At 55.7% G+C, this 115,343-nt stretch carries 102 protein-coding genes and 3 tRNA genes (2 of these 105 cut by a window edge); 57 read left to right on the forward strand and 48 right to left on the reverse strand.

Going from position 1 to position 115,343, the window contains the following annotated elements; genetic code table 11:
- On the forward strand, nt 1-605 hold the 3' portion of the coding sequence (locus HEQ18_RS05755; protein WP_432815862.1) for a TraB/GumN family protein. The gene continues 346 nt to the left of window position 1, outside the view; the window shows 605 of its 951 coding nt (coding positions 347-951); its start codon lies beyond the left edge, outside the window; the stop codon is at nt 603-605.
- Between the two features lie 90 nt (nt 606-695).
- Nucleotides 696-1,418, forward strand: a complete 723-nt coding sequence (locus HEQ18_RS05760; protein WP_432815863.1) for a lysostaphin resistance A-like protein — start codon at nt 696-698, stop codon at nt 1,416-1,418.
- A gap of 9 nt (nt 1,419-1,427) precedes the next feature.
- Here HEQ18_RS05760 and HEQ18_RS05765 read toward each other — a convergent pair whose 3' ends face one another.
- Together HEQ18_RS05765 and HEQ18_RS05770 are read right to left on the reverse strand one after the other, a co-directional pair.
- On the reverse strand, nt 1,428-2,480 hold the full coding sequence (locus HEQ18_RS05765; RefSeq protein WP_432815864.1) for a S66 peptidase family protein: 1,053 nt from the start codon (nt 2,478-2,480) through the stop codon (nt 1,428-1,430).
- 18 nt (nt 2,481-2,498) lie between these two features.
- Nucleotides 2,499-5,555, reverse strand: a complete 3,057-nt coding sequence (locus tag HEQ18_RS05770) for a TonB-dependent receptor domain-containing protein (RefSeq protein ID WP_432815865.1) — start codon at nt 5,553-5,555, stop codon at nt 2,499-2,501.
- Between the two features lie 187 nt (nt 5,556-5,742).
- Here HEQ18_RS05770 and HEQ18_RS05775 point away from each other — a divergent pair, with 187 nt between their 5' ends.
- The 6 genes from HEQ18_RS05775 (at nt 5,743) to HEQ18_RS05800 (ending at nt 11,119) form a co-directional block, all read left to right on the forward strand.
- The gene (locus tag HEQ18_RS05775; RefSeq protein WP_432815866.1) at nt 5,743-6,180 is read left to right on the forward strand and encodes an RrF2 family transcriptional regulator; all 438 of its coding nucleotides are present in this window, start codon (nt 5,743-5,745) and stop codon (nt 6,178-6,180) included.
- Between the two features lie 136 nt (nt 6,181-6,316).
- Nucleotides 6,317-7,093 (forward strand): sulfite exporter TauE/SafE family protein, encoded by a 777-nt coding sequence (locus HEQ18_RS05780; RefSeq protein ID WP_432815867.1) that lies wholly within the window; start codon nt 6,317-6,319, stop codon nt 7,091-7,093.
- Between the two features lie 109 nt (nt 7,094-7,202).
- Nucleotides 7,203-7,814, forward strand: a complete 612-nt coding sequence (locus HEQ18_RS05785) for a 50S ribosomal protein L25/general stress protein Ctc (protein WP_432815868.1) — start codon at nt 7,203-7,205, stop codon at nt 7,812-7,814.
- A gap of 111 nt (nt 7,815-7,925) precedes the next feature.
- Nucleotides 7,926-8,498 (forward strand): aminoacyl-tRNA hydrolase, encoded by a 573-nt coding sequence (gene pth / locus HEQ18_RS05790; protein WP_295492613.1) that lies wholly within the window; start codon nt 7,926-7,928, stop codon nt 8,496-8,498.
- A gap of 92 nt (nt 8,499-8,590) precedes the next feature.
- Nucleotides 8,591-9,691 (forward strand): redox-regulated ATPase YchF, encoded by a 1,101-nt coding sequence (ychF, locus tag HEQ18_RS05795; protein ID WP_432815869.1) that lies wholly within the window; start codon nt 8,591-8,593, stop codon nt 9,689-9,691.
- Nucleotides 9,692-9,841: 150 nt separating this feature from the next.
- Nucleotides 9,842-11,119 carry a hypothetical protein gene (locus tag HEQ18_RS05800; RefSeq protein WP_432815870.1) on the forward strand — a complete coding sequence of 426 codons (1,278 nt, stop codon included), beginning with the start codon at nt 9,842-9,844 and terminating at the stop codon, nt 11,117-11,119.
- Nucleotides 11,120-11,259: 140 nt separating this feature from the next.
- Here the strand turns inward: HEQ18_RS05800 and mutL are convergent, their stop codons facing one another.
- Nucleotides 11,260-13,092, reverse strand: coding sequence for a DNA mismatch repair endonuclease MutL (mutL, locus tag HEQ18_RS05805; protein WP_432815871.1), 1,833 nt, complete (start codon nt 13,090-13,092; stop codon nt 11,260-11,262).
- Nucleotides 13,093-13,252: 160 nt separating this feature from the next.
- On the opposite strand from mutL, the gene HEQ18_RS05810 reads away from it, so the two are divergent.
- The 6 genes from HEQ18_RS05810 (at nt 13,253) to HEQ18_RS05835 (ending at nt 18,936) form a co-directional block, all read left to right on the forward strand.
- Nucleotides 13,253-14,293: a rod shape-determining protein gene (locus tag HEQ18_RS05810; RefSeq protein WP_432815872.1), complete on the forward strand. Its 1,041-nt coding sequence runs from the start codon at nt 13,253-13,255 to the stop codon at nt 14,291-14,293.
- 12 nt (nt 14,294-14,305) lie between these two features.
- Nucleotides 14,306-15,208 (forward strand): rod shape-determining protein MreC, encoded by a 903-nt coding sequence (mreC, locus tag HEQ18_RS05815; protein WP_432815873.1) that lies wholly within the window; start codon nt 14,306-14,308, stop codon nt 15,206-15,208.
- Nucleotides 15,205-15,759 carry a rod shape-determining protein MreD gene (gene mreD / locus HEQ18_RS05820; RefSeq protein ID WP_432815874.1) on the forward strand — a complete coding sequence of 185 codons (555 nt, stop codon included), beginning with the start codon at nt 15,205-15,207 and terminating at the stop codon, nt 15,757-15,759. Before mreC ends, mreD begins: the two co-directional genes overlap by 4 nt.
- Nucleotides 15,756-17,663 (forward strand): penicillin-binding protein 2, encoded by a 1,908-nt coding sequence (gene mrdA / locus HEQ18_RS05825; protein WP_432815875.1) that lies wholly within the window; start codon nt 15,756-15,758, stop codon nt 17,661-17,663. Before mreD ends, mrdA begins: the two co-directional genes overlap by 4 nt.
- Nucleotides 17,660-18,772: a rod shape-determining protein RodA gene (gene rodA, locus HEQ18_RS05830; RefSeq protein ID WP_432815876.1), complete on the forward strand. Its 1,113-nt coding sequence runs from the start codon at nt 17,660-17,662 to the stop codon at nt 18,770-18,772. Before mrdA ends, rodA begins: the two co-directional genes overlap by 4 nt.
- Before the next feature lie 88 nt (nt 18,773-18,860).
- Nucleotides 18,861-18,936 (forward strand) — tRNA-Lys (locus tag HEQ18_RS05835).
- Between the two features lie 121 nt (nt 18,937-19,057).
- Here the strand turns inward: HEQ18_RS05835 and HEQ18_RS05840 are convergent.
- The 5 genes from HEQ18_RS05840 to HEQ18_RS05860 form a co-directional block, all read right to left on the reverse strand.
- Nucleotides 19,058-19,744: an imm11 family protein gene (locus HEQ18_RS05840; RefSeq protein ID WP_432815877.1), complete on the reverse strand. Its 687-nt coding sequence runs from the start codon at nt 19,742-19,744 to the stop codon at nt 19,058-19,060.
- Between the two features lie 509 nt (nt 19,745-20,253).
- Nucleotides 20,254-21,366, reverse strand: coding sequence for a WD40/YVTN/BNR-like repeat-containing protein (locus HEQ18_RS05845; RefSeq protein ID WP_432815878.1), 1,113 nt, complete (start codon nt 21,364-21,366; stop codon nt 20,254-20,256).
- Nucleotides 21,367-21,649: 283 nt separating this feature from the next.
- The gene (locus HEQ18_RS05850; protein WP_432815879.1) at nt 21,650-22,126 is read right to left on the reverse strand and encodes a nuclear transport factor 2 family protein; all 477 of its coding nucleotides are present in this window, start codon (nt 22,124-22,126) and stop codon (nt 21,650-21,652) included.
- Nucleotides 22,123-22,722 carry a hypothetical protein gene (locus HEQ18_RS05855; RefSeq protein WP_432815880.1) on the reverse strand — a complete coding sequence of 200 codons (600 nt, stop codon included), beginning with the start codon at nt 22,720-22,722 and terminating at the stop codon, nt 22,123-22,125. Before HEQ18_RS05855 ends, HEQ18_RS05850 begins: the two co-directional genes overlap by 4 nt.
- Nucleotides 22,723-22,758: 36 nt before the next feature.
- Nucleotides 22,759-23,463, reverse strand: coding sequence for a transglutaminase-like cysteine peptidase (locus tag HEQ18_RS05860; RefSeq protein ID WP_432815881.1), 705 nt, complete (start codon nt 23,461-23,463; stop codon nt 22,759-22,761).
- Nucleotides 23,464-23,755: 292 nt separating this feature from the next.
- Between HEQ18_RS05860 and HEQ18_RS05865 the strand changes: the two genes are divergently transcribed.
- The gene (locus HEQ18_RS05865) at nt 23,756-26,020 is read left to right on the forward strand and encodes a glycosyltransferase family 4 protein (protein ID WP_432815882.1); all 2,265 of its coding nucleotides are present in this window, start codon (nt 23,756-23,758) and stop codon (nt 26,018-26,020) included.
- Between the two features lie 9 nt (nt 26,021-26,029).
- Nucleotides 26,030-27,310 carry a glycoside hydrolase family 130 protein gene (locus HEQ18_RS05870; RefSeq protein WP_432815883.1) on the forward strand — a complete coding sequence of 427 codons (1,281 nt, stop codon included), beginning with the start codon at nt 26,030-26,032 and terminating at the stop codon, nt 27,308-27,310.
- 80 nt (nt 27,311-27,390) lie between these two features.
- On the opposite strand, the gene HEQ18_RS05875 is transcribed toward HEQ18_RS05870, so the two are convergent.
- From HEQ18_RS05875 to HEQ18_RS05900, 6 genes are all read right to left on the reverse strand, one after another.
- Entirely contained in the window at nt 27,391-27,942 is a 552-nt protein-coding gene (locus tag HEQ18_RS05875) for a VOC family protein (RefSeq protein WP_432815884.1), read from the reverse strand.
- Complete coding sequence (gene hppD, locus HEQ18_RS05880) at nt 27,939-29,024, reverse strand: 4-hydroxyphenylpyruvate dioxygenase (RefSeq protein WP_397605153.1); 1,086 nt, start codon at nt 29,022-29,024, stop codon at nt 27,939-27,941. The genes HEQ18_RS05875 and hppD overlap by 4 nt, the downstream gene beginning before the upstream one ends.
- A 79-nt stretch (nt 29,025-29,103) precedes the next feature.
- A complete protein-coding gene (locus tag HEQ18_RS05885) occupies nt 29,104-30,339 on the reverse strand; it encodes an alpha/beta fold hydrolase (protein ID WP_397605152.1) in 1,236 nt (411 codons plus the stop codon).
- Nucleotides 30,340-30,417: 78 nt separating this feature from the next.
- Nucleotides 30,418-30,852: a hotdog fold thioesterase gene (locus HEQ18_RS05890; protein WP_432815885.1), complete on the reverse strand. Its 435-nt coding sequence runs from the start codon at nt 30,850-30,852 to the stop codon at nt 30,418-30,420.
- 193 nt (nt 30,853-31,045) lie between these two features.
- A complete protein-coding gene (locus tag HEQ18_RS05895; RefSeq protein WP_432815886.1) occupies nt 31,046-32,077 on the reverse strand; it encodes a phytase in 1,032 nt (343 codons plus the stop codon).
- Nucleotides 32,077-34,893 (reverse strand): TonB-dependent receptor, encoded by a 2,817-nt coding sequence (locus HEQ18_RS05900; protein WP_432815887.1) that lies wholly within the window; start codon nt 34,891-34,893, stop codon nt 32,077-32,079. Before HEQ18_RS05900 ends, HEQ18_RS05895 begins: the two co-directional genes overlap by 1 nt.
- A gap of 207 nt (nt 34,894-35,100) precedes the next feature.
- Between HEQ18_RS05900 and HEQ18_RS05905 the strand changes: the two genes are divergently transcribed.
- Entirely contained in the window at nt 35,101-37,224 is a 2,124-nt protein-coding gene (locus tag HEQ18_RS05905; protein WP_432815888.1) for an RNA degradosome polyphosphate kinase, read from the forward strand.
- A 5-nt stretch (nt 37,225-37,229) separates the two neighbouring features.
- Nucleotides 37,230-38,684 carry a Ppx/GppA family phosphatase gene (locus HEQ18_RS05910; protein WP_432815889.1) on the forward strand — a complete coding sequence of 485 codons (1,455 nt, stop codon included), beginning with the start codon at nt 37,230-37,232 and terminating at the stop codon, nt 38,682-38,684.
- A gap of 465 nt (nt 38,685-39,149) precedes the next feature.
- Here HEQ18_RS05910 and ubiA read toward each other — a convergent pair whose 3' ends face one another.
- On the reverse strand, nt 39,150-40,061 hold the full coding sequence (gene ubiA, locus HEQ18_RS05915; protein ID WP_432815890.1) for a 4-hydroxybenzoate octaprenyltransferase: 912 nt from the start codon (nt 40,059-40,061) through the stop codon (nt 39,150-39,152).
- A 102-nt stretch (nt 40,062-40,163) separates the two neighbouring features.
- Between ubiA and HEQ18_RS05920 the strand changes: the two genes are divergently transcribed.
- The 4 genes from HEQ18_RS05920 to HEQ18_RS05935 all read left to right on the forward strand — a co-directional run bounded on the left by HEQ18_RS05920 (nt 40,164) and on the right by HEQ18_RS05935 (nt 45,848).
- A complete protein-coding gene (locus tag HEQ18_RS05920; RefSeq protein WP_432815891.1) occupies nt 40,164-40,907 on the forward strand; it encodes a 16S rRNA (uracil(1498)-N(3))-methyltransferase in 744 nt (247 codons plus the stop codon).
- A 78-nt stretch (nt 40,908-40,985) separates the two neighbouring features.
- On the forward strand, nt 40,986-42,359 hold the full coding sequence (locus tag HEQ18_RS05925; protein ID WP_432815892.1) for a glutamate--cysteine ligase: 1,374 nt from the start codon (nt 40,986-40,988) through the stop codon (nt 42,357-42,359).
- A gap of 849 nt (nt 42,360-43,208) precedes the next feature.
- Nucleotides 43,209-45,551 carry a TonB-dependent receptor gene (locus tag HEQ18_RS05930; protein ID WP_432815893.1) on the forward strand — a complete coding sequence of 781 codons (2,343 nt, stop codon included), beginning with the start codon at nt 43,209-43,211 and terminating at the stop codon, nt 45,549-45,551.
- Nucleotides 45,552-45,772: 221 nt separating this feature from the next.
- A tRNA-Trp gene (locus HEQ18_RS05935) sits at nt 45,773-45,848 on the forward strand.
- Between the two features lie 129 nt (nt 45,849-45,977).
- Here the strand turns inward: HEQ18_RS05935 and HEQ18_RS05940 are convergent.
- The 4 genes from HEQ18_RS05940 to HEQ18_RS05955 all read right to left on the reverse strand — a co-directional run bounded on the left by HEQ18_RS05940 (nt 45,978) and on the right by HEQ18_RS05955 (nt 49,437).
- Entirely contained in the window at nt 45,978-46,625 is a 648-nt protein-coding gene (locus tag HEQ18_RS05940; RefSeq protein ID WP_432815894.1) for an RloB family protein, read from the reverse strand.
- Nucleotides 46,626-46,628: 3 nt separating this feature from the next.
- Nucleotides 46,629-47,945, reverse strand: coding sequence for an AAA family ATPase (locus tag HEQ18_RS05945; protein WP_432815895.1), 1,317 nt, complete (start codon nt 47,943-47,945; stop codon nt 46,629-46,631).
- Between the two features lie 328 nt (nt 47,946-48,273).
- Nucleotides 48,274-49,179, reverse strand: coding sequence for a DUF808 domain-containing protein (locus HEQ18_RS05950; RefSeq protein ID WP_432815896.1), 906 nt, complete (start codon nt 49,177-49,179; stop codon nt 48,274-48,276).
- 57 nt (nt 49,180-49,236) lie between these two features.
- On the reverse strand, nt 49,237-49,437 hold the full coding sequence (locus HEQ18_RS05955; RefSeq protein ID WP_432815897.1) for a hypothetical protein: 201 nt from the start codon (nt 49,435-49,437) through the stop codon (nt 49,237-49,239).
- On the opposite strand from HEQ18_RS05955, the gene secE reads away from it, so the two are divergent.
- The 7 genes from secE to HEQ18_RS05990 all read left to right on the forward strand — a co-directional run bounded on the left by secE (nt 49,431) and on the right by HEQ18_RS05990 (nt 55,491).
- A complete protein-coding gene (secE, locus tag HEQ18_RS05960) occupies nt 49,431-49,631 on the forward strand; it encodes a preprotein translocase subunit SecE (protein WP_296199998.1) in 201 nt (66 codons plus the stop codon). The two genes, HEQ18_RS05955 and secE, sit on opposite strands and share 7 nt — an antisense overlap.
- Before the next feature lie 56 nt (nt 49,632-49,687).
- Entirely contained in the window at nt 49,688-50,224 is a 537-nt protein-coding gene (nusG, locus tag HEQ18_RS05965) for a transcription termination/antitermination protein NusG (protein WP_432815898.1), read from the forward strand.
- A 372-nt stretch (nt 50,225-50,596) separates the two neighbouring features.
- A complete protein-coding gene (gene rplK / locus HEQ18_RS05970) occupies nt 50,597-51,028 on the forward strand; it encodes a 50S ribosomal protein L11 (protein ID WP_296199996.1) in 432 nt (143 codons plus the stop codon).
- Nucleotides 51,029-51,032: 4 nt separating this feature from the next.
- The gene (rplA, locus tag HEQ18_RS05975; protein WP_397605131.1) at nt 51,033-51,728 is read left to right on the forward strand and encodes a 50S ribosomal protein L1; all 696 of its coding nucleotides are present in this window, start codon (nt 51,033-51,035) and stop codon (nt 51,726-51,728) included.
- Between the two features lie 502 nt (nt 51,729-52,230).
- The gene (locus HEQ18_RS05980; RefSeq protein ID WP_432815899.1) at nt 52,231-53,442 is read left to right on the forward strand and encodes a DNA cytosine methyltransferase; all 1,212 of its coding nucleotides are present in this window, start codon (nt 52,231-52,233) and stop codon (nt 53,440-53,442) included.
- On the forward strand, nt 53,429-54,352 hold the full coding sequence (locus HEQ18_RS05985) for a XamI family restriction endonuclease (RefSeq protein WP_432815900.1): 924 nt from the start codon (nt 53,429-53,431) through the stop codon (nt 54,350-54,352). Before HEQ18_RS05980 ends, HEQ18_RS05985 begins: the two co-directional genes overlap by 14 nt.
- A 218-nt stretch (nt 54,353-54,570) precedes the next feature.
- On the forward strand, nt 54,571-55,491 hold the full coding sequence (locus HEQ18_RS05990) for a hypothetical protein (protein WP_432815901.1): 921 nt from the start codon (nt 54,571-54,573) through the stop codon (nt 55,489-55,491).
- Nucleotides 55,492-55,619: 128 nt separating this feature from the next.
- Here HEQ18_RS05990 and HEQ18_RS05995 read toward each other — a convergent pair whose 3' ends face one another.
- A complete protein-coding gene (locus tag HEQ18_RS05995; protein ID WP_432815902.1) occupies nt 55,620-56,843 on the reverse strand; it encodes an IS256 family transposase in 1,224 nt (407 codons plus the stop codon).
- A gap of 449 nt (nt 56,844-57,292) precedes the next feature.
- Here HEQ18_RS05995 and rplJ point away from each other — a divergent pair, with 449 nt between their 5' ends.
- From rplJ to HEQ18_RS06010, 3 genes are all read left to right on the forward strand, one after another.
- Complete coding sequence (gene rplJ / locus HEQ18_RS06000) at nt 57,293-57,808, forward strand: 50S ribosomal protein L10 (protein WP_432815903.1); 516 nt, start codon at nt 57,293-57,295, stop codon at nt 57,806-57,808.
- A gap of 74 nt (nt 57,809-57,882) precedes the next feature.
- Nucleotides 57,883-58,254: a 50S ribosomal protein L7/L12 gene (gene rplL, locus HEQ18_RS06005; protein WP_125229774.1), complete on the forward strand. Its 372-nt coding sequence runs from the start codon at nt 57,883-57,885 to the stop codon at nt 58,252-58,254.
- Nucleotides 58,255-58,409: 155 nt separating this feature from the next.
- A complete protein-coding gene (locus HEQ18_RS06010; protein ID WP_397605126.1) occupies nt 58,410-58,946 on the forward strand; it encodes an adenine phosphoribosyltransferase in 537 nt (178 codons plus the stop codon).
- Between the two features lie 9 nt (nt 58,947-58,955).
- Here the strand turns inward: HEQ18_RS06010 and HEQ18_RS06015 are convergent, their stop codons facing one another.
- From HEQ18_RS06015 to HEQ18_RS06030, 4 genes are all read right to left on the reverse strand, one after another.
- Nucleotides 58,956-59,657, reverse strand: coding sequence for a class I SAM-dependent methyltransferase (locus HEQ18_RS06015; RefSeq protein WP_432815904.1), 702 nt, complete (start codon nt 59,655-59,657; stop codon nt 58,956-58,958).
- A gap of 51 nt (nt 59,658-59,708) precedes the next feature.
- Nucleotides 59,709-60,173 carry an acyl-CoA thioesterase gene (locus tag HEQ18_RS06020; protein WP_397605124.1) on the reverse strand — a complete coding sequence of 155 codons (465 nt, stop codon included), beginning with the start codon at nt 60,171-60,173 and terminating at the stop codon, nt 59,709-59,711.
- A 1-nt stretch (nt 60,174) separates the two neighbouring features.
- Nucleotides 60,175-61,386 carry an LL-diaminopimelate aminotransferase gene (locus HEQ18_RS06025; RefSeq protein ID WP_432815905.1) on the reverse strand — a complete coding sequence of 404 codons (1,212 nt, stop codon included), beginning with the start codon at nt 61,384-61,386 and terminating at the stop codon, nt 60,175-60,177.
- A gap of 88 nt (nt 61,387-61,474) precedes the next feature.
- Nucleotides 61,475-63,301 (reverse strand): DEAD/DEAH box helicase, encoded by a 1,827-nt coding sequence (locus HEQ18_RS06030; RefSeq protein ID WP_432815906.1) that lies wholly within the window; start codon nt 63,299-63,301, stop codon nt 61,475-61,477.
- Between the two features lie 99 nt (nt 63,302-63,400).
- On the opposite strand from HEQ18_RS06030, the gene HEQ18_RS06035 reads away from it, so the two are divergent.
- The 8 genes from HEQ18_RS06035 to HEQ18_RS06070 all read left to right on the forward strand — a co-directional run bounded on the left by HEQ18_RS06035 (nt 63,401) and on the right by HEQ18_RS06070 (nt 71,094).
- Nucleotides 63,401-65,041, forward strand: a complete 1,641-nt coding sequence (locus HEQ18_RS06035; RefSeq protein WP_432815907.1) for a PHA/PHB synthase family protein — start codon at nt 63,401-63,403, stop codon at nt 65,039-65,041.
- Nucleotides 65,042-65,103: 62 nt separating this feature from the next.
- Nucleotides 65,104-66,297, forward strand: a complete 1,194-nt coding sequence (locus HEQ18_RS06040) for an acyl-CoA dehydrogenase family protein (RefSeq protein WP_397605121.1) — start codon at nt 65,104-65,106, stop codon at nt 66,295-66,297.
- Nucleotides 66,298-66,431: 134 nt separating this feature from the next.
- On the forward strand, nt 66,432-67,571 hold the full coding sequence (locus tag HEQ18_RS06045) for an acyl-CoA dehydrogenase family protein (protein ID WP_432815908.1): 1,140 nt from the start codon (nt 66,432-66,434) through the stop codon (nt 67,569-67,571).
- Nucleotides 67,572-67,671: 100 nt separating this feature from the next.
- Nucleotides 67,672-68,304: a phasin family protein gene (locus tag HEQ18_RS06050; RefSeq protein ID WP_432815909.1), complete on the forward strand. Its 633-nt coding sequence runs from the start codon at nt 67,672-67,674 to the stop codon at nt 68,302-68,304.
- Between the two features lie 217 nt (nt 68,305-68,521).
- A complete protein-coding gene (gene clpS, locus HEQ18_RS06055) occupies nt 68,522-68,851 on the forward strand; it encodes an ATP-dependent Clp protease adapter ClpS (protein WP_432815910.1) in 330 nt (109 codons plus the stop codon).
- Nucleotides 68,848-69,066 (forward strand): DsbA family protein, encoded by a 219-nt coding sequence (locus HEQ18_RS06060; RefSeq protein WP_432815911.1) that lies wholly within the window; start codon nt 68,848-68,850, stop codon nt 69,064-69,066. The genes clpS and HEQ18_RS06060 overlap by 4 nt, the downstream gene beginning before the upstream one ends.
- Nucleotides 69,067-69,102: 36 nt before the next feature.
- Complete coding sequence (murA, locus tag HEQ18_RS06065; protein ID WP_432815912.1) at nt 69,103-70,383, forward strand: UDP-N-acetylglucosamine 1-carboxyvinyltransferase; 1,281 nt, start codon at nt 69,103-69,105, stop codon at nt 70,381-70,383.
- 78 nt (nt 70,384-70,461) lie between these two features.
- A complete protein-coding gene (locus tag HEQ18_RS06070; RefSeq protein ID WP_432815913.1) occupies nt 70,462-71,094 on the forward strand; it encodes a LuxR C-terminal-related transcriptional regulator in 633 nt (210 codons plus the stop codon).
- Between the two features lie 102 nt (nt 71,095-71,196).
- Here HEQ18_RS06070 and HEQ18_RS06075 read toward each other — a convergent pair whose 3' ends face one another.
- The 5 genes from HEQ18_RS06075 to HEQ18_RS06095 all read right to left on the reverse strand — a co-directional run bounded on the left by HEQ18_RS06075 (nt 71,197) and on the right by HEQ18_RS06095 (nt 76,531).
- Nucleotides 71,197-71,460 (reverse strand): ribbon-helix-helix domain-containing protein, encoded by a 264-nt coding sequence (locus HEQ18_RS06075; RefSeq protein WP_432815914.1) that lies wholly within the window; start codon nt 71,458-71,460, stop codon nt 71,197-71,199.
- Nucleotides 71,438-72,160 (reverse strand): acetoacetyl-CoA reductase, encoded by a 723-nt coding sequence (gene phbB, locus HEQ18_RS06080; protein ID WP_397605114.1) that lies wholly within the window; start codon nt 72,158-72,160, stop codon nt 71,438-71,440. The genes HEQ18_RS06075 and phbB overlap by 23 nt, the downstream gene beginning before the upstream one ends.
- A gap of 125 nt (nt 72,161-72,285) precedes the next feature.
- On the reverse strand, nt 72,286-73,284 hold the full coding sequence (hemH, locus tag HEQ18_RS06085; RefSeq protein WP_432815964.1) for a ferrochelatase: 999 nt from the start codon (nt 73,282-73,284) through the stop codon (nt 72,286-72,288).
- Nucleotides 73,284-75,560: a molybdopterin cofactor-binding domain-containing protein gene (locus HEQ18_RS06090; RefSeq protein ID WP_432815915.1), complete on the reverse strand. Its 2,277-nt coding sequence runs from the start codon at nt 75,558-75,560 to the stop codon at nt 73,284-73,286. The genes hemH and HEQ18_RS06090 overlap by 1 nt, the downstream gene beginning before the upstream one ends.
- Nucleotides 75,557-76,531, reverse strand: a complete 975-nt coding sequence (locus HEQ18_RS06095; protein ID WP_432815916.1) for an Mrp/NBP35 family ATP-binding protein — start codon at nt 76,529-76,531, stop codon at nt 75,557-75,559. Before HEQ18_RS06095 ends, HEQ18_RS06090 begins: the two co-directional genes overlap by 4 nt.
- A gap of 71 nt (nt 76,532-76,602) precedes the next feature.
- Between HEQ18_RS06095 and hflK the strand changes: the two genes are divergently transcribed.
- From hflK to HEQ18_RS06115, 4 genes are all read left to right on the forward strand, one after another.
- Complete coding sequence (hflK, locus tag HEQ18_RS06100) at nt 76,603-77,721, forward strand: protease modulator HflK (RefSeq protein ID WP_397605111.1); 1,119 nt, start codon at nt 76,603-76,605, stop codon at nt 77,719-77,721.
- A complete protein-coding gene (gene hflC / locus HEQ18_RS06105; protein WP_397579609.1) occupies nt 77,718-78,563 on the forward strand; it encodes a protease modulator HflC in 846 nt (281 codons plus the stop codon). The genes hflK and hflC overlap by 4 nt, the downstream gene beginning before the upstream one ends.
- Before the next feature lie 117 nt (nt 78,564-78,680).
- Nucleotides 78,681-80,177, forward strand: coding sequence for a trypsin-like peptidase domain-containing protein (locus HEQ18_RS06110; RefSeq protein WP_432815917.1), 1,497 nt, complete (start codon nt 78,681-78,683; stop codon nt 80,175-80,177).
- Between the two features lie 40 nt (nt 80,178-80,217).
- Entirely contained in the window at nt 80,218-81,423 is a 1,206-nt protein-coding gene (locus HEQ18_RS06115; protein ID WP_432815918.1) for a M20 metallopeptidase family protein, read from the forward strand.
- A gap of 266 nt (nt 81,424-81,689) precedes the next feature.
- On the opposite strand, the gene HEQ18_RS06120 is transcribed toward HEQ18_RS06115, so the two are convergent.
- From HEQ18_RS06120 to HEQ18_RS06130, 3 genes are all read right to left on the reverse strand, one after another.
- Nucleotides 81,690-82,931 carry a dipeptidase gene (locus HEQ18_RS06120; protein ID WP_432815919.1) on the reverse strand — a complete coding sequence of 414 codons (1,242 nt, stop codon included), beginning with the start codon at nt 82,929-82,931 and terminating at the stop codon, nt 81,690-81,692.
- Nucleotides 82,932-82,997: 66 nt separating this feature from the next.
- Nucleotides 82,998-84,572 (reverse strand): L-aspartate oxidase, encoded by a 1,575-nt coding sequence (nadB, locus tag HEQ18_RS06125; RefSeq protein ID WP_432815920.1) that lies wholly within the window; start codon nt 84,570-84,572, stop codon nt 82,998-83,000.
- On the reverse strand, nt 84,572-85,489 hold the full coding sequence (locus HEQ18_RS06130) for an ABC transporter ATP-binding protein (RefSeq protein ID WP_397605106.1): 918 nt from the start codon (nt 85,487-85,489) through the stop codon (nt 84,572-84,574). The genes nadB and HEQ18_RS06130 overlap by 1 nt, the downstream gene beginning before the upstream one ends.
- A 138-nt stretch (nt 85,490-85,627) precedes the next feature.
- On the opposite strand from HEQ18_RS06130, the gene HEQ18_RS06135 reads away from it, so the two are divergent.
- Complete coding sequence (locus tag HEQ18_RS06135) at nt 85,628-85,822, forward strand: zinc-finger domain-containing protein (protein ID WP_397605105.1); 195 nt, start codon at nt 85,628-85,630, stop codon at nt 85,820-85,822.
- A gap of 30 nt (nt 85,823-85,852) precedes the next feature.
- Here HEQ18_RS06135 and HEQ18_RS06140 read toward each other — a convergent pair whose 3' ends face one another.
- The 6 genes from HEQ18_RS06140 to rpsF form a co-directional block, all read right to left on the reverse strand.
- Nucleotides 85,853-86,554, reverse strand: coding sequence for a Crp/Fnr family transcriptional regulator (locus HEQ18_RS06140; protein ID WP_432815921.1), 702 nt, complete (start codon nt 86,552-86,554; stop codon nt 85,853-85,855).
- 126 nt (nt 86,555-86,680) lie between these two features.
- Nucleotides 86,681-86,757 (reverse strand) — tRNA-Met (locus HEQ18_RS06145).
- A gap of 76 nt (nt 86,758-86,833) precedes the next feature.
- Nucleotides 86,834-87,340, reverse strand: coding sequence for a 2'-5' RNA ligase family protein (locus tag HEQ18_RS06150; RefSeq protein WP_432815922.1), 507 nt, complete (start codon nt 87,338-87,340; stop codon nt 86,834-86,836).
- Nucleotides 87,341-87,629: 289 nt separating this feature from the next.
- On the reverse strand, nt 87,630-88,307 hold the full coding sequence (rplI, locus tag HEQ18_RS06155) for a 50S ribosomal protein L9 (RefSeq protein ID WP_432815923.1): 678 nt from the start codon (nt 88,305-88,307) through the stop codon (nt 87,630-87,632).
- A gap of 11 nt (nt 88,308-88,318) precedes the next feature.
- Nucleotides 88,319-88,543 carry a 30S ribosomal protein S18 gene (gene rpsR, locus HEQ18_RS06160; RefSeq protein WP_125229746.1) on the reverse strand — a complete coding sequence of 75 codons (225 nt, stop codon included), beginning with the start codon at nt 88,541-88,543 and terminating at the stop codon, nt 88,319-88,321.
- A 3-nt stretch (nt 88,544-88,546) separates the two neighbouring features.
- The gene (rpsF, locus tag HEQ18_RS06165; RefSeq protein ID WP_296199960.1) at nt 88,547-88,996 is read right to left on the reverse strand and encodes a 30S ribosomal protein S6; all 450 of its coding nucleotides are present in this window, start codon (nt 88,994-88,996) and stop codon (nt 88,547-88,549) included.
- Between the two features lie 319 nt (nt 88,997-89,315).
- On the opposite strand from rpsF, the gene HEQ18_RS06170 reads away from it, so the two are divergent.
- Complete coding sequence (locus HEQ18_RS06170; RefSeq protein ID WP_432815924.1) at nt 89,316-90,428, forward strand: hypothetical protein; 1,113 nt, start codon at nt 89,316-89,318, stop codon at nt 90,426-90,428.
- A 174-nt stretch (nt 90,429-90,602) separates the two neighbouring features.
- On the opposite strand, the gene HEQ18_RS06175 is transcribed toward HEQ18_RS06170, so the two are convergent.
- Nucleotides 90,603-91,994 carry a UDP-N-acetylmuramate--L-alanine ligase gene (locus HEQ18_RS06175; protein ID WP_432815925.1) on the reverse strand — a complete coding sequence of 464 codons (1,392 nt, stop codon included), beginning with the start codon at nt 91,992-91,994 and terminating at the stop codon, nt 90,603-90,605.
- 168 nt (nt 91,995-92,162) lie between these two features.
- On the opposite strand from HEQ18_RS06175, the gene HEQ18_RS06180 reads away from it, so the two are divergent.
- From HEQ18_RS06180 to mltG, 7 genes are all read left to right on the forward strand, one after another.
- Nucleotides 92,163-92,999 carry an LD-carboxypeptidase gene (locus tag HEQ18_RS06180; RefSeq protein WP_432815926.1) on the forward strand — a complete coding sequence of 279 codons (837 nt, stop codon included), beginning with the start codon at nt 92,163-92,165 and terminating at the stop codon, nt 92,997-92,999.
- A gap of 35 nt (nt 93,000-93,034) precedes the next feature.
- Nucleotides 93,035-93,973: an ACP S-malonyltransferase gene (fabD, locus tag HEQ18_RS06185; RefSeq protein WP_432815927.1), complete on the forward strand. Its 939-nt coding sequence runs from the start codon at nt 93,035-93,037 to the stop codon at nt 93,971-93,973.
- A complete protein-coding gene (locus tag HEQ18_RS06190; protein WP_432815928.1) occupies nt 93,973-94,776 on the forward strand; it encodes a crotonase/enoyl-CoA hydratase family protein in 804 nt (267 codons plus the stop codon). Before fabD ends, HEQ18_RS06190 begins: the two co-directional genes overlap by 1 nt.
- 1 nt (nt 94,777) lies before the next feature.
- Nucleotides 94,778-95,515, forward strand: a complete 738-nt coding sequence (gene fabG / locus HEQ18_RS06195; RefSeq protein ID WP_397606486.1) for a 3-oxoacyl-[acyl-carrier-protein] reductase — start codon at nt 94,778-94,780, stop codon at nt 95,513-95,515.
- 93 nt (nt 95,516-95,608) lie between these two features.
- Entirely contained in the window at nt 95,609-95,842 is a 234-nt protein-coding gene (locus HEQ18_RS06200) for an acyl carrier protein (RefSeq protein ID WP_125229739.1), read from the forward strand.
- 146 nt (nt 95,843-95,988) lie between these two features.
- Nucleotides 95,989-97,248 (forward strand): beta-ketoacyl-ACP synthase II, encoded by a 1,260-nt coding sequence (fabF, locus tag HEQ18_RS06205; protein ID WP_432815929.1) that lies wholly within the window; start codon nt 95,989-95,991, stop codon nt 97,246-97,248.
- An 83-nt stretch (nt 97,249-97,331) separates the two neighbouring features.
- Nucleotides 97,332-98,333: an endolytic transglycosylase MltG gene (gene mltG, locus HEQ18_RS06210; protein WP_432815965.1), complete on the forward strand. Its 1,002-nt coding sequence runs from the start codon at nt 97,332-97,334 to the stop codon at nt 98,331-98,333.
- Nucleotides 98,334-98,575: 242 nt separating this feature from the next.
- Here mltG and HEQ18_RS06215 read toward each other — a convergent pair whose 3' ends face one another.
- A complete protein-coding gene (locus tag HEQ18_RS06215; protein ID WP_432815930.1) occupies nt 98,576-100,522 on the reverse strand; it encodes an alkyl/aryl-sulfatase in 1,947 nt (648 codons plus the stop codon).
- Nucleotides 100,523-100,600: 78 nt separating this feature from the next.
- Complete coding sequence (locus HEQ18_RS06220; protein ID WP_432815966.1) at nt 100,601-102,778, reverse strand: primosomal protein N'; 2,178 nt, start codon at nt 102,776-102,778, stop codon at nt 100,601-100,603.
- A gap of 147 nt (nt 102,779-102,925) precedes the next feature.
- On the opposite strand from HEQ18_RS06220, the gene fsa reads away from it, so the two are divergent.
- The 4 genes from fsa (at nt 102,926) to HEQ18_RS06240 (ending at nt 106,035) form a co-directional block, all read left to right on the forward strand.
- Nucleotides 102,926-103,579 (forward strand): fructose-6-phosphate aldolase, encoded by a 654-nt coding sequence (fsa, locus tag HEQ18_RS06225; protein ID WP_397605565.1) that lies wholly within the window; start codon nt 102,926-102,928, stop codon nt 103,577-103,579.
- Between the two features lie 183 nt (nt 103,580-103,762).
- The gene (gene folE / locus HEQ18_RS06230) at nt 103,763-104,371 is read left to right on the forward strand and encodes a GTP cyclohydrolase I FolE (RefSeq protein WP_397603028.1); all 609 of its coding nucleotides are present in this window, start codon (nt 103,763-103,765) and stop codon (nt 104,369-104,371) included.
- Between the two features lie 97 nt (nt 104,372-104,468).
- Nucleotides 104,469-105,317: a carboxylating nicotinate-nucleotide diphosphorylase gene (gene nadC / locus HEQ18_RS06235; RefSeq protein ID WP_432815931.1), complete on the forward strand. Its 849-nt coding sequence runs from the start codon at nt 104,469-104,471 to the stop codon at nt 105,315-105,317.
- Nucleotides 105,318-105,468: 151 nt separating this feature from the next.
- Complete coding sequence (locus HEQ18_RS06240) at nt 105,469-106,035, forward strand: ribonuclease T2 family protein (RefSeq protein WP_432815932.1); 567 nt, start codon at nt 105,469-105,471, stop codon at nt 106,033-106,035.
- A 2-nt stretch (nt 106,036-106,037) separates the two neighbouring features.
- On the opposite strand, the gene HEQ18_RS06245 is transcribed toward HEQ18_RS06240, so the two are convergent.
- From HEQ18_RS06245 to HEQ18_RS06275, 7 genes are all read right to left on the reverse strand, one after another.
- Nucleotides 106,038-106,460 (reverse strand): DUF4112 domain-containing protein, encoded by a 423-nt coding sequence (locus tag HEQ18_RS06245; protein WP_432815933.1) that lies wholly within the window; start codon nt 106,458-106,460, stop codon nt 106,038-106,040.
- A 19-nt stretch (nt 106,461-106,479) separates the two neighbouring features.
- Nucleotides 106,480-107,934, reverse strand: coding sequence for an ABC transporter substrate-binding protein (locus tag HEQ18_RS06250; protein ID WP_397605569.1), 1,455 nt, complete (start codon nt 107,932-107,934; stop codon nt 106,480-106,482).
- A 42-nt stretch (nt 107,935-107,976) separates the two neighbouring features.
- Nucleotides 107,977-109,542 carry a S1C family serine protease gene (locus tag HEQ18_RS06255; protein ID WP_432815934.1) on the reverse strand — a complete coding sequence of 522 codons (1,566 nt, stop codon included), beginning with the start codon at nt 109,540-109,542 and terminating at the stop codon, nt 107,977-107,979.
- Nucleotides 109,542-111,458, reverse strand: a complete 1,917-nt coding sequence (locus HEQ18_RS06260) for a transglycosylase domain-containing protein (RefSeq protein WP_432815935.1) — start codon at nt 111,456-111,458, stop codon at nt 109,542-109,544. Before HEQ18_RS06260 ends, HEQ18_RS06255 begins: the two co-directional genes overlap by 1 nt.
- Nucleotides 111,459-111,717: 259 nt before the next feature.
- On the reverse strand, nt 111,718-112,710 hold the full coding sequence (gene nadA, locus HEQ18_RS06265) for a quinolinate synthase NadA (protein ID WP_397605572.1): 993 nt from the start codon (nt 112,708-112,710) through the stop codon (nt 111,718-111,720).
- Between the two features lie 152 nt (nt 112,711-112,862).
- Nucleotides 112,863-113,777: an MBL fold metallo-hydrolase gene (locus HEQ18_RS06270; protein ID WP_432815936.1), complete on the reverse strand. Its 915-nt coding sequence runs from the start codon at nt 113,775-113,777 to the stop codon at nt 112,863-112,865.
- A gap of 105 nt (nt 113,778-113,882) precedes the next feature.
- Nucleotides 113,883-115,343, reverse strand: partial view of a M56 family metallopeptidase gene (locus tag HEQ18_RS06275; protein WP_432815937.1) — the 3' portion only. Its footprint extends 168 nt past the window's final position; the window shows 1,461 of its 1,629 coding nt (coding positions 169-1,629); its start codon lies off the right edge, out of view — the gene reads right to left on this strand; its stop codon occupies nt 113,883-113,885.

The raw sequence follows: 115,343 nt of genomic DNA on the forward strand, positions 1-115,343 counted from the left end.
TGGATCAGCAGGGCAAGACCCTGCGTTCCAAAATGAATGATGCGGACCGTGCAGTTTACGATGCGGCGATGGGCAAGCTTGGCCTTCCTGCACCCGCTTTCGACCCGTTTGAGCCATGGGCGGCGGGAATGACCTTGTCCTTGATGGCCATCCAGAAAGCCGGCTTTGACCCCAATAGCGGTGTTGAAAAACAACTGACGGCGGCGGCGAAGGTCAGTAACAAGCCCATCGCTGGACTTGAAACTGCGGAGTTTCAGCTTGGTATTTTTGATACCCTGCCAGAGGCCGATCAAATCGCCTTCTTGGTCGAAACGGCAAAAACGATTGATGATACCAACAGCATGATGGATAAAATGGTCAACATGTGGGGATCGGCGGATACCGAAAGCCTTGCCCAACTTTTGAACGAAGGGATGACCAGCCGGACGTTATACGACGCATTGCTGACCAAGCGGAATGCCAATTGGGCGAAATGGATTTCCGCGCAAATGAAAAAGCCGGGCGTGACGTTCATGGCGGTTGGCGCAGGGCATCTGGCCGGCTCGACAAGCGTTCAGGCTTTGCTTCCGGCCTATGGCCTGACCGCAACACGGGTGGCCTATTAAGCTAGGGTCAGGACTTATAATGTGTAAACAGGGGAAGGTCGGGCCAAGAACGCCCGGCCTTCACTTATACGCGGGATAGATCGGGACGAAATGCAACTTGGCGAACCTGCCCCTACAATAATATCCGCGCGATCCTTTTATCCCGGCCTGCTACCCACCATTGGTTTCATCATATCGTATTTCGCCCTGCAAGGGGTGTGCACAGCCATCATCATCGCCGCAACGCAAGGCGACGTCACCACGCCAGCGCCAATGTCTATCATCTCTGGATTAGTGGCATCCGCCATCGTCCAACTGATGTTGATGTGGCTGTATCTGCGCAAAGACGGACGGGCGGAGGCATTGGGCCTTTATGATTTCGGCAGGATCCCGCTGCCCAAGGCAACAGGGCTTGCCATATTATTGGTCATCGCCGCCATGGCGTTCAATTTTGTTTACGCAACCTACGTTATTCCAGGCGTCGGCATGCAAGACGAAGTGGCGAAAATGCTGGCTAGCATCGCGCGGACGCCGCTGAACATGGCGGTCATGTTCTTTGCCATAATGATTGCCGCGCCCGTCGTGGAGGAACTTCTGTTTCGCGGGTTGTTACAAAATGCGCTGGCGAAATATATGCCCGTTTGGGGCGCGATTCTTTTGTCGTCATTCCTGTTCGCATTGGTGCATTTGCAACTATATGCAATCCCCGCCCTCATGTCGCTCAGCATTGCCTTTGGCTATCTGTATCACCGCACCGGGTCACTGCGCACCAACATCATCCTGCACATCGCCAATAATGTCTTTGCATTGGTGATGACGCAGTTCGTGAATTAAGTTCGCGACCTAAACGACAACAGGCTCCAACAAGCGGAGCGTTCCGGCGTCGGCATCGATTTCCGCCATGCCGCCCACAGGCAACGTAAACTGGTCGGTGATATGCCCGAAAAAGGCACCTTGATAGGCAGGGATGCCCAAGCCGCCCAGATGCTGCGTCAGCACGTCGTTCAGTGTAAATGCGCCATAGCTGCTCCCCTTGTTCACGCAGTCTGTGCACTGCCCAAACACGACGCCTTTCAGGTTCTTCAATACGCCCGCCTGCCCCAATTGCGTGAGCATGCGGTCAATGCGATACTCCGCCTCATCCACATCTTCGAGGAACAGGATCGCGCCGTCGAAACTGGGTAGATAAGGCGTGCCGACAAGCGCGGTCAGTACCGTCAGGTTCCCGCCGAGCAACTTGCCTTGCGCCTTCCCCTTGCCCGTGCCCAACACCCGCGTGCGCCATCGGCGTTGCGCCATCCGGTCTTCGACGCCAACAGGGTTCGTGAACAAGGGCGTCCCTGCGTCAAAAGCGATATCGCGATATATGTCCCAAGACGCCTTGCCCCATGCGCTGCCCGCGTTCGGGCCATGCAAGGTCACAAATCCGCCCTTTGCCGCAATCGCCATATGCAAGGCCGTGATGTCGCTGAAACCCGTCAATAATTTGGGATTGGCGCGAATGATGTTCCAGTCGAGATACGGCAAAAGCCGCGCGCTGCCCCACCCGCCCCGCACGGCAAAAATGGCCTTCACATCTGTGTCCGCGAACATTGCGTTGATGTCCGATGCACGGTCCTTATCTTGGCCAGCCAGATAGCCGTAGCGGTCCAGCAAATGGGCGGCACGTTTGGGCTTTAGGCCCATGGCGACAATCGCTTCTTCGACCAACTGAATCTGAAATGGTTCATCGCTGGCGGATGCTGGCTCAATCAGGCCAACGGTATCGCCGATACGCAACCGCGATGGCTTCCGCGCGGCGTTGGCCGCAGGCACGCTTGCGGCCAAAATCGGCGGGGCTGACAGCATAACCGCCAGCCCCGCCATAATCTGACGCCGAGTTGCATTGATATCCATACCCGGCGATCCCTTAGCTTAGAACTTCGCTTCCACCGACAGCGTGAACGACCGCCCACGTGGGTCAGCCACGCGAGGTTCCCAGCTTGAACCCGCACCAGTGTTGCTGTCATAAGTGATCGCAAAGGGTGGATCCTTGTCGAACAGGTTACGCACGCCTGCGGTCAAGCGGAATTGATCCAACACATCCACACTCACCGATGTGTTATAGATCATATACGCCTTCACCTTCGGGTTGAAATCCGGACGGACAACCGATCCATTGGCGATGCCAGGCAGCGCTTGGTTCGTATAGCCGTCCCGATAGATTTGCGAGAAGTTGAACGTGAAATCATCATTGGTAAAGCTTACAAATGCGCTGTGCTTCCACTTCAGACCCAAATCACCCGCAAAGGTGAAGCGGCCCCGATCGTTCAGATAAGGCGCAAGCGGCAGCACTTTAGATTTCTTCTTTAGTAAATAGGTACCATCGAGTCCGGCTGTCACGACGCCGCCCAGAGCATCAAAACCGCCACGCAGCGCAACTTCAAGGCCTTCTGTACGGCGCGATCCCAAATTCGCGGTGCGTAAATCCAAAGCAGTTAGCTGGCCCGCGCTATTGCGAGCAAACCGTTCAGGAAAAAATGCAGCATTACGCAACAAATCGTTGACAATCAGCGACCCGATAACGTCATCTACAGCGATCGACCAGTAGTCTACCGACGCGCTGAATTGTGACGAAGGTTGCAGGACAATGCCCACACTATACTGTTCCGACGTTTCAGGGCCAAGATTTCGGTTACCACCGTTGATTGTATCCGGCGTAATAGACGCGCAACCAGGCACCGATGGGCTGGCAGGGCCGGCACAGGTGGATGGGTCGTAAATGCTTGTTCCCGATGTCTGAGATTGCGTTACCCCGTTAAAGATTTGGTTGAACGTAGGTACTCGGAATCCGGTATTGTACGATCCGCGGAACATTACCCAATCCAAAGGTTGAAATTTTGCGCTAATCTTCGGATTTACTGTTGATCCGAAGCCTTCATATTCGTCAATCCGCGCAGCGGCTGTCACTTCGAGTGAGTCAAATAGCGGGATCAGGATTTCGCCATAAGCGGCTTTAACATCACGGCTGACGCCCGCCAGTGCATTGATATTGTCGAAAGCGACATTGAAAATGTCGGGAGTTCCCGAAATCGCAGCGGGAGAGCCATTAAATGTATAACTTTCCTTTCGGTAATCGACGCCGAATGCGATTTTTACAGCACCGCCAGGCAAATCGAAAAGCGACCCGGCAATTGAGGCATCGAACTGGCGCACTTCATACAACCCGCCGTAAAGTGTAACCCCGCGTGCCGAGATCGCATCCAGCCCAGCTAGAGCGGCAGGAGACTGACTGACTGAAAAGGGATTAAGAATACCGCTGTTTAAAAGGCCGACTATACCAGGACGAGTTGCGCCCGGAGCAGTTGGCGCACGCGGATCGATTCCACCAGCGACCGCCCCTGCCACACCTGATGCTGTTGCCGATGCCCCGTTTACGAAAACGCCACGGTAATGATAGCCTTCACCCAGTACGCTATTCGACTCACTTCGAGCATAGGAAGCGCCTGCGCGGTAGTCAAAGCTACCAAACAGCGGCCCTTCTGCGCCAATGGCACCACGAAGCGTATTAGTATTGGTTCGATATTCGCGCTGACCACCGGCAATGTTGCGCCAGCGATACGCGATAGGCAGTCCGTAACGGCCAACTCCTACAGTACGGGTTCCAGGTGCTCCGATTGCAGGAAATATTCCAGCAATGCGATCGTATACATCATTATAGGTCGCTGCTGTGATTGCATTTAACGGGTAATACAATGGTAGGCTGGTAACATTAATTGAGTATTGATTGTTCGAGAAACGCTTAACGGAATCGGCGTCTGAGCCAGTAATTTCAGCAAATACTCGATGATCTCCAAGTGCAAGAGTCCCGCGTCCATAATAAGTCAACGTGTTAAGCGGCTGTTGGAGCACCGCTGCACGACCTGTGTCCCACGCACAGGCGAATCGCGCTGACGCCGTGTTCCATAACTGCTCGTCGTAAGCTAAGCCTCCTTCAACAGTATCGCACCCTGCGCCGCCTGGTAAGTCGAGAATATTGATCCCGCCATCGGCAGGTTGGGTCGAACCAGGCAGAAAGAACCCTGTTCCATTACCCAGATATCTGGCATTTCTAACACAATTGTTATTGGCTATAGAACCGCTAGAACAAACATTAGTGTCGCCAAGTAACGATCCGCTTGGAGCAAACGTTGTGTTGGCGTTAGCGGGAAATGCGGTCGCGATTGGCGTTCCGCGTGTATCCACCGACAATCCACGATTGGGCTGATTGCCGTTGACGAAGCTGCGCTCCGAACCGTTCAGCGACTGGCTGATGCTGCGACTGACCGCACCCATGATGTTGAAGCCATCTTCGTCCAAGTCGCCATAGCCACCAGTCGCCGACAAACGGTAAATATTGCCACCGCCCGCTTCGGTTACATCGGTGAAGGCGTTGAGAGCAAGGCCCTGAAAATTGGTTTTGGTGATGAAGTTGATAACCCCACCGATTGCATCGGTGCCGTAAATGGCCGATGCGCCATCCTTCAGGATTTCGACCCGCTCAAGTGCGGCAATAGGAATTTGGTTCACATCGACGGCAGAACCGGTCAGGCCGTGCGCCGCGACACGGCGTCCGTTGAGCAGCACCAATGTCGAGGCAGCACCCTGTCCGCGCAAATTGGCCGCCGACAAACCATTGGTGCCGCGCTGCGCGCCGGAAGTCACGTCGGCATTCGACGCCAAATTATCGGCACCATTGCCGTTGGTGGACAGGAACGAGATAAGCTGTTCAGGGCTGTTAATCCCTTCACGCGTGAGGTCATCCGTTGTGATGACCTGCAACGGCAAGGCGCTCTTCGTCGGATCCTGCTTAATCCGCGATCCGGTCACGATGATCGCGGCACCTTCATCCTCGGCCGTTTCGGCAGCAGCGGGCAAGGATGAATCCTGCGCAAATGCTGGCGCGGTCAAGCAACTGGCCAATAACAATATCGCTGTTTTTGAAGTTTTCATACACTTTCCCCTCGTAATTTCGGCTCGCCCCTGAACCTGTTTATGATTGCAAGTTATTCCGGCCCATCGGGCAATGCAACTGCATTTAAGCCTAAAGGACAAAGAAACCTGATGAGATTGCGCCTTGTTCAGCACTTTGTCTACTTGGCGGGTTGAAAATTGGTCCTATGAGGCGCAAAGGAAACCTATGCTGTCTCAAAAAACCCGCTACGCCATTCGCGCCATGCAGCATCTTGCCGACCATTATGGCAAAGGCCCGGTTCAGCTCGCCGATATCGCCCAGTCGCAGAAAATTCCGCCGAAATTTCTGACCGTCATATTGTCCGAACTGTCGCGTTCCGGCTTGGTGGCGTCGCAACGCGGCAAAGACGGCGGTTACTGGTTGGGCGTTTCACCCATTGACATCAGTTATGGCGACCTCATCCGCATTATGCGGGGTTCATTGGCCTTAGTTCCTTGTGCCAGCCGCTATGCCCACGAAACGTGCAAAAATTGCGTGGAGGAAGAAAATTGCCGCACACGTGCGCTCATGCTTCAGGTGCGCGACAAGACGGCCAATCTGCTCGACGGCATCAATCTGACGGATGTCGTGGACGCCGACACTTACCTTCAGGTGGCGGAATAACACGCCCATAATCCGGCTGGCGCGCAAACAGCTTCTTTGGGACTGCCAATAAAATACCAATGTGCATGGCTATGGCTAATCGCGTAAGTTCGCATTATGCCTTATGTGTCATGGCCCCCGTCAGTGCGAGATTTGGATGATTGAATATATTGCCAATATCGATTGGGCGGCGGTTGCGCCTTACATCGCCGTTGGCTTTGCAGCACAATTGGTCGATGGCGCGCTTGGCATGGCCTTTGGCGTGATTTGCAGCACGTTGCTCGTCAGCGTGATGGGCGTCGCCCCTGCCCGCGCATCGGCGGGTGTCCATTTCGTTGAGATGTTTACGACCGGCGCATCCGGCATCAGCCATGTCCTGCACAAGAATGTGGACTGGAAACTGTTTGCCCGCATTGCGATTCCCGGCGTCATCGGCGGCTGCACCGGCGCGTATGTGCTCGCCAGCATTCACACCGAAGCGGCGCGTCCGTTCGTTATGGGATATCTGACGCTTATCGGCTTCTACCTTTTGTATAAGGCTTGGGACTTTACTCATGCACATAAGCCGCGTGATCCCAAGGTCACCATGCCACTTGGTCTGATCGGTGGCTTTCTCGACGCCTCTGGCGGCGGTGGCTGGGGACCAGTGGTCACGTCCAACCTGCTGATCCAAGGCGCAGACCCGCGCAAAACCATCGGCACGGTCAATACGGCGGAATTTTTCCTGACCGTTGCCGTATCGCTCACCTTCATTCTGACCATCGGGTTAGAAGCCTTTACCGTCGTAACTGGCGGCCTGTTGATCGGCGGATTGCTCGCCGCGCCCTTTGGGGCAATGGTCGCAAAACGCATTCAACCGCGCATATTGCTGTTCGCGGTCAGCATCGTCCTTATCGCGACGAGCCTATTCAGCCTCTACAAAGCGCTCATCTGATTCCGCTGTAAGCTTGCTTTTTGCGGGCAACCCACATATAGGCCCGCGCTTGTCGTCCATGGTCATCCCTGGAGGCGTGGCGGCAAAGTAACTTTTTTGGAGAATCACCATGAGCGATCAGCTGACATTGTCGGCAGAGACGCGCAATGGGGCAGGCAAGGGAGCCTCCCGCGAATTGCGTCGTCAAAACCGAGTGCCCGCCGTAATATACGGCAACAAACAAGAACCCGAACTTATCCACGTTGAGGAAAAAGCTCTCGTCAAATTGTTGATGACTGGTCATTTTTCCAACAGCGTCGTCGAGATCGAACTTGGTGGCAAAAAACAGATTACGATTCCAAAGGATGTTGCCTTTCATCCTGTCAGCGATCGTCCCATGCATGTTGACTTCCTGCGCATCGTCAAGGGCGCAAAGGTCGATGTTGAGGTTCCCGTGATGTTCGTCAACGAAGGCGCGTCACCCGGCCTGAAGCGTGGCGGTGTTTTGAACATCGTGCGTCATGAACTCGAACTCATCTGCGAAAATGACAAGATTCCTGACGACATCCAGATCGATGTCTCCGGCTTTGACATTGGTGATTCGATCCACATCAGCAACGTAAAGCTGCCCAAGGGTTCGGAAAGCAAGATCACCGATCGCGACTTCACCATTGCGACCATCGTTGCACCATCGGCGCTTAAGTCGAGCGATGGCGACACGACCGTCGAAGGCGAAGCTTAAATCTACACTAGCCCCTCCCCTTCAGGGGAGGGGTTGGGGTGGGGTGTCTATGGGGTAGTGCGGTGTCGAACGACCCCACCCCCTCCCCTCCCCTGAAGGGGAGGGGTGCATATGCAATTATGGGTAGGTCTCGGAAATCCAGGCGCCACCTATGCGATGCACCGGCACAATATCGGCTTCATGGCGCTTGATGCGCTGGCCGAAATTCACGAACTGCCGCTACCTGCCAAGAAATTCTTGGGCTGGGTGCAGGAATTGCGGCTTGGTTCCGACAAAATCATCCTCTTAAAACCCGCAACGTTCATGAACGAAAGCGGGCGCAGTGTGCGCGCGGCGATGGATTTCTATAAGCTTGAACCCAAGGACGTCACCGTCTTTTACGACGAGCTCGACCTTGCCCCATTCAAGGTGAAGGTGAAATTTGGCGGCGGCGCGGCGGGCCATAATGGCATCCGTTCGATCACCGACCATATCGGCGCAGAATTCCGCCGCGTCCGTTTGGGCATTGGCCATCCGGGCAACAAAGACCGCGTCACCGGCTATGTGCTCGGCAATTTCCACAAAAGCGAAATTGACGATCTGGCGGATTTGCTCGGCGCAGTCTCAGCCGAAGCCGATTGGCTGGCCAAGGGCGATGACGTCCGCTTCATGAATGATGTCGCCATGCGGTTGCAGCAGGACTAAGGCCGTTTAACGCCCACTGTGTCATCGCATTGGATGGACTTGCTGCCGAACGTCGCCTAGGGCCGCTGCATATCATTATTGACGAGGATATTATGGGTTTCAAATGCGGTATTGTGGGCCTTCCCAATGTGGGCAAGTCCACCTTGTTCAATGCGTTGACGCAAACGGCGGCGGCGCAGGCGGCGAACTATCCATTCTGCACGATTGAACCCAATATCGGCAATGTCGCCGTCCCCGACCCACGCTTGCAAACCATCGCCAAAATCGGTGGCAGTCAGAAGATTATCGAAACGCAATTGGGCTTTGTCGACATTGCGGGCCTTGTGCGCGGCGCGTCGAAGGGCGAAGGCCTTGGCAACCAATTCCTTGGTAACATTCGCGAAGTCGACGCCATCGTCCACGTGCTTCGCTGTTTCGAAGATGACGACATCCAGCATGTCGACAACAAGATTGACCCGATTTCAGACGCAGAAACCGTCGAAACCGAATTGATGCTGTCCGACCTTGAAAGCCTTGAAAAGCGCGTCCCCAACCTCGTCAAAAAAGGCACGCAGGGCGACAAGGAAGCGAAGATCAGCGCACTTGTGCTTGGCCGTGCGCTCGACCTGCTGCGCGACGGCAAACCAGCGCGCCTGACCAAGCGCGACGATGCCGAGGAAGAACGGCATTTCCAGATGGCGCAACTTTTGACCGCAAAACCCGTGCTCTATGTCTGCAACGTCGAAGAGGCGAGCGCGGCCAATGGCAATGCTTTGTCCGCCCGCGTTTTTGAAAAGGCAAAGGCAGAGGGCGCCGAAGCCGTGGTCGTGTCCGCTGCGATTGAGGCCGAAATTTCAACGATGCCGACCGAAGACCGCGAAGTGTTCCTCGACGACTTAGGCCTCACCGAAACCGGCCTCGCCCGCGTCATCCGCGCAGGATATGAATTGCTTGACCTCATCACCTTCTTCACCGTCGGCCCCAAAGAAGCCCGCGCTTGGACCGTCACCAAGGGTGCAACTGGGCCCAATGCGGCAGGCGCGATCCACAGCGATTTCGAAAAAGGCTTCATCCGCGCCGAAACCATGGCCTATGACGATTATGTCCAGTATAACGGCGAAGCCGGCGCGAAAGAAGCCGGCAAATGGCGTTCGGAAGGCAAGGAATATCTCGTCAAAGACGGGGATATCATGTTGTTTAGGTTTAATGTTTGAGGTGGGGGCGCTCGTCCATCATCATCCCGGAGCCAAAGGCGTGCAGAGCACAACTTGTTTCGGGATAACATACCACCGTTGCATGTTATCCTGAAACGAGTTCAGGATGACGAATTGGCATTCAGACGCAAAGGAATTAACTGACAGCCCATGGCTGAAGAAGCACTTGAACTCGAAAAACACATTTTAGATTTCTTTCTGGCGTCCGCCAGGAAGGGTTCTTTCAATGGTGTGCTAGCGTCGATTGCCGTAAAAGCACATCTTCCGACGGAATGTCCGCTAGCTGTTATCGCTCAACTCATCGAAGCGGATCGCATAGACGGTGTATTTGCCTGTCGAGACACAAATCCGCATATCAAGCGGCTTCCTGTTTTGCCGAAGGAGAAGCAGGTTGAGTTGGTTCAGTCAGCGGAACTCAACAGTTTTTGCCTTTATCCAAGTTCTAAAGTTTTGGCGGAGAATGTAACGCAATCCGAGTTTTCAGATCGGCCATTCTCAAGAGCCATGCTGTTAGGTGAGGCTCAACTCTCCTACGTCACATTTGATCTAGGGGTGCTTGGCCGTTATCGCAGTGATCCGCGCTTCATCGTAAAGTTTCACGACTACATGGGCGACATGTTCATATCGGATGCTTATTACAGCAGTGCCGAAGTGCCAGAGCGAGACAAGATCGGAGTCGACTCTTTTGGACTTGCTGTCGATGCTGATCAAATTCCACATATAGTCGTGTTTTATCGATATCTGGCCGACCTGACGTCCGAGCATCAGCAATATTGGAACAGTTTTCAGGCTCCCCATGTGCCAATGTGCGAGGAGTATTTCAAATCTTCGATATTAGGCGATTGGTGGGAAAACCGCTCGATCCGCTTTGCAATTCAAGAGGAAATGCGGCTTGTAAATGAGATGACGAAAGCCGTATTCGGCAAAAAGCTGTTTCGTCATGAAATGACGGATGAATTGCCATTTGATCTATCTGCCTTTCTCGTGCCGAGTAGCGAGAATTTTGGGACTTTCATACATTCGTGGGACAAGCTCTTGTCTGACAACCTCAATAAGGAATTTTTCAAAGGAAGAGTTGGTTCGAATTTCGAGCAAACCCTTCCTGACGGGCGAGTTTCAGTCCACCCCAAAGGCACAATCACTTTGCTGCAAGAATGGCTAGAAAAAGTCATTACGGGGAATGGCAAAGCAAAAATTATCGACGCAATTGTTAGCCCTATCAGGAAAATTCGCCAGCTACGTCAGGAGCCTGCGCATAAATTTCAGGAGAATCAATTTTCCTTGGAATTTCACAGGAGGCGGCGCGAAGTGTTGGAAGACGTGCTGGGCTCGCTTTCATGCTGCCGTGTGGTGTTGGCGCGTCATCGAAAAGCTAGAGGGATAGATGTACCAGATTGGTTGGACAGCGAGAAAATTCACGTTTTCTAAGCCTGATACTTTGGCACTGCCTGATTCTTCAAGGTCTGCTTTCAGAATTCCGTCAGCGTTTTTTAACGTCCGTAATTGGGTCGTAAGCCAACGCTCAACAATCATTGTAGCCCCACCTCAAAACTACAAAGCTAAGCCATTCACTTCCGCCCAAACAACCTCTCCACATCGCCTAATGCCAGCTTCACCCAAGTTGGCCTGCCATGGTTGCACTGGCCGCTATGCGGGGTGACTTCCATTTCGCGGAGTAAGGCGTTCATTTCGGTGACGGACAGCACGCGGCCGGCGCGGACGGAACCGTGGCAGGCCATGGTGGCGGCGACATGGTCGATGCGTTCCTTGAGCGATAGCGCGTCGTCATAGGCGGCGAGGTCGTCGGCCAAGTCCTCCAACAACCCCTTGGCATCGCCATCCCCCAGCACTGCGGGTGTGGCACGCACGAGCATTGCGCCCGGGCCAAAGCGTTCGACGCCCAGCCCGAAGGCCGAAAGTTCCTCCGCCCGCGCCTCAAGCCGGTCGCAGGCGGGTTCTTCCAATTCCACCACTATAGGCAACAACAAGGCCTGTGACGGCACAAAGCCGCCCGCTGCCGCCATCGCCTTGCGCATGCGTTCGAGCACCAGCCGTTCATGCGCGGCGTGTTGATCGACGATGACAAGGCCGTCTTCCGCCTCGGCCACGATATAGGTGTTGGCGACCTGCCCGCGCGCGATGCCGAGCGGGTTGCGCGCGCGGTCAGGCACGGGTTCATGCGCTTCGGCGGCCCTGCCCCATAAGGGCGCGAGGTCTTCGCCGGGGATTGCGCCCATGTCGGCAAAGCTGCTGCGGCTTTCATGGGTCGATGGATAAGCGGGACGCTGCCCATAATTCCCCTGATACGCAGGTGCCCCCAAAGTGGCAGGCCGCGCAAAAATGTCGCCTTGCGCGGTTTGCATCGGCTCTTGCTGCCACGCGGCGAGCGCATCGGCGCTTGGCCTTTGCACGCTGCGAAAGCCGGATTGATCCAACGCATGGCGCAGACCCGATACGATCATTCCGCGAATGAGCGCTGGGTCACGAAAGCGCACTTCGGTCTTGGCGGGATGGACATTTACGTCAACTAAAGTCGGCGGCAGGTCCAGAAACAAGGCCACTACAGCATGCCGGTCCCGCGCCAGCATTTCGGCATAAGCGCCGCGCACCGCGCCGATGAGCAGCCGGTCCTTCACCGGACGGCCATTGACGAACAAGAATTGATGGTCGGCAACGCCGCGATTATAGGTCGGCAGGCTGGCCACGCCGCCAAGTCGCACGCCCTCGCGTTCAAAATCTAACGCCACGCTGTTGTCAATCAACTCATAACTGGTCAGCGCGGCAACACGTTCAGGCCGCGCAGAGGTTGGCTGCACCGCCAACACACGCCGCCCGTCATGTTCGACCACAAAGCCAATGTCGGGCCGTGCCATCGCAAGCCGCTTCATCGTGTCGAGCGCTGCGGCATATTCGGCGCGCGCACTGCGCAGGAATTTGCGCCGTGCGGGCACATTGCCGAACAGGTTTTCAACGCGCACCCGTGTGCCCTGCGGCAAGGCGGCTGGCCCTTCACCCGTTACCACGCCATGGTCCACCGTTCGCGTCCAGCCCTCGGCACCTGCGGGCCTGCTTTCCATCGTCATTTTGGAGACGCTGGCGATTGACGGCAAAGCCTCCCCACGGAAACCCAAAGTCGATACCATTTCAATATCTTCATCAGGCAATTTCGATGTCGCATGGCGTTCAAGCGCCAATGCCATGTCCGATGGCGACATGCCGCAGCCATCATCGGTGACTTCGACCAGATCAATGCCGCCTGCACCCAAGCGCACCGATATATTGCGCGCACCCGAATCGATGGCGTTTTCCACCAATTCCTTCAACGCGCTGGCTGGTCTTTCCACCACTTCACCGGCGGCAATCCGGTTGACCAGATTTTCAGGGAGCCTTCTTATTGACATCCGAAGGTTCCTAGCCCAAGCGCACAGTTCAGGCGACTCCTTAATCGTTTGCAATCCAGCCAAATATCTGTTTTGTAAAACAGCAAATTCCGCTAGGACCGCGCGATTATTTGGGCGCGCTCCAAAGGACTCTCACCAAACCGGATTGGGTGGATATTACATGGTATTTGGCAAGTTTTTCCGTTTCGCATCACAAGACATGGCTATTGACCTCGGCACCGCCAACACGGTCGTCTATGTGCGTGGCCAGGGCATCGTCTTGAACGAACCGTCTGTCGTGGCGATTGAAACCATAAATGGTATCAAGCGCGTAAAGGCCGTTGGCGATGACGCAAAGCTGATGATGGGCAAGACACCAGACAGCATTGAGGCCATACGCCCGTTACGCGATGGCGTGATTGCCGACATTGATGTTGCCGAACAGATGATCAAGCACTTCATCCACAAAGTGCACGGCAAGCGCCGCATGTTTAGCTACCCCGAAATCGTTATCTGCGTTCCGTCGGGATCAACCTCGGTAGAACGGCGCGCGATTCGCGATGCCGCATCGAACGCGGGCGCATCGGAAGTGTTCTTGATCGAAGAGCCGATGGCGGCCGCGATTGGCGCAGATATGCCGGTAACGGAACCCATTGGATCAATGGTTGTCGATATTGGCGGTGGCACGACTGAAGTTGCTATCCTGTCCTTGCGCGGCCTTGCTTACACAACCTCCGTTCGCACCGGTGGTGATAAGATGGACGAGGCGATTGTGTCCTATGTTCGGCGACATCATAACCTGCTGATCGGTGAAGCCACGGCGGAGCGGATCAAGAAAGATTTCGGTACCGCTCGTCCGCCAGCCGACGGCATTGGCCAGACCTTGCACATTAAAGGCCGCGACCTTGTGAACGGCGTGCCAAAGGAAATTTTGATCAATCAGGGCCAGATTGCCGAAGCTTTGTCCGAACCGATCGGCACCATCCTCGAAGGTGTGCGCGTTGCGCTAGAAAATACCGCACCCGAACTTGCGGCCGATATCGTCGATCAAGGTATCGTTCTGACCGGTGGCGGCGCGTTGATGTCTGGCCTTGACGAATTTCTGCGCGATGAAACCGGCCTTCCTGTCACCGTTGCCGAAGACCCGCTGACCTGCGTTGCCATTGGCACCGGCAGGGCCATGGAAGACCCGATCTTCCGCGGCGTCCTGCTCACCGCCTAAGGCGAGGTTAGGATGGCGCCGCCGCCACATCGGCGCCCCGGATTTTCCCGGAAGGCGCAATATGGCCTGTTCGTGACCTATGTGGTTGCAATTGCAGGGACGATAGTGGCTGCGCTGCTTCTGATGATTTCAGTGGTCGATCCGGCTGGATTTTCTGCGTTGCGAACCTTTGGTTCGGAAATTACCGCTCCGGTTGCGCGCGCGGTCAGTGTTGCACGGCAATCCACCCAAGCCCTGACGCGCAATTTTTCAGCCTATATCGACGCAGGATCGAAAAATGCAACGCTCGAAAAAGAACTGAAAACGAACCGCAGCGCATTAATCGAGGCACGGGCCCTGCGTTTGGAAAATGCCCGGCTGCGCGGTTTGCTCAAAATATCTGCTGACGATCCGCAGCAAGTGGCCGTTGGTCGCCTGATCAGTTCCACCGCATCAAGCACAAGGCGGGTCGCCACCTTATCCATTGGGCGTAACTTCGGGGTTGAACGCGCACAACCTGTGCGTGGGCCGGCCGGACTGATCGGCCGCGTGATAGAAACAGGGCCAACGACCGCGCGCGTGCTGTTGGTAACGGACAGCGAAAACCTGGTTCCGGTCATGCGGGCCAGCGATGGTCTTCCGGCATTTTCGGCGGGCCTTGGCAACGGGCTCGTCCTTATCAAGCCGCTAAACCTTGGCGAAAGCCCTTTCAAGGTCGGCGACATCATTATTACCTCTGGCAATGGGGGGCTGTATAACGCGAATATTCCGTTTGCGCGGGTCATCCGCAAAACCAGTGACGGTGCGCTTGGCCTGCCCTTTGCAGATCCAGCCAACACGCCATATGCCGTTGTGATGAAACCTTATATGGGTGCAGCGAGAGCCGAACAGCAAGCTATAGCGCCTGATGGCAAAACCAAAGAGGTTGTGGAGTGAAAATTCCGGTCAGCGCCATTCGATTGCCGACACGGCCAGGACGGGAATATGAAAGTCGTTTTGACCGCGAACAGTCGATGCTCAAAATGTTGGCGATTCCGATTGCCTCGGTAATTTTGGCGTCAATGGTCACCACCCTGCCCATTTTTAGCTCCGGACCGCTTTTGCCGCCATTCGGGCTATTGATTTTTTTAAGCTGGCGTCTGATGCGGCCCGGATTATTGCCCGTGTGGTCTGGCGTTCCATTTGGATTGATGGATGACCTCTTCAGTGGCCAACCTTTTGGCAGCGCTGGCCTGCTCTGGTCGCTCGCGATGCTCCTTGTCGAGATTATCGATTCTCGGGCCATATGGCGCGATTATCTGCAGGATTGGTTGATTGCCGCATTGCTCATCACGGCCGTGCTGCTGGGCGGTTGGTGGATTGCAGGTCTCGGCCACGCCGCGCCTGACCCGATGGTTTTATTCCCGCAGATCATCTTGTCCATATTGCTATATCCGCTCGTCGTGCGCATATGTGCGCGTCTCGACAGCTGGCGATTGGCAACATGAAAGTCGAAAAACAGGTAACATCAGGACAGCTTGACTTCACCTTCACCCGCCGCGCGGCTTTTGTGGGCGGCGTGCAGGCCGCAATTGGCCTGACCGTTGCCGCGCGCATGTCCTATATCGCCGTTGCGGATAATGAAAAATACAAGCTGCTCGCCGAAAGTAACCGCGTCAACCTGACCATCATCCCGCCGCGCCGGGGCTGGTTCATTGATCGTTTTGGTAAGCCCATTGCAACCAACCGCGCCGACTTTCGCGTCGACATCATTCCCGACCGGCTGGCAAAAAAAGACGAGACTGTTCAGACTTTGGCCGAATTGCTGGCGCTTTCAACAGACGATGTCGACCGCATCCATCGCGAGTTGAAAAATGCACAAGGGTTTCAACCGGTGCAAGTCGCCGACGGCCTTGATTATGACAAGTTCGCAGCGGTCAGCGTGCGCTTACCAGACCTACCCGGCGTCAGCCCACGCCAAGGCTATTCGCGCTTCTACCCCAGCGGCGCAGCGGTCGGCCATCTGATCGGCTATGTCGGCACGGTGTCCGCTGAGGAATATCAGAAGAACAAAAAACCGCTGCTGATTACGCCGGGGTTTAAGGTTGGCAAGGATGGCCTCGAAAAAACGCTTGAGGACAGGCTACAGGGCGAACCTGGTGCCAAGCGGACCGAAGTCACCGCACGCGGCAAGATCGTGCGTGAACTGACCACACGGCCCGATACGCCCGGCAAGCCCGTCCAATTGACCATAGATATTGACCTGCACAATTACGCCGCACGACGGCTTGGCCTTGAATCAGGGTCCGTGGTCATATTCGATTGCCTGACGGGCGACATCATTACCATGGCATCCATACCCTGTTACGACCCCAACAGCTTTTCCGACGGCATCGGCCGCGTCGAATGGAAGATGCTGAATAGTGACGACCATATCCCCATGCTGAACAAGGCGCTTCAGGGGCTGTATCCACCGGGTTCGACGTTGAAACCCGTCGCAGGTCTTGCCATGCTGCGCCACGGGATCGACCCTGAAGAAATAGTCATCTGCAATGGCGGATACCGGCTCGGCAATCGCGTCTTCAAATGCCTTGGGCGGCATGGCCCAGTCAATATGTCCACCGCGATCATGAAAAGCTGCAACACCTATTTTTATTCCATGGGGCGGCGGATTGGCTATGACAATATCGCACCTGTCGCGCGCGAGCTTGGGCTGGGGCAGGAATTTTCTTTGCCCTTTCCGTCGCAACGTTATGGCACTGTTCCCGATAGCGCATGGAAAATGCACAAATATAACCAGAAATGGACCGAGTCCGACACGCTCAATGCCGTCATTGGTCAGGGTTATATTATCGCCAGCCCGTTCCAACTGGGTCTGATGGCGGCGCGCATAGCCTCTGGCTTGAACATACAGCCGGAAATTCTGTTGCAGAAACGCGCCGCGGCCAAGCCTTTGTCCTTTCCCAAGGCGCATCTCGATGTCGTGCGTGAAGGCATGAATTTGGTCGTCAACGGCGATGGGACCGCGGTGCGCAGCAGGCTAATGCTCGACAATATCGCGATGGCGGGCAAAACCGGAACAGCGCAGGTCCGTCGCATATCAGGGTCGCAACGTGGACAGTCCGGCGCATGGAAATATCGCGATCATGGCCTGTTCGTGTGCTTTGCCCCGGTGGATCAGCCGCGTTACGGCGCAGCGGTCGTGATCGAACATGGCATGGGCGGCGCACGCGCAGCAGCCCCGATTGCCAAGGATGTGCTGACCTTCATCTATGACCGTGAACAGGCGATGGCGTCGCTGGAGGCGTTGGAGGCTGGCTGGGGCGGCAATATCGAACAACGCATGGCGGCCAAATATGCCATGTTCCAAAATCAGCCAGCGCCACCTCCGCCATTGGACCCAACCACATGAACGGCATCGTTCCAGCCCCCATTGCTGCGCTGCCATGGCGTGTCATTTTCATCCTGATGGCGTTGGTGGGCTTTGGCGCGGCGGTGCTCTATTCCGCTGCGGGTGGGCATTTTGACCCATGGGCGGGCAAGCATATCATGCGCTTTGGCGTCTTGCTTGGCATGGTCATCATCATGTCGCGGATGAAGCTGGAATTTTGGAAATCCATCACCTTCCCGCTCTATCTGCTTTTGCTTTTTCTGCTGATAGTGGTCGAACTGTTGGGATTTGTAGGCGGCGGTAGCCAGCGCTGGATCAACTTGGGCATCATCACGCTGCAACCGTCGGAGCTGATGAAACCGGTGATGGTTCTTGCCGCCGCGTGGTTTTTCGACCGGCTTCCGCCGAACCGCATATTTGGCATTGAGGCCGTTTGGCCGCTGGGCGTATTATTGTTGCTGCCAAGCGCGCTGGTGATTATCCAGCCCGATTTTGACGCGGCCATTGCTTATGCCTTTGGCTTGGGCGTCGTGGGCTTTATGGCCGGTTTGCCGCTGATCTATTTTTGGGGCGCTGGCGCGGGCGTCGCGATATTTGCGCCCTTGGTCTATTTCTTTGGCCTCAAACCCTATCAGCAAGACCGCGTGCTCATTTTCCTCAATCCGCAAAATGACCCTTTGGGCGCTGGCTATCATATCACCCAGTCGAAAATCGCCATTGGCTCGGGCGGTATCTTTGGCAAAGGCTTTGGCAATGGCACGCAAAGCCATTTGAATTATCTCCCCGAAGGCCATACCGATTTCGTCTTTGCCACCATGGCCGAAGAATGGGGCATCGTCGGCGGCTTCTTCATCCTGTTTCTCTATTTCCTGCTCATGCGCTGGGGCTTGACCGTCGCGATGCAAAGCAAGACCCGCTATGGCCAATTGGTCGCCGCTGGCCTGACCTGCACGATTTTCTTTTACATCATGATCAACCTGTTGATGGTCGTGGGCCTTGCCCCTGTTGCCGGCATTCCATTGCCCTTTGTCAGTCACGGCGGATCGTCCATGCTCACGATGATGCTGTGCGTCGGCATCATCATGTCCATCGAACGCCACCCCGGCGCAAAGCGCGGCCAATTCCAATAAATCGGGTAAGGCGCGCTTGACAAAGCCAGCTAAACCCATCAAAGGCGGCGCTCCAAACGGGACTGCGCATCTGGCCATCCCGAAATGGGGACGCTTAGCTCAGTTGGTAGAGCAGCTGACTCTTAATCAGCGGGTCGTGGGTTCGAACCCCTCAGCGTCTACCATTTATTTCAATATACACGGATATAGTGACGGCGTCGGGCGTGCCCGATGAACGCGGCTTCCGTGAGGCAGAACCCTTTGGAGTATCGTTTGCCATGAAATTCCCCACTTCCAAGATATTTATTAAAACCAATCAACATCTCTTGTTGGCAGCGTCGCAGGCACCGTGGCATAAATACCCCGAACCCCTGCCTCTTTGGCCGCAGCCAGCAATTCTTTCGACCAGAACCATTTGTTCAGTGCGTCTATGTCGGAAAAATTATGAATTTCCTTGGTCAGTTCAGACTGAAAAGCCGCACCGTTTGGGAAACGAACGCTTGTGAACCAGTGCTCACTAAACCATTCTGTTTCAATTCGGACATCGCAACGGTCTGGATCGACTGCTTCGAGCAGCCGATTTGGCATTACAAGATTAAATGGAATTTCGCCATCCAACGCCTTGATCACTACAGGTTTTACTTCCAGCGATCCTCGATCAAGGCGCTCGATTACCTCCAATAACGCCGGTGAAGCAAGATAGGCAGCCCCCGCCAATCGATAAAAATCGACGATCTTTCGAAGTTTTCCCCTAAATCTGAAGTCTGGCTGCTCGACAAGCGTGTCCAATCCAATACGCGGCCTAACTCGGGCACCCGTCCAGAGCGCTTGCTCAAACTCTGGGCTGTTCTTCCACGAGATGCCTTGGTCATAATTCCAGTTATTACACACCTCGACGAAACGATCTTCATCGGCGGAAGGGTGCTTCGCCTTGAACAAACGCGACTGCCCCTCGGGCACTTCGGCAAGCAGGTCAGTGATCGTGCGGGTCATATGCTTATTCCTTTTGCTGAACTACTCGGAGCTCTCGCGCCGAGTTTGGTTGTTCTGCATCTATAAATCATGTTCCACAATTACCTTACACTTCAAACGCCAAAGCCTGCACCGCCGGAATAGGGAATTACGAATTACCCTAACAGGTGCATCAGCCCCGAAATAGCTTCGCTTTGATTCGGCGTTTGGGGGAGGTAAGCAGCGGTCATCACACTCCCTTTCGTCATCCTGAACTTGTTTCAGGATAACATGCGACCGTTGTTTGTTATCCTGAAACAAGTTCAGGATGACGAGGGGCGGGGTTCAGGATTACGAGGGGCAGAGTTGCGGATAACAGGGCGGGGTTCAGGATGACAGGGCGGAGTTCGGGATGATAGGCCGGAGTTCAGGATGACGAAGGGCGGGGTTGCGGATGACGAGGGGCGGAGTTGCGCCTGAATTTTATGGGAGCCAGGAAAAAGAACGGTTCCGCTTCTGCGCATCGGGATCGATGAAATCGCGCGCCATGCTCATCCTTTCGGGGGAGCTGCCAGGTCGATCGCCTGCACCGCGGTGCCGATGGCGTAAAGGCGCATGCCCTTGCCCAGCGGCAACGCCTGGAACTTGTTGGCGGCCGGTGCGATCGGCGCGCGTGCCCAGGTCTTGCCGCCGTCCGTCGTGGCAAATCCGCCCGCCGCGGTACCGACGAAGCCGACATCCTTGCTGACGAAGCCGATGCCGAACTGGCGCGCGGTCTTGTCCTGCGCCATCTCGATCTCGCGCCACGTCCTGCCCTTATCGTCGCTGCGGATGACGAGCTGCGTGGTGCGTTCGGGATCGTAGGACTGCACCGTGGCGTAGCCAGTGTCGCCGCCCTCGGGGAAGCTCGCCTTCCAGATCAGCTCTAGCGTGCGGCCCGAGCGATAGACCTCGCTCCACGTCTTGCCGCCGTCGGTGGTGCGCAGCACCAGCCCCTCGGCCTGGGCAGGATCGGGATGGGTGGCGGCGAACACAAGGCCGGTATTCTCGTCGAAGAACTTCACGTCGAGGATCATCCCCGCGTGCGCGCTCATGTCGATCACCTGCCAGCTTTCGCCCCCGTCGGTGGAGCGCAGCATACCTGTCGGTCCTCCGACCCGGCCTGCGGCGTGGATCACCGTGCGTGGCTGCAGCTTGCCCTGATAGATGCGCTTCACGGTGAGGATATCGATTGCGCATACGCCCTTTATCGTCGCAGCTCCGGTATCGACCGCTACCCACGTCCGGCCCCCGTCGCGGGTGCGGTAGAGCGGGGTTTCGTCGGTGACGCCGGGGTAATAGTCGGTGCCGACATTGCCGATGAAGCCGTTATCGCGGTCAACGAAGCCGACCGCGCGCACGAAGGTGCCGGGGCGGCTGGCGACCTTCTCCCAGCTCGCCCCGCCATTCTTCGTGGCGAACAGATCGCCCGCACCGGTGCCATACCAGCCATGGTCGGCATCGACGAAGTTGACGCTGTCACGCTTGCCGCGATAGGCTTCGGTGACAAAGGTGCGCCATTCGCCCGCAGTGCTGGCAGCAACAGGAGCGGGAGCGGGCTCCTCCGCAATAACCGGCGCGCCAATCATAAGAGCGGCGAGCGCCGCGGCGAACTGAGCCTTCATATCGTGTGACCTCCTGTTTTGCGGCGCTAGCAGCGGGCTATTTTCCTGCTCAACTCCAGCGCCTTATCCTCATTCGCACACGTGATGACATAAGTGCGGATTGCCGCGATCGCCGCTTTCGACAAAGAGCCATCGGTTATCGACAAGCGGCAGCAGGCCCTGGCTATGAATAGCAGCGGTTCGAGATTTGTTTCCCAAGAGCCGCCATTCTGCAATCTTGATCTGCCCCGTCTGTGCTCGATCTTGCCCTGTATTTCGGGGTGAACCGGCGCTCCAGGAACCTTCAGTAAGGGTGATCAATGTGCAGCTTTGCAAATACACGCTCTTCAAACACCCATTGTCCGTTTTCCCGGACATATAGATCGGAATACATGCCATTCAGATGATAGGTCATGTTTTCATCATCGACTAACAATTCATTTGTGTAGGACCAACCTTGAGCTTTATCACCATCAATGTTTACGGCTCCAGGAAAATTGAAAAACGCCCGGGTATAACAACCTTTGATGCCCCGACTGTTTGCCTTCATGTCAATCCAGTGGCTTAGGATTGCATCTCGTCCCACGATTATTTGGCTTCCGAGGTGCCAGCTAGCGTTCATTGCCCAACAACTTGACCACAGAATCTGATCACGGCGTATGACCGCATCGCTATAGCTGTCGAGAAGCTCTCGGATAGCAAGCCTATCTTCGATTGGGCCGTTAAAGTGGCGCGCATTGAGGTGGCTGTTTACCGCATTGTGCTGATGTGAACTTTTCATAAATGATCCCCCGTAAAAGGACGCCCGCGTTGGTAATCTGAAAACAGGTCAGGATTCCGCAGCTTCTGAAGAATTTCATCATTCAGGCTATATATGTAGAAAAGGTGATGTGCCGAAAGGAGAGCCCACGCAGAAAATACAGAAAGATTAAAAGCTATAAAAAATTGACTTTGATCAACCAAAATTATTCCAGATGAAAACATAATCAAATCTTGAAAATTAGAAATGATAATGAGATTCAATACACCAGCAGAAATACCATATATCTTACAACTCACTTCTGTTTTATTATATAAGCCTTTTACACGAGGTATTAGCCCAACTACTATATAAAAAAATACAAAACAGTCCAATAAAGGTATCAAGATAGAAAATAATATTATTGTCACAGATAATTTTTTAATATTTGATGTTTTTATGCCTCTATTTATAAATTGCTCTTTTTCATTATTTCTAAATAGTCTGTAAATTGGATATACGTAAAAAATTATTTTAAATAATGTCCATATCAAAATTATTTTAAATGTGTATTGATTAACATCAATAATTTCAAATTTGTATTTATAATAATTCATTATTTCATTTTCGAAAAACATGCGGCCTCCTATCATCAGCCAAATCTGATATTCAACTTACCCACTCGATTTTATTGTAAAGCCGTGCAGCCAAACCTGCCTACCTTGTAGTGTCAAAATCGGACGAAAGTCCGTCATTGACGTTGTCAGAAACGGAGAAGGCGCTCGCTGGTCTAATGCCCACATGCTATTTCCGATAAGAACCGAGAGCAACGCGTGGTCACGGCGCGCTATGAGGTCAGCCCCCACTGTCAAATATATATCGGTCGCGGGTATGCCGGATCCCTTTAACAGCATAAGTTCGAGAATGGCGAAGTCTTCGCAATCCCCGCGTCGGCGGGCAAGCGTTTCCGCTGGAGTTGCCCAGTAATCCCTGGTCCCATACACGTCGATATCCTCAGCATATTGAATGTAGGAGATAACGAACGTGTGAATGAACGCTATCCGCTGCTTAGGATTCTCGATGCGCTGGGCCTGTCGCACGATAGATGACCATTGCGCGCCGCTTGCTGGCACCGCTGCGCGAAGGTATTTGGCGTCAAATGGCGAGTGCGCAACAGCTATGCCGACGGAATTGTACATCTTAGGCAAACTGGCTGATTTGGTTCCTGTGCCTGCCGTAAGCCGCAACACAACGATCAACGCGATTGCAATAAGAGACAGCGCAAGCGAAAATATACCAAACTGACGAAACCATTTCAGCAGTTCGAATACGGAAGAAAAGAAAATATCATCAAGGTTTGGATCTTTGAGGATTTTCATAGTCACATGCCTTTTGCCAGGCGAAAAGCCAGCAGATGCCTTTTTACTTGAAAAGCATCAGCCGTCCACAATGATTACTAAAACGGGCTCGACTAAATATGTTCCCCGTAAAGGATTACTGACAGGAGGGCCAGTCTGAGGGTTCGCTGCGCTTGAGTTGCTCCATGCGTGGGAACAAACGTCCCCACTGCCTGTTATTTGACCGAGCGAGCGCTCGACAACTTTTGACCTCTATGTTGAAATCGCAGCGCTTCCGTCATCCCATCGTTATCAAAATTTTTAAGGATTTCGTGTGCTTGAATTTATCGAACGCAATAGCTTTAAAGATGACATCGTGCCTGTTGGCGGATCGACACCGAAGGTTCGGTCGAACATCGTCGCGCTGATTGGTGGTTTTACCCCGCGCAGATGCGGTATCGCGACATTCACCGCAGATGTGTGCGCATCCTTAAAAGCCGCGCAACCGGATCTGCAGATCGACGTTTATGCAATGACGCCAGCTTTATCCGCTATCACGTTCGACGCTTCAGTCATATCTACGATTACGCAAGGCGATCCGCAGAGTTATATTGATGCCGCGCAGCACATCGATATCAGCAGAGCAGATGTCGTATGGCTCCAACATGAATTTGGGTTATTCGGCGGACCAGCCGGGGATATGGTGCTAGAACTAACTGACCGGATTGCGGCCCCGTTAGTCATTACATTACATACCGTTTTGGCAAAACCCAACCCCGACCAAATGCGCGTGATGCGCAGACTGATTGCGCAAGCGAGCAAGCTAGTGATCATGTCGGAACGTTCGCGAGACTTGCTGGGCAGCGTTTACGGGGCAGATAGCGACCAGATCGTCCTTATCCCCCACGGGGTTCCGGATCGGCCATTTGGCCGGTCAACACAATTCAAGTCCAAACTTGGATTTGAAGGCAGGGACGTCCTCCTGACCTTTGGACTGCTTTCTCCGGGCAAGGGAATTGAAGCCGTCATCGCGGCCATGCCAGCTATAATATCGGAGCATCCCAATCTGCTTTACTGCATTGCGGGCGCCACCCACCCCAATTTACTGACGGTCGAGGGTGAAACTTATCGGGAAAAGCTCAAAACGCTGGCGGCCACGCTGGGCGTTGCGCACCACATATATTGGCTTGACACGTTCCTTGAAACAGAACTGCTGCTCGACTTGATTGAGGCAACCGATATCTATGTTACCCCTTACACCGGGGCGGACCAATCGACCTCGGGCACTTTATCCTACGCGTTAGCGCTCGGTAAAGCGGTGGTGTCTACACCTTATGTTCACGCCATCGAACTGCTTTCCGATGATCACGGCATTATCGTTCCCTTCAATGATAGCGCCGCAATCGCAACAGAAGTGATTGGTCTTTTGCACGATAAGGGCAGGCTGTCTGCTTTGCAGAGGCGCGCTTATGATAGAAGCCGGGATATGATCTGGCCGGCTTTTGCCGTTCGCTGTCTCGATGTTTTGGATGAAGTTCGAATTTCTATTAAATCTGCACCGATAGCTGCGGCTATCGGGATAGATGGCTTGCTCAGAATCTGTGATGATACTGGAATATTACAGCACAGCATTGGCAACGTTCCCGACAGAGCACATGGATATTGTGTTGATGATAACGCCCGGGCGTTGATGCTTACCCACAAGATGAAAGGCCATATTGCGACGGTATGTCAATTGAGCACTAGATTTGCCGCATTTGTTGAAAGTTCGTGGAACGAAGAACGTCGCGAGTTTCGAAATTTCATGGGGTTTGGACGAAATTGGCTCGAAGAAATCGGATCAGAGGATAGCTGCGGCAGGACATTATGGGCCTTAGGCTCAACCGTGCGTTGGGCGCCGTCTGCGGGCCTTCGGCATTGGGCACAGGGGTTGTTCGACCGGACGGCATCATCTGCCGAAACATTCGGGTCTCCGCGCGCCATCGGCTTTGCGATGTTGGGAGCAGATCATGTTTTGGAAGTAGACAATAAGCATAAAGCGGCATCGTCGATATTGGCTGCGGGTGCAGATCATCTGCTGACACTTTTTGGCCATTCCAAAAGGGAAGGCTGGACATGGTTCGAAGATGTTTTAGCTTACGACAATTGCCGCCTTTCCGAAGCCATGATCAGGGCCGGGGTGCGGTTAGGCCGCGTTGACGTCCAGCAGTGCGGGATCGAGACTTTGCGTTGGATGACCGCCTTACAAAAAGCGCCTGGCGGATATTTTCGTCCTATAGGATCTCGCACCTTCGGCAAGCCATATCTAAAGCCCCATCCTTTCGATCAGCAGCCGGTCGAAGTCTGGGCGGCCATAGACGCCGCCTCTGCTGCATATGACTTAACGGGAGACGAAAGCTGGCTTAAAGAGGCGACGCGCGCCTATGACTGGTTTTCAGGGGCCAATGACCGTGGCCTTGCGGTTGCAGATCCACAAACGGGCACAAGCCATGACGGGCTAAATCATCGTGGACTTAATCTCAACGAAGGTGCCGAGTCGGTTCTGGCGTATCAACATGCGACAATCGCCATAAGAGAATTCATTGCTAAGGTTAGATAGGGCGATGCCATGGTAGACGTCGCTCAACATGAATTACGGCTCCATGCCGACCCCGCACGGGTGGTCGTGCGACCGTTCCATCTGGCGTGGCAAGCGTCTGGGCCCGACCTTGAACGGGTGCAAAAGTTGGCCCGTGACATTTATGCTTTGGACACAAGAACAGTGCGCGCTGAACTCAGCGTGGTGTTGCGCGATTTTGCTGACAGGCATTCGCAGATAGAAAAGGTATTTGACGACCGGTTTCGCGAAATTGAACCGCGCTTAGGGTTATCAGGGCCGTTCAAAAAAGAAATGCGGCAACTCATCGGCGCATATTTTTGTCATGAGTATAGTTTTGCCGCAGCAGCTCTGATGAATCCCAGCGTCGTCGCGCATCCAGACCAAACAGGGTTGCAACCCGGCAGCGTTAGAATTCTGCTGTCGCTCCGCGCTGTTGGTGAGGGCCATATTTCAACCATCGCTTTTCGCGAAGGAATCATTTCGGCCGGCAGGCAACTGGTTCTGATGGCCCAACCGTCTTTTGCGACAGCGGCAACCTTGGGTAAGCACAAGCCCGGCACGCCCGACGACGTGTCTACGCTAGATTGCTTTCGCGATAGCAATATCTCTGGCACCGTGATTTTTCCAGTGACGGAAGCGCAGCGAAACGGGCTCGAAGATTTACGGCTCGTCGAATTTCAGCATGACGGCGGCGAGCGTGAATGGATGGGTACATATACCGCCTATAGCGGGCATGATATTCGTTCTGAACTCCTTCGGACGCGTAATTTCCGAACTTTCACCCTGACACCGATAAAGGGGGGCGCAGGCCGCAATAAGGGCATGGCCCTTTTCCCGCGGAAGATTGATGGCAAATATTGCATGATAGGGCGTCAGGACGGGAAAAATCTGTATCTGCTTCGGTCAGACTCGATTGATTGCTGGGATGGCGGTGAACTTTTACTAGAGCCGTGCTTCCCGTGGGAACTGGTGCAGATTGGTAATTGCGGCGCACCGATAGAACTCGACGAAGGTTGGCTTGTGCTGACCCATGGCGTTGGCGCGATGCGGAAATATGCGATAGGTGCCGCGTTGCTGGATAAATCCGATCCATCAAAGGTCATTGGCCGCACGCCCAACCCCATCCTATCTGCTGCTGATGAAGACCGTGAAGGCTATGTTCCGAACGTCGTCTACACGTGCGGAGCGATCCGCGTTGGCGATGATCTCTTCCTGCCCTACGGCGTCGCCGATAGCTCTGTGTGCTTCGCATTTGTAGCGATCCACGAGATTTTGGCCGCGATGAGATAGCAACATTTGCAGTATCTGCGCCGCGAAGTTTCCAATATTGCTATCTTTTGCTGATACCCCCAAAATAGCTTCGCTTTGGGTTAAGCCCGCTTATCCGGATCGACGTGGAGCCAATCGGCATGGCGCGGGGCTTTTTTGGTCTCGCTCCATTCCTGAAGCATCAACGGCGCGACGCGTTTCAGCTCCGCATATTGCTGCGCCGTGCCGATGTTGCAGGCAAGCTCCAATCGGTGGCCATTGGGGTCAAAGAAATAGATCGACCGGAATATGCCGTGAAAGGTCGGGCCGATCACATCAATGCCTTGGCCCTCAATATGCGCCTTGGCGGCCAGCAATGCGTCCATATCCGCAACCTCAAACGCGATATGTTGCACCCAGGCCGGGGTATTGGGGTCTTTGCCCATTTCGGGCTGGTTCGGCAGTTCGAAGAAAGCGATGACATTCCCGCCGCCGCAATCCAAGAAGATGTGCATATATGGGTCATATTCGCCCGTCGACGGCACATGATCCTCGGCAAAGGCGGTGGTGAATTCCATGCCCAGCACATGCGCATACCAATCCGCCGTCGCCTTTGCGTCCTTACACCGATAGGCGACATGGTGAATGCGGCTCAGCTTTACGGGCGCGGTCATGCCACTGGCTCCACCTGAAGCGCGCCGCGTTCAATCTGGTCGCGCTCGATGCTTTTGAACAAGGCGGTGAAATTGCCTTCGCCAAAGCCTTCGTCTTTTTTGCGCTGAATGAATTCGAAAAACACAGGGCCGATCATGGTTTGCGAGAATATCTGCAACAACAAACGCGGATCGCCATCTTGCGTCGACCCGTCGAGCAAGATGCCACGCGATTGCAACGCGTCAACCGGCTCGCCATGGCCCGGCAAGCGTTCCTCCAACATATCATAATAAGCCTTGGGCGGTGGCGGCGCGAATGGCGTGCCCAGCGCCTTTAGCCGGTCCCAGCAGGCCGGTAAATCATCGCAGGAAAAGGCGATATGTTGAATCCCTTCGCCATTATAGGCGCGCAAATATTCCTCAATCTGCCCGCCGCCGGCCTTGCCCTCTTCATTCAACGGAATGCGGATTTTGCCGTCCGGCGCGGTCATCGCGCGGCTGGTGAGGCCGGTATATTCGCCCTTAATGTCGAAATAGCGGATTTCGCGGAAGTTAAAAACGCGTTCGTAAAAACTGCCCCAATGCGCCATGCGCCCGCCATAGACATTGTGCGTTAGGTGATCGATGATCTTGAAACCAGCGCCCACCGGATTGCGATCCACACCGGGCAGATAGTCGAAATCAATGTCATAAATGGACAAGGCATCGCCGTAGCGATCCACAAGGTAGATCATCGCGCCACCAATGCCGCGAATGGCGGGCAGGCGCAGCTCCATCGGACCCGTGCGCGTTTCAACCGGCTCGGCACCGCGCACAATCGCTTCGTCATACGCAAGGCGCGCGTTCTTTACGCGAAACGCCATGCCGCACGCCGACGGGCCATGCTCCGCTGCGAAATACGCCGCAGGGCTTTTGGGTTCGTAATTGGCGATCAGGTTGATTTCGCCTTGCCGCCACAGGTCAACATCCTTCGACCGATGCCGCGCAATCCGGCTGAAACCCATGCGTTCAAACACCGGTTCCAGAAGGCCCTTTTCCGGCGCGGAAAATTCGATGAATTCGAACCCATCGAGTCCCAAAGGGTTTTCGAACAAATCGGCCATATACGCGCTCCTGCCTAAACTGGTTACATTTGAAACCAGTTTAGGCAATCGTCAGACATGAGTCAATGCGCGTGACGGTTCAGGTAAAGTGCAAGCGGCGGTATTTGCCCCGGAAGTAGAGCAATGGGTCACGGCGTGGCTCAAAGCTTGCTTTTTCTACGCGGCCGACCAAGATGAAATGGTCGCCAGCCGCATGCAAGGCATGGCGTTTGCATTCGAATATGCCAAGCGAGCTTGGCAAGATCGGCGCGCCATATTCGCCCACTTCCCACCGCGTTCCGGCAAAGCGATCTTCGCTTTTCCCTGCGAACAGGTTGGAAACGGGTTGCTGCCCGATTTGCAGAACGTTGACGGCGAAATCGTCAATGCCGCGCAAAACCTCTGCGCTTCCGGAATTATTGGCGATGCACACCAGCAACAAAGGCGGGTCGAGCGACACGCTGGTAAAGCTGTTGGCGGTCAAGCCCACGGGCTTCCCATCCGAGTCATGCGCGGTGATGATCGTCACGCCTGTCGCGAAACACCCCATCGCATCGCGCAATGTCCGCGCATCCGATCCGGAACGATATTCGGGAATGAAGCGCGGTTGCTTGCGCTCCAAAAAGTCGATGAGTAGCCCGTTAAACGCCTCTGCCCGTTCCGCCACGATCAGCAGGCCGCCGCCATCCACGTCAATCGCCTCAACATTGGGAAGCCGGTCAACAAATTCGGGCCGCACGGCATCAGGGTCGACTTGGCCCAAGGCACCACGAATGATCAGCGACGGCAAACCAATGTGCGCCGCTGCCGCGCACAGTGTATCACCCACGCCATGAATGTCGAATGCCGCAAATATGGCTTTGTCATAATCTGCCGGGTTCAAACCCTGCCCAAGCGCCGCCGAGTTCCGGTCTGCCGCCGCGCGCACCGCCTTTGTGTCATGACCCACAGGCGGGTCGACGAAAATCAAGCCCGATGCCAGCGTCGCAGCGTCTTCGGCCAAGGCCATGGTTGCAATCCACGCACTGTGGGACGCCGCAACAACAACGGGGCGCGTCCGCATTTGGCCCAGCACTGCGCGCAAATCTTCGACATAAGCATTAAAGTCATACCGACCGTCGGACGGCCATTCGCTCCCGCCATGGCCGCGAAGGTCGACATTGATGACATGGCGTCCAGCCTGTTCCAAACCAATGGCCACATCTTCCCACACTTTGCGCGTTTGGCCAAAGCCATGCAGCAGGACAATGGACGGGTCGTCGGCAGAACCAATATCATCGGCCTCAAGCCTTATGCCTGCAAAGCCCTTAAATTCTCTTACATAACGAAGCGACATTCGTCCAAACCCCAAATTCTGTCTAACGGTGTCATATTCTAACCGTCCGTGCACACTTACTGTATTTTACGCAATAATTTATGCGCGCTCGGTGGAAATAACCGCCATCGTAATGCGCGAAATGCAGACCAGCTTGCCCGCTTCATCCTCTATCCGGATTGACCAGATTTGCGTCGTGCGGCCAATCGATTCCGATGTTGCCGTGGCAAAGACAAAGCCATCCTTCACCGGGCGAATATGGTTGGCGTTGATTTCCATGCCCACGGTCGCAAACTTGCTTGGGTCAACCGTCATGGCCGCCGCAGTCGAGCCCACCGTTTCGGCCAAGACGACCGATGCGCCGCCATGGAGCCGGCCATAAGGCTGCTTCGTGCGTGCATCGACGGGCATGCGCGCCTTGATCCAATTGTCCCCATAATCGATAAATTCTATGCCAACAAAACCGGGCATGCAATGCGCGCCGCTGGCAGTTAACGCCGCAAGATCAAGCTTTTCGTGAAACCATATCGTCATACAATCTCCATGCGCGAAGCAACAGAAACTGTCTAGGGCCAGGATCACTTAAATCCACCTTCGCGGCGTCAAAATGGCAAAGATATCGAAGAAAAATGGCCGCCGCAGGCAGTCGTTCTGCCTGCACTGAACAAAATGGCCTCAAACCCCGAAGGTGGGATTTAAGTGGTCCTGCCCCTAAGGCAACTTGCCTTTATAAACCGAGTGCGCGTTTGATTCCGGCCCAATCGACGAGCTTGAAATTCTGGGTCGCAGGGCGGTTATCGCCATCCTGCACGGCAAAAAGCCCTTCAGGAAAATCTGCGCCAAAATCACCAAGCATCAATTCAATACCATCGGTTTCCTGAACGCCGTCAATTACCCCGTCATTGATGCGAAAACGGCCAACATAATTGGCCTCGGGCAATTTATAGACGGCATAAGCATTGTCGCCTTGGCTCGATACGATAACATATCCGCCATCGGTGCCGGAAGGTGCTAAGGCCACGCCTTCGGCATCCATGACGATTTCCTTGCCATCAGCCTTGGCAATAGCCGTGGGGACAGTCGAGCCATCGGGTGAAGCATCGAATTTCCAAAGGCCGACATCTTCTTCGGCCACATATAATATTCCGGTGCGGTCATCGACGACGCAACCTTCGGACTGCGTGCCCAATTTCATGCTGCGCACAACTTTGCCCGTCGGAACGGCATTGTTAAGATCAATCGCGACCTGATCAATGCGGCCATCTTTCAACACGACAAAGCCGAACAATGCCTTGTCGCGCGCGCGTTGCCACAGACACATGCCATAGGCCTCTCCACGCCCGACAGGGAGCGTCGCCAGAGGCAATAACTTCCGAGCCGCAGTATCCAGCCGGAACAACGCCATCTGTGCCTGCGCAAGGTCCTGACGGTCGCTGGCGGCGACGAGGACACCGATGCCACCCCCGACATCGCGCAGATCCACATTATTGAGGCGTGGCGACGGCGTGAAACTGACCTGACGGCCCTGCAAATCATAGACATGAATGCCCGCACGCTTGTCGGTGCCGATGATCAGGCTTTGGGCCGGATACGCCGCGTTACGCCAAATCGCAGGATCATCCGCCGCATCCTCCATCGTCGCAACAGGCTGCGTCTCCAATTTGGCCGTGACCGACGCCGTGGGCAGAGGGCTCATCACCGGCTGCGTCGAAGCGCAACCGGCGAGGAACAATGGCAAAAGGAGGAGCGGCTTACCCATCAGAAGTTCACGCGGATACCGCCGGAGTAACGGCGGCCAAAACGCTCATATTCAATAGTATACCTGCTGGTGAATGGCGTCGCGTTGCCTTGTGCATTCAAAATGTTCGAAGGATCGGAGTAACGACGGCCAGGATTGTTGAGCAAGTTCGCGGCATCAAAATAGATTTCTATGCCATTTGATATTTCATACCGTACCGAAAAATCGAGCTCGTCATCCTCTGCCCAATATGTATCACCGGCGCTGTCGAGATTGTCTGCAAAGCCGTCGGCCCAGCTTGTACGGTTTTGATACTGCAGCCGCAGCGACAAGCCATATTTTTCGTAATAAGCGCCGACATTGTAAACGACCTCTGATGTGCCGGGCAACGGCACCTTACGCTCCGGTGAGACAATAGCCCCTGCGGTATCACGTATCGCGGGCTTGGTAACTTCACTGTCATTGTAGGTGGCATTGGCAGTAATGCCAAAGCCGCCCATCCAATCGGGCAAACCAAGGTCGGAGATATAGGGGTCTAACTGCATCTGTGCAGCCGTTTCAACGCCAAACACCCGGCCCGAGCCGCCGTTTGTAATGCCGCTAAAGGCATAACCCGAACGGTCAACGCCATTGGTGTCAAGCGCGTTGGAACCAAATGTGCTGCGCGACGTGTATAGCACGTCCTCCACCTTTTTGTAGAATGCACCCAGCATGAAGTACCCCTGCGGTTGGACATAATATTCATAATAAGCGTCCAAACCATAAGACCGCTCCGGCTTTACAGCCGGATTTCCGCCAGAAATCCGTTGATTGCTGTCATCGACAACAACATTCGGGCGCAGTTGGTCGTAATCGGCACGCGCGGCACCGCTGGTAAAGCCAATGCGCAATTTCTTGTCGGTATCGACGTCGAAATTGAGGTGCATGCTGGGGAATACAAGGGTTCCGGAGCTTTCTGCAGTCACAGGTGCAGTAACGCTGCCAATCGTTGCCACCGCCGTTCCACTGTTCCGCACGCGTTCGATCCGCGCACCGCCGATGGCAGAACCCCAGTCATAACGCACTGTCCCCATCAGATAGCCCGCGATCACCTCTTCCTCAACGTCGTAGATATTTCCAAGCACAGGGGTGAAGGAGAAATTCTTGCGTGCAGCGTCGCTCGCCGCGCGCATTTTATCGGCATCAAAATAACGGAACGTGTACCCCATCGGTATCTCGCCCTTGAAGGGAGTATCAAGGCTTAAACCATTATAGGTGGTTGAGATACCGATCGTCGCAAATTGCGCGGCAGTGTTGAGGGAAATACTGCTTTCATCAACCGTCTTGGTGCGCTGATCATATTGGAAACCCGCTTTTAAGACCGCATCTCCGCCCAAGAGTTCCGTTTCGCGTGAGACAACAAATTTTGCGGTATACGCTTTCGTTGTATCAACGGCGTCAAGCACGTTGAGCGACGTGAGTGGCTTGGTGAAGCTGTCGATAGCCGTAACCGACGTACCAGCCTGATAACGTGTCGGGCTGCTGAGCTGGACTGTGTTGAACAAAGCTAAACGTGCGGCATTTGGATCCCTAAAATCATAGGCTACCGTTGGGCGCAAATTGCGTGTGCTTGGGCTGTCCCACGTTGTTTCGCCAACCACGGAACGATCATCTTTCGATTCCGTGTAGTTGCCAAGCCAGTTCAATTTCCAGCCATCACCAAATTCATGCGTACCTTCGAGGGTGTTGGTAAAAATCGACTGTTCAAAAGAACGAAGCGTCGAACGCTGGCGAATATCGATGCCGTAAACGGTTCCTTGAAGCGGGGTATTCCCGATGCAGACATCGGCATAGCCTGTTGTGGCTGGCGTTGGGTTTACCGCAGTTCCGCACGCCGCCGTATTGGCAACCAGATCACTCTGACGATCATCAAGGTCAAAGCGATAATTGTCGCGCATTTCGTAATCGGTGAACGTCGTGTAAATTGAGCGTAGCGAGACCATGTTGTCGGCATTGGGTTTCCAATCCAGACGTCCTGAAACCGACCAGTTACGGCGCGTTAAACGGTACAGCTTATTCTCGGTTTCATGCGCCCAAAAGCGCGTGAGAGCACCGGGCCGTTGGTCCTGTGAGACCCGCTCATAATCAGTCTCGAAATTGTCGGTGATCATGTCGCGCTGGTAATAGCTGCCTGAAACAAGAATGCCGATTTCGCCTTCCCCAGCAGGAACGCGGGTCGAGACGACAGCCGACCCTTCATATTGTGGTTGGTTGCCGAGTTCGGCAACGCCATAGCCCGCCTTACCGGCAAAGTGCAGACCGCTATAATCAAACGCAGAGCGGGTAATGACGTTAACATTGCCCGATACCGTTTCACCCGGCATGTCCGGCGTTACGGCCTTGGACACAATGATCTGTGCAGCGATAGCCGATGGGATAGAGTCAAAACGTGCATCGCGGCCCTCTGGGCTAACAACATTTATGCCGTCGAATGAAAGGGTTGTCCAATAATTTGGTGCACCACGGATGCTGATATAGCGCGCTTGTCCCTGATCACGTTCCACAGCAACGCCGGGAAGGCGGCCAGTTGCCTGTGCAATGTTCTGATCAGGCAAACGGCCGACCGAATCCGACGCCACAACGGTTACCAACGAATCCGAATTTTTTTGAACTTGCAGGGCTGCTGCTTCGGATTCAGCGATTGGCCGCGAACCTGTCACAATGATGGCGTCGTCTTCTGCTGCATCCGCTGGCGCAGTCTGCGCCATCAGCGATGAAGGCAATATCGCCAGCAAAGCCGCGCCGCAAAGCATCGCATTGCGTGAGAGTTTGCGTGATTGAGTAGAACGCATTTGCATAAATCTAGTCCCTAAAAATGCCAATTTTAAAAAAATTGCCATTAGGTAGGGGTTGTGACTCCTCAGCTTATCAGCAATGACAATTTGATGACAATATTGTTACATTTTACATTTCTGGTGCCGTAAATATGCAATGTTTCCATGGCACCGCGCCTTAGCAGTTGAAGAAGGAAATTTTTCGTGAAGTCCGTGCCAGGTCCGAGCAGATTGAAAGCCCAAAAAACGCCTGCCGATGCGCGCTATTTTAACCGCGAACTGTCGTGGCTGAAATTTAATGAACGCGTGTTGGAAGAAGCGTCGAACCCAGCGCACCCCTTGCTGGAGCGGCTCCGTTTCCTGTCGATTTCCGGTAGCAACCTTGATGAGTTTTTCATGGTCCGCGTGGCTGGCTTGCGCGGGCAGCAGCAACGAAAGATCGAAGAGCTGTCGATCGATGGCCGCACGCCTTCCGAACAACTCGCCGACACCGTTGCCGCCGCCGACCGGTTGATGATCCAGCAGCAAAAGCTTTGGCGCAAATTGATGAAGGAACTGGCCGGCGAAGGCATTAAGATCGTTCAACCATCCGCGATGGGCAAGACGCTGCAAACGCAAGTGGGCAAATATTTCCGCGAACAAATTTTGCCGGTGCTTACACCGCAGGCGCTGGACCCTGCGCATCCGTTTCCCTTCATTCCCAACCAAGGCCTGAGCCTCATTTTCGATATGCGCCGCAAGGATGATGGAGAGGTTGTGCGGCAATTGGTGATGATCCCGCAATCGCTCGCCCGCTTTGTCCGGCTGCCCGGCCTTGGCACACGGTTCGTCACCATTGAGGCGTTGATCAAGCATTTCGTAGGCCAGATGTTCCCAGATTATCGCTTGATCGCCGCTGGCGCATTCCGCATTATCCGCGACAGCGATATCGAAGTGGAGGAAGAGGCCGAAGACCTCGTGCGGTATTTCCGCAGCGCTATCAAGCGCCGCCGTCGCGGGCGGATTATCCGGCTGAAGCTGGAAAAAGGCCTGCCAAGCGAATTGGCGACGTTGATCCGTTCCGAACTTGGCGCAGGCGCGTCGATTGTTGTCGAAACCGTCGGATTCTTAGGCATTGGCGATTTGAGCCAGTTGGTCGACGAAGACCGCCCGACGCTGAAATTCCCGCCATATTTCCCGCGTTTTCCCGAACGCATATTGGAACATGATGGCGACTGTTTTTCGGCGATCAGCCAAAAAGACATCGTCATCCACCACCCTTATGAAAGCTTCGACGTCGTGCTCGCGTTCCTGCAACAGGCCGCAGTGGACCCGGACGTCGTGGCCATAAAGCAAACATTGTATCGCGCCGGAAAACAATCCGCCGTCATCCGTGCGCTGTGTGAAGCTGCCGAGGCTGGCAAATCGGTTACCGCAATTGTCGAGCTAAAGGCCCGGTTTGACGAAGAGCAAAACCTGCATTGGGCATCGCAGTTGGAAAATTCGGGCGTTCAGGTCGTCTACGGCTTTGTCGATATGAAAACCCACGCCAAAATTTCTCTGGTCGTCCGGCGTGAGGCGGATGGTTTCCGCACGTATTGCCATTTGGGCACGGGCAATTATCACCCGATCACCGCCAAAGTATATACCGACATCAGCTTCTTTACCGCCGACCCGCGCGTCGGCCATGATGCCGGGCAGATATTCAATTATATCACCGGCTATATCCCGCCAACGGAGCTGAAGCTGTTGACCATGAGCCCGCTTGGCTTGCGGGAAAAGATCATGTCGTTGATTGACGATGAAATCGCCCATGTCGCCGCCGGCCGGCCCGGCGCAATTTGGGCAAAGCTCAACTCGCTGGTCGATAAGGCGGTCATCGACAAATTATATCAGGCGAGCGAAGCCGGGGTTGAAATCGACCTTGTGGTGCGCGGCATTTGTTGCCTGCGGCCCGGTGTAAAGGGCATGTCGTCGCGCATCCGCGTAAAGTCGGTCGTCGGCCGCTTTTTGGAACATAGCCGCATCTGGGCGATGGGCAATGGCGCGGATCTGCCCAATCCCGATGCCAAGGTCTTCATCTCCTCTGCGGACTGGATGTCGCGCAATTTCGACCGCCGCGTCGAATATATGCTGCCAATTGAAAACCCTACCGTCCATGACCAGATACTTGATCAGGTTATGGTTGCAAACCTGCTCGACAATCAGCAAAGCTGGATGCTCCGTCCGGACGGGCGTTATGAAAGGGTGAAAGCCGGAAGTATGCCATTTAATCTGCATCATTATTTCATGACCAATGCGTCGCTTTCGGGACGCGGAGGCGCGCTCGCGGATGACAAGCAGGTTCCAACTTTGAGCCTCGTCCGACAAAGATGAAGGCGGTGCGTCAGGCCGTAATAGATATTGGCTCCAACACGGTCCGGCTCATGGTATATGCCGGATCGCCGCGCGCGCCTATGCCCATTTACAATGAAAAAAGCCGCGTAAAGCTGGGCGCGTGCCTTGCAGGCGACGGCGAAATTGACAAGGCGACGATGAAAAAGGCGCTGGCCGCATTGGCCCGCTTTGAAACACTTGCGCGCACGATGAAGGTCGACAGCATGCGCGTCGTCGCCACCGCCGCAACGCGTGAAGCAAAAAACGGTCAGGAGTTGGTCGATAAGGCCGCTGCCTTGGGCATTCGCGTCGATGTGTTGGACGGCGATGCCGAGGCAACGGCGGCGGGCTATGGTGTGCTCAGCGACAATCCCTTCGCCAATGGCTATGTCGGCGATCTGGGCGGCGGCAGCCTTGAACTTATCCGCATCGCCGACGGCAAATTGGGCGCGCGGGTGTCGCTGCCGCTTGGCACATTACGGCATGACATTTTGACGGGCAAATCGGCCAAGCAAATCACGCAAATGCTGCGCGATGATATTGCCAGAACGATGGGTAAAAGCACCTTTCCGATAGAAACCGGCCTGCCCTTTTACATGATCGGCGGTTCGTGGCGGACTTTTGCGCGTTTGTATATGCATGAAACCGGCTATCCGCTGACCATATTATCCAATTATGAAATGCCGCCTGAGGCCCCCGAATTGCTCGCGCCACTTGCGCAAGATCGCGACGCGCTGACGCGGTCAAACGTCGTCGCTGCGGGCCGTATGTCGGCGCTACCGGGGGCGACCGCTTTGTTGGGTGGCATAATCGGGCTGTTAAAGCCCCGCAAGCTTGTGACGAGCATCTACGGCCTGCGGGAGGGGTTGTTGTACGAACAACTGACCGCAGAGGAGCGCAGCCAAGACCCGTTGATCGCGGCGGCCCGGTTTGAAGGCGAACGGCTGGGGCGCTTTCCCTTTCACGGCGATACGCTGGCCCAATGGATTGCGCCGGTCTTTGCGGGGCAAAGCGCGCATGACGCAAGATTGTGCCGCGCGGCGTGCTTGCTGTCCGACAGCGTGTGGAACGTGAACCCCGAATATCGCGCCGACCACGCGCTCGACCTTGCGCTCGACGGCAGTTGGCCCGGCGTCAGCGCCAGCGACCGCGCGGTGATCGCCGCGGCATTATGGACGGTGCATGCCGGAAAGCGGACCTTACCCGAAATGCTGCTCGCCTTGGCCACGGCTAGCGCGCTGGCGCAAGCCGTCATCTGGGGCCTAGCCATCCGCTTGGCCCACCGCCTCGACGGCGGCACCGGCGGCGCATTACCCAACAGCCGCATCGACGGCGACGGCGCGACGTTACGGCTGCACTTAAGCGGCTCAGCGGTGCGGTTACAGTCGAACAGCGTGCTGCGCCGTTTGCAGGCTTTGGGCGAAGCGCTTGGCTACGCGCAGGCGGAGATTTTGGGTTGAGGGGGGAAGCGTAAATGCGGCTCTTCATCGTCTTGAGCAAGCCTGACTCGAAGTGAAATTACTTAGTGGGATAACGCACCGGTCATCGAAACCAAGTGTAGGGGGAAATAAGCCCCTCCCCTTTAGGCGTGGAGGGACCAGTCCCCCTCCACGGGGTTGGGGTGGGGCATATAGGTTTACGCAACGCCGACAGGCCCCACCCCCTTCCCCTCCCCTGAAGGGGAGGGGTGATTTAGGGAATTGCGGTAAAATATGCATCATCCCCTAAATAGCTTCCACCTATCGCCGTTGTTCACAAACATGCCTCGTCATTCCCGCGTAGGCGGGAATCCAACTCCTGACCTCCACTTTCGCAGCAACGGTAGTTGGTGCCAATAGAATGGGAGTTGGGCTCCCGCCTGCGCGGGAATGACGTAGTTTTTGTAAGGAATGACGATGTTCCATGCGCTCTCCCTCAGCGGTGGTTTATGATTGTCCAGCCGCGCCAACGACCAAAAAGGCAAGCGCGGCCAGCAACCCTGCCACGCGGTTTGAGCGGAAATGGCCGAGCGCGTTGCTGCCATCGGATTTCAGCGATGCGACCTGCATACACAGATGAAAGGCGACCGGAAGCAAGGCAATAAGCGCCTGCTTTTCGGGCCGAACGCTCCAAATCGCCATGCCCCATCCCAGAATCGTCAAGACGTAGAACGCCGCCACGCCCAACCGGACGCTGCCGCCCAGCCGCAGGGCGCTCGATTTAATCCCGACCAAGGCGTCATCTTCGCGGTCCTGCATGGCATAGATGGTGTCATAGCCGACAACCCAAAATATCGTGCCCGCATACAACCAGAACATCGCCGCATTGGACTGCCCCATGATCGCCATCCAGCCGACCAATGCGCCCCAGCTAAACACCAGCCCAAGCCAGATTTGCGGCCAATATGTAATGCGTTTCATAAACGGGTAAGCGGCCACAAGCAGGAGGCTGCTGACCGCAACAATCTGCGCCTCCCACCGAAGCTGCAACAGCACCAGCAGGCCAAAAGCGCATAAACTAAGCAGGAACGCCCAAGCGCCGCGCAGGCCAATATCGCCGCTGGGCAAGGGCCGCGACGCCGTGCGCGCGACTTGCGCGTCGAGATCGCGGTCGACAATGTCATTATACACGCACCCTGCCCCGCGCATCACAATCGCGCCGAGCAGCATCCATAATGCAAGGTCCCAGCGCGCAATCAGCCCACCCGATAGCGCCAGCCCGAATATACATGGCCAGAACAACAGCCACCAGCCAATCGGACGGTCCAACCGCGCCAATAGCGCCAAAGCGCGCAGCTTCACCGGCAACAGGGCAATAACGCCGGTATATTCGCTGTCGGGGACAAGTTTAGGCGTCATAAAGACGGCCCTGCCAAAAATTATGGCGCGCGTCATCTGCGAAGTTATTGCCGCATAAGTTGATAGATGACGCCGCCCGCTTTTGCAGCTAGGCACAAGGCCATGCCCGCAACACCCGCCTGGCCGCCAAAATCAACGCCGCGCTTGTTTGTCGAACAACCGCTGGCGCTGGGCGCGTCGCTCAACATATCCGGCAATAGCGCGCATTATCTCATCGGTGTGATGCGCTTGAAAGAGGGTGCGCCGGTCAAATTGTTCGACGATATTTCGGGCGAATATCTCGGCATCGTCACGCACATCGGCAAACGCGACCTTGATCTTACGGTTGAAGCAAAACTGCGCGGCCGCGAAACAACGCCCGATCTTTGGATCGCCCAAGCTTTGATCAAAAAGGACCGGTTTGACTGGATCGCCGAAAAAGCGTGCGAATTGGGTGTGGCGCGCTTTGTGCCCGTGCTGACCGCGCGTTGCGTGGTCGATAAGGTGAAGGATGACCGCCTGCGCGCGCATATGGTTGAGGCCGCCGAACAATGCGAACGCACCGCCTTGCCGCAGATTGCGCCGCTGACGAAATTGGATGCTTTGTTGAAGGATTGGCCAGCCGACCGGATACTATATTTCTGCGACGAACGCGGTGGCGCACCGTTTCTGGACGCCATAAGCGCTGGCCCAGCGGCCCTGTTGATCGGGCCAGAGGGCGGCTTCACCGATAGCGAAAATGCCTGTATTCGTGCGCATCCGTATGCGCGGCCCGTGTCGCTTGGCCCGCGCATATTACGCGCGGACACGGCTGCGGTTGCCGCAATATCCGTTTGGATGGCAAAAAACGGCGACTGGTCGGCTTAGGGTCAGGACCTCAACAGTGCATAACGCGATAACATTAATCTACTGGCAATATCGTCGCGACATTTCTAAACCGCCGCCATGAGCACAAAAACCGTTTCCAACAGCGTCGGTCCCGTCATCGAAACGCGCGATCAATTGGTTGCCGCAATATCCAAGGGTGAAAAGCCCAAGGACCGCTGGCGCATTGGCACCGAGCATGAAAAATTCGTGTATAATCGTAACGATCACCATGCCCCGTCTTATGACGAACCGGGCGGCATTCGCGATTTGTTAATGGCGATGGCCGAATTTGGTTGGGAACCTGTGTACGAAAACGGCAAGGTTATCGCCATGAGCGGTAGCGACGGTGCCATCAGTCTTGAACCTGCGGGCCAACTTGAACTATCGGGCGCGCCGCTGGAAAACCTGCATCAAACCTGCGCTGAAACCGGGCGGCATTTGAAACAGGTAAAGGCCATTGGCGACAAGACGAACACCAGCTTTTTAGGATTGGGGCTTTGGCCTGATAAGACGCGCGCTGAACTGCCGATCATGCCCAAGGGGCGGTATGACATCATGCTACGCCATATGCCGCGCGTCGGCAGCATGGGCCTCGACATGATGCTGCGCACCTGCACGATTCAGGTCAATCTTGATTATGCGAGCGAAGCCGACATGGCGCATAAATTCCGCACATCGCTTGCGCTGCAACCGCTTGCCACCGCGTTGTTCGCCAATTCGCCATTCCTAGAGGGCAAGCCAAACGGGTATCTGTCCTATCGCAGCCATATCTGGTCCGACACCGATCCGCAGCGCACGGGCATGTTGCCTTTCGTGTTCGATGCCAATTTCGGCTATGAACAATATGTTGATTATATGCTCAAAGTGCCGATGTATTTCGTTTATCGCGACGGCAAATATATCGATGCGGCGGGGTTAGATTTCCGCGATTTCCTAAAGGGTGAGCTGTCGGTGCTACCGGGTGAAAAACCCACGGTCAGCGACTGGGAAGACCATATGTCCACCGCCTTTCCTGAAGTGCGGTTGAAAAGCTTTCTGGAAATGCGCGGTGCCGATGGCGGCCCGTGGAACCGCATCTGCGCGCTCCCCGCTTTCTGGGTCGGCTTGCTCTATGACCAAGCTGCGTTGGATGCCGCATGGGACGAGGTCAAGCATTGGACGATGGAAGAACGCGAGACGCTGCGCAGCGCGGTGCCCGCCCAAGGCCTGAACGCCGCAATACCCGGCGGCGGCAAGTTGTTGGACTTGGCGGGGCGCATTCTCGACATATCGTCATCCGGCTTGGCCGCGCGCAATTGCCTGAACAGCAGCGGTGACAATGAAACCGGCTATCTCGACCCGCTGCGCGAAATCGTCGCCAGCGGCAAAACCGTCGCAGAAATATTGTTGGAGAAATATCACGGCGAATGGAACGGCGATGTCTCGCGCGTCTATGACGAGATGAGCTTTTAGGGTCAGGACACCGGATAGAGTTTTTATCACGCAAAGCCGCAAAGGCGCAAAGAAGGTGTTGGCCCGACCCGTCATAGGACAAAGCTATTTCGGGGATGACGCAATTGTCACGGTGATTCCCACCGTAATTCGAAATATTTCCTCCCCCACCGGGGGAGGGGGACCGTCGCAGACGGTGGAGGGGCACGTTCAGGGTATCACCACGCCAGATGGTCAGGATAGCCAGAGCGCGCGCCGCCAATATGCTTCGCATAATAATTTAGTGCACTGTCACAGTAATCGCGTATCACCGTAATCGCGGTGGGAATTACGGTACAGGTGCGTCATCCCCGGAACAACCCGTCATGCTGAACTTGTTTCAGCATCTTATTATTTCTTCGCGGCGGTGCTTAAGTAAGATCCTGAAACAAGTTCAGGATGACCGGTTGGGCTAGCACTTCTTTGCGCCTTTGCGCCTTTGCGTGATAAAAAAATGTACGGGCCGAAGGGCGATAGCCGAGCGTGATGCCTGACCATTACAAACTCCCGCAAGGGGAGAGGGGAATTCCGGTAACTTGGCGTCATCCCCCAAAACACCTCTGGCCGTCTCCGCGCCTCTGCGTGCCCCAAAATCACCGGACATGTTCCCTGGGTTTGACTGCGAGCTTTCCAAGGGCAATTCGATGGTTTTGTGCAGTTGGTTGACCTGACCCCAAACCCTTAGTGCCAAACTGCCACAGTCCGCGCAAAATTTCACTTTTATTGCAAAGCCTTGTTGATTCTGTGACAGGGCACCGTAAATCCATAATTGAGTATCCGGAGCGCGACCATGATTCCGCCTCCTAATTTCGTGACCACAGGGAGAAGTTTATGCGTTCCATCCGCTCAATCATGGCATCCAGCGCCGCTATCGCGGTTGCCACTACCGGCCTTTTCATTGCACCTGCCGCTTTTGCGCAGGACGAAACCCCGCAAAATAGCGCGGCTTTGGACGAAATCGTCGTCACCGCACAACGGCGTGAAGAAAATCTGCAGGATGTGCCATTGTCCGTCACCGCCGTCAGCGGCGATCAGTTGAATGCGCTGACCGCAGGTGGCGTCGATATTCGCGGCATGTCGGGGCGCGTGCCAAGCCTGTTGGTCGAATCCTCCTTTGGTCGCACCTTTCCGCGTTTCTATATTCGCGGCCTTGGCAACACCGACTTTGACTTTAACGCATCACAACCGGTCAGCTTGATTTATGATGATGTCGTTTTGGAAAACCCAATCCTTAAGGGCTTCCCGATTTTCGATATGGAGCGCGTTGAAGTGTTGCGCGGGCCGCAAGGCACCTTGTTTGGTCGCAACACCACCGCTGGTATCGTCAAGTTCGACAGCGTCAAACCAAGCGATGTCGCTGGTGGCTATGGCAAAATCTCTTATGGCCGTTTTAACGCCGTCAATGTCGAAGGCGGCTTTGGCGGTCCCTTGGGCGAAAAGGTCAGCGTCCGGGTGTCGGGCATGTACCAAACCCAAGACGATTATATCGACAATGCCCTTCCCGCCAAGACCACGAAGGACGCGTTTGAAGGGTATAAGGAATATGCCGCGCGCGTGCAGTTCCTGATCAAGCCAAGCGATGATTTCGACATTTTGCTCACCGGCCAGTTCCGTTCGTTGGACGGCACCGCACGCGTGTTCCGCGCCAATGTGTTCACGCGCGGGCAAGAGGGCCTGAACGCAAACTTCAACCGCTATCGCGTGTCAACCGACGGCAAGAACGAACAGCGCGTCGATACACAGAATATGACCGCGCGCATGACCTATGATGTTGGCCCTGTCTCTTTGATTTCGGTCACCAGCTATTGGAAGGGTGATGCAACCTCGGTCGGCGATGTCGATGGCGGCTTTGGCGCCAACTTCTTGCCGCGCAATCTCTATGGCCCCGGCGAAATTCCCTTCACCGCCGAAACCCGCGACAGCGTGCCCAATCTGACGCAGTTCACGCAGGAATTCCGCATCGCCAGCAACAATGACGGCCCGTTAAGCTATCAGGCTGGCGTCTTCTATTTTGACGAAGAGCTTGAGATTGTTTCGGAAAATTACTCAACCTTGGGTGATGCGAGCAACGCCGTCGATGGCGTCAACATCCTTGTCTCGCAGGTTCAGGACAGCAAGGCTTATGGCCTGTTCGGTTCGATGACCTATCAGTTGACTGATCAGTTCAGTGTCACCGGCGGCTTGCGGTATAATGATGACAAGCGGGACTTTGTCGCGGTGCGCAGCAAGGATAGCCAGTTCCCCGGCTTCCTGCGAAACCCGCTTGGCACGGTGCGCCGTGATGTCAGCGACAATAACCTGACCTGGGATATCAGCGGCACCTATGCAGCCACCGATGACGTGAACCTTTATGCCCGCGTTGCCCGTGGCTATCGCGCGCCGTCGATTCAGGGCCGCATCCTGTTCCCACCCGCAACCGCAACGCCGTTGGAAAGCGGCGTGACCGTGGGCAAATCGGAAACGATCACATCCTATGAAAGCGGCATCAAATCGACCTTGCTCGACGGCCGTGCGCGTTTGAACATCAACGGTTTTTATTATGAGCTGAAAGATGCGCAATTGACCGCAGTGGGCGGCGGCGTAAACGCCAACCGCCTGATCAACGCCGATATGGTCCGTGGCTATGGTTTTGAAGCCGACATTGAATTCAAGCCCCTGCCGCAACTGTTGTTGACCGCTGGCCTAAGCTATAACAACACCAGCATTCAAGATACCGGCCTGACCACCGCAGCATGCGGCGCAACGCGCGTGGATACGTTCCCGAACGTGTCCTTGTGCACCCCGCTTGACCCCATCGTCGTTGCCGCAGCACCCTTCTCCGCCGCCATCGTCAACATCGACGGCAACAGCCTGCCGCAGAGCCCCAAATGGATCGCCAACTGGACCGCACGTTATGGCGTGCCTGTAGGTGACGGCGAAGTCTATGCCTTCACCGATTGGGCATATCGGTCGAAAATCAACTTCTTCTTGTATGAATCGGTTGAATTCCAGGACAAACGCATGCTCGAAGGCGGCGTGCGCATTGGCTATAAAACCGACGCATTCGATATTTCGGCCTTCGTCCGTAACATCACCAAGGATACGTCCGCCGTCGGCGGCATCGACTTCAACAACCTGACCGGCTTCGTCAACGAACCGCGCGTCTGGGGCGTTGAGGCCGGGTTCAAATTCTAAAGGCTAAACGCTAAAGGCCAGCAGTCCAAAAATCCGTGTCATCCCCGCGAAAGCGGGGATCCATGGTCCGAACGCGCGGTGTAAACCAGCCCGTCAGGCCATGGCCCCCCGAACAAGTCGGGGGTGACAATCTTTGGAACGGCGTGATATTGTCGAAAGCAGACTTGCCCCCTTCGCATATCGGCGTTAAGGGCACCCTTCTCCGCTGAAAAGCGGAGTGCAGGAGTTTAGCTCAGTTGGTAGAGCATCGGTCTCCAAAACCGAGGGTCGTGGGTTCGAGTCCCCCAACTCCTGCCATTTTTTGTATGGCGTGGCTGGTGTTATCGATTTCACTCAGTTTTTTCGGTCCTATGTCTTTGGCAATTGTACGCGAAATTAAATGAGCTACCCATGCTGAAAGTTGCTTTCTTGGGATTTATGCAAAATTCAGGAACGCTTGGGCCTTGAAGCTTCCGCCGCCGCACGAATGGCCCGGGTGAGATTATACACTGTGGTTGATGGCCTACCGAATGGCATTCCTTCATCCTCACGGCTCTTGCACTGACGCTCGCCTCGGTTCTCTGCTTCCTCAACTCGGTTCATTAGAAACCCACAATCGGGTGTTTTACTTCCATCTGGATCATAAGCGCGATCAAGCTTCTGATAACGCTTTTGTACTTGGTGATGGTCATCAGAAGCGTGATAGTCTTCGTGATGAAGAACCAACCAGACTTCGAAACAAGGGTTTGAATAAGCCACCTGGGCTCCAGAAACTTGACGCCCCGCAATGGCTTCGGTCACTTTGTGATGCTCGTCTCGATCAAAGACGGCCCAAACCGTGTCGGCCTTTACTGATGGATTGCTGCGTTGTTCGCGCCGAAGCTCCGCCATGCGGGCCTTTACCTTATCCATGATGGTGATCGGCACTCCAGCGGGAGCAACATATTCAATTGAAATCTGCGCGCTGCGATACTGGGCTTTCAAGGCTTTGAAGTAAGCAATTTCTGTCTTTTCGCCTTCACAAATCAGAATGAAGCGCTGCTGCTCAGCTATGGATGGCTTGCGCCGCTTCAGTTCTGGAAGCTTGCGGGCCATAGCTTAGAGGCTCTTAATCAGATCAGCGGCTGAACCAGCGTAGGGTACAGCCCCATAGCGACCATGCAGATAGCCACGTTCAAAGTTTTCAGTATCGCGTGTTTTAACATCGGCTAGCGAGTAAAGTTCGCTTGCACCGCCGGGTGTTTTTTCGACTAACCAAAGTTCATCACGCCTCAAGTTGGAGGCATTAAGCAAGTTGGTATCGTGGGTCGTCGCGATGATCTGGGCACCGTTGGGATTGCTTGCGGGGTTTGTAAACAGCGCAATAATCGCGTCACATATTTGTGTATGCAGGCTGGCATCAATTTCATCGATTACGCAGACGTTTCCTTGGTCAAGGGCTCTCATAACCTCTTGAAGCAAAGGAATTAGTCGACGTGTGCCAGCACTTTCGCGAGACGCTTCAAAAAATTTATGCCCCCCATCTTCCGACTTATGTCCAAACTCAATTTTAACATCTTTACCAAGTTCTTCGAGGAACGATTTGCGTTCATCTTCCGTCGGCTTTACGTCCGATTCACTCCATATAGCTTCCATCATGCCACGCATTGTTCGGATTTCTTCATCTGATCGAGCGTTTACAACCCGTTGGTGTGTTGTAATTCCAGTACCAATTTCTGTCAGAAAAGGAATGATCCGCCCATCAAGTTCGCTATTGTGCATAAGTCTGCCAAGCGCAGCAGGGGCTGTGGTTAAACTGTTTCGACCGCGAATTTTTTGGAATGCTGAAACAACCGATTTGGCCATCTGATGATTATTTTGAAATGCTGCCGATAGAAAAAGGCTATTGGGACGCATTAATTGAGCAATTGCCTGTTTCTGCCCGGTGTATGACGCTCCAAACTTAACTTGGTCGGGGGATGGTCCACTTCGCTCGAAAATCATACGTTGGTGGCCAACCGGCGCTGAGTAAAGCCACTCCTCGACAAACTCCGAGGAAGTGCAAGCGAAACCGTAATTATAACGAACCCCGTCAATGTCGAAGTCCATTTCGAAACGACTTGGCTTGGTAAGGCTGGCCGCATTTAGCAAAAACGGCTGCTGAGAAATTCCAGTGTCCGGTGCCCACTGCCGTTGGGAGGACAACACTGCACGACGCATGAACATGAGTGCATCCAACAAATTACTTTTTCCCGATGCATTCGGACCATAGATAATCGCCGCAGGCAACACCTTTTCCTTTGGCAAAGACGGCGTTGACAGGAGACCGTCTTCAGGACCCTTCAACGAAGATTTAATGAAGGAAAGTTCTTGTGTGTCCTTGATGGAGAGATGGTTGCTTACGGAAAAACGAAGCAGCATGATACGTCCTGACATAGGTTGATATCTAAATTAAACACAGAATATGTGAAATATATACAAATAGTGGCCTTAATGTGATATCTTAAACGACATTTGTCAAATTTCTTATAACGCGGCTTACTGGTTGTCGATTGGATCTCCGCCCGCAAGCAGACTATCAAACTCCTTTAACGCTGGACCAAAGGCGCGCTCAGGCAATTTTTTTATCACACAAAGCCGCAAAGCCGCAAAGAAGAAGAGAAGGAAATTGTCTTTTTCCTTTCCTTCGCGCCTTTGCATCTTTGCGTGATAAAAACATGAGCGCAACGCAGCCCCCCACGCCCACCGCAATCTGGCTACACCCTCAACCCGCCTTGCGCTTGGCAACCTGATGGTACACCAACACAATCACCGCGCCGATGGCGAGGCCGACGACGCCGCTCATCGCCGCATCGGCGACCCAGGCCAGCGCCCCTTCATATAGGCCCAAAAACTCTGCGGGGTGGATGCCAAAGCCGTGGACGATGATCTGCCCACCTACCCACAGCATTGCCGCGGTGCCGATGGTCGACAGGGCAGCGAGCAATTTGGGCATGCCTTTTACAAGCGCGCGGCCAATGGCTTGCGAACCGGCGTTTTCGCGCCCGGCCAACTTCAATCCGATATCGTCCATTTTCACGATCAGGCCAACGACGCCATAGACCCCGATGGTGACGACGATGGCGACAAAGGCCAATGTCCCTGCCTCCAGCCAGATCGATGTTTCGGCAAGGCCTTTCACTTCATTAAGGGCAATCGCCATGATTTCGGCGGACAGGATGAAATCGGTGCGGACCGCGCCCTTGACCATCGCGGCTTCATGTTCGGTGCTGGTCAGCTCCGCAAGCTCCTCGATTAGGCTCACCTCTTCATGCGGGGAGATTTTTTCCCACACCTTCTCTGCGCCTTCGAAACATAAATAGGCCCCGCCCAGCATCAATATCGGCGTTATCGCGGATGGCAAAAACAGGCTTAGCAACAAAGCGACGGGCAAGATGATCACCAGCTTGTTGAAAAACGACCCCTTGGCAATGCGCCAGATGATCGGCAATTCGCGGTCAGGGGTAAATCCAGTGACATATTGCGGCGTCACCGCCGTATCGTCGATAACAACCCCCGCCGCCTTGCTGCCTGCCTTACCCGCTGCGGCCGCAACATCATCAACGGACGCCGCCGCCACTTTTGTAATTGTGGCGATATCGTCGAGTAAAGCAGCAAGACCGGAGGGCATGTGAGGTGGTTCCTTGGCAAGGGTAAGCATGAGGGGATAACCAAAACCTGCGATAATTCAAGGCTGTTCCATATCGCACATGCTGCCAATGCGCTTTCCCATGCCCCCTTGCCCAGTTTTGTTTGCCATCTTGCGTTGCGGCGAATCCATCGCTACAGACTTGGTCTTTCCGAAATAGGAACCTATATCGCTCTCGACCCGCCGGTCGGAGCGCTGGCGGCTATCCTCGGGATCGAACAGGAAGAAACGATATGGCAAAGAATAGCCCCGGTGAATTCATCCGTCAGGTACGGACCGAAATCGGCAAGGTCGTATGGCCCTCGCGCCAGGAAACCGTGCAGACCGCGATCATGGTGTTGATCATGACGATCATCCTTGCCATCTTCTTTTTAGGCGTCGACGCGGTGTTTGCCGCAATCGTAAAGGGGCTGCTGGCGCTGGCCGAAGGCTAAGCGCAGACTCTCGTTGGAGTTTTGGGGCGATAGAGTTTTGGGGAAGTAATGATATTATGGCACGCTGGTACATCATTCACGCTTATTCGGGCTTTGAAAACAAGGTCCGCGACCAGATTCTGGCCGAGGCAGAGCGCATTGGCCTCACGCAATTGGTCGAAGCCATAGAGGTTCCCACCGAACAGATCACCGAAGTGCGGCGCGGCAAGAAGATCAAGGCCGAGCGCAAATTCTTCCCCGGCTATGTTCTGGCAAAGCTGAACATGAATGACGACGTCTATCACTTGGTCAAGAACACGCCAAAGGTCACCGGATTTTTGGGCGCGGGTAGCAAGCCGCAGCCGATCACCGAGGCCGAAGCCGCCCGCATCCTCAACACCAAGCAAGAACTTGAAGCTGCGCCCAAGAAGCGCGTTTCGGTCGACTATGAAATTGGCGATCAGGTCAAGGTGCTTGGCGGACCATTTGCAAGCTTCAACGGCTTGGTCGAAGAACTCGACTTCGACAAAAACCGCGTGAAGGTATCGGTCAGCATCTTCGGCCGCGCAACCCCGGTCGAGCTGGATTTCGAAGAAGTCGAATTGATGAAGTGACGGTCCCCCGACCGTCACCCTCCCCGACCGTCGCCCCCCAACCGTCACCCTGAACTTGTTTGTGCTCTGCACGCCTGCGGCTCCAGGGTCCATTTATCAACCTAAAACTTCGGTCTGCGTGGCACGATGGATGCTGAACCAAGTTCAGCATGACGTTAGGAAAAGCGCGCCGTTTTATTCCCGTCGTCCCAGGGTGACGAGCGTGTTGATTTACGTGTCGACTTAGACTAATTGCCCTCCTCTCCTGATGAGAATCAGAAGAACCCGTGCGGGAGGAAGTCGCCAATGCAATTTGGGGACGACCGTTTGACCGCTTAATTTGACCCGCTGTCGCTAAAGCTTTGGCGGGGAAAGAATGAAAGGACGCCATATATGGCAAAGAAAATTGACGGCTATATCGGCCTGCAAGTCGCTGCAGGTTCGGCCACACCATCCCCGCCAATCGGCCCTGCTTTGGGTCAGCGCGGCGTGAACATCATGGAATTCTGCAAGCAGTTCAATGCGGCGACCGCCGACATCGAAAAAGGCACGCCGATTCCAACCAAAATCACCGTTTTTGCCGACAAAAGCTTTACCTTCATCATGAAGGCACCGCCTGCGACCTTTTTGATTAAAAAGGTTTTGGGTTTGAAGGCCGGTTCGAAAGAGCCAGGCAAGCTGTCGGCTGGTAAAATTACCCGCAAGCAACTGGAAGAAGTCGCGACCCTGAAAATGGCCGACCTCAACGCGAACGACATGGACGCGGCCGTAAAAATCATCGCAGGCTCGGCTATCGCCATGGGTCTCGAAGTCGTGGAGGGTTAAGAACATGGCCAAGCTAACCAAAAAAGCAAAGTCGCTCGCGCATCTCGATGCGGACAAGTTATACGGCGTGGATGAAGCGTTGAAGACCATCAAGGAACTGGCGACCGCCAAGTTCGACGAAACGATTGAAGTCGCGTTGAACTTGGGCGTTGACCCGCGTCATGCCGACCAAATGGTCCGCGGCATGGTTTCCTTGCCTGCTGGCACCGGTAAGGACATGAAGGTTGCCGTGTTCGCACGTGGCGACAAGGCGACAGCGGCGACCGCTGCTGGTGCGGACAAGGTCGGCGCGGAAGACCTGATGGAAGATATGCTGGCTGGCAATCTCGATTATGACCGCGTTATCGCAACGCCGGACATGATGGGCATCGTTGGCCGCTTGGGTAAGACCTTGGGTCCAAAGGGCCTGATGCCAAACCCAAAGCTGGGCACGGTTACGATGGACGTTGCCGAAGCCGTGAAGGCGGCAAAGGCCGGTCAGGTTGAATTCCGCGTTGAAAAGCAAGGCATCATCCACAGCGGCATCGGCAAGAAAAGCTTCTCCGATTCCGACCTGCGCAAGAATTTCGACGCTTTGGTCGACGCAGTCGTCAAGAGCAAGCCAAGCGGATCAAAGGGCAAATATGTCCGCCGCGTGGCGATCAGCTCGTCCATGGGCCCAGGCCTCAAGATCGATCTGACAGACGTCGCCGGCGCGTAACGCGCTGCGCAATATGCACAAAAAGGGGCTGGAGGGAAACCTTCGGCCCTTTTTGTTTGGGCAGCACACACGCCACCCACTGCACCAGATATCGCCGCGACGTCGATGCCCTCCCTTGCGTCACCCCCTGACCGTCACCCCCGACCGTCACCCTGAACTTGGTTCAGGGTCCATTTATCAGCCTAAAACTTCGGTCTGCGTGGCACGATGGATGCTGAACCAAGTTGTGCTCTGCACGCCTTCGGCTCCAGCATGACGTTGGGGGAAACATGCGCACTTGTTCCCGTCGCCCCAGCGTAGGCTGGGCCTATCCCGTCTATCAGCCAAGCGCAGTGTTAGCCTGCAAGGCGCGATAGGCTCCAGCCCTTTTTTCTTGATGTTCTTTTTTTGTTCCTATATATAATAGAATTGCTGCTTCGGCTAAAAGGTTGCGAACCAAAATCATAGGATTGCCCTAGCGGCCATTTAGCTTTATTCGAATTTCGATAAGGGGCAGAAAACTGTGCGAAAAATCGGCTTTGTTTCACTGTTTTCAGGCGCGGGTGGCCTTGACATCGGCTTGGAATCCGCAGGATTGTCCTGTCGTTACGCCGCAGATATCGACCAAGCAGCATATCAAACATTATTGTTGAATAAACAGCGGCAGACGGGACATCTTGCGAACGCGGTGATTGAGAATGCAGATGTTTCCGAAACGACCGGAGCGCACATTCTTGATGTAATCGGCGTGAAACGAGGCCAAATCCCACTGCTGGTTGGCGGCCCACCTTGCCAATCTTGGAGCAGCGCCGGTCACCAAAAGGGCTGGCTTGATCCTCGTGGCCGCTTGTTTGATGATTTTGTGAGGCTCGCTGGCGAATTAGATGTCCGCTGGCTGATGTTCGAAAACGTCCGAGGCCTTTTAACCGCACGGGGCCCTGATGGCGTGCCGGGATCGGCCCTCGCACTCATTCGCAACAAACTATTGAAAGCTGGCTTTCAAACGCAGGTAGCATTATTGAACTCAGCCGATTTCGGAATTCCTCAGCGCAGAGTTAGGCTTGTAGTTTTTGGATATAGGTTTGGTGATCATTTGGCATTCCCTGACCCTAGTCATAACAAGCAAGGTTGCCTAACACCTTGGGTACCGATGGCAGAAGCATTGGCCTCGGTTGGGAAGCTCTCGCCCGATGAGATAATCCGTCCAAATGACAATCTGTTCGAACAGCTAAGCCAGTTACATCCGGGGACAGGTGTCAAAAGTCCCGGTAAGGCCGAGGCGACACGTCCGGGCGGGCATTGGGGCTATAAGCAAGGTGCGTTCATTGCAGACACTGCTCTTCCAGCACGAACGGTTACCGCCAATCAGCAGCAGGATTGGGTTATTGATCCGGTCAACGGAATTAGACGTCTGTGTCCACGCGAATGTTCAGCTTTACAGACATTTCCGTCAGATTGGGTGTTGGCGGGCAAACGTGCGGACCAGTATCGGTTGATCGGAAACGCTGTTCCGCCGTTATTGGCGCAGAAAATTGGCACGGCATTGCATAGTCACATCCTAAATTCTTGGGACCAAGGCCGTGCTTCGTTAGATGTGCTTGTGCCGCTAGCGCCGAAACTTCAAGCCGCCATTCAATATACCGCGAAAGAGGAAAGGCGGAACGGCCCTTCAAGACGGGCAGCGCCAAATAGGCGTCTGTTGCCAATATCGGAAAATTTGCTTGCCAACGCTTAGCCCAACCCAATTGCTAGAATTGCACGACAAACTAAGAATAGAGGCACGTCGGCTCTACGAAGATGGTCTAAACCCCGTTGATCAAAACGCCGATTGGCGTCAGGCGCTCACAGAGGCACGGATGATGATATCAGAAGCGCTTCGGGCGTCTGATTTTCTTTTTGATGTATCCGGTGCGCTACAACAATCCGGTCGGCACATGCTGGTGTTCCGGTTCCTTATGGCTCCGCCCGTTAGTCAGGACCAGTTTAAGCTAATCTGCAGTGACTGGCCAAAGAGCACCGAAAAAACCGGCGCTGCAGTCAAGGCTGAAAAGGCGGATATTGTCACTTCGACATTTCAAAGCTGGCTGGCGCTGCGGCTCGCACCATGGCTTCGAACCAAGCGGCGACCAGCGATGCGGGAACTAAATTCACTGTTGAAGGCTGTCGCTCCGCTGATCGCGTCCCAAAGGGTGGCAACCGCGCGTCGCAACCGACTTGCACATATTCAAGAGGTCTCACTTATCGAAAAATTGGAGTCAAATGGGTGGCAGCTTTTGCCGACACGGACAATCGATCAGCAAGGAGCTCTATTGCCGCACCAATTCATGCACAAAGCTCGGTTTGCCAGCGGACTAACAGGCCGTGCCGAAGTCGATATCGCGTTGGGTTTGAAGGAGGGTGTTGTTCTCGCCATGGAATGCAAGGTAACGAACGACGAAACGAACTCGGTTAAACGCATCAATGATGTGCTTAAAAAAGCCGAGGCATGGAGAAGCCATTGGGGCAATTTTGTCCAACCTGCCGCATTGCTGGAAGGGGTAATAAAGTTCGGCGACGTAAAACGGCTGCTCGATGGAAATGTAGCAGTGTTTTGGTCGCACCGGTTAGATCTGTTTGAAGATTGGCTAACCCAACGGATGTCATGACAACCAACTATTACCTCCCAGTCATAGAGCTTTCGAGAGTTTCGTCATAATTCCGAATCCGGCTTTCTTAACATCGCGCTAGGTTCACGCCAGGCTTTTTCGAAGCATGCGCCGCCCAATCGCTCCCCCACCCCACCCACCCCCCATCCCTAAAAACCCCTTTCCTACAACCTATATGGTGATTTATAATTCATATTTTATCCAATAAAGGAAAGATCATGAACAACGAATGGCTGCAAATACAGGCGAACAACGGCGTGTGTGAGATTGGAGATCAGGTGGAGCACGACGCGCATATGATCGAAATCCGCAATGATTATCGCTGGACCCCGCAGTGCCAGCGCGCTTTTTTGGAGGCGCTGGCCTTTGGCGGTAGCGTCCTGCGCGCGGCGAAGCACGTGGGTAAGTCGCCGCGCTCGGCCTATGGTTTGCGCTTTCGGCGGGACGGCGCGGCTTTTGCTTTGGGCTGGGACGCGGCGATTTTGGTGTCGCGTTATGCCTTGCAGGACATGCTCATGGACCGTGCGGTGAACGGCTATGAGGAAATTTCGACCAAGCAAGACGATGGCACAACATTGCGCGGGCGGTTTGACAACCGGTTGAGCAAGGGCCTGCTTGACCGGCTGGACCGTTTGGCCGACGCGCAGGCGGTGCGGGGCAGCCGGAACGCGCATATACAATGTGTCGTGCAGGATTTTGAAAGCTTCCTCGACCTGATCGAAAATGGCGGCACGGGGGCGCAGGCCGCATTGTTTTGCGCCGCGCGTGACGATGGCCGCGCCGCAGACGTCTCGGGCGCGCCCAAACCTGCAAATGGGTGTGAACTTGTCAGGATTTCCGCCAGTGACAGGGCCGTGCCAGACATTCTGGACGAAGAACCTGCGGTCGCCGTCGGCCGGCTGGGCGTGTGGTTTGACGACGATGCATGTGCATGGCGGACCAATTATCCCAGGCCCGATGGACGAGACGCCCATTTGGTGACCGAAATCGGCTTTTTTGGCGATGTGGATTATGAACGCACGCTCACCTTGACCGAAGAGGCCGCGCATCTGGAGGCGTTGCAGCGCAAGCGACAGCCCTGGATCGACGCGGCCATCACGGCGCGCGATGCCTGGTTCGGCGAGAAGATGGCGGCGTGAGGGTGCCCTTCGCTCTCCCTCCCCATCGACTTGCGATGGGGAGGTGGCGCGCTGGAGCGAAGCGGAAGTGTGACGGAGGGGCCTCGGGGCCCTGTCATTAATTTCGTGTGTGGGCGGGCGGTTGAACATTATGCCGCCATGGCTTTGATGAACCGTTCGCCGAATATTACGGCGAACTGGGCCTTTGCCATGGTCCACTCACGTGGTGGCATCTTCCACTCTTTTTCCGATCGGTTCAAGATCAGATAAAGCAGTTTGGTTGCAGCCTCGTCGCTGGGGAAGTGCCCTCTGGCTCTGACCGCCCGCCGCAGCTTTGAGTTCAGCGCTTCGATGGCATTGGTGATGTAGATGATCCGGCGCACTTCCTCGGGGAAGGCGAAGAACGGAATGACCTCAGCCCATGCCCGCCGCCAACTTTGGCCGATGGCGGGGTAACGCATGCCCCATTCGCTGGTCTCGAAGGCGGTGAGTGCCTCTTCGGCGGCTTTGGCATCGACGGCGCGGTAAATGCTCTTCAGTGCGGTTGCCAGCGGCTTTCGGTCTTTCCAGGACACAAAGTCCATAGAGTTGCGCAGCAGATGCACGATACAGGTCTGAACCACAGCTTCGGGGAACACGGCGGTGATGGCGTCGGGGAAGCCTTTGAGGCCGTCGACCACGGCCAGCATGATATCATCGACGCCCCGGTTCTTGAGTTCGTTCATGACGCGAAGCCAGAACTTGGCCCCTTCATTCTGCTCGATCCACAGCCCCAGAACCTCCTTGCGACCGTCAGCGCGGACGCCAAGGGCAATGTGGATCGCCTTGCTGCGGACCATGCCTTCGTCGCGGATTTTGACACGGATGGCGTCGAAGAACACCAGCGGATAGGCCGGATCAAGCGGGCGCTGCTGCCAGGCGGCAACCTCATCCAATATCGCGTCGGTGACGGTCGATATCAGGTCAGGCGATACGTCTATGGCATAAAGCTCGCGCAGATGCCCGGTGATCTCGCGCGTGCTCATGCCGCGCGCATACATTGAGATAATCTTATCGTCAAAGCCGGGAAAGCGGCGCTGATACTTGGCGATCAGCTGCGGATCGAAGCTGCCGGAACGGTCCCGCGGCACGTCGATATCGATCTTGCCGGTATCGGTAATCACGGTCTTGCGGCCATAGCCATTGCGGCTGTTGCCTGCCTGATCGTCGCTGCCCAGATGATAATCCATCTCAGCACCCAGCGCACGTTCGGCCAACGCCTTCTTCAAAGAATCAAGCAATCCGCCCTGATCCAATGCAGAAGCAGCATCCGTGCCAGCCAAAAGACGATCCAATAACTCAGCCGGGATCACAGGCTCTTTGCGTCGTGACATAGTAGGTCTCCTTCTTACCCATTATGCCCGCCCACACACGAAATTAATGACAGGGCCGGGCCTCGGACGTCAAAGGCCCCTCCACCCTTCGCTGCGCGAACGGTCCCCCTCCCCATCGCAAGTCGATGGGGAGGATACAGCCGCACGACCCCTTGACTCCGCCCCCAACCCTGCTAGTGGCACCCGTGTTCGGTGGAGCGACGGCTTCACCGGCAACCGTCCGAGACAGTTGGTGATGGGAATTTGCCCATCTTAATGTCCAGCCTAGACGGGGATAGAGATTTCAGGATTGGCTTTGCCATCCTTCGCCATTGCTCCGACACTCTGTCGTGTGCGTTCGGCATGAAACTTCCCCACGGACCAAGTCAGCGAAAGTGCCCATCCGGGTACTTCGCTTTTCGTGTTGGGCTTGCCCGGTTCGCCGGGACGGCCCGAATAAGGAGTAATGCATGAACCGTTCTGAAAAGACCGAAACAGTTGCATCGCTGAACGCCACTTTTAATGCAGCGGCGGTTGTTGTTGTTACCCGTAACCTCGGGTTGACAGTTGCACAATCGACCGACCTTCGTTTGAAGATGCGTGATGCGGGCGCAAGCTATAAGGTTGCCAAGAACCGTCTTGCCAAAATCGCCCTTGAGGGAACGTCTTATGGTGCGTTAGCAGAATTGCTAACCGGACCTACGGCGCTCGCCACATCGTCGGACCCGGTCGCCGCTGCAAAGATTGCGGTCGAGTTCGCCAAGACCAATGACAAATTAGAAATTGTCGGCGGTGCGATTGGTGACACTTTCCTCGATGTAAACGGTGTAAAGGCGCTGGCTTCCTTGCCATCGCTCGATCAACTGCGTGCGACGATTGTCGGGCTTGTACAAGCACCGGCAACGAAGATCGCGCAATTGACGACCGCACCGGCTGCGAAATTGGCACGCGTTTTTGGTGCCTATGCTGACCAAAAGGCAGCGTAACTTTTTACATGAAACCGGCTGCGTCCATTTGGGCGAGCCCTACAGATATGACAGAAAATCGGAGTGTTATTTAAATGGCTGATATTGAAAAGCTTGTAGACCAACTTTCGGCGTTGACCGTTCTTGAAGCGGCTGACCTTGCAAAGGCTTTGGAAGAAAAGTGGGGCGTAAGCGCCGCTGCTGCTGTTGCTGTTGCTGGCCCTGCTGCCGCTGCTGCACCTGCTGCTGAAGAGCAGACTGAATTTGACGTTATCCTGACCGGCGACGGCGGAAACAAGATTGCCGTCATCAAGGAAGTCCGCGCGATCACCAACCTCGGTCTGACTGAAGCAAAGGCTCTTGTTGAGTCCGCGCCAAAGGCGATCAAGGAAGGCGTGAACAAGGCAGAAGCCGAAGACATCAAGGCGAAGATCCTTGCTGCTGGTGGAACCGTCGAACTGAAGTGACGCCAACGGCGGCATCCTGAACTTGGTTCAGGATCCATGCCATGGAAAAAATGGGCGGCCTAGATATGGGCCGCCCTTTTTTGTTGCCAAAGGCGCACATCATCACTTCACCGGATTTCCTTGAAAACATGGCCCACAACAGGCAGTCATGCGAGATGAACGATAACGCAGACCTCGCGGCACTGATCCGCAACATTCCGGATTACCCGAAGCCGGGGATCATGTTCCGCGACGTGTCGAGCTTGCTGCTTGATGCTGGCGGATATCGCATGACGATGGACCGGCTCGCGGCCTTGGTCGATCCGGATACTAAGCTGGTTGCCGGGATTGAGGCGCGCGGGTTCATCGTCGCGTCGGCGCTGGCTTATATCCTTGGCTTAGGGCAATTGATGCTGCGTAAGCCGGGTAAGTTGCCCGGTGACAAAATCGGCACCGATTATACGTTGGAATATGGCACCGACCGCATCGAAATGCATGTCGGCCATGTCCAGCCGGACCAAAAAGTGCTGTTGGTCGATGATCTGATTGCCACAGGCGGCACGGCCTTGGCCGGCGTTGACCTTATCAGGCAAGGCGGGGGCAAGGTCGAACAAGCCTTGTTCATCGTCGATTTACCAGACCTTGGCGGCGCACAAAAATTGCGGGCGCAAAATATCCGCGTGGACGCACTCATCGGCTTTGACGGCGATTAGGCCGTGAACTTATGATTGCGGATAGCGGCTGGCGCAGGTCCGTATCGCCGATGGTTCGGGCCGCGCACCGCTGACTTCAAACCGGGCGATATAGCCGCCAAGTTTCAACTGCTCGGTAAAGCCAGTCAGGCGGTAGCCAACCGCGTCAAATTCACAGAATAACAGCTTTGGCGGTATGCCGTGCCGGTCCGTAGCCCGGTCACGGTCGACAACAATCACTTGCCCGCCCTTTGCCAGCGCCGGCCGCATCCGCCAGAGGAAGGCGTAAGGCTGTTCAATCTCATGATACATATGCACCATGAAAATCCGGTCAAAACTGTTCTGTGGCAGGCGGGGGTCGTCGACCGCGCCTTCCTTGATCGCGACATTGTCGAGTTGCTCGCGGGTCACGCGTTCGCCTAAACGATCCAGCGCGCCGCGGTTAATATCCTGCGCCAAGACGCGGCCGTTGCGGCCCACGCGCTCGGCAAGGCGGATGGTGTAATAGCCTTCGCCTGCGCCAATGTCGGCGACGGTGGTCCCCAACTGAATGCCTGCCCAATCCATGACATAACTGGCTTCGCCCGCTTCGTCCCGCGCTGCTTCGGTCGAAAATTCGGTGTCGCCAATGGCAGATACCGTGCGGTCAGGGCGGGGGAATTCCGGTGCAGTTGCGCTTTGTCCGCCACCTGCGCTTTCGGTGCAGCCGCCCAACAGCGACAGCCCAAGCATGAGGGCTGCTAACTTATGGGGTATGACGTTCCGTCGCATCGCTGCCGCGCCTCAGGCTTCGGCCAATGCAGGCGGCGCTAGAGCCGCTTGGCTATCAAAGATGGTGAAAACGTCCTTCACCCAATCGGGCAGAGGGATGGGACGATGCACATCAAGGTCCACATGCACGCTCACTAAATCCACCGTTGCACGCAAATCATCGGTACCATCTTCGGTGAGGCCATGAATTTCAACCATCTGCGTCATGCTTGTGCGCCCCGTGGCGATGGTCCGCGCCATGACTTCAATCATCTCATCGGGCTTGATCGGTGCAAACCATGTCACGGTGGCTTTCTTCACATGAAATTCCATCGGCGCATTATCGGCATAGTCCCGAAACTTCACCGCGCGCCAATATTCGGTGATCGCGACATCGGCATAATCGAGATAGCGGGCGTTGAAAACAACGCCTTGCGCATCGGTTTCCGACCAGCGCACGCGCAAGCTATGATGGAAAGCAAAGTCCCCGCGCGCCATGTCAAATCGCCTTGGACTGCGCCGGGGTGTTCACACCCATGGATTGCAAATAGCGTTTCACATTGCGCGCAGCCTGTCGCAACCGATGTTCGTTTTCGACCATCGCAATGCGGACATAGCCTTCGCCATCTTCACCATAGCCAACGCCGGGCGCGACCGCGACCTTCGCCTCGGTCAGCAACTGCTTGGAAAATTCAAGGCTGCCCAAATGCGCGAGCGCGGGCGGCAAGGGTGCCCATGCAAACATTGACGCCTTAGGCGGCGGAATATCCCAACCTGCGCGCCCGAACGCCTCGACAAGGATATCGCGGCGCTTGTGGTACAACTGACGGTTCTGCGCAACAATGTCCTGCGGACCATTGAGCGCGGCGCAGGCTGCTGCCTGAATCGGTGTGAAGGCACCATAATCCAGATAGCTTTTCACGCGGGTCATCGCCGCAATCAAATCGCGATTGCCCACGGCAAAACCAACGCGCCATCCGGCCATGGAATAAGTTTTGGACAAGGACGTAAATTCAACGGCAACATCCTTACCGCCCTTGACCTGCAAAATCGACGGTGTCGGGTTGCCGTCAAAATACAGTTCGGAATAGGCAAGATCGGACAATATCCAGACCTTATTCTCCTTCGCCCATGCGACCAGCCGTTCGTAAAACGCCAGATCAACGGTCTCAGCGGTCGGATTTGACGGATAGTTTACCACCAATATCGACGGACGCGGCACGGTGAAGGCCATGGCACGCTCAAGCGAGCGGAAGTAATTTTCGTCGGGCGTGGTTGGCACCGAACGGATCGTCGCGCCGGCAATGATGAACCCAAAAGTGTGTATGGGGTAGCTTGGGTTCGGTGCCAGAACAACGTCGCCCGGCGCAGTGATAGCGGTGGCTAGGCTTGCCAGGCCTTCTTTAGAACCCATCGTCACGACAACTTCATGCTCGGGATCAAGTTCTACCCCGAAACGCCGCCCATAATAATTCGCCTGTGCTTTGCGAAGCCCTGGAATACCCTTGGACGCGGAATAGCCGTGCGCATCGGGCTTTTGCGCCACTTCGCACAGTTTTTCGATCACATGCTGCGGTGGCGGCAAGTCTGGATTGCCCATACCGAGATCGATTATATCCTCGCCCGCGCCACGCGCCGCCGCACGCATCGCATTGACTTCAGCGATGACATAAGGCGGCAGGCGCTTCATGCGGTAGAATTCTTCGGACATTGGCTCCCGTTTCCGGTTAGTTAATTACAGAACCGCCCTCATGCGCGAACTTTTCGTGCATTTCCAGAAAAAGCTATTGGCGCGCAGATTAACGCGGCCGATTGCCCTTTGCCTTGTGCTTTACACCATGCTTCGATGGAGGTGGACCATCCTTGCGGAACGGACGTGCGCCATCGCGGTTTGCACCACCGCCACGTGGCCCGTCTCCGCGGAAGTTACCGCCACGTGGCGGACCGTCGCCGCGCGGGCTGACGCCCAGTTGTGCACGCTGTGGACGGTTGCCATCGCGGCCCATTCGCTTGTTTTCGCGCGCCGCTTCCCGCGGCGGGCCATTGGCCTGCACGATTTCGACGTCATTGTCTTCGTCGTGCCCCGGTTGCGCAATGGCTTTGGTGAACTTGGCCACAGCAGCCGCCGCAATGCCGACATGGGTTTCATTCGCGGCAATACGAATGGCGCCAATGTCGTTCTTGGTCACGCCGCCACGACGGCACAATAATGGCAATATCCATTTGGGGTCAGCATTGTTGCGGCGACCAACATTCAGTTTGAACCAGACGGAATCGTCGAATCCTGCACGATGGTCGTCGCGTGGCCGTTCACGGCTGCCGTCATCCAGCAGGTCTTCGGCTTGCGGCATCTTGGCACGATGCACGCGCACCAAAGCGGCCGCGATGTCTTCTGCAGACATGGTCTCAAGTAATTTTGCACCCAGAGCGCGATCTTCGTCCTCAACCTCAACTGGGGTCAAAAGCGTTTCAAGCAGACGATCATGGTCCTTGGCGCGGATATCTGCTGCGGTTGGCACCTTTATCCAATCCGCCTCGATCTTTGCACCGCGCAGCATGGATTCAACGCGCTTGCGGCGCTGATACGGCACGATCAAAACGGCGGTACCCTTGCGACCAGCACGACCAGTCCGTCCCGACCTATGCTGAAGCCCTTCTGCATCCCGTGGCAGTTCGACATGCACAACCAACGATAGGTTCGGCAAATCGATCCCGCGTGCGGCAACATCGGTTGCTACGCAAACGCGCGCCCGCTGGTCACGCAAGGCCTGAAGCGCCTGGTTCCGCTCGGACTGCGAATGCTCGCCCGACAAGGCAACGACGTTAAAGCCGCGTTCGGTCAGACTGGCGTGCAAGCGGCGAACATTTTCGCGCGTCGCGCAGAACAGGATAGCCGTTTCCGCCTCATGCAAACGCAGCAGGTTAACGACGGCGTTTTCGATGTCCGGTGGGGCGACCGTGACCACTTGATAGCTGATGTCACCATGGCCGCGATCTTCGCCAACGGTCGAGATCCGCAAAGCATCGCGCTGATACCGTTTTGCCAGCGAAACAATCGGTTTCGGCATGGTGGCAGAGAACAGCAATGTCCGCCGCCCCTCTGGCGTAGCGTTCAATATTTCCTCAAGCTCTTCGCGAAAGCCCATGTCGAGCATTTCGTCCGCTTCATCCAAGATCGCGACTTTCAACGCCGACAGGTCAAGCGCGCCGCGCTCCAAATGGTCGCGCAGCCGTCCGGGGGTGCCGACAACGATCTGCGCGCCTTGGTTTAAAGTGCGCCGTTCTTTCGAGGCATCCATGCCGCCAACGCAGGTCGCAATACGCACGCCTGCTTTACCATAAAGCCACATCAATTCACGACTCACCTGCAAAGCAAGCTCGCGGGTCGGGGCGATGATGAGCGCAGCAGGCTCACGTGCGAGGCTAACTAACCCGCCATCAAGGATTTGGGGTGCCATAGCAAGGCCAAAGGCCACGGTCTTGCCCGAGCCGGTTTGTGCCGACACGACCAAATCGCGTCCTACGGCTTCCTCTGCAATAACAGCGTCCTGAACAGGGGTGAGCGTAGTATATCCACGCGCGGTGAGCGCTTCATCGAGAAGCGGGGGAATATTTTCAAATGTCATTATAGCGCGCCATTGCGCTCTTTTTTACGTAATGTCCATGCTGCGCCGCACAACAAAACAATCTTCGACAATTTCATTTGCTTTGATATGCCTGTCCATATGACCGACTCATCCGAAATCCCGCCCTTTATGGACCCCACACAGTTTATGAAGTTGTTTGAGCAAAACGCCGTTGCAACGACCGACCCGTTAAAGGCCTATCGCGCGGCGTTGGATGCCTGGGGCACGGTATTGGAACCGCTGGCCAAAGCTGGCCGGGACAAGATCGATACGACAGACCGCCGTTTTGCCGCGCCGCAATGGGAACATCCGGTATTCGACTTGGTCCGTCAAAGCTATCAGGTCATGTCCGAATATATGTTGGCAGCAGCGGATCAATTGGACGGCTTACCCGAACATGATAAAGCAAAAATGGGATTTGCCCTGCGCAGCGTCATTGAGGCCATGAGCCCGGCAAATTCGCCCTTTACCAATCCGGTTGCATTGGAACGCGCCTTGGAGTCCAAGGGCGCGAGCCTGATGTCCGGTATGCAGCACCTGATGCAGGACATGCAGCGCGGGCAGTTGACCCATACCGATTCAAGCGCGTTTACCCTTGGCGAAAACATCGCGGCAACGCCGGGCAAGGTTGTGCACCAAACGCCTTTGTACCAGCTCATCCAATATGACCCGACAACCGAAAATGTGCTGGAAACGCCGCTCATCATTTTTCCGCCGTGGATCAACCGCTTTTATATTCTCGATCTGACGACGGAAAAAAGCTTCATCAAATACTGCGTGGACCAAGGCATCACGGTTTTTGTCGTATCTTGGAAATCTGCAGACGCTTCGATGAAGAACGTCATCTGGGACGATTATATCGCGGCGCAGATCGACGCGATTGATACCGTGCGCAGCGCCCTTGATGTGCCAGATGTCCATACGATTGGCTATTGTGTTGCAGGCACGACCTTGGCGGCAACGCTTGCGATCCTCGCGGCAACCGACGCCGCCGACAAGGTGCGCAGCGCGACATTTTTCACCGCGCAGGTAGATTTCAGCACAGGTGGCGAACTGCTGCATTTTATTGACGATCAACAAATTGCGATGATGGAGGCGCTAAGTGCACCGCAGGGTTATTTGGATGGCCGTTTCCTTGCACTGACCTTCAACATGCTGCGCGGTAAGGATTTGATATGGTCCACCGTCGTCAAAAATTATCTGCTGGGTGAAGACTATCCTGCGTTCGATTTGCTGCATTGGAATGGTGACGTCACCAACCTGCCGGCCAAGTGGCACCGCAACTATCTCGTCGACCTCTATCGCGATAACCGGCTCGTGAAGCCAAATGATTTGTCGGCACTCGGCACCCCAATTGACCTGCGCCGTGTGAAAACGCCGATATATATCCAGGCCGGCCGCGAGGATCATATTGCGCCAGCCCAGAGCGTCTGGAAATTGCAGGAGCATTTCACTGGTCCGACCAAATTCGTGTTGGCGGGCAGTGGCCATATTGCGGGTGTGGTCAATCCGCCTGCGCAAATGAAATACCAATATTGGACCAATGATGCCGCGCCGACCTCGCTTGAGGCATTCATTGAAGGTGCCACGGAGACCAAGGGAAGCTGGTGGCCCGATTGGCTCGTCTGGCTAACAGACAAGGACGACGCACGCGTTCCGGCAACCGGGCCGCGCCTACCCGGCCAAGGCGCTCTGAAGGCGCTTGAATCGGCTCCAGGCAGCTATGTGAAGGCGCGATGAGATTCAATTGACGTTTACGTAAACGTCGACTACTTCAGATTTAGCTTTTTAGGAGAATCGTGATGCAACTCGAATTCAGCCCCGCAGAAATCGCCTTTCAGAAGGAAGTGCGTAGTTTCATCGCCGAAAATTATCCCGAGAATCTCCGTTCGGTGCAGGACGAAGGGCATGATCTTTCGAAGGAAGATTTCCTGTCATGGCATCGCATTCTCGCCAAAAAGGGCTGGATCGCGCCTGCTTGGCCCGTAGAATATGGCGGCACTGGCTGGACCGCGACCGAGCGTTTCATCTGGTCCGAGGAACTCGCTGCAGCAGACTGCGTGGGCACAATGCCCTTCGGCCTGTCGATGGTCGGCCCAGTCATCTACACATTTGGCACGCCTGAGCAGAAAGCCAAGTTCCTTCCCGGTATTTTGTCGGGCGATGACTGGTGGTGTCAGGGATATTCCGAACCCGGCGCTGGTTCCGACCTTGCATCTTTGCGCACAAAGGCCGTTCGTGACGGCGACGATTATGTCGTGAATGGCCAGAAAACTTGGACCACAATGGCGCAACATGCCGACTGGGGCTTCTTCCTTGTCCGCACCGATTCCGATGCCAAGGCACAAGAAGGCATCAGCTTTTTGTTAATTGACATGAAGTCTCCCGGCGTGACCGTCCGCCCAATCATCACCTTGGGCGGCGAGCATGAAGTCAACGAAGTATGGTTGGAAGACGTGCGCGTACCCGTTGCAAACCGCGTTTATGAAGAAAATAAAGGCTGGACCTGTGCCAAGTTCCTATTGGCGCACGAACGCACCGGCATTGCTGCCGTTGCCCGTTCAAAGCGCGGCGTTGAAAAGATCAAGGCGATTGCCCGCACTGAACAAGACGGCGACCGCCCGTTGATTGCCAATCCATTCTTCAAGCGCAAGATTTCTGAACTTGAAATTGACCTCACTGCTCTTGAATTCACCGAATTGCGCAGCCTTGCCGGCGAAGCATCTGGCAAGGGTCCCGGCCCTGAATCGAGCTTGTTGAAAATCAAGGGTTCGGAAATCCAGCAACGCATTACCGAACTCGCGCTCGAAGCGGTCGGCCATTATGGCGCGCCATATTTCCGTGGCTTTGGCGAAGGCGACAATGAACACCCGATCGGTCCAGATTATGCACACCGCGCTGCACCGACCTATTTCAACACCCGCAAGACGACGATTTACGGTGGATCGAATGAGATCCAGCGCAACATCATCGCCAAGATGGTATTGGGAATTTAATCCCGCTTGGAAACAATAACTGTGTCACCCCGACCCGCTCGGGGTCCATGGTCTGAACCTTTGTCCAAACATGATGGTCAGGCCATGGATTCCCGCTTTCGCGGGAATGACAAAAAAATTGAGAGAGGCCTATAATGGATTTCAGCTACACCGAAACGCAGGACATGATCCGCGAAACCCTAAGCCGTTTTTTGGCGGACACGTATGATTTCGATAGCCGCAGCAAGATGATTTCCAGCAGCACGGGACGTGACCCCGGCATATGGAAAGCTTTGGCGCAAGATCTCGGCATGCTGGGTGCCTCGTTCAGCGAAGACCAGGGCGGCCTGGGTGGTGGTCATCTCGAAAATGCTTTGATCATGGAAGAGCTTGGCAAGGTCATCGCGATTGAGCCTTATCTCCAGACCGTCGTTCTGGGCGGTGGCGCGTTGAAGGCGGTCGGCGGCGCAGTTGCGGATGCCGTCATCCCAGAAATTATCAATGGCAATGTCATCATCGCCTTTGCCTATGCTGAACCACAGGGCCGCTACAACCTCGCCAATATCCGCACGGCCGCAAAGAAGGACGGCGCAGGCTATGTGTTGAACGGCCATAAAAGCGTCGTATACGCCGCGCCATGGGCAACGCATTTGCTCGTCACCGCGCGCACGGGCGGCGCGACCAGCGATGTCAACGGCGTGTCCTTGTTCCTGATTGACGCCAACGCAAAGGGCATTGTGCGCCGCGATTACCCGACTGTTGACGGGTTTCAAGCATCCGAAATCTATTTCGAGAACGCGGCAATCCCTGCGGACGCGTTATTGGGTGACGAAGGCGCGGGCCTACCGCTTATTGAACGCATCGTTGATGAAGCAACCGTTGCAGTTTGCGCAGAATCCTGCGGCGTGACGGCCAAGCTGCATCAGGGCACGTTGGAATATGCCCGTCAACGCAACCAGTTCGGCCAGCCGATCTCGCGCTTCCAAGTGCTTCAGCATCGCATGGTCGACATGTTCATGGAAGTTGAGCAATCAAAGTCCATGACCACGATGGCGACGCTAAAGCTCGATCTGCCAGCGGCGGAACGTATGGCCGCAGTATCGGCATGCAAGGCGAAGGTGTCGCGTTCCGCAAAGTTTGTCGGGCAGAACGCCATTCAAACGCATGGCGGTATTGGCATCACCCAAGAACTGGCCATTGGCCATTTCTTTAAGCGGGCAACGATGATCGAAAACCAATTTGGGTCCGCGGATCACCATTATGATCGCTTTGAACGGCTGACACTGGCGGATTAAGCCGCCCGAAGATAGCTATTGTGCACTGCACCATTTTTTGTTGACATAGTTTGTATTTGCTTTATTGTGCAGTGCAACACAACAGAAATGGTGCTTACACATGACGCGCAAAACAGAAATCAATGTCCGGGTGAAAGCTGCAAAAGTTGCAGCGCCAAAGGATGTGGCTGTGAAAGCTGCTCAGAGCATCGTTGCGAAGACAAAGGTTGAAACACCTGTGGCTTCGTCGGCCCCCGATAGCATGTCTGTTGAAACAACACCCTTTGCTCAAGGAGTATCCATCATGACTGACACTGTTAAAGCCACCGCAGAAAAAACCGCTGAAAAGGCGACTGAGTTTTTCGCTGACATCCGTGAAAAGGCAACCGAGGCCGCCGAAAAGGGCAAAAAGTTTGCTGCTGAAGCCGTCGAATTCAACAAGGCAAATGTTGAAGCCGTCGTTGAAGCAGGCAAGATTGTTGCCAAGGGTACTCAGGAAATCGGCAAGACCAACATGGAATTCGCCAAGAAGAATTTCGAAGAAGTCCAGGTTGCCGTGAAGGAACTGACTTCGGTCAAGTCTCCAACGGATTTCGTCAAGCTTCAGGGTGAACTGGCCCGTAAGGGTTTCGACACTGCCGTTGCACAAGGTTCGAAGAACACTGAAGCGATGGTCAAGCTGGTCAGCGAAATGTTTCAGCCAATCTCGAACCGCATCGCGGCGACGACTGAACTCTTCAAGAAAGCTGCATAAGCTTTCGAACGACATTGCATCGGTGGGTCATGCACCTGCCACTTTCTCTCTCCTCCTTTTGGTGGCAGGACGACGCGATCAACCGGTGCAATTCCACAAAGGAGCCGTCCTTTCCGTTAAGGAGAGGGCGGTTTCTTTTTGGTGCAAGAGAATAGATGACGAACGGGGCTTGCAGAGTCCCCCTCCTCTACCCTATTTTAGGCGCATGCAGATTTCCATGGCGCAAGATGATGACGATAAAAATGGCGGCAGACCTGGTGTCGGCCTCGCCACGCGCACGCGCCCGAAAACCCAAAAACCAAGCCTGTATAAGGTGCTATTGCTGAACGACGATTACACGCCGATGGAATTTGTCGTGCATGTCCTCAAGGCGTTTTTTCAAATGGATACGGATCAGGCTACGCGGGTTATGATTCATGTTCATCAAAAAGGCGTCGGCGTTTGTGGCATTTTCACCTATGAAGTGGCTGAGACCAAGGTCACACAAGTCATGGACTTCGCGCGGAAGAATCAGCATCCGCTGCAATGCACGCTTGAGAAGGATTGAGTAAGGCTGCCTTGATCGTGGGCATTTCAATCGCCGCCCGCGCCACGCGGATCAGATGGACGCACTCGTGCAATCGAAAGGCAGAGTTGATAGCCAATACCGAAGCCGCCGCAAAACGGGGCGCATTTGGCGTACCGACCTTCTTTGTGGGTGAAGAGATGTTGTGGGGACAGGAACGGCTTGGGCAGGTTGAGGCGGCGCTCACCAAATCCTAAGTTGCGCCGTATCCAATTCCCGCTAAATACGCTGCGATGGATAAGATAATCGTACGTGGCGGCAACGCGCTCAAAGGCAAAATTCCGATTTCAGGTGCGAAGAACAGCGCATTGACGCTGATCCCCTGCGCGCTGTTGACGGATGAACCGCTGACGTTGCGTAATTTACCCCGCTTGGCCGACATTGACGGGTTTCAGCATCTGATGAACCAGTTCGGCATTTCGACAACGGTTGCAGGGTCCCGCCCCGAAGATTTCGGCCGCGTTATGACGTTAGAAGCTACGCGGATTACCAGCAACGTCGCGCCTTATGACCTTGTGCGTAAAATGCGCGCCTCCATCCTGGTACTTGGCCCGATGCTGGCGCGCGCTGGTGAAGCAACCGTTTCGCTGCCGGGCGGATGCGCGATCGGCAACCGGCCGATTGACCTTCACCTCAAGGCGCTGGAGGCTTTTGGTGTCGAGATTGAAGTGGCGGCCGGCTATGTCAAAGCTATTGCCAAAAAGGGTATTCCGGGCGGCACATATACCTTTCCTGTCGTTTCCGTCGGCGCGACCGAAAACGCCCTGATGGCGGCCAGTCTCGCGAAAGGCACGTGCGTATTGCACAATGCAGCGCGGGAGCCGGAAATTGTTGATCTGTGTAATATGCTCGTGGCCATGGGCGCTCAGATCGAAGGCATCGGCACATCGGATATCATCATTCAGGGTAAGGACCGCTTGCATGGCGCGACTTACCGCGTGATGAGCGACCGAATCGAAGCGGGCAGCTACGCCTGTGCCGCCGCTATCACTGGCGGTGATGTCGAGCTGGTCGGCGCAAAGGCCAGCGAGATGGACGCGACGTTGGATGCATTGCGTCAGGCGGGCGTGAAGGTCGAAGATACCGGAACCGGTATTCGCGTATCTTCAGACGGCAAGCTTAAGCCGCTTACCATTTCCACCGCGCCTTATCCCGGCTTTGCCACCGATATGCAGGCGCAGTTCATGGCAATGCTCTGCATGGCAGATGGCGCCAGCGTGCTTACCGAGACCATATTTGAAAACCGCTATATGCATGTGCCCGAACTTAATCGGATGGGCGCGCATATCGAAACCAAGGGCCGCACGGCAATTGTCCATGGCGTCAAAAAGCTGACTGGTGCGCCTGTCATGGCAACCGACCTGCGCGCGTCGATGAGCCTTGTGATCGCTGGATTGGTAGCAGAGGGCGAAACGCATGTCAGCCGTCTCTATCACCTTGACCGTGGCTATGAACGGCTTGAGGAGAAGCTTCAGTTGGTCGGCGCGGACGTCGAACGCGTCGGAACCGAATGAGATATAATCGGCATATATTGGCGCATGTAACGCTGGAACAGTTGCCAACTGTCGATTTGTGCGACATCTTAAAGCCCAGTGAAATCTGAACTTTTCTCGAAGGCACACAAAGCCAGCAACCATCGCGTTTTGGATTCGATTCGTTTTAGCCCGATTGCAACAGTCGTCAGCGACCCCACTCAAACGGACAATCCCCTGATTGCTGTTAACGCTGCGTTCTGCGCACTTACGGGATATAGTGAGTCAGAAGTGATTGGGCGAAACTGCCGGTTTTTGCGAGGTCTCGACACGGAAAATGGTCAGACCGAGAAATTGCGCTCGGCGGTCTATGAACAACGCCCTGCCTTGGCTGAGCTTATCAACTACCGCAAAGACGGGTCACCCTTTCGCAACGCGGTAATTATTGCGCCATTATTTGATGCAGACGGAAAGCTGGAGCTTTTCGTCGGATCGCAAATTGAGGTTCTGCCGGAAGAAGAGAGCATTGGCCTCGTGCGGCAGCAGAATGCGGCACAAATTGTTGATCGTCTTTCGCCACGCCAGCGCGAAATATTGCAGCAAATGGCGCGCGGTTTCCGCACAAAGCAAATAGCCTACCGTCTTTCACTCAGTGAAAAAACGGTTCAAATGCACCGCATGTTGATGTTTAAGAAGCTTGCAACTTCAAACGCCGCCGACGCGGTGAGAATTGCTGTCGAAGCGGGTCTTTGATCCGGCCTTATTGGTGCAAGCTACCAGCCATATTTGCGATAACTGCGCAGGCCCTAAGACGCAGTCTGTTTCAACCCGCCACATCTCACATGTGGCGGTTCTTTATGCCCGCGCCATAAGCCAGAGGCGGATGGCGCTTGCAAGACCACAGGGCGTTCGCGATTCAAGTCGCGCGACATCAATCTGCGCGACCAAAGCATTGACCGGCAGGCCATCGGCCTCCGCAACCGTCCGAAGCCGGTCCCAAAATAAGGGCTCAAGACTGATTGACGTCTGATGCCCGGCTACGGTCATGCTGCGTTTGACAGGTGGGTGATACAACTCGCTCAAGCTCGAATGGCCATCAATACATGTGCTGGCCACCATTGATCGACAAGGTCGATCCGGTGATAAACCCTGCATTGTCGCTGGTGAGAAATTCGACGCCACGCGCAATTTCTTCGGGCTGCCCGAGACGGCCAACGGGAATTTGCGCGACAATCTTCTCCATCACATTTTCAGGAATGGTCGACAGCATTTCCGTGCCAATATATCCCGGCGCGATGGCATTCGCGGTCACGCCATGTCGTGCGCCCTCCGCCGCAAGGGATTTTGTAAAGCCATGAATGCCCGATTTGGCCGCGGCATAGTTCACCTGGCCGATTTGCCCTCCTTGGCCGTTGACGGAGCCGATGTTGACGATGCGTCCCCATTTGCGCTCACGCATGCCCGCAAACACTGCCTTGGCCATGTTGAAGCAACCAGTAAGGTCAACGCGGATAACCTCGTCCCATTGTTCAAACGTCATTTTAACCATTGTCGCGTCCCGCGTAATACCCGCATTGTTGACCATGATGTCAATCTGGCCATATTCGGCCTCAATAGCGGCGCAGGCATCAATGCAACTTTTATGATCGCCTACGTCCCATTTTCGAACGGCGATACCATTACGCTCTGCAAAGGCCTGGGCTGCGGCATCATTGCCGCCGTAATTGGCGATGACCAAGCGGCCTTTTTCTTTCAACTTTAGGCTAATCGCCTCCCCAATGCCTCTGGTCCCCCCTGTAACCACTGCCACTCTTGTCATGTACCGCTCTCCTCGTTCAATATTTTTGACGATGATTACCGCTCATGTCCGCAAGCGCAAGTTGCCGTTAACGTTAGTCAAAAGAATTCATTAGGCGCTGGATCAGATGTCAGGGTCAGGACCACTTAAATCCAGCCAGCCAGTTCACGACGGATGATGCGTTCTACCATGTCCATGCCGACATCACTGTCGTTCAGGCATGGTAGGTAAGCGTAATGCGTGCCGCCTGCTTCTTCGAACTGCTCATGGCCCTGCATGGCTAATTCTTCGAGCGTTTCGAGGCAATCGACGGAAAAACCGGGCGCGAAAATTGCAACCTTTTTGGTCCCTTCACGCGCCAAACGCATCAGCGTGTCGTCGGTTGCGGGTTCAAGCCATTTTGCACGACCGAAACGTGACTGGAAACTGACGACCAATGCGCGCCCCATCGCCTCAGACAGCAAACGCGCCGTTTTCTGGCAATGGCAATGATAGGGGTCCCCCAATTGCAACGTGCGTTCGGGCATTCCGTGGAAGCTGATAACGATAGCGTCGGGTTCGAAATCAAGCCCGGCGAGCGAAGCCTCAATCGACGTTTTCAGTGCAATGATATAGGCCGCGTCATCATGATAGGCCGGCAAAGTCCGTATCGCCGGGTGCCAGCGCATAGCGGTCAGCGCAGCATAGGCCTCATCCAAAACAGTCCCCGTCGTTGCGCCGGAATATTGCGGATACATCGGCGCGATCAAGATGCGGTTGCAACCGGCTGCCTTCATGGCGGCAAGCTGATCAGCAACCGACGGGTTGCCATAGCGCATAGCGTAGCGGACATCAGCACTATCGCCCATGCGCGCCTGAAGCGCATCAGCCTGTCCAGCGGTAAAAAACGCCAGAGGCGAACCCTTGTCAGTCCACACCTTTGCATAGGCCTTGGCAGATTTCTGGGGACGCGTATTCAAAATGATGCCGCGCAAGATCGGCTGCCAGATGATCGGCGGAATTTCGACGACGCGGCGGTCGGATAGAAACTGCTTAAGGTAGCGTTTCACAGCAGACGTCGTCGGCGCGTCCGGTGTCCCCAAATTTACAAGCAACACCCCAATTTTTGGCGTTGCCACAGGGGAGTGATCAATCGGTAATGTCATCATAGTCCTCTGGACAATAAGGGTAATTCACGCAGCCTGATACCGGCTGCGGAGAAAAGGGCATTGGCAATCGCGGGCGCCACGGCGGGAACGCCCAATTCGGAAACGCCGCCCGGCGCTTCATCATTGCGCGCAAGTTCCACCGTTATTTCGGGCACATCAGCCAATTTAGGCAGGTCGATATCGCGCAACCGCCGTGCGGTGGGAAGCCCGCTTTCAAAGTCGGTAGCAGATCCCAAGGCTTGCGCCAATCCAAACAGTATGCCGCCTTCAATCTGCTGACGCGCAAGGTCTGGGTTAATCAAGCGGCCACAATCGGCCATCGCGTGAATGCGGTCAACACGCACGCCAGTCTCGCTATTGCGAGCCGTCACAATGACGGCAATATGGCTGCCGCGCATGCTATGGCAAGCGATGCCACGCCCGCTGCCCGACACGCCGCCATCCCAGCCAGCCATGGTCGCCACACCTGTTAGGCATCGCGCCAAGCGTGTCTGCCCAACCAGCATCTGCATACGGAACGACAATGGTTCAACCCCTGCCTTATGCGCCAGTTCATCGATAAATCCTTCAACGAAGAAGCAGTTATAGCTGTTGGCAAGGCCGCGCCATGGGCCCGTCGGCATGGGCATGGACACTGGGAAATGGTCGATACTGATATTTGGTATGGCATAAGGAATTTGCGCGCCTTCCAGCGCAAGCACATCATATTGGCCGGATGCCGATTTACGCGCCTTGTCGGTCTTCTGTCCATCAATCCGATAGGCCAACTCACGCATACTGGACGCTGCGGCGACACGAACCGCAAGGCCCGTCACCGCGCCATCCGCATTCATGGCCGCCGAAAGCCTGCCCAAAGCTGGGCTACGGACGTGATCGCGGACGAAATCTTCTGGCCGGGACCACGTCAATTGGACGGGTCTGCCCACTGCCTTGGCAATCACCGCCACTTGCGCAGATATGCTGTTGTCGAAATTGCGGTCAAAGCTGCCACCGGCCATCACGGGATAGTGAACAACATCATCCGCACTAATCCCAATGGCCTGCGCAGCAGCCAGTCGCGCGGCCGCTGGCGCTTGGGTCGCGAGCCATAATTGTAAGCGCTGATCGCGAAAATATGCGGTTGCCGAGCGTGTCTCAATCGGCGCGTGCACGGCAGCGCCGACGGTATATTCCGCTTTGAATATGCGCGCGCCCGCTTCCGGTGCCATGGCGGCATCAACATCCCCCAATTTGGTCGCGCGAAAACCGGGGCCTTCGGCAATTGCGTTGGACAAAGACTGCGCAATTTCGGTGCTGTCTGCCATCTGGCCCTTGGTGCGGAACACGGGTGCCATGGCATCGAGGGCATTGTTTGCCGCCCACCAATTGCTTGCGACCGCCGCGACCCAGTTATCGGTCTTCACCACCTGAACGACGCCACGCATGTTCAGCGCAGCCTTCTCATCCGCAGACAACAGGCTGGTGTTACCGGCTGGACCGGCGCGAACCGACGCAAACAACATGTCGGGCAAACGGACATCGCCTGCAAAACTCACACTGCCGTCAACCTTGGCCGAAAGGTCAAGGCGCGGTGCATCGCGTCCGGAAAGGCGGTTGCGCGCCGACGGGTTGAGTGGAATGGGCGACGGCGCATCAAGCGCCGATGCCTCAACCACCAATTCTGCAAAGGGCAAGCGCCGTTTGCCTGCAATGACAAAGCCACGTTCGGTTCGGCATTGCTCCCATGCAATGCCCCAGCGGGCTGCTGCTGCCTGACACAATATAGTCCGCGCCGCAGCGCCAGCTTCGCGGCACGGTCTTTCGAACTGCCGGATCGACGACGACCCGCCAGTCACCACGAAGGTGTCGCGACGGGCGATTTCGTTTATGCTGCTTGCAACGGGACCAACATCCACATCGAGCGCGATATTTTCTGGCAAGAATGCAGTCGCCCACGCGCGCGCCAAAAGTGTGTTGGCAAAGATCGGGCTAGCAGAAACAGGCTGCACCGCGACCGAGCGCCAGTCCGCCCCCAATTCACCAGCCACGATCTGCGCCAGCGCGGTGTATACCCCTTGGCCAGACTCGCTCTGCGGGATGGCGATAATGACTTTGCCATCCTCCGCAATTTTCAGCCATGGGCCGAAAAGATGCTCACCATCCGCCGCACGCATGTTTGGCGCATAGCGACGCGGCCACAGGCCCCATGCCACCAAAAGTCCTACACCTGCGCCGCCGCCAATCAGCAGTTTCCGGCGGCTTATGCCATCCTTTGCTGCAAGCGCTTCATTCATGCAGCGGTCTCTTTCGGCGAGTCGATCCAAGTGGCGACCTGCCGCGCTATCGCAGCATAAGCGTCGCTGATCGGGCCTTTACCCAATGCAGGCGGCGTGCCAGCGTCGCTTTCGACGCGAATTTTGATGTCGAGTGGTATCCGCCCCAAGAACGGAATGCCCAATTCCTTCGCCGCCGCCTCTGCCCCACCGGAACCGAAAGGATCGCTCATTTCCCCGCAATGTGGACACAGATATCCGGCCATGTTTTCAACAAGTCCAATGATGGGCACTTTTGCGGTGTCGAAAAAGCTGATGGCGCGCATCGCATCAATCAGGGCAAGGTCCTGCGGCGTGGAGATAATCACGGCACCGATGGGCTTGTGCTTTTGGATCATCGACAATTGAATGTCGCCTGTGCCGGGCGGCATATCGACCACGATGTCGCGGACATTGCCCCATTTGGCATCGACAAGTTGCGACAGCGCATTACCCGCCATTGGCCCGCGCCACGCAATTGCTTGCCCCGGATTAACCAATTGCCCCATCGACAGAAACGGCACGCCGCCTGCGCCCATGACAGGGATCATCATCTTGCCTTCCGCTTCGGGCTTCACGCCCTCCACACCCATCAATCTCGGCTGCGACGGGCCATAGATATCTGCGTCCACCAGGCCAACCGAGCGGCCAGAGCGTGCCATGGCAATGGCAAGGTTTGTCGACAGCGTAGATTTGCCCACGCCGCCTTTGCCGCTCGCCACCGCAATCAGGCGCGGGGTGATGCGTTCGGCGGTTAGCATGATGCGCACCGATTGCGCACCGGCCTGCGTGGCTGCCGTGCGGACATCCGCTTCGATCTCCACGCGCTGCTCTGCGTTTAGGCCGGACACGTCAAGCATCAGCGAAGCCGCTTTATCTGCGACCTTCAAACCGCTTGCGCGGCTTCCTACGACAGCAAAAATGGCATCATAAATTATAGCAAAATCGGACATGAATTGTCGAATAGATTCAGAATTGCGGGATTGACACTGTTTTTCTGAGAAACCGTTCCTATAAAGGTTTTATGAGCACCAAATTTGACAAGCAGGGACCCGTAATTTTGGCAGCAGATGGCAAAGGACCGTGGGATTCGCCCGATACCGGGGAAACAAGCGGCACAAGCAACCCAACAGGACGCGGAGGCGGATCGAAGCCCGATCCCGTTAACCCGTGGGACCCAACACCCGAACCCGCCGGACGCACCCGTTCGCGCGGCCCATCGCTTGAGGATCTGCTGCGCAGAAAAGGCAGTGGATTTAGTGGCTTGCCGCAACGCCCCGATGGCAAAAGCTGGTTCCCGCTTATCATTGGCGGCTTGGTGGCGTTGTGGCTGGTGTGGACGAGCGTGCATCGGATTGGCCCCGAACAAGAAGGCGTCGTGACGCAATTGGGTAAATATTCGCGTATATTGCAGCCTGGAATCCGGTTCACTTTACCTGCGCCACTGCAAAGCGTGACGAAAATTGACACGCAGCAGATTCAGACAACATCCGTAGGCTCGCCAAAGGCAAGCAGCGAGAACCTGGTTCTGACGAAGGACCAAAGCATCATCGACATGGCTTATGACGTCCGCTGGTCAATTAAAGAGCCGGAGTTGTACCTGTTCCAACTCGACAGCCCGCAGGAAACGGTCAAAGAAGTCGCCGAGAGCGCGATGCGCGCTGCGGTCGCCAATTATGATCTGACGCAGGCCATTGGCCCGGGCCGTGGCGCAATCGAGATCGAGGTGCGTCGCCGGATGCAGCAGGTGCTCGATGAATATCGGGCTGGTGTGCTAATCCAGAGCATTTCGATTCGCCAATCGGACCCACCAGCCGAGGTTAATGACGCCTTCCGTGAAGTGAACGCGGCGCAACAACGGCGCGAAAGCTATCTGAACGATGCCCGCGCTTATGCCAGCCGCGTGACCGAGCTTGCATTGGGTGAAACCGCCGAATTTGACAAAATTTATGTGCAATATCGTGAGGCACCAGAGGTCACCAAACGCCGGCTATATTATGAAACCATGGAGCAAGTGCTGGGCAAGGTTGACAAGACCGTTGTCGAAACCGGCGGTGTCACGCCTTACCTTCCCATTCCCGAATTTCAGAAAAGAACGGCTCCAAAGGCCGAGCCCGTGACCGTGACAGGGACCAAGCAATGACCAGCAGCCTTCTTCGCAATCCGATGTATCTCGCGATTGGCGCGATCGGTGCGCTCATATTGATGAGCATGTCGGTGAACGTCGTTCCCGAAACGCAACAGGCCATTATCAGCAGCTATGGTAAGGTCGACCGGATCGTAAACCCCTATAAACCGGGCGAAAAATTCGGCGAAACACGTGCTGGGCTTACCTTCCGCATACCCCTTGTCGAACAGATCCAGATGATCGACAAGCGCGTCTTGAGCGTTCAGATGGAGCAACAAGAAGTGCTCTCGACGGACCAATTGCGCCTTCAGGTTGATGCCTTTGCCCGTTTCCGTATCACCAAGCCCGCCGTGATGTACCGCACAATCCGCACCGAAGATCGTCTGCGTGACCAATTGCGGACGATTTTGGGTTCATCGCTGCGCAACGAACTTGGTAAGCGGACCTTTGTCGCGTTGCTGAGCGCGGAACGCGGCGAAGTCATGGAGAATATCCAGACAGCGCTTAATCGCGAAGCCAAAAAATATGGCGCAGAAGTCATTGACGTGCGCATTAAGCGTGCCGACTTGCCAGCCGCAACGTTGCAATCGGCGTATAACCGCATGCGCAGCGCCCGAAATCAGGAAGCTATCGCCATCGACGCCGAAGGCCAAAAGGAAGCGCAAATTATCCGCGCTGACGCTGAGGCCGAAGCCGCCCGCATCTACGCTATAAGCTATGGCAAGGATCCGGACTTCTACGATTTCTACCGTGCGATGCAAAGCTATCGTCAGACGTTCCAGAATGGTGAAGGCGCAACCAATATCATCCTGTCGCCGCAAAACGCCTATCTGGAAAAATTCCGTAAAGGCATTTAATCGACGGAGATATGATGTTGGTCAGTTGGATCGCCTCCATTCAATCGGCGTTCAGCTTTGCCACGCCAACGATGAACAGATTTTTAGGGCGCTTGCCCAGTTGAATAGACGAGAGGAATGTTATCCGTGCGTTACGCTTATGCAGTTACCACCGCGCTTTTGATGGCTGGCGGCGCAGTTGCTTTAGTCAATGGCAACCCAGTTACCGCGCAAACCGGACTGGCGGTTTCCGAACAGGTCAATCTCGCCCCCGGTGGCGCGCCATCGAGCTTTGCGGATCTTGCCGCGCAATTGCAGCCAGCGGTCGTCAACATCGCGACACGTCAAAAGGTGCAGGTAGCCACCAGCCTGAACCCGCTGACGGGCGAACGCCGCCCCGTCACGCAGGAACAAGCCAGTGGCGGTTCAGGCTTTCTTATTTCAAGCGATGGTTACATCGTGACGAACAATCATGTTGTGGCCGGTGGCCCGGCTGGCGACGCCGTTGACCGTGTGACGGTGACGCTTTTCGACGGCAAAGAATATCAAGCCGAAATCGTTGGCCGCGATCCATCATCGGATATTGCTTTGCTCAAGATCCGCGCTTCCGACCTGCCCTTTGTCAAAATGGCAGATTCCAAGAAAAGCCGCGTGGGTGATTGGGTCATCGCAATCGGCAACCCGCTTGGCCTTGGCAACACGGTAACCGCAGGGATCATCTCCGCGCTTCAGCGTAACATCGGCGCTGGCGGCGCCTATGACCGCTTCATTCAAACCGACACCGCAATTAACCCAGGCAATTCCGGTGGCCCTTTGTTTAACCTGAAGGGTGAAGTCATTGGCATCAACAACCGCCTGATCTCGCCTGTCGGCGCAAATATTGGTGTCGGGTTTGCAATCCCAGCAGACGAGGCAATACCAGTGATTGAGTCCTTGAAAAAAGGCGTTCGGCCAGAGCGTGGCTATTTGGGCATCAGCATCCAGCCGGTTAGCGAAGAGGTTGCCGACGCCCTTGGTCTTGAAAAGAACCGTGGCGAGTTTGTTGCACGTATTGTTGCGGGTGAGGCAGCGGACAAGGCTGGCCTGAAAGAAGGCGACATTGTGCTGCGCGTTAATGACCGTGAAGTGACGCCTGAGGCGACATTGTCCTACATCGTCGCCAACATCAAACCCGGCACGCGAATTCCGCTCGACATCTTGCGCGAAGGCAAGCCTATGAAGCTGACCGCCACGGTTGGCGTTCGTCCACCGGAAGAGAAGCTGGCGCAACGCAACTTCAACCCAGAGGAAAATAAAGACTTCGACAAGCAAACCGATACGCCTGATTCCAAGGTCATTCGTGATGCTCTTGGCCTTAGCGTCATTCCATTGGACGCCGAAATCGGACGTGCGCTTGGCATGACAGCCGACGTAAAGGGCGTTGTCATCGACGTTCCGGGTGCTGGCACTGGCGCGCAGGTTGGTTTGCGGCGCGGTGACGTCATCGTGTCCGCAAATTATCGCGACTTGAATACAGCCGCCGGACTCGCCGCTGCCGTTAAGGATGCAAAGGCAGCCGGTCGCACTGCGATCTTGCTGGGCGTCAAACGGCGCGGTGCGGCGACGCAATATGTGGCGGTCCGTTTGGAAGACTAAAGACTGTTGTCGGGCGCGCCAGGCTGGTGCTAGTTAAGCTATGGACTTAATCAGCACCGACTGGCGCGCCGACGCCGAACATATACTTCCCGACCTTATCGACCTGCGCCGGGCCATTCATGCCGAGCCGGAATTGGGTCTGCAAAATCCCAAGACATTGGCAAAAATAAAGGCCGCGCTTGCTGGCCTCCCGCTGGAGCTGCGGGAAGGGCCATCAACCACTGGGCTCATTGCGACCCTGAAAGGCCCTGCAAATGGCCGCACGGTGTTGCTGCGCGGCGATATGGATGCACTGCCGCTGCATGAGGATACCAGCCTTGCATATAGCTCGCTGACCGAAGGCGCGATGCATGCGTGCGGGCATGATACCCATGTCGCGATGCTGGTGGGTGCAGCCAAAATGCTATGTGCCAAACGCGATCAATTGTCGGGTACGGTGCAGTTCATGTTCCAACCGGGCGAAGAAGGCCATCATGGCGCACGCTTCATGCTGGATGATGGCCTGATTGACCCCCTACCCGATGCCGCCTTTGCCTTGCACATCATGCCCAACGCGCCCCGCGGGGTGTTTAGTGGGCGCAGTGGTCCGTTACTGGCATCTTCCGATGTGCTGACTATAGCCGTCAAGGGCGCTGGCGGCCACGCCTCCATGCCGCATGACGCCATCGACCCCATCCCCGTCGCTTGCGAGATCGTTTCGGCCATCCAGACAATGGTGACGCGCAAGATTTCGGTATTCAATCCTGCCGTTGTCACCATCGCCAAAATATCGGCGGGCACCACCGACAATATCATTCCCGAAACCGCAGTTTTGCTGGGCACCATCCGCACATTGTCGGCACAATCTCGCGCACGCGTGGCCGAGGAATTGCACCGCCTTGCCCCCGGCATCGCCGCCGCCCATGGTTGCAGCGCGGAGGTGCATATTGAACAGGGCTTCCCCGTCACCGTCTGCGACGACCGCGCCGTTCAGCTTGGCAAATCGGTGGTCGAGGATATGTTCGGCCCCGAAAGCTGGATCACACTCGACACGCCCATCATGGGTGCAGAGGATTTTGCCTATGTCCTTGAAAAAGTCCCCGGCGCGATGTTCTTCTTAGGCGCGTCACACGAAGGCGACGACTGGCGCACCTGCTGCGGCCTGCACTCCAACCGCATGGTCCTCGACGACAGCGTCATGGCCAAAGGCGCCGCCCTGCACGCCGCCATCGCGGAGCGGTACCTGGCCGACGGGTTTGCTGCCTAGGGTCAGGACCTATTAAATCCACCTTCGCGGCGTCAAAATGGCAAAGATATCGAAGGAAAATGTCCGCCGCAGGCAGTCGTTCTGCCTGCAAGGGCATTTCGCTTTGAGATCGAAGCCATTTTAACGTCCGAAGGATTTGACCCATTTTGTCCATTGCCACGTTGGCAAAGCTAGACTTAGAACCACTAAGCCTGCGCTTTGCCGCCTTGCACTGAACAAAATGGCCTCAAACCGCGAAGGTGGATTTAATAGGTCCTGACCCTAAATTACTTACCCGCCGCTTTCTCCACGCCGCGCATCACGCGAAGGACATTGCCTTGTGCGATTTTAGCGAGGTCGGCCTTCGAATAACCACGGCGGACGAGTTCGGCGAATAAGGCGGGATAGGTTGAGACATTTTCTAGGCCAACCGGCAGTTCGTCCACGCCGCCAAAGTCACCGCCAATGCCGATATGGTCGATGCCTGCCACCTTGCGGATATGGTCGATATGGTCGGCCACTTGCGCCAGCGTTGCCTTTGGCTGCGGGTTGGCGGCAATCCATGCGTCAACAGCCGCCTTTTCGCCGACGGGATTGCCGGAAAATTCGGTCTTAGCGCGCCCTGCAACGGCGGAGCGTTCATATTCCCACTGACGCCGCGCGGCCGAGGTGAAGCCCGGCACGAAGGTGACCATCACCACGCCGCCATTTTGCGGCAGGCGCTTCAGGACCGAATCGGGCACGTTGCGCGGGTGCGGTGTGACCGCGCGGGCGTTACTGTGCGTGAACAAGACCGGCGCAGTGCTCTTATCCAACACATCGTGCATCGTTGCCTCTGACACATGGCTGATGTCGGCAATCATCCCCAGATGGTTCATTTCCGCGAGCACTTCAAAGCCAAAGGGCGACAATCCGTTATGCTTTGGCGCGTCGGTTGCGCTGTCTGCCCAATCGTTGGTCAGGCTGTGTGTGAGGGTCATGTAACGCGCACCAAGCGCATAGGTCTGCCGCAGGATTTCCAGAGAACCGCCAATGGAATGCCCACCCTCCATGCCAATAAGCGAGGCGATTTTGCCCTTTTTCATCGCCGCCTCAACCTCTGCCGCTGTTGCGGCATAGGTAAATGTTTCGGGATATCGCGCCATCATTTGCCGGACGACATCGATCTGCTGAATAGTACGTGTCACCGCCTCATGCTTGGGCAAAGCGGCATCAACGTAGACCGACCAATATTGCCCCCCCAAATATCCGGCGCGCGCATTTTTTATGTCGGTGTGGGTTTTGGCGAGCATGTCCGCCGGCAATGCAGTCAGGTCGAATTTCGAAAAATCCCTGTCAAACAACGCTGCAATCTGGTGCGGTGTGTCATTATGGCCGTCGATGATGGGCGATTTGGCCAGCACTTCGCGCGCGGTTTCCTCGGGCGTTGCGGCGGCGACAGGGACCGCCATTGCCGCCAGCAGCGCCAGGGCAGACACATGCCAGACTTTACGCAGGTGAAAAGCTGCGACTTGATTTCGAACGATCATAATAGCCTCCAAATAACCAGATGAGACACTGCCTGAAGTTTCTATCTGCAGGAAAGTGTTTTGTGCCTATGGCATTAAAATCGTGTCGACCGCTTCTTTTGCCATTTTGGGATAATCGAGCGTAAAGTGCAGCCCCCGGCTCTCATGCCGTGCCAGCGCAGACCGGATAATCAAGGCGGCAACCTCGACCAAGTTGCGCAGTTCTATAAGGTCCGGCGTGACGCGGAAATGGCTGTAATAATCCTCAACCTCACTGCGCAGCAAATCAATGCGGTGCTGCGCGCGCTCCAACCTTTTTGTCGTTCGGACGATGCCCACAAAGTTCCACATGAACTGCCGGATTTCGCGCCAGCATTGTGCAATCACGACCTCTTCGTCGCTGTCGGTCACGCGGCTTTCGTCCCACTGCCGAATCGGCGGCGGGGGCGGCAGGCTGTCCCAATTGGCGTCGATATGGCGGGCGCAAGCATCACCGAAGACGAAGCATTCAAGTAAGGAGTTAGATGCCAGACGGTTGGCACCATGCAGGCCGCTTTGCGTCACTTCGCCTGCGGCATATAGGCCTGGCGCGTCGGTTCGGCCGTCCAGATCCACAATGACGCCGCCGCAAGTATAATGCTGCGCTGGCACCACCGGGATCGGCTCGCGCGTGATGTCGATACCAAGGCCGAGCAGCTTTTCATAAATGTTCGGGAAATGGCTTTTTACAAATTCCGGTGGCTTGTGGCTGATGTCCAGATGAACATAATCCAGACCGTCGCGCTTGATTTCGGCGTCATTGGCGCGGGCAACAATGTCACGTGGCGCTAGCTCTGCGCGATCATCATAATCGGGCATGTAACGATGCCCCGTTTTCGGATTTTTCAGGATTCCGCCCTCGCCGCGCACCGCCTCTGTTATCAGGAAATTCTTGACCTCAAGATTGTAAAGGCAGGTCGGGTGGAATTGCATGAATTCCATATTCGACACGCGGCATCCGGCGCGCCACGCCATGGCAATGCCGTCACCAGTCGCACCGCGCGGAGCCGTGGAGTATAGATAAGTGCGGCCAGCGCCGCCGCTCGCGAGAATGGTCGCACGCGCAGTGAAGGTCTCGACCTGGCCCGTTTTGCGGTTCAGCGCATAAACGCCGTGGATGCGGCCTGAGGTTGAAAAGCGTTCCTGGTTCCTACCCAAAATCAGGTCAACGGCGACCATGTCCGGAACCAAACTGATATTGGGATGCGCTCTGGCCGCCGCTTCCAACGCTTGCTGGACGGCCCAACCGGTGGCGTCGTCCACATGGACGATACGCCGGTGGCTATGTCCGCCCTCGCGGGTCAAGTGCCAGTCATTGCCCTCCAGATTGAATGGCACGCCAAGCTTTGCCAGTCGTTCAATCGCGAGCGGCGCATTCTCCACGACAAATTCAACCGTGGCGCGGTTATTCAGCCCCGCGCCTGCGACCATCGTATCCTCGATATGGTTGGCAAAATTATCGCCAGGCTCCAGCACGGCGGCAATCCCACCCTGCGCCCAAGCAGTTGCGCCATCGGAAATGGAACCCTTGGCCAGCACCGCAACCTTGCGCGTTGCCGCCAGTTGCAACGCCGCCGTCAACCCCGCCGCGCCCGACCCAATGATCAGTACATCCGCTTCCATCAAGCGGCGCTTGTCAGGCGGAGGAAGACGTCTTCTAGGTCAGCCTCCTTGGTGGTTACGTCGACGATGCCCAAGCCAAGGCCTTGGATCACTAAAAGCACTTCGCCTGCATTCATGCGGTCTTTGTTGTAGGTAATCTCAATTGTGCGCTCGCCAAGCAGTTCCGTTTTTTCAAAGGCCTCATGCGTTGGCGCACTGGTTACATCGCGGTCCAGCGTTAATAATACTGCCTTCTCACGCGCCATGCCGACCAGTTCGCGCGTCGGCTTGTTGGCAATCAACTGCCCATGGTTGATGATCGCAATGCGGTCGCACAATTGCTCGGCTTCTTCGAGATAATGGGTGGTGAGCACAACCGTTACGCCTTGGCGGTTCAGTTCCTGCACATAATCCCATAATTGCTGACGCAGCTCGATATCGACACCCGCCGTTGGTTCATCAAGCACGATGACGGGCGGCGCATGAACCATGGCTTTGGCGACCAGCAAGCGACGCTTCATGCCGCCCGACAGGGTCCGCGCATAAGCATCGGCTTTGTCCTCCAACCTGACGGCTTTCAACAATTCCATCGTCCGCCGCTTTGACTTGGGCACACCATAAAGACCCGCTTGCAACTCAAGCGCTTCTTTGGGTGTAAAGAATGGGTCGAACATAATTTCCTGTGGCACAATACCAATGGACGCCTTCGCGTTGCGCGGATGGGCGTCGATGTCAAACCCCCATATCGATGCGCTGCCCGATGTCTTCATCACCAGCCCGGCCAAGATGTTGATCAACGTGGATTTGCCAGCACCATTGGGCCCAAGAAGGCCGAAAATCGACCCTTGCGCCACGTCAAAACTGACATCGCTTAACGCTTGTTTTCCCCCTGCATATTTTTTGGAGAGGTTATGGATTGAGATAGCTTGTTCAGACATGTCTGTTCGATAGCGAACGCATGGTGACAGCGCAATCACATGGACTCCGTCCGCTGGAATTTCGTGACCGCGCGAATATCGTTACGTCTCTATTTCTCACCCGTTGCAGCCACGTTGCGGCTTTGCTAAGCGGCGCACATGAACATTTACGCCCCCGAAATAATCCGAGTCCGCGAATCGCGCGTCGCTTGCGACGGCAGTGGAGATATTCCCGCCGCATTGGGCCACCCCCGAGTCTGGCTTCAAATTGATGAAAAAGGCTATGTCGATTGCGGCTATTGCGACCGGCATTTTGTGCTTATCGGCGGTCCGGCGGATGATATTCCCGGCTAAACCCCACGCAAAGCGTTCTTAAACCGCCGCTCAGGCAGCATCCGAAAGATCCTGAAGCCGCGCACGGTCGCGTATGGAAACGGTCCGGCGGTCTGGCAGATGGATAACACCATCGGCTTTTAATCTGGAAAACTGACGACTTACGGTTTCAATCGTTAGCCCCAAAACGTCGCCAATTTGCCGACGATCAAGCGGCAATTCAAATGCGTCCAATGCACCTTTGTCAACCTTGCAGCCCGTTTCGCCGAGCCGAACAGACATTTCGAGCAACAAAGTCGCGATCCGTTCCGTCGCGGTTTTCTTGCCGAGCAGCAGCATCCATGCATGCGCACGATCAAGTTCATTCAACGTCCGGCGCAGCAACTTATGTTCCAGCTCGGGATGCTGGCGCGCGAAGCTGTCAAAGGTAGACCGCGAGAAAATGCACAATTCGGCATCGGTTAGCGCGGTCACGCTATACGGGCTTTGCTGGCCAAAGGGCCGACCAATAAAGTCCGATGAAAAAACAATCCCTACAATCTGCTCGCGGCCATTGGACATGCTCATCGAAACCTTCAGCACGCCTTCGATGACATTGGCGACGACGACGGCGTCATCACCCTCCCAAAATATGGTTTGCCCCTTGGAAACTTTTTGCTTGCGGCCCAGTCGACCCAATAGCTCAAGCTCGGCTGTTTCGAGCCCGGCGCAAATTGCGCGGTTCCTTACAATACATTGGGAACAATCTTCCATGCCCTTATCATAGCCAAGGCTGCAAAGCGCGGCAACTGCTCAAAGCACGTCTGCATAATGTCAGTCTGTTGCTCTTTTACAGATCGCTCTGCTGTCGGGGTTGCCCCCAATTACGCACAAGAAATATGGTAGCGAAGGAGGGACTTGAACCCCCGACCTATGGATTATGATTCCACCGCTCTAACCAGCTGAGCTACTTCGCCATCCTAGCGTGATTCCCAGCATTTGCGGGGAAGCACGCGGCGCTATAAGCGCGGGGGGTATATGGGTCAAGCATTGTCAGCCGCGAAATGACCATCTGCCGATATGCTCCCACGGCCCGCCGCGATAATAATGCGCGGATAGGCCCGAAATGGCCAGCGGACGCGGACGGAAGTTGTCCAACAGATGCGCGTGGAGTGCCTTGGCGACGGGCGGCTCCACCTTGTTCTGGACCGTGATGTGCAATCTGGGCTGCGCCTGATCTTGCGGGATCAGCAGCCCGCGAAAACTGTCGGCCAACGCCGCCCGCATCGAGAGCAATTCAGGACTATCGACACGAAATGCGACCGCCTTACCCAGCAGCATGATATCGCCCAGAAAGGCCACAGGCGCTGGATAATCCGCAACAAGCCACGCCAAGCGCGATCTGATTTCGGGCAGATGGCTTGGCGGCAAATGGTGGAACAAGGTGATGTGCGCATCAACGAAATTGCGCGCGGCGGGAAAATGCGCGCGGCGTAGGCCATTTGCCCATGCCTGGTCCGCCTTGCCCATGTCGGCGGTGATGATGATGGGTGCGGTCATGGGGTGGGTTTAGAGGAGCGAATGTCTCGCCGCTACCTCTCACTGTGTCATCCCCAACTTGATTGGGGATCCATGGTCAAATTTGTAGTTTTTTTTTCGAGTGGTCAGGGCCATGGATTGACCTTACGGTCACTGCGTTCCCCGCGTGCGCGGGAATGACAAAGAGTGAGATTAATTGCGAACCTATTGCGTGGTCCTGAACCAAGTTCAGAATGACGTGCAGTGGAGGCACAAAAAAGCCGCCCTGTTTTGCAACAAGGCGGCGTTTTGTATGTAGCAATATGACGCCTTATGCGTCGTCGCTTGCCTCAGCCGAAAGGCCAGCGGCTTCTGCAGCAGCCTTGGCAGCCGCTTGCTCTTCGCGGCGCTTTGCGTTGGCAGCCGCTTCGGCAGCATCGGCTGCGTCAGAGGCAACTTCGGCTTCAACCTGTGCTTCGATAGCTTCAGCAGCGATCTCGGCCTGTTCGGCTTCGAACATCTGGTCAAGAACGTTAACACCGTCCTTCTGCAACTCGGCTTCGTCGTCCGAACGGGCCACATTGACCTGAACATTGACGGTAACTTCGGGGTGCAGAACAACCTTGACGCCAAATACGCCAAGCGTTTTGATTGGGCGTTCAAGCACGATCATGTTCTTGGAAACCTTGGCGTCCTGGGCGACCAGACCGTCAACGATATCCTTGACCGATACCGAACCGTAAAGCTGGCCAGTTTGCGAAGCCGCACGGATCAGAACGATCTGCTTGCCTTCGACACTGCCCGAAGCTTTTTGCGCTTCATCACGGCGGCTGGCGTTATCGCTTTCGATTTTCGCGCGGTTGGCTTCGAAAACCTTGCGATTGGCTTCGTTTGCACGGAGCGCTTTTTTGTTTGGCAGCAAGAAGTTACGGGCATAGCCGTCCTTCACGGTGACAACGTCACCAATTGCACCCAGCTTTTCAACGCGTTCGAGAAGTATGATATCCATGTTTCGGCTCCTTACTTCACGATATACGGCAGAAGGCCGATGTGACGGGCGCGCTTGATAGCTTGGCCCAGCTCACGCTGCTTCTTTGCCGAAACGGCGGTGATACGCGATGGGACAATCTTGCCGCGCTCTGAAATATACCCCTGAAGCAGGCGTACATCTTTATAATCGATTTGCGGCGCATCCTTACCCTGAAATGGGCAGGACTTGCGGCGACGGAAAAACGGACGTGCCATGATTTAAGCCTCCTGCTCTGCGCGCGGTGCGCGGTCTGGACGGTCGCCACGATCTGGACGAGGGGCACCGCGATCACGGTCGCCACCGCCAAAGCCGCCACGCTCACTGCGTTCGCTGCGCTCTGGACGGTCGCTTTTGCGCATCATGACCGACGGGCCGACTTCATGCTTGTCAACGCGGACAGTCATGTAACGAATGATATCTTCATTCATACGTGTCTGACGCTCAAGCTCGGCGATCGTATCGCCCGAAGCATCGATGTCGAGCATCACGAAATGCGCTTTGCGGTTCTTTTGAATTTTGTAGGTCAATGTACGAAGACCCCAGGTTTCGGTCTTTACGACCTTGCCTTTATTGTCTTCTACAATCTTGGTGGCGTTTTCAGCCAGCGCATCAACCTGGGCCTGTGAAAGGTCCTGACGCGCCAAAAATACATGCTCGTACAGAGACATGGGCGTTTCCTTGTTCCTACCGATCGCTGACGCAGCACCATGCATACGCCCCTCCGGCCTTCTTCGATTTCAGTCAGGCGGACCTGAGCGAAGTAGCGCGCTTAGAGAACGGCTCTACTGTTGGCAAGCATTATTTTGATGCTTGGCACGTATTCAAGCCCCTGATACGCCAACCATTCTCGCCCGATACTCTGTTCTTAATTTCCTTGATAAGGTCTATTGTTCTTGATGTCCTTCATTACCTTAATTTCCTTAATTACCTTGATAGGGACAAAATGATGTGTTAGGACACTATCGGATGAAATCGAGAAATGCGCCCATGACACAGGATGAACACCAGAAAAAAACGCGCGGCAAAGGCCGTGGCAGTAACTTTTTTGCCGCTTCCGAAGGCGTTTGGGATCAGTTGTGGAAAATTCCTACGGCTAACAGATTAAACTTGGTGGCCTGTTATTTGGTATTGTTAGCTGGAACCGGTAGCGACCATCGGCTTACAAAATGGTCAGCAAAAGCATGCGAACAATACGTTGGCATTGGAAAACCTAGGGCGAAGGTTGCGATAGAGGAGTTAATTGCCGCTGGATTGGTGAAGCGAATGAACGAGTCCGAGCGCCTTAAACCTCAATATGAAATGCCTGCCCTTCCACTAGCCGAAGAGCCTATTTTTCTACCGGTAGCTTTCGTAACCGGTTTGTCTGGTGAAGCGTCAATTCTCCGACGAATTAGAGAAACCGGAGATGCGCTAGCACTCCGTATGGTTGTCGACCTTTATAAACTGACAGTTTTAGACCCTACTTATGGCGTGTCACTTAATTGCTTTCGCGGTGGTTTAAAAACCGGCGGCGAAGCAAATGCGCGGAAACTTGCGGAAGTCGGGGCTCATACAGTTTGGGGCTTGAATCAAGGCACATATCGATCGGCAGGAGGTAATTGGACGTCCGTTCATCGGATCAATTCCAAAGATGCCGAAGTCGCGTGGGAACCGTTTTGGAGCAGGCTCAACTTGTTAAAACAAATCGGGGCAGTTTGGTTTGAGCCGTGGGTTTTTGATAGCCAAGAAATTGATGCAGAACCGTTGTTTCCACTGGATTCATCTGGCTTTTATCAGCTCGCCGAACCGGAAGGCGAAGCGAAATTGACAGCATTGGCATATAATACATGCCGAGCATTGGTTAGCGAGGACCGTGGATACATTTTTGATAATGCATCGTGCGATTACTATCTGCCACTAACTGCTCACCGACAAGCACCTGCTTATCGCGAAGTTCTCCGCTTGAGAGTTGAAGCCGACACTCCAGGTCGGCGGCTTGCTTGGTATAAAAGACGAACGGCCATCGAAAAGTTCACCGTTGGCTACCAAAAGCTGTTGTTAGACATCGAACAAGGCAATTTTGATCGTCCGTTGAATTTAACAAATGCGGAGGCAGCATAATGGTCCAGATTGCCTTCGACGGTTTAGGCTTTGCTGGCGCTTGCGCCGGAATAGCTGCAGTTATTACTGCTTTTGCTGGCTTGGTTTGGGCCATCAGACGACATCCCGGTGGCGGCTCAGGTAGCGATAACATTCCTATTAGAAGGCGCTTACCTCCTGCCGATTAGCGTTCGATCACTTCAGCCGCCCTAACACATCCGCAGCAAACCCGCTCAAAGTATCATCCCTCGCGCCCATGATGACGATCCGGTCGCCGGGCCTGGCCAATTCGGCAATACGGTTGCCGCAGTCTTCCCGGCTGGGGATATATTCGGCGTTGCGGCCAGCTTTGGCCACTGCGTCGGTGATGCTTTGGCTGCCGATGCTTTTGTCCACGGTGCCACCGAAATAGACGGGGTCGCAAAGGAGCAGATGGTCATCCGCGCCAAGCATGTCCGCGAACACGTCCGCAAGTTCAGCGCCCATGACGCGGATGGGGCCGTAGCCATGGGGTTGGAAGAAAGCGATGATGCGGCCGGGAAACGCCCTCAACGTCGCAAGCGTTGCGGCGATCTTGTCCGGGTTATGGCCAAAATCGTCGATGACGGTGATGTCATTGGCCGTGCCGACAATGTCGAAACGGCGGGCAAGGCCACTAAAGCTTTCTACACTGCGCACGGCTTGCGCCACGGACACGCCGAGCGCAACACTTGCGGCGATCGCAGCAAGCGCGTTGGCAATATTGTGGCGACCGGGGACGATCAAGGTGACGGGGTAAGCTTCGCCCATTGCGTGCAGCGTGAAACGGCTGCCCAGTGGCAGGTCAACGATATCGGTCGCGCGGAAATCAGCCTGCGCTGCGAAGCCGAAGCTGATGGCCCCTGCCAGCGCCAAGGGTTCCACGAGCGCCGCAGTCTCCGCATCATCGGCATTCCAGACACAGGCTTTCGCCTTGCGCGCAAAGTCGCCGAACAACTGCCGCAATTCTTGTAGGCTTTTGTGATCAAGGCTGACATTGTTGAGCACCGCGACTTCGGGCGTGAACAGGGCGATGGAGCCATCGCTTTCGTCGACTTCCGAAACAAAGACACCGCCCTGCCCCACACGCGCGCTGGCGAAGGGCGCTTCATCGGCGACGAAATTTTTCATCACCGCGCCGTTCATGATCGTCGGGTCACGTCCAGCATCGGTCAATATCCAGCCGATCATGCCCGTCACCGTCGATTTGCCGCTGGTTCCACCGACCGCAACGCTGCGCGGGGCGGCGTTGAACATCTCGGCGAGCAATTCCGCGCGCGTCATACGGGTGCAACCAAGCGCCTTAGCTTTGGCGATATCCGGCACGCTATCCTCAATGGCCGCGGAGGCAATGAGGATCTGGTCGCCGCCAACAAGGCCGCTGCCGTCTTGCGGAAATAGGTCAATGCCCAAGCTTTGTAACCAACTGAACTTCGTTCCCAATCGGCCTTGGTCCAGCGCGCGATCGGAGCCGGCGACACTTGCGCCTGCATCACGCACGATATTGGCCAAGGGCAACATGCCCGAACCACCAATGCCGCAGAAGAAATAGGATTTGTTTTTGTGCATCAGTGGCGGTTATGGCCGGAAGATGATTTTGGCAATGGTCCCGTATATACAAAACTGCGTCACCCCCGCGAAGGCGGGGGGCCAACTCTCGCTCTGTCGAAACATCACGGCCCGGCGTTGGATTCCCGCCTGCGCGGGAATGACGCGTATTGGAGAGGCACGTAATTTATGCGGATAGCTATCTGCGCGCCATCGACGCCATTTACGCGGGCGGACGCGGCGCGGGTTATTGCGCTTGCCGCAACCACGCACCCGACCGCTGAACTCAACTTTCACGACCAAAGTTTTGCCGAGGCTGGCCATTTCGCCGGTCCAGACGATATGCGCTGCGCCGCGTTTGTGGACCTTGCCAATGACACCAGCTTTGATGCGGTCTGGTTCGCGCGCGGTGGCTATGGGGCTTGCCGAATCGCCCAAGACGCCGTCGCGGCGCTAACATCGGCGGCGGCGGACAAAATCTATATGGGCTATAGCGACGCGGGCAATCTGCTTGGCGCATTGTACGCCGCAAAAATAGGCCATGTCTGCCATGGGCCGATGCCAGCCGATATCAAGCGCGATGGCGGTGAGGCCGCCGTCCTGCGTGCACTCGACTGGATGCTGCACGCGTCGCCGCAGGCGCTTGAACCGCAACTGCAAGCAGGCACAAAATATGCGGCTTTCAATCTAATGACCTTGGCGATGATGGTCGGCACGCCGTTAATGCCCGACCTGAAAGACCATGTGTTGATGGTCGAGGAAATCAGCGAATATCTCTATGGCTATGATCGCGCCTTTTTCCACGTCACCAGCCATTTGCAAAGCGCAGGATTGGCCGGATTGCGGCTTGGCCGCGTCAGTGATGTACCTGTCAATGACCGCCCCTTTGGCGAAGATACCGAGGAGATTGCCAGGCGCTGGTGCGCAAAAACGGGGATCAATTATCTGGGCCGCGCGGATATTGGTCATGATGCTGACAATCGCATCGTGCCGTTCGGGCTTGCAACATTCAACGCCGCGCCATAGGCGAATTGCCAGAACACGGACGAACAGGAGCAGTTATGCGCGCATTTATTTTCCCCGGACAAGGCAGCCAAGCCGTTGGCATGGGCAAAGCGCTCGCCGAAGCCAGCCCCATTGCGCGCGCAGTGTTTGAGGAAGTCGATGAGGCGTTGGGCCAGCATCTTTTCCGCCTGATGTGCGAAGGACCAGAGAGCGACCTCATACTGACCGAAAATGCGCAGCCTGCGATCATGGCCAATGCCATCGCCACCTTGCGCGTTTTGGAAAAGGAAGGCGGCGTTCGCCTATCGGAAAAATGTAATTTCGTCGCTGGCCATTCCTTGGGCGAATATACCGCACTGTGCGCCGCTGGCGCGTTGCCTTTGTCGGTGACGGCGGCATTGCTGAAGCTGCGCGGGCGCGCGATGCAGGCGGCTGTGCCCGTCGGCGTCGGCGCGATGGCCGCTTTGCTCGGCGCGGATATACAAAAAGCCGAAAGCCTGGCTGTTGCGGCTGCCGAAGGGGAAAGCTGCACCGTTGCCAATGACAATGACCCGTCGCAAGTCGTTATTTCCGGCCATAAAGGCGCGATTGACCGGGCGATTGCATTGGCGAAGGACCATGGCATCAAACGCGGCATATTGTTGCCCGTATCTGCACCCTTTCACTGTCCGTTGATGCAACCCGCCGCCGATGACATGGCAAGCGCCCTTGCGACGACGACCATCCACGCGCCATTGGTGCCGTTATTCGCTAACGTCACCGCTGCGCCGGTATCCGACCCCGACACCATATCCCGGCAATTGGTGCAGCAGGTCACTGGCCGGGTCCGCTGGCGCGAGTCGGCGATTGCCATGGCGGAGGCCGGCGTTACCCATTTTGCAGAGTTTGGCGGGAAGATATTGTCGCCCATGGTAAAGCGCAGCGCGGGCGAAGACATCACCACATCAAGCGTCATCAGCATGGATGACATCGAAGCCTTTTTGAAAGCGATTTAATGAACGACCAAATTCTCCAGTCGCGTGATGGTGGCATACTGACCATCACGCTGAATATGCCCGAAAAGCGTAACCCGATTTCGGATGTGTCTGTCGTCGAACAGTTGTGCGACGCATTCATGGCAGCCGATCAGGACATGTCCGTGCGCTGCGTCATCCTGACAGGCGCAGGGACGGTGTTTTCCTCCGGCGGTGACTTAAAACAAATGCGTCCGGATAGCGGTGGCTTGCGTGCAGGATTGCCCGCAGAAACCCGGCGTAACTACAAATATGGCATCCAGCGTCTGCCGCTGATGCTCCAAGCGCTTGAGGTTCCGGTCATCGCGGCGGTCAACGGCGCGGCCATTGGTGCAGGGCTTGACCTTAGCACAATGTGCGACATCCGGATTGCCGCGTCTTCGGCCAAATTTGCCGAAAGCTTCGTGCGGTTGGGCATTACGCCGGGCGACGGTGGCGCATGGCTGTTGCCGCGCATCGTCGGTTTTTCAAAAGCGACCGAACTTGCCTTGACCGGCGAAACCATCGACGCTGCCGAAGCGTTGCGTATCGGGCTGGTTACGCAAGTGGTGGATGATGCCGACCTGATGACCGCCACGCGCGCCATTGCGGACAAAATTGCCGCAAACCCGCCACATGCCGTCCGCATGACGAAGCGCCTGCTGCGCGAAGGGCAGACGGCTGACCTTAAAAATATCCTCGAAATGTCCGCCGCGATGCAAAGCCTTGCCCACGCCACCGCGGACAATGACGAAGCGATCACCGCGTTTCTGGAAAAGCGCGCACCCGAATTTAAGGGAGAATGATATGTTTGATCTAACCGGCATGACTGCGCTTGTTACTGGCGCTTCGGGCGGGATTGGCAGTGCCATCTGTCACGCGCTGGCGGCGCAAGGCGCCCGGCTTGCGGTGTCGGGCTCCAACGTGGAAAAGCTCGACGCATTCCGGGCATCCTTAGGTGGCGACCATGTTGCGGTTCCCTGCAATCTGGGCGACAAAGACAGCGTTGAGGCGTTGGTTCCCGCTGCGCTGGAGAAACTGGGCCAGATCGACATTCTTGTGAACAACGCAGGCGTTACGCGCGACAATTTGACGATGCGTATGAAGGATGAGGAATGGGATGACGTCATCCGTATCAACCTTGAGGCAACATTTCGCCTGATGCGCGCCGCCACGAAACCCATGATGAAGGCGCGCTTTGGCCGTATCATCACCATCACCAGCGTCGTCGGCACCACGGGCAACCCGGGCCAAGCCAATTACGCCGCGTCCAAAGGTGGCCTTACGGCGATGACAAAAGCAATCGCGCAGGAACTCGCCAGCCGCAATGTGACGGCCAATTGCGTCGCACCAGGCTTCATCGCCACCGCGATGACCGAAAGCCTGCCTGAAGCGCAAAAAGAGGCGTTGAATGCGCGTATTCCGATGGGCCGCATGGGCGAAGGCGGGGACATTGGTGCCGCCGTTGCCTATCTCGCCTCAAGAGAAGCGGGTTATGTTACGGGCCAGACAATCCATGTAAATGGCGGCATGGCCATGCTTTGATGCATAAGCGTCGCTTGCCACTTGCCAGCGGCTATTCTGCACATTAGGGCGATATCTGAAATTCATCCTCCCAACCAATAAGGGGCACAAAAAATGAGCGATACCGCGGAACGGGTCAAAAAGATCGTAGTTGAACATCTGGGCGTTGAAGCCGACAAGGTCACGGAAGCTGCAAGCTTCATTGATGACCTGGGCGCAGATAGCCTTGATATCGTTGAATTGGTTATGGCGTTTGAAGAAGAATTCAACGTCGAAATCCCCGACGATGCCGCTGAAAAGATTGCGACCGTCAAGGACGCGATCGATTTCATCAACAGCAACGGCTAAGCCGTTACGCGCGATGATGCGCGGTCAGATACAAATTCAAACGGCTTTCCGACCGGCGTTAAGTGCGCTTCTGTCGGAAAGCCGTTTGCTTTTTGGTCCCTGTTCGCAGTAATGGGCCGTAAAGATTAGCTTTTGGAGATAAGGCAATGCGTCGTGTCGTGGTCACTGGATTAGGTCTGGTTACACCCTTGGGTGCAGATGTTGAAACCACTTGGTCCAACCTGATTGCCGGAAAATCCGGTGCTGGCATGATTACGCATTTCGACGCCAGCAACCAGAAATGCCTGATCGCATGCGAGGTGAAGGGCAAGGACCATCCATGGGGCTTTGACCCCGATAAGCGCGTGGACCACAAGGTCCAACGTCAGGTCGACCCCTTTATCATTTATGGCATTGATGCCGCGGGCCAAGCATTGGAAGATGCTGGCCTCACCGAATTGACCGAAGAGCAAAAAGTGCGCGCTGGCTGCTCCATCGGGTCCGGGATCGGCGGTCTACCCGGCATTGAAAGCGAAGCATTGCTACTGGCGGAGAAAGGCCCTGGCCGCGTTAGCCCGCATTTCGTGCATGGCCGCTTGATCAACCTGATCTCGGGCCAAGTCAGCATCAAATATGGCCTAAAAGGACCCAATCACGCCGTCGTCACCGCTTGCTCCACAGGCGCGCACTCACTTGGTGATGCCGCCCGCATGATCCGCGATGATGATGCCGACATCATGGTCGCTGGCGGTTCAGAAGGCACCATCAACCCGTTGGGTATCGCAGGCTTTGCACAGGCTCGCGCGCTCAATATGAGCTATAACGACCGTCCAGAGGCTGCCAGCCGCCCTTATGACAAGGACCGCGACGGTTTCGTGATGGGTGAAGGCGCAGGCGTCGTTGTTTTGGAAGAATATGAACATGCCAAGGCGCGCGGCGCGAAGATCTACGCCGAAGTCGTCGGCTATGGCTTGTCGGGCGATGCCTATCACGTCACTGCGCCGCATCCCGAAGGTGACGGCGCGTTTCGATCCATGCAGATGGCGTTGAAAAAGGCCGGCATGACGCCCGCCGATATTGATTATATCAACGCGCATGGCACATCGACCATGGCCGATACAATCGAGCTGGGCGCGGTAAAGCGCTTATTTGGTGATGCCATGGCAAATGTGTCGATGAGCTCGACCAAATCGGCCATCGGCCATTTGCTGGGCGGCGCTGGCGCAGTGGAGAGCATTTTCTGCATCCTCGCGTTGCGTGACCAGATTGTGCCGCCGACGCTCAATCTCGACAACCCAGATGAAGGCACAGAAGGCGTTGACCTTGTCCCGCATGCCGCCAGGAAACGCGAAGTGAAGGCGGTTTTGAACAACAGCTTCGGCTTTGGCGGGACGAACGCCAGCCTCATCATGAAATTGGCTGAATAAACGAACGTGATAGCAGTATCGCATATCTCTCATTTTGTCATTCCCGCGCACGCGGGCACTGACGGCGGGAATGAGAAGGGTTAATTGTGGCGAAACATTATGGGAAACAGGCAAGCCGCCGCCTCGCCAAATGGGCGGTCGTTGCGGCGGCGCTGCTACTGGCGGTAATCGCTGGTAACTTTATTTACGGATGGACGGCGCCCGGGCCGCTGGAGCGCGCGGCGACTGTAATCATTAAGCCGGGGTCAAGCATGATGTCGGCTGCACGGCAGCTTGAGAAAAGCGGTGCGGTCAAATCCGCCGACGCATTTGTGCGCCGGGCAAAGATATTTGGCGCGTCTAACACCATCAAGGCAGGCGAATTTGTCATTCCGGCAAAGGCCTCCAATTCCGACATATTGTCCATCCTGACAGATGGGAAAACCGTGCAACGCATGGTCACCATTCCTGAAGGCATGCCTTCGATCATGGTGTACGAACGCCTTATGGCCAATGACCAGCTCACCGGGAGCATTTCCATACCAGCCGAGGGTTCGGTTTTGCCTGACAGTTACGCGTTTGACAAAAACGAACCGCGCGCTGCAGTCCTGAAACGCATGCAGGACGCCATGACAAAAACAATGGCCGAGTTGTGGGCAACGCGCAGCCCGAACGCGATGGTCAAAACACCATTAGAGGCGCTTACGCTTGCGTCGATTGTCGAAAAGGAAACGGCGCTCAAATCCGAATTGCGCATTGTCTCCGGTGTGTATTCCAATCGCTTGCGCACGGGCATGCGGCTGCAGGCCGACCCGACGATCATTTACCCCATCACAAAGGGCAAGTCGCTTGGCCGGAGGATTCGCAAATCCGAGATTGCCGACGTGAACGATTATAATACCTACGCTATGGCTGGCCTGCCAAAAGGGCCAATCGCCAACCCGTCACGCGCCGCCATTGCCGCCGTGCTGAACCCGCAACAAACCAGCGCTTATTATTTCGTTGCCGACGGCAAGGGCGGCCATATTTTTGCCGACACCTTGCAAGAACACAACGCCAACGTGGCAAAATGGTATGCCATCCGTCGCCAGCGTGGGGAAATGTAAAGCTTCAATTGAAAGGCAAAATATTTCGTCTTTGACCGCGCTTTACCCCAATATGACGAAACGCTCCGCGCATTTTGACTTGCAATGTAGGATTTGACGAGTCACCTTATCCCACAGAAATCGTTATTCGCCCAGAGGCTGCAAGGGCATGCAATCAGCCACTTTAGCCTGCTTTTGCATGCGTTTTAGGTGAGACCTTAGTGTGACTTTTGGCGCTGCCCTTGTTGCCTTCACTGCCTAGATTACGGCTCCACAATGTTGAATGCACCCGGCATCGGGTCAAGCGCGGCTTGAAGCTGTTCAATCGCCGCCCTGTCGCCGTCGATTTTCAGTCCAGCGGCCTGCAACTGCGCTGCCGGCATTTTCAGGAACAATAAGGCCAGAAACAATTGGCGCGGGCCAGTGACCGTCACATTAGGCGCAGCGTGGACCTTACCCATTTCACTGAACATCACCGAATTGCCAATGGTGACTTTCGCGGTCTCTTTTCGGTCCGAAATCACGAAATTCAGGGCCAGCGCGGCATTGCCAATGACATTCGGGTCCAGCCGGGTCGACACCGAATCCAACAACAACCCAGTTGGTATCGCCGAAATCATGTCGATGCTTTGCGCGTTAATGCCCGCCTTCATGCCTGCACGCAGTTCGCGCGCGCCCGTCAGGAACATGTTGCGCCAGATCGCGGATTCCGACTGATAGCCTTGCTGTTCATAGCTGTCGGCAAGCAAGGCCCGCCCCTCGACATTTTTGGGTTCGGCAAAGACGAGTTGGTTCAACAGGTCGGATGACCAGCGATAGTCCCCCGCTTTCATCGCCTTTTTCGCCTCTGCCAAAACCTTCTTCGCGCCGCCCATCGCCGCGACCATTTTGCCCGCGCGAACCTCCGGCGGATGCGGGTTCAGATTGGCGGGGACGGCATCATACCAACCCAGATAATATTGATAGATTGCCTTCGAATTATGGCTGTAGGTGCCGTAATAGCCCTTGTTAAACCATTGGTCGCCAATCGCTGGCGGAGCCTTCAAAACTTCTGCGATCTCGGCTTGAGTCATGCCCTTGTTCATCATGCGCAATGTTTGGTCGTGCAAATAGCGATAATTGTCGCGCTGCCCCGCTAGCCAGCCCTTGACCTCCGACTGGCCAAAGCGCGGCCAGCAGTGGCTTGAGGCGATAACGTCGCTCCGCTCGCCATATAGATTGACAGCTTCGTTCAGAAACCCGGACCAGCTCAACGCATCTCGCACTTTCGCGCCGCGTGGGGTCAGGATATTGTGCAGGCTGCATGTTGCGATTTCGGCGGCCAGAAACGTACGTGCCGCCGGCAGATAGACGTTCATTTCGGCCGGTGCTTCCGTGTTCGGCACCATTTGGAACTCCAACGTCACGCCGTCTACTTCGCGTTGTTCGCCAGTTTTGCGAATGTCGATTGTGGGCGGGATCAGCGTGATATCGCCCCCGCCAATGCCTTTGCCGATGCCACTGCCCATTTGCCCTTGCGGACCAGGCGTCAGGTTACTGCCAAATTGAAACGTCGCGCGCCTGCCCATTGCAGGACCGGCCATGACATTTTCAGACGCCGTCTCGGCCAGGAAATGCTCGGGCGCAAGGATCGCAACCGTACCCGCCTTTACGTCGCCCTCATTGATAATCCCGCGCACACCGCCGAAATGGTCGCCATGGCTGTGACTGTAAATGACCGCAGTGACTGGCCGAGTCCCCAGCTTTTCATTCACCAGTTTCAGCGCCGCCGCCGCAGTATCCCGGCTGGTCAGCGGGTCAATGATGATCCAACCCGTTTGGCCTTTAATCACCGTCATGTTCGACACGTCAAAGCCGCGCACTTGCCACACATTGTCCGTCAGCGCATACAACCCATGTTTACGCAACAGGCCCATATGCCGCCACAGGCTTGGGTTCACCGTATTGGGTGATTGGCCATCCACCATCCAGTCATAAGCGCCAAGGTTCCAGACAGGCTTGCCGTCTTTGTTGGTGATGACGGGGTCGGACAAAGTGCCGATAAAACCCCTGTCCGCAAAATCGAGGTCACGGCCATCTTCGGTGGGAAGCTGCGCCGCGACGCTGCGTTGCGCGGCGATTGTCGCATCAGATGCTGGCTTTGCGTCTTGTGCCCACGCGCCTGTTGCCGACGCCGTGCTCAATAACGCTGCCCATAAAATTTTGTGCATCTTGTTCTCTCCCCATATTTTGACGGCACGATGCAGCATTAAACGCATGAGGTAAATCCGCTATTTGAGCGTCTAGGGTCACAAGAAACTATAAGGGTCGACATCGACCCCAACCCGAACGCCGCGTGGGAATTGTAAGCCGCCAAGCCATTCACGGATGATATTCTGCACCTCGACCGAGCGCTGGGCATGCACCAAAAGGCGCTGTCGATAACGGCCACGCAACATGGCGAGCGGTGCTGGCGCAGGGCCGTAGACATGCATTCCGTCCACCTGCGGTGCAGCGCCTCCCACGGCGCGCGCCGCCTCAATGGCTTCGCGTTCATCTTCGGACGAGATAATGATGGCCGCAAAACGCCCGAACGGTGGCGCACCAGCGGATTTGCGTTGCTGTGTCTCGGCATCATAAAATGCATCGCGGTCACCGGCGACCAAGGCGGCGATGACGGGATGATTGGGATTGCGTGTCTGGATGAACACCTCGCCCGGCTTTTCGCCGCGCCCTGCCCGGCCAGCCGCCTGCGCAATTTGCTGGAAGGTGCGTTCTGCGGCGCGCAAATCCCCGCCCTCAAGCCCCAGATCGGCGTCGATCACCCCGACCAAAGTCAGTTCGGGAAAATGATAACCCTTCGTCACCAATTGCGTGCCGATGATGATGTCCACCGCCTTATTCTCGACACGTGACACAAACTCCGCCGCCTTCTCCGGCGACCATAGAGTGTCCGATGTCGCAACGATGGTCCGCGCATTGGGCAGCAGGCGGTTCACCTCGTCACTGATGCGTTCAACGCCCGGGCCACAGGCAACCAGAGTATCGCTTTCGCCGCATTCAGGACATTCCTCCGGCGGCGGCATGACATGGCCGCAATGGTGGCAGGCAAGCCGCCGCACGAGTCGGTGTTCGACCATCCAGCTTGTGCAGTTCGGGCATTGGAACCGGTGCCCACAGGTCCTGCACAAGGTCAAAGGCGCATAGCCACGACGGTTCAGGAACAACAGGCTCTGTTCGCCGCGTTCGACGCGTTCTTCCAATGCCTTCAGCAATGTCGGTGCGATCCAATGCTGTGATTCGGGCGCGTCGAGCGTCAGGTCGATGGCCTTGATCTCAGGCATCTTGGCCGCGCCAAAGCGCGACGGAATTTCGAGGGCTTTGTAGCGACCCATGGCCACCATATGCCGCGATTCCAGCGCTGGCGTTGCCGATGCCAGCACCACCGGAAATTCTTCAAAATGGCCACGCATGACGGCAACGTCGCGGGCATGATAGCGCACGCCATCTTCCTGTTTAAAACTTGTCTCATGCGCCTCATCAACGATAATCAGGCGCAAATTGGCAAAGGGAAGGAAAAGCGCCGAGCGGGCGCCGACCAGCACCTTTGCGCTGCCATCGGCGACAGCACGCCAGACACGGCGGCGCTGGGTGGATCGCAGATTGCTGTGCCAAACCGCTGGCTCGACGCCAAAGCGGGCTTCGAAGCGGGCAAGGAATGGCGCGGTCAGCGCGATTTCGGGAAGAAGCACCAGAACCTGTTTGCCTAGCCGTAACGCCTCGGCCACCGCCTCAAAATAGGTTTCGGTTTTGCCTGATCCTGTGACGCCATCCAGGACGAATGTGTCAAAGCCGCCTTTGCGCACCGCATCGACCATGCTGTTTGCTGCCAATTGCTGCGCGTCGTTCAATTTTGGCGTGTCAAAGTCTGCCAGTGGTTCGGGCAGCGGCGAATCGACGCTGATGGTAACCGGTTCAAACGCGCCGGCTTTTATCAGCCCGCGAATGACGGCGTCGCTGACGCCAGCTTCTGCCGCTAGCTCGCGCACAAGACCTTGCGCGCCCTCCAAAGCGTCGAGCGCGGCCGCGCGTTGTGGTGTCAGCCGCGCTGGCTCAAACCCGGTACGGCGATATTCGGTAATGGTTCCCGTCGCCGTGAACGCAGCCGAAGACGACAATACCATGCGCAAGACCGCCGCATGGCTCGTGAGATAATAATCCGCTACCCAGTTGACCAGGCGACGCAAGCCCAGCGCAACCGGCGGACAATCAACAATTTCAAGTACCGCGCGAAGTCTGCTGGCATCTACCGCAGCATCGCCGAAAACATCATCATCCCAGATCACGCCGGGCAATTTGCGAGGGCCAAGTGGCACCATCACAACGCAGCCCGGCCCCGCGATCATATCATCGGGCAGCCGGTAATCGAGCGGACCAATCGCTTGCGTCAACAAGACAACACGGACGCGGTTGGTGGGCAAGATCATGACGCGCGTATAGGCAATGATGCGGCAAACGTCACCATCTGGATGATCATCTCGCACTATCGCAGTTCTGGTTCCAATAGGTCTGTTGTTTTGGCCGATATTTTGCCAAGAGATATGAAACCGAATCTCCAATCAGGAAACAGTCCCATGAAATTCTTTGCCGATACCGCTGACATTGCCGATATTAAGGATCTGGCGGCGACTGGTTTGCTCGACGGCGTGACCACCAACCCATCGTTGATCGCCAAATCCGGCCGGGATTTCATTGAAGTCACGCGTGAGATCTGCGCCTTGACCGATGGTCCGGTGTCGGCAGAAGTCGTTGCGCTCGATCATGCGACAATGATGAAGGAAGCCGAAATCCTGCGGAAGATTGCCGACAATGTCTGCATCAAGGTGCCATTGACCATCGACGGCCTAAAGACGTGCAAGGCCCTTACGTCTGAAGGCAGTTTGGTCAATGTGACCTTATGTTTCTCTGCGAATCAGGCGCTATTGGCCGCAAAGGCTGGTGCGACATTCATATCGCCCTTTGTTGGCCGCCATGACGACAATGGCTTTGATGGTATGCAGCTTATCAGCGACATTCGCCTGATCTATGACAATTACGCTTTTGGTACCGAAATCCTTGTCGCCAGCGTCCGTCATGGCATCCATGTCCTTGAAGCCGCGAAAATTGGTGCTGACGTGATGACTGCACCGCCGTCGGTCATCAAGGGCCTATTCAAGCATATCCTGACGGACAAGGGCATTGAGGGCTTTTTGGCCGATTGGGCCAAAACTGGTCAGGCAATCGGCTAATTTTTTGAGCAACAGAATAGCATTTCAGCTTCGGGGGCTATATCATCATAGTTTGTGATGCAGTCCCTATGGGCTATTGTCCGTATAGTTTTTAAAGACGGGTGGACATATCTTTACATTTGAAGATGCGGGCACTTCGCCTGCCGGAGCCTAAAGATGAACAAGCCCGACAAGGTATTTCCCATGGCCCATATCCATTATGAAGACGAAATTGGTGAGAACGGCAAAATTGTCGTTCCTGACGACGTTCAAGACGCCATTCGCACACTCATCCGTTGGTCAGGCGATAATCCGGAGCGGGAGGGCCTGCTCGATACGCCCGCGCGCGTTGGCCGCGCATGGCGCGAATATTGCGCTGGCTATGCCGAAAATCCCGCGGCGCATTTGTCGCGCACCTTTCAGGAGGTTGGCGGTTATCATGAGCTCGTCTTGCTCAAGGACATTCCGTTCCAGTCGCATTGCGAGCATCACATGGCACCCATCATCGGCAAGGCGTCAATTGCCTATATGCCAACCGACAAGGTTGTGGGCATTTCGAAACTTGCGCGCGTTTTGCACGGCTTTGCCCAACGGCTTCAGGTGCAGGAACGCCTGACGGCCGAAGTTGCGAACTGCATCTGGGAAAATCTCAAGCCAGAGGGCGTTGCGGTTGTTATTGAAGCGCAGCATGGTTGCATGACTGGGCGCGGTGTGAAGGTGCACGGCGTTGGCATGGTAACGTCAAAACTCATTGGCTGTTTCCTGGACGATCAATCGAGCCGCAAGGAAGTCATGAGCCTGATGGGCTATTGACCTCTCGATAAAAGGTTTTCAGTTATTGTTGGCGATAGCGAACTTACCCATATTTGGGGCATAGTCGCCAATCATGTTCAGGCCGGATAACAGCAATATGCCTTTTCACATTCCCTCATTTGATATCGACGCTTTCGTCCGTGCGACGCTTGCCGAAGATTTGGGTCCGACTGGCAAAGATGTCACGTCTGAAAGCGTCATTCCAGTTGATGTCCGTTTCGACGGGGTCATGGACAGTCGCGATGCCATAACCGTGGCTGGCTTACCCATCGCAGTCGCGTTTTTTCATGCGCTCGATCCGTCGATGGAGATAGAACTGTTAGTCGAGGAGGGCGCGCAAGTGCCCGCTGAAACTGACCTGATGCGCTTAAAGGGCCATGCACGGGCCATGCTCACTGCGGAACGCTCGGCGCTGAATACTGTGCAGCATCTGTCGGGCATTGCGACAATGACACGGCAATATGTCGATGCCATCGCAGGAACGGGTTGCATCCTTTTGGACACAAGAAAAACGATCCCCGGCCTTCGGCTGCTTGAAAAATACGCGACGCGCATAGGCGGTGCTACAAACCATCGCATGGGCCTTTGGGACGCAGCCATGATCAAGGACAATCATGTTGCCGTTGCAGGCGGCGTAGCTGAAGCTGTTGCCCGCGCGAAAAATGCAGGGGTTGAGCGCATCATCCTTGAGGTTGACAGCATTGCGCAGATTGAACCCGGCCTGGCGGCCGGGGCAAGCCATTTGCTGCTCGACAATATGGACGCAGATATGTTGCGCGCGGCGGTAAAGCTGATCGCTGGCCGGGTGCCGACTGAGGCATCGGGCGGGGTGACGTTGGAAACGATCCGCGCCAAAGCGGAAACGGGCGTCACCTATATCTCGGTTGGCCGCCTGACCCAAAGCGCGCCTGCTGCCGACATCGGGCTGGACTTTGCGCAGGCTTAAGCTTTTCATATGTTTAGGTGTCGTGGCAGCTTTCCAGCCTGCACCGACCATAGCGCAAGCTTGGCAATGCCAACCACCACGATTTCTTCCGCGCCCGGCCTTGGAATTGCCGCCGTCCGGCCAAATAAGGCGTACGGCCATAGATGGCTATGTGCTCGCACTTAGTTGGAGCCCGGAATATTGCCGCGGGCGGATGCGCGATCCTGCGGCGCGGTTCCAATGTTCGGGTGAAATTGGGGACTTCGGTTTTATCCTACATGGACTGTGGCCTGAGGCCAAAGCGGCCAATTACCCGCAATATTGCCGCGCGGTTGGCGTTCTGCCCCGGCGGTCGGTCTCAGACAATATCTGCCTCAGCCCGTCCCCCCAATTGCTGCAGCATCAATGGGCAAAGCATGGCAGTTGCATGGCGACAACGCCCGACGCCTATTTCGCGGCAGCTCGGTTGCTGTTCGAAGCGATTGAATTTCCCGACATGGCGCGACTGTCCCGCGAGCCCGAACGCGGGACGCCTTTGACGGCAGCAACACTGGCCGAAAGATTTGCTGATCTCAATGATGGCCTGCCCGCATATGCCATTACCGTGCAGACCAACAGCAAAGGCTGGCTTCAAGAATTGCGTATCTGCCTTGGCAAGGATTTCAAGCCCCGGCAGTGTCCGGCATTTACGCGCCGCGCGCCGGCCACAGCGCAGATAAAAATCTGGCGCGGGCGTTAAGCCTAGCCCTCAATGATTCGCGTCGCAGGGTGATGTTTGTCGAGATGTTTCTTGATAATCCGCAAATTTTTGCTGTTGGAACGCCAGACAAGGTCGAACGCGTCGCCGACAAAAGGAATTGCGCCAACGGCAGTATCAATACCGATATTGGCAGTCATGCGAATTAACTGCCATTTGGACATGCCCAGATTGCGGGCTTCCCATACCATATAAGCGCCCATGGCCGCGGTCACGAGGTCACCCAACACAGGCACAAGGCCAATCACACTATCCAGCCCAAATGGAATTTTCGTGCCTGGAATAAAGAAGGCGCGCTCCAATATCTTCTCAAGCGCTTCGACCCGGGCGCGCACGGCATGCGGGTCATTACCCAAGCCCGGCAAATCCTTGGCAATACGCGCAAATTCTTCCTGCGAGATCGGCACTGAAGTTACTCCTTTGTGCCTATGTCGGGTCACGTCCAAGATATTGCAACAGGTGCCACCCACGACCATTGGCAAAATGCCCCAGTAGGCCGGGCCGGACGACCGACCAACGCAAAGGATTTGCAATGGGGATGAAGGCAACGGTGGTCTGCAACTCGGCCTCTGCCTCACCCAATAACTGCGCGCGCTTCGCGCTATCGGTCGTTCGGCGCGCTTCGGCCACAATCTCGTCCGCCCGCGCGCTACAGATCGTCGCAAATTTGCACGATAGCTGATCCAGATACCATGCCGGACTCGATTGTTGCGCGGTACGGTCAACGAGCAGCAAGTCATGCGGTCGGTCTATCGTCACCCGTTCAATATCAATGCCGATTGTTGCAAGATCAGCCCGCAAACGCGCAAAGAATATCCGGCTGCCATAACCACGCGGCAAAGCAACCCGTAATGCGCGGAGCGCGCCATTCGCATTTTTCCAATTGGCGACCGTCGCAGCGGCCATCGCCCTGCGTTCTTCCATTGATGGCGCTGACCAAGCAGGCCGGGCTATACGCGCACGATTTGGTAAGCTTTCGGGAACTAAGGTGACCGTTTCCTGCCACGCCACAATGTCAAATGCCGTCAACAATTTGGGGCGATCAATAGCCATAGCAATCGCCGTTCGATTTGCCGTGTCGGACAGAAAGGGTCCGTCATTAACCACCTGCAAACCGAATAATCCCGGGACCGCGTCAAATTGGATTTGATCAGCCCGTATGTTTGCCGCATCGAGCAAGGGAAAGCTGTCAAACCGTCCGCCTTCGACAAGGTCGCTTTGTCCAAGTGCATAACGGGCAAGCACCGTTGATGCCGCACCGCGGTGTAATGTTACCATTGCACTGCCCTGGAATTGCGCGCCTTCATCGTCGATTTCATTGCGCCGCAACTGCATAACCGGTCCAAATTTCTTGGCCTGCATCGGACCCGATCCGGCGCCTTTGCTGAGTAACCCGAACTCCGGCAAAGCGAGCAATTCCAAAAGATAGGGCATAGGGGCCTTCAGCCTGATTTCCACCACCTTACCCGTCATCGCGACGACACGGTCAATGACACCCAGTTCGGCACCAAGGTGCCCCTTGCGCAATTCCCGGATGCGGGCAGTCAGAAGACGTGCAACCTCCCTTGACTCGACCTCACGCCCGTCATTCCAGAGCGCTTTATTCAGGCGAAAGATATAACTCATGCCGTCTTCGGTAACGATCCAGCGATTGGCAAGGCCAGGCGCAACGCGTCCTTTTTCATCGAAAGTGACTAGTCCTTGGGCCGTGGCAGCGCGCAGATAAGCAGACGCCAACGGCAGCGGTGTTGCGGATACATTCAAAGGCCGGGGACGATCTTCGATAACGTCAACCCGGACGCGTTCATTGTCGACGCCTTCGGAGCATCCGGCAAGTGTTGCGGACAATAGCAACAACAACATCGACAGCAAACGGATCATGCCGCCACCATAAGCCCTAAGTCCCGACGCACAATCCAAGATTCAGCGGTCAGAGCACAAGAACAGCAATATCTCGTTCGGCGCGGGCGGTAATTGCATGGCAATCGTGTTATTCATATTCTCAATGTTGGTTAGCTGGCTCTGGTCCGCAGTGCAGGTTTTCACGTCGTAGAGTTGCCGTGCCTCACGTGCAGATTGCATCGCGGCATTGCCCGGCAAGAAACGTTCAATGCGGTAAATGTCGGTTTCCGGTGTGTAGCTTATGACGGAAATTTGCGCGTCATTGTTGGGCACAAAGCTTCGGACCCACCGGCCGCCGCTTTCGACATATTGCGTGCGCCCGTTGATGCAACCATTGGGTTGCCACGTAAATTCAACGTCCGCAGTATCAGACATCGTGACGCGGCTACGTTCGGGTTGCAATACGCAGATTTTCGACCGCGGTTCGTCAGCAGCGACCCCCTTTTCGGTAATCGCATCGTCTGGCATATCGGCAGTCAATGCAGCCCGGACCCGATCATCGACTTCGTCGAAAGACGGGCGGGCCGCAAAAATCCCTACCGCCATTACAAAAAGCACGGCGCCGGCGGCGGTTGCGCCTTTAAAGCGGTCGCGCTGGCTACGTTCGGAAAACTGCCACGCAGCGCCACCTGCGACAGCGCTCAACACAAACAAAAGCCCGGCCAGTGCCAGATGGTTTTCCCGCTCGCCAATGACGGCATGTTCGGCGTCGCTGCGAACTTTGCCTTCACGGCTGCGTTGCAGTTCAGAGGCAACACGCGCCTCTTGCTCCATCTTGGCGCGTGTGGATGCCTCAAGCTCCGCCTCGGCGCGCGTCAATTCGGCGACGGACCGGCAATCGCCCCGCACAGAACGGAACGTGACACCGCGATTGGCAAGAAATGCCGACAATTCGCGCGCCGATATGGCGAAGTAAAATTCAGCGCCGCCGTCGGTGGGCACGGAACCGAAACTGTTGATACCCAGCACCCGTCCGCAGGCATCAACGATGGGCCCGCCGCTATTACCCGGAGCAATGGGCGCAGTATGCAAAAGCGATTCTACGGACTTCGACGTCCGTCCGGATGAGACCGTTCCCCGCGTTTTGACGGGTTGCTGCGGGCGGAGCGCATCGGCTTCGCTCTGCTCCAAGGCCACATCGACGCTAGCGGGATAACCAATGGCAAAGACGTCCGCGCCATCCTCTGGCGTTCCTGCGAAAATGCTTGCAGGGACAAGCGCGCCAGATGTCAGTTGCAACAGGGCAAGGTCTTTACCCGGCAGGCTGGCCGACACTCTTGCGCGATAGCTTTGCGTGCCATCGGAGGGTACGATGACGATCTGCACGCTGTCGTCCACGCCGGCCATTTCAACGACATGGGCATTGGTAACGATTTTGTCGCGCGCAACAACCACGCCAGACCCGATGCTGACGATGCTCTGCTGTCCTTCGGCAGAACTGTATACGATGACCCGCACCACGCTGCGTGATGCGGCGCTGATGTCACTTGCATCGGCAAGTGCGGGTGCAACCAATAACGGAGACAGAAACAGGCACAACGCCGCAAGATATCGCATGAAGCTAACCATGGAAAAAAATATGTGCATTACCTGGGTTCCGGCGCGGGGCGTTCCGCAGATGGGGCAGTCTGAATATTGGCACCATCGCGATCAAGTGTAATTTCAAACGGAACGCCGTTGACATCAGTGTTCACGGTGACCCCCTGCTTTTGGTCAATGCGAATGTCCGAATTGCCGATGTCGATCGGCAATTCCTGCAATTCAGGCAGGTCAAGTGGTTCAATCGGACCTTCTGGGTCTGGCGTCTGAGGGGCTTTTTGTCTGTTCACCGGCGCTGCATTGCGGATAGACTGCGACATAAAATCCCGCCAGATCCGCGCTGGCAAGCCGCCGCCGTTAATGCCCTTTAGTGGCCTGTTGTCGTCATTACCGATCCACACCCCAACCACCAAATCGCCAGCAAAGCCCACAAATAAGGCATCGCGATTATCCTGACTGGTACCGGTTTTCCCATAGGCCGGAATTGAAAGCCGCGCGGCCCGTCCCGTGCCTTGCTTCACCGATGCCTCCAATAAATCCAGCAACATCCTGTGCATTCGCCCATTGAAAGAACGCGGCCCGGAGAACAACCACTCAATCCAGCCTTGTTCCTCTTGTTTAAAGGCGTGCGGTTCAACAGGCCATTGGTTGCCCGCCACGCCCGCATAAGCCGCCGTCAATTCCAACAAGGTAACGCCTGAACTGCCAAGCGCAAGGCTGGGGTCCAAAGTGAGCGGACTAAGGATACCAAGGTCTTGCGCAGCTTTCTCCACCTCTTTGCCGTCTACTTTTTGGTACAGCCGCACGGCAGCGACGTTGCTCGATTGGGCAAAGGCTTGCTCCAACGTGATATCGCCCCAGTAGCGCAACCCGGCGTTTTTCGGGCGATAGCTGCCTTCATTAATGGGCGTATCGGCAATCATCGACTGCGGCGTCATGCCCGAACGAAGTGCCGCCAGATACACAAACAGTTTGAATGTCGATCCGGGCTGCCGTTTGGCCTGCGTTGCACGGTTAAACGCCGATTGTTTGTAGCTTTTGCCACCAACCATGGCGACGACCTCACCATTTGGACGCATCGCAACCAACGCGATTTGCGCATCACCAACGCCCGCACGGGCGACAACCTTTCGGGCAATGTTCTGCAAGCGGGCGTCGAGGGTCGTGGTTATCCGCACGTCGGAATATCCGCTTTCGGTCAGAAGCCGTGCCTGCGGAATGGCCCAGTCGGCGAAATACGTACCGGTTGGCAATGTCTCGCGGACACGCACGTCCAACCGAGCTACCGGGGTGGCATCAGCTTTGGCTTGGGTAATGGCCTTATTGGCCACCATGGCCCTGAGCACGAGCCCAGCGCGCTTTGCGGCACGTTCGGGGTTCTTGGTCGGGGCCAGACGTGACGGTGCCTGCACAAGGCCAGCCAGCATGACCGATTGGCTAAGCGTTAAACGCTCCGGCTGGCGATAAAAATAATGCAGGGATGCGGCGCGCAAACCGTAGACATTGTCCCCAAAATAGACGTTCGACAGATACCGTCCGAGGATTTCGTCCTTTGTAAGGCGCCCCTCAAGCCAAAAGGCAATGAGCATTTCACGCGCCTTGCGGGTGAGGCTACGTTCGGGCGTGAGAAAGGTGAATTTGGCAAGCTGCTGCGTAATCGTGCTGCCGCCTTGGGTCATGCCGCTGCCGAAGGCGTTCGACCATGCGGCCCGCGCTAGGCCGCGCGGATCGATTCCCCAATGCGAATAGAAACGGCGATCCTCGATCGACAAAAAAGCCTGCACCACATGCGGGGGCAATTGGGTGACGTCGACGGGTCTATCAACGATTGCCCCGTTGCGCGCGATGGGTGTGCCGTCTGACGCAAGCAATGTAATGCGCGGCGGCGCAATCGGCTGAAGCGATTTTGACAATGGTGCGGTGACCGCTAGCCAAAGCAACAGGAGAACGAACATTGCGATCATGCCCGCAATTGTGCGCCCGAACCACCACCAGCGCGTCTTGCCTAAAAACAGTCGCTTGGCTGAGGCGGGGGTAGCTTCATTCCCTGGCTGCGGATCGCCGGGAAAACGCTGCGCATAGCTATCATCGAAAGCGGCAGACCGACTGTCGATATCCGTATTTTTATCAGAAGAAGAGCGCCGGAAAAGCATCGCGTGGCTGTATTATATCGATGTAACGGTGAAGGCGAGTATATATTTGTTAGACCTCGTCATCAGCCAATCATGCCCGACCTAAATCACCCTTGCCGACGGTTCCGCTCGCCATCTCCAACATCCGATCGAGGCTTTTTTTCGCGGCCAAACGTACTGTTTCATCAAGCTCAATCTGCGGCGTCAAATCGCGCAAAGCGAGGTAGAGTTTCTCCATCGTATTGAGCGCCATATACGGGCAGATATTGCACGCGCAGTTGCCGTCTGCACCGGGCGCGCCGATAAATGTCTTGCTCGGCTCCGCCTTTTCCATCTGGTGGATGATGTGCGGCTCAGTGGCGACGATCAAGGTATCGCCCTCCATCGTCTGCGCATATTGCAATATGCCACTCGTGCTGCCGACATAATCCGCATGGTCGATAATATGCGGCGGACATTCGGGGTGGGCGGCAACGGGAACACCCGGATATTGGGTCTTCAACTTCAACAGCTCGGTTTCCGAAAATGCCTCATGCACAATACATACGCCCGGCCACAAGAGCATGTCGCGGTTGAACTTGCGGGCAAGATAGCCGCCCAAATGCCGGTCAGGACCAAAAATGATTTTCTGCTCTGGCGGAATTTGGTTCAGGATCGTTTCGGCGCTGCTGCTGGTCACGATTATATCGGACAGCGCCTTCACTTCGGCTGAACAATTGATGTAGGTCAGCGCGATATGGTCAGGGTGGGCCTCCCGAAACGCCTTGAACTTACCGGGCGGGCACGCATCTTCCAATGAACAGCCAGCGGCCATGTCCGGCAGTATGACGGTTTTTTGCGGACTTAAAATCTTTGCAGTTTCCGCCATGAATTTCACGCCGCAAAAGGCGATTACGTCGGCATCGGTCTCTGCCGCGCGCTTGCTCAACTCAAGGCTATCGCCCACAAAGTCTGCCAAGTCTTGAATCTCGGGCTTTTGATAATAATGCGCGAGAATGACGGCATTACGTTCTTTTTTCAGCCGTGTGATTTCTGCGAGCAGATCAAGGCCTTGCAAGTTTTCGCGGGGCGTTGGGGCGTTCATGCGGTACTACCTTTGCCATGCCGAACCTGTTCCGGCAGCTTTACTGAACGCCTATGTGGTCGATTTGGGTTCGCGAAACAAGGCTAGCTTCGGGCTCTTATCGGTTTTTTCGCGTTGGGTGCGCAAGGCCATGCCATATCATTATGATGGCTTCAATTTTCCGTTACGAGATGCCAGCCATCGCCTTGCGCCGCCACACGCCCCTGATTTTGCAAATCGATAAGGTGCGCAAGAACCGAGCGACCTGCGGCACCAATAAGGCGTGGGTCTAAGCCTTTATACATCGCGGCTACCATATTGGGAATGTGCCCCTCGCCGCCCTCCAGCAAGGTCACAATCTGGCGTTCGCGCTGGCGACGATGACCGATCATCCCGCGCACCAATTGACGCGGGTTGTTTACCGCCGGGCCATGGGCCGGGTAATAAATGCGGTCGTCGCGTTCATATAGCTTTTGCAAACTCGCCAGATAATCGCGCATATCGCCGTCTGGCGGGCTGACAACGCTTGTCGACCATTTCATCACATGGTCGCCGGTGAACAAAGCGCCGCTTTCACGTAAAGCAAAGCAGAGATGGTTACTGGTGTGTCCCGGCGTCGCCACAGCCTGAAGCGTCCAACCATCGCCTGAAATGGCCTCTGCGTCCTTCAGGATGCGATCTGGGTGGTAATCTGGGTCAAAGGCGCTATCGGCGCGCGGACCATCATCGCGCAGCACCAACGGCGCACAGCCAATGATCGGCGCGCCCGTTTCGGCTTTCAATGGCGCGGCGGCGGGCGAATGGTCGCGATGGGTGTGCGTACATAGGATGGCAGTTACCTTGGCATCGCCCACTGCGCGCAAGATCGCCTCCACATGGCCCTCGCCATGAATGTCTGCGGGGTCACCCATGCTTTGCCCGCTCCCGACTGGGCCCGGGTCGATGACGGCGACGTCAGTCTTATTGCCGACAATCCACGTCTGCGTGCCCGTATAGGTATAAGGCGAAGCATTTGGCGCCAGAACGCGCCGCACGAGCGGCTCATGCTGCTCAATCTCGCCTGCTGTGATGGTGTCGGGCCATTTCATCCCGGCAATATGGCGCATGAAGGACAAAAGAAAAAGGGGCGGCCCGTAAAAACCGCCGCGGCAGAACCGAAAAGGGATGCTGGGGGTTCTGCTATAGTTTCCCTATTAGTTGATATTGTCCGTTTGCGTTTCGAGCTTGCGGATCTCGTTATCAAGCTTTTCCATCACATCTTTGCGCACGGCTTTGGGCATTTCTGTTGCCGAAACAATGTCACGGCGTGCCGCGCGCAAGTCCGTTAGAGCTTTGACCATGGCAATCTTGGCCTGCCGCTTCCCGCACACATCACACGGCTCGCCGCACGTCACACGGCGAACGCGCGCCTTGCTCGTGCCATCAAAGCTTTTAACATCGGTGGATAGGTATTGCCCGGCGGTGCAGTTTTGGGTCATGTCCTGAATGTCGATCTTCGCTATATCGACGGCGGCATTTACGATGACTCGATTGGCCTGTGCCATTCCGCGTCCGAACTCGGCGGATGCCATGGCCGTATCGGCCTCAATTTGTGCAATATCGGCTTCGCGCATGGCTTCATCCGCCTCTTTGGCATAGGTTTCAGCCTCTTTGGCGCTCGTTTCAGCCTCTTTGGCATTCGTTTCAGCCTCTTCGATCATCTTTTCGACTTCGCCCCGCGTCGGCTTCTTGTCGGTCAGGAAGATGAAGACCGTTCCGTCACGTTCGACCCTGGTGACCTTTTTGCCATCGCCATCATGGCCGACGATGTTAACGGTTTTGCCGTCGCGCTTGACCGTTTCGGCTTTGCCATCGGCAACAGTTTCATCCTGCGCGACCACCGCAGGCACGACCGTTGCGGTTAGTGGCAGGACCAAAGCAGCGGTGAAAATTATGCCGATTTTACCAAATAAGCGCCTTTTTGTGCTGGCATTCTTCATATTGAGCCGCCGCAATCGTTCGATAATGGTTTTTGGGGAATTCAGCGCAGTGGCAAAGGCCGGCACGCCATCAAACGCCGTGCGCGCCAAAACCCGTCCATATATGACGCGGTCCTGCGTATCCTTCCCCGCCAAGACGCGCGCGTCGCACGCCGCTTCTTGGTCAATACGGAAGGCGTTCCAGCTCATCCATGCGACCGGGTTGAACCAAGAAAGGCACAATAAGATGAACGCCGCCAAATTGGCGAACAGGTCGCCCGAACGGTGATGCGCCATTTCGTGCGCAATAGTGAGTTCGCGCTCCTCCGCAGAATAGCTTTTGGTAAAATCCTGCGGCACCGCAATATAGCGTTTGAACAGGCCGAAGGCGAGCGGTCCGGCCACCTGATCCGAGGCAACAACGCTGACGCCATTGATATTTGCGATTTCGGTCGCCTCAGACAAAAGTTCGTCGCGCATAGAGGCGTAGCGGATCATCTGTATGATAAAAAATAACGTTGCGCCGCCAAGCCATAATGTCAAGCCAAGCACAATATAATCGACCGATGGCGTGCTCGCCATTTGGCTCGTTGCGGAGGCCGTATTTTCCGGCGTAACTATATCCGCAAGTATCGCGTCCCGCACATTGTCCTGTAATGCCGTTCCGCTCTCCAAATTGGGCGCAGGCGCGCCCTC

Source organism: Sphingorhabdus sp. (assembly GCF_050921905.1).
Lineage (GTDB): Bacteria > Pseudomonadota > Alphaproteobacteria > Sphingomonadales > Sphingomonadaceae > Sphingorhabdus_B.

Excerpts from the sequence above, each read along its gene's own strand:
- HEQ18_RS05760 (WP_432815863.1), top strand. The coding sequence starts at position 696 with ATGCAACTTGGCGAACCTGCCCCTACAATAATATCCGCGCGATCCTTT.
- HEQ18_RS05765 (WP_432815864.1), bottom strand. The coding sequence starts at position 2,480 with ATGGATATCAATGCAACTCGGCGTCAGATTATGGCGGGGCTGGCGGTT.
- HEQ18_RS05770 (WP_432815865.1), bottom strand. The coding sequence starts at position 5,555 with ATGAAAACTTCAAAAACAGCGATATTGTTATTGGCCAGTTGCTTGACC.
- HEQ18_RS05775 (WP_432815866.1), top strand. The coding sequence starts at position 5,743 with ATGCTGTCTCAAAAAACCCGCTACGCCATTCGCGCCATGCAGCATCTT.
- HEQ18_RS05780 (WP_432815867.1), top strand. The coding sequence starts at position 6,317 with ATGATTGAATATATTGCCAATATCGATTGGGCGGCGGTTGCGCCTTAC.
- HEQ18_RS05785 (WP_432815868.1), top strand. The coding sequence starts at position 7,203 with ATGAGCGATCAGCTGACATTGTCGGCAGAGACGCGCAATGGGGCAGGC.
- pth (WP_295492613.1), top strand. The coding sequence starts at position 7,926 with ATGCAATTATGGGTAGGTCTCGGAAATCCAGGCGCCACCTATGCGATG.
- ychF (WP_432815869.1), top strand. The coding sequence starts at position 8,591 with ATGGGTTTCAAATGCGGTATTGTGGGCCTTCCCAATGTGGGCAAGTCC.
- HEQ18_RS05800 (WP_432815870.1), top strand. The coding sequence starts at position 9,842 with ATGGCTGAAGAAGCACTTGAACTCGAAAAACACATTTTAGATTTCTTT.
- mutL (WP_432815871.1), bottom strand. The coding sequence starts at position 13,092 with ATGTCAATAAGAAGGCTCCCTGAAAATCTGGTCAACCGGATTGCCGCC.
- HEQ18_RS05810 (WP_432815872.1), top strand. The coding sequence starts at position 13,253 with ATGGTATTTGGCAAGTTTTTCCGTTTCGCATCACAAGACATGGCTATT.
- mreC (WP_432815873.1), top strand. The coding sequence starts at position 14,306 with ATGGCGCCGCCGCCACATCGGCGCCCCGGATTTTCCCGGAAGGCGCAA.
- mrdA (WP_432815875.1), top strand. The coding sequence starts at position 15,756 with ATGAAAGTCGAAAAACAGGTAACATCAGGACAGCTTGACTTCACCTTC.
- rodA (WP_432815876.1), top strand. The coding sequence starts at position 17,660 with ATGAACGGCATCGTTCCAGCCCCCATTGCTGCGCTGCCATGGCGTGTC.
- HEQ18_RS05840 (WP_432815877.1), bottom strand. The coding sequence starts at position 19,744 with ATGACCCGCACGATCACTGACCTGCTTGCCGAAGTGCCCGAGGGGCAG.
- HEQ18_RS05845 (WP_432815878.1), bottom strand. The coding sequence starts at position 21,366 with ATGAAGGCTCAGTTCGCCGCGGCGCTCGCCGCTCTTATGATTGGCGCG.
- HEQ18_RS05850 (WP_432815879.1), bottom strand. The coding sequence starts at position 22,126 with ATGAAAAGTTCACATCAGCACAATGCGGTAAACAGCCACCTCAATGCG.
- HEQ18_RS05855 (WP_432815880.1), bottom strand. The coding sequence starts at position 22,722 with ATGTTTTTCGAAAATGAAATAATGAATTATTATAAATACAAATTTGAA.
- HEQ18_RS05860 (WP_432815881.1), bottom strand. The coding sequence starts at position 23,463 with ATGAAAATCCTCAAAGATCCAAACCTTGATGATATTTTCTTTTCTTCC.
- HEQ18_RS05870 (WP_432815883.1), top strand. The coding sequence starts at position 26,030 with ATGGTAGACGTCGCTCAACATGAATTACGGCTCCATGCCGACCCCGCA.
- HEQ18_RS05875 (WP_432815884.1), bottom strand. The coding sequence starts at position 27,942 with ATGACCGCGCCCGTAAAGCTGAGCCGCATTCACCATGTCGCCTATCGG.
- hppD (WP_397605153.1), bottom strand. The coding sequence starts at position 29,024 with ATGGCCGATTTGTTCGAAAACCCTTTGGGACTCGATGGGTTCGAATTC.
- HEQ18_RS05885 (WP_397605152.1), bottom strand. The coding sequence starts at position 30,339 with ATGTCGCTTCGTTATGTAAGAGAATTTAAGGGCTTTGCAGGCATAAGG.
- HEQ18_RS05890 (WP_432815885.1), bottom strand. The coding sequence starts at position 30,852 with ATGACGATATGGTTTCACGAAAAGCTTGATCTTGCGGCGTTAACTGCC.
- HEQ18_RS05895 (WP_432815886.1), bottom strand. The coding sequence starts at position 32,077 with ATGGGTAAGCCGCTCCTCCTTTTGCCATTGTTCCTCGCCGGTTGCGCT.
- HEQ18_RS05900 (WP_432815887.1), bottom strand. The coding sequence starts at position 34,893 with ATGCAAATGCGTTCTACTCAATCACGCAAACTCTCACGCAATGCGATG.
- ubiA (WP_432815890.1), bottom strand. The coding sequence starts at position 40,061 with ATGACGCCTAAACTTGTCCCCGACAGCGAATATACCGGCGTTATTGCC.
- HEQ18_RS05920 (WP_432815891.1), top strand. The coding sequence starts at position 40,164 with ATGCCCGCAACACCCGCCTGGCCGCCAAAATCAACGCCGCGCTTGTTT.
- HEQ18_RS05925 (WP_432815892.1), top strand. The coding sequence starts at position 40,986 with ATGAGCACAAAAACCGTTTCCAACAGCGTCGGTCCCGTCATCGAAACG.
- HEQ18_RS05930 (WP_432815893.1), top strand. The coding sequence starts at position 43,209 with ATGCGTTCCATCCGCTCAATCATGGCATCCAGCGCCGCTATCGCGGTT.
- HEQ18_RS05940 (WP_432815894.1), bottom strand. The coding sequence starts at position 46,625 with ATGGCCCGCAAGCTTCCAGAACTGAAGCGGCGCAAGCCATCCATAGCT.
- HEQ18_RS05945 (WP_432815895.1), bottom strand. The coding sequence starts at position 47,945 with ATGTCAGGACGTATCATGCTGCTTCGTTTTTCCGTAAGCAACCATCTC.
- HEQ18_RS05950 (WP_432815896.1), bottom strand. The coding sequence starts at position 49,179 with ATGCCCTCCGGTCTTGCTGCTTTACTCGACGATATCGCCACAATTACA.
- secE (WP_296199998.1), top strand. The coding sequence starts at position 49,431 with ATGGCAAAGAATAGCCCCGGTGAATTCATCCGTCAGGTACGGACCGAA.
- nusG (WP_432815898.1), top strand. The coding sequence starts at position 49,688 with ATGGCACGCTGGTACATCATTCACGCTTATTCGGGCTTTGAAAACAAG.
- rplK (WP_296199996.1), top strand. The coding sequence starts at position 50,597 with ATGGCAAAGAAAATTGACGGCTATATCGGCCTGCAAGTCGCTGCAGGT.
- rplA (WP_397605131.1), top strand. The coding sequence starts at position 51,033 with ATGGCCAAGCTAACCAAAAAAGCAAAGTCGCTCGCGCATCTCGATGCG.
- HEQ18_RS05990 (WP_432815901.1), top strand. The coding sequence starts at position 54,571 with ATGAACAACGAATGGCTGCAAATACAGGCGAACAACGGCGTGTGTGAG.
- HEQ18_RS05995 (WP_432815902.1), bottom strand. The coding sequence starts at position 56,843 with ATGTCACGACGCAAAGAGCCTGTGATCCCGGCTGAGTTATTGGATCGT.
- rplJ (WP_432815903.1), top strand. The coding sequence starts at position 57,293 with ATGAACCGTTCTGAAAAGACCGAAACAGTTGCATCGCTGAACGCCACT.
- rplL (WP_125229774.1), top strand. The coding sequence starts at position 57,883 with ATGGCTGATATTGAAAAGCTTGTAGACCAACTTTCGGCGTTGACCGTT.
- HEQ18_RS06010 (WP_397605126.1), top strand. The coding sequence starts at position 58,410 with ATGAACGATAACGCAGACCTCGCGGCACTGATCCGCAACATTCCGGAT.
- HEQ18_RS06015 (WP_432815904.1), bottom strand. The coding sequence starts at position 59,657 with ATGCTTGGGCTGTCGCTGTTGGGCGGCTGCACCGAAAGCGCAGGTGGC.
- HEQ18_RS06020 (WP_397605124.1), bottom strand. The coding sequence starts at position 60,173 with ATGGCGCGCGGGGACTTTGCTTTCCATCATAGCTTGCGCGTGCGCTGG.
- HEQ18_RS06025 (WP_432815905.1), bottom strand. The coding sequence starts at position 61,386 with ATGTCCGAAGAATTCTACCGCATGAAGCGCCTGCCGCCTTATGTCATC.
- HEQ18_RS06030 (WP_432815906.1), bottom strand. The coding sequence starts at position 63,301 with ATGACATTTGAAAATATTCCCCCGCTTCTCGATGAAGCGCTCACCGCG.
- HEQ18_RS06035 (WP_432815907.1), top strand. The coding sequence starts at position 63,401 with ATGACCGACTCATCCGAAATCCCGCCCTTTATGGACCCCACACAGTTT.
- HEQ18_RS06040 (WP_397605121.1), top strand. The coding sequence starts at position 65,104 with ATGCAACTCGAATTCAGCCCCGCAGAAATCGCCTTTCAGAAGGAAGTG.
- HEQ18_RS06045 (WP_432815908.1), top strand. The coding sequence starts at position 66,432 with ATGGATTTCAGCTACACCGAAACGCAGGACATGATCCGCGAAACCCTA.
- HEQ18_RS06050 (WP_432815909.1), top strand. The coding sequence starts at position 67,672 with ATGACGCGCAAAACAGAAATCAATGTCCGGGTGAAAGCTGCAAAAGTT.
- clpS (WP_432815910.1), top strand. The coding sequence starts at position 68,522 with ATGGCGCAAGATGATGACGATAAAAATGGCGGCAGACCTGGTGTCGGC.
- murA (WP_432815912.1), top strand. The coding sequence starts at position 69,103 with ATGGATAAGATAATCGTACGTGGCGGCAACGCGCTCAAAGGCAAAATT.
- HEQ18_RS06075 (WP_432815914.1), bottom strand. The coding sequence starts at position 71,460 with ATGGTGGCCAGCACATGTATTGATGGCCATTCGAGCTTGAGCGAGTTG.
- phbB (WP_397605114.1), bottom strand. The coding sequence starts at position 72,160 with ATGACAAGAGTGGCAGTGGTTACAGGGGGGACCAGAGGCATTGGGGAG.
- hemH (WP_432815964.1), bottom strand. The coding sequence starts at position 73,284 with ATGACATTACCGATTGATCACTCCCCTGTGGCAACGCCAAAAATTGGG.
- HEQ18_RS06090 (WP_432815915.1), bottom strand. The coding sequence starts at position 75,560 with ATGAATGAAGCGCTTGCAGCAAAGGATGGCATAAGCCGCCGGAAACTG.
- HEQ18_RS06095 (WP_432815916.1), bottom strand. The coding sequence starts at position 76,531 with ATGTCCGATTTTGCTATAATTTATGATGCCATTTTTGCTGTCGTAGGA.
- hflK (WP_397605111.1), top strand. The coding sequence starts at position 76,603 with ATGAGCACCAAATTTGACAAGCAGGGACCCGTAATTTTGGCAGCAGAT.
- hflC (WP_397579609.1), top strand. The coding sequence starts at position 77,718 with ATGACCAGCAGCCTTCTTCGCAATCCGATGTATCTCGCGATTGGCGCG.
- HEQ18_RS06110 (WP_432815917.1), top strand. The coding sequence starts at position 78,681 with ATGTTATCCGTGCGTTACGCTTATGCAGTTACCACCGCGCTTTTGATG.
- HEQ18_RS06115 (WP_432815918.1), top strand. The coding sequence starts at position 80,218 with ATGGACTTAATCAGCACCGACTGGCGCGCCGACGCCGAACATATACTT.
- HEQ18_RS06120 (WP_432815919.1), bottom strand. The coding sequence starts at position 82,931 with ATGATCGTTCGAAATCAAGTCGCAGCTTTTCACCTGCGTAAAGTCTGG.
- nadB (WP_432815920.1), bottom strand. The coding sequence starts at position 84,572 with ATGGAAGCGGATGTACTGATCATTGGGTCGGGCGCGGCGGGGTTGACG.
- HEQ18_RS06130 (WP_397605106.1), bottom strand. The coding sequence starts at position 85,489 with ATGTCTGAACAAGCTATCTCAATCCATAACCTCTCCAAAAAATATGCA.
- HEQ18_RS06135 (WP_397605105.1), top strand. The coding sequence starts at position 85,628 with ATGAACATTTACGCCCCCGAAATAATCCGAGTCCGCGAATCGCGCGTC.
- HEQ18_RS06140 (WP_432815921.1), bottom strand. The coding sequence starts at position 86,554 with ATGGAAGATTGTTCCCAATGTATTGTAAGGAACCGCGCAATTTGCGCC.
- HEQ18_RS06150 (WP_432815922.1), bottom strand. The coding sequence starts at position 87,340 with ATGACCGCACCCATCATCATCACCGCCGACATGGGCAAGGCGGACCAG.
- rplI (WP_432815923.1), bottom strand. The coding sequence starts at position 88,307 with ATGGATATCATACTTCTCGAACGCGTTGAAAAGCTGGGTGCAATTGGT.
- rpsR (WP_125229746.1), bottom strand. The coding sequence starts at position 88,543 with ATGGCACGTCCGTTTTTCCGTCGCCGCAAGTCCTGCCCATTTCAGGGT.
- rpsF (WP_296199960.1), bottom strand. The coding sequence starts at position 88,996 with ATGTCTCTGTACGAGCATGTATTTTTGGCGCGTCAGGACCTTTCACAG.
- HEQ18_RS06170 (WP_432815924.1), top strand. The coding sequence starts at position 89,316 with ATGACACAGGATGAACACCAGAAAAAAACGCGCGGCAAAGGCCGTGGC.
- HEQ18_RS06175 (WP_432815925.1), bottom strand. The coding sequence starts at position 91,994 with ATGCACAAAAACAAATCCTATTTCTTCTGCGGCATTGGTGGTTCGGGC.
- HEQ18_RS06180 (WP_432815926.1), top strand. The coding sequence starts at position 92,163 with ATGCGGATAGCTATCTGCGCGCCATCGACGCCATTTACGCGGGCGGAC.
- fabD (WP_432815927.1), top strand. The coding sequence starts at position 93,035 with ATGCGCGCATTTATTTTCCCCGGACAAGGCAGCCAAGCCGTTGGCATG.
- HEQ18_RS06190 (WP_432815928.1), top strand. The coding sequence starts at position 93,973 with ATGAACGACCAAATTCTCCAGTCGCGTGATGGTGGCATACTGACCATC.
- fabG (WP_397606486.1), top strand. The coding sequence starts at position 94,778 with ATGTTTGATCTAACCGGCATGACTGCGCTTGTTACTGGCGCTTCGGGC.
- HEQ18_RS06200 (WP_125229739.1), top strand. The coding sequence starts at position 95,609 with ATGAGCGATACCGCGGAACGGGTCAAAAAGATCGTAGTTGAACATCTG.
- fabF (WP_432815929.1), top strand. The coding sequence starts at position 95,989 with ATGCGTCGTGTCGTGGTCACTGGATTAGGTCTGGTTACACCCTTGGGT.
- HEQ18_RS06215 (WP_432815930.1), bottom strand. The coding sequence starts at position 100,522 with ATGCACAAAATTTTATGGGCAGCGTTATTGAGCACGGCGTCGGCAACA.
- HEQ18_RS06220 (WP_432815966.1), bottom strand. The coding sequence starts at position 102,778 with ATGATCTTGCCCACCAACCGCGTCCGTGTTGTCTTGTTGACGCAAGCG.
- fsa (WP_397605565.1), top strand. The coding sequence starts at position 102,926 with ATGAAATTCTTTGCCGATACCGCTGACATTGCCGATATTAAGGATCTG.
- folE (WP_397603028.1), top strand. The coding sequence starts at position 103,763 with ATGGCCCATATCCATTATGAAGACGAAATTGGTGAGAACGGCAAAATT.
- nadC (WP_432815931.1), top strand. The coding sequence starts at position 104,469 with ATGCCTTTTCACATTCCCTCATTTGATATCGACGCTTTCGTCCGTGCG.
- HEQ18_RS06250 (WP_397605569.1), bottom strand. The coding sequence starts at position 107,934 with ATGATCCGTTTGCTGTCGATGTTGTTGTTGCTATTGTCCGCAACACTT.
- HEQ18_RS06255 (WP_432815934.1), bottom strand. The coding sequence starts at position 109,542 with ATGCACATATTTTTTTCCATGGTTAGCTTCATGCGATATCTTGCGGCG.
- HEQ18_RS06260 (WP_432815935.1), bottom strand. The coding sequence starts at position 111,458 with ATGATCGCAATGTTCGTTCTCCTGTTGCTTTGGCTAGCGGTCACCGCA.
- nadA (WP_397605572.1), bottom strand. The coding sequence starts at position 112,710 with ATGAACGCCCCAACGCCCCGCGAAAACTTGCAAGGCCTTGATCTGCTC.
- HEQ18_RS06270 (WP_432815936.1), bottom strand. The coding sequence starts at position 113,777 with ATGAAATGGCCCGACACCATCACAGCAGGCGAGATTGAGCAGCATGAG.